The following is a 115,343-nucleotide window of genomic DNA, read 5'->3' as shown; positions in this document are numbered from 1 at the left end:
TTGTCATATACAAAAAAAAATTTCATTTATTACAATATGTTTACCTTTGATGAAATTAAACATATTCCTTTAATTTCAAATAATTACATCATATACTATGATTCTCCTGATGGTACATCAACAATGACTAACGATATTGTTTTTTCAAATGTTGATTTAGATAGTGAAACCGAACTAATAAAATATGTTGAGAATATGGGATTCGAAAAATATTATGACCAATACTGGGGTGATGAACGTTGGCAAAAAAATGACGTAATAATCACTATAAAACAAGATGGTACTAAGCGTACCATTTTGTTTTCAGTTGAGAAGAAATAAAAAATGGGCCGGCGGCAGAGAATTCTCCCATAAGAGATTAAAATACATTATCTTCTCTTATACTGTAACCAGATGTTCCTGCCGTATGATGTGTCCACGTTATGCTATCATATGAAATAGTTATACTCTCATATGGTTGCATATCATTGTGACTGAGTGAGTTGGGGTAGTGTATTGAAATATTTTTTATGGTGGCGTTAGTTAATTTTATTGAATAAAACTTTTCCAGTCCTCCTGACGAACTGTTCCGATATATATCAATATCACATTGAAAACTTTCGTTATTTGATATTGCAATGCCTAATAGCGGAGAGGATTTGTCTATGGGTTTTGTTATAATTATGGGCTGGTGATTGACGTTTTGTTCCCGACTTATATCATGATCAACCGAATAAACTAATATTTTATCTTTATGCTCTTCCTGGTATTTATTTCCTATTGAGTCATATGTTGAGCATCCGGCCGATATCAGCCCCTGTTTTTTACCTTTTATAGTCATATAAATAATATTAGCCACACTGTTTCTCCTGAGTATTTTTTGGACACAACAAAAACGCAGGATAACGTATTATTTTATCGATAGCATTGATTAAATTTTAACAGCTTACGCATTCAATTTAATAGATGACCCACTATCTTTCTTTGGGAAAGTTGCCTATCAATATTGAATTAAAAAATTATCAATATTCGATCATTCAGCCAGAGATCATCTCTGGCTGAATAGTTAAAAGCCGTCAATCTTACTGATTATTCATCATCTTCATGTTCAACTGCGTGTTTTTTTCCACTCAAACCATATTCACGTAATTTATTGGCAATTGCGGTATGAGAAACACCCAGCCGTTTTGCCAACTTGCGGGTACTGGGATAATGGCGGTAAAGACGTGTCAGTACAGAGCGTTCAAAACGCTTGCTGATGTCATCCAAAGAGCCCACCAGAATATCTTCATTAAAGGTTACCTCAGCGTCCAGATCAGGTAACTGAATATCCTGCGGGCTGAGTTTGCTGCCCTCAAGTTGAGTCAATGCCTGATATATGGCATTGCGAAGCTGCCTGACATTGCCCGGCCAATGATAACCACACAAAAATGGCGCTAACTCGGCAGAAAATTGAGGTTTCTGCAAGCCCTGTTCTTGCGCAAAGCGGGTGATAAAATAGTCCGTCAATGGCATGATATCCTCCTGACGTTCCCGCAAAGGGGGGATTGTGATGGTTAAAACATTCAGCCGATAATAGAGATCTTCACGAAATGCCCCTTTCTGTACCAACTCAACTAAGTTTTTCTGCGTGGCACAGATAATGCGGACATTCACTTTCACTTCATTCTCTTCACCGACCCGGCGAAATGTGCCGTCATTTAAGAAACGCAGTAATTTAGTCTGCATCTGTGGCGACATTTCACCGATTTCATCCAATAAAACCGTACCGCCATTGGCCTGTTCGAAGAAGCCTTTTTTGCCTTCCAGCGCATTGGGATAGGCGCCCGCCGCATAGCCAAACAGCTCACTTTCGACAACATCATCCGGCATGGAGGCACAATTTAACCCCAGGAAAGGCTGTTTTCCCCTTGCGCTGCGCAAATGGCAGGCTTTGGCAAATTCATCTTTCCCCGTCCCTGTTTCACCGATAAGCAGTAAAGGAGCATCAAGCATTGCCATTTTACGCGCCTGCTCAACGACATGAACCATTTTGGGGCTGACCGCAATAATGTGTTCAAACGCGCCGTCATCATTGACGGTTAATGGTTTATGTGGCGACGCAATATGCACCGTTGAATGGTGTTCACCGCCCGCACGTAACATAATCACCGCCCCGACACACTTAATGGCCTGGCTTTCATCCGTTAACTGCATCGGGATAATATCCATCCCGTAATCTTGCCCTTTGATGGCGAGTTGGGCTGAATGTGGCTGATGATGCTCACTTTCAAGCCAGCGCAGGAAAGGATAATGGCTGATCAGATGGCCAATGTTTTTTTGGTTAATTTTTTCTTTACTGTAACCAAACAGTGCCAAAGCCGCAGAGTTAGCCAGTTCAATATTGCCTTTCAGGTCAATAGAAAAGATAGGCTCAGGCACCGATTCCAACAGTGTCCACATCGCTCTGTGCTCTTTCTCTGACGGCATGAAAGCCACCGTCCTGACATCCATGACACCATTGATACGGCGAATTTCTGCCATCAAGCCACGGAAAATAGTGAAGTCAATTTGAGTAAAATTAAGGTAAATACGACGTGCAGGAGAAATTTCAATTCCTTTCAGGTCAATATTTCGTAAAACCAGTAAATCAAGTAATTCGCGGGTTAACCCGATTCGATCCTGACAAGTCACTTCCAATCGCATTTTTCTGACCTTATTGACACGATGTTCTTAACCGCCTGAAATGTTACCTGTTACGCTTCAAGAGATGAAGCCCTTGTCAGCAAAAGTTTACAAGAAAGTCAGGTGTCAAGCTGGGATAACAGTCACCATTCATTGGCTATTTTGGGCTACTTGCTGTTATCGGTGTCTTTGGCTGCCCCTTTGTGTTTCGTTGGTAACGTACTTTTAAGCTGAGCAAGCAACTGGTAACGAAAATCCCCTAATTTCGGCTTATCGCCATCAATCCACGGTAAGGGGCGACACAGCTCCATCGCTTTGATACCCAAACGCGCCGTCAGCAACCCGGCACCGATCCCCTGTGCAGCACGTGCAGAAAGGCGCGCCGCAATATCCTGTGACAACCAGTCCATGCCCACTTCCCTCACTAATTCTGATGCCCCGGCAAAGGCAATGTTCAGCAGGACTAAGCGAAATAAGCGGATGCGGCTGAAATAGCCTAATTCGATGCCATAAATTGCGGCAATGCGATTAATGAGGCGAATATTTCTCCACGCAATAAAGGCCATGTCCACAATCGCCAATGGGCTGACCGCGATCATTAACGCCGATTCCGCCGCAGAACGGCTGATCTCTTTTTTCGCCTGCCTGTCCAGAACGGGCTGAACACATTGGCTGTACAACATGATAATTTCACGATCATTGTGGGTTTCATGTACCGCCGCCTGCCAACGCTGTAATGCCGGATGTTGTTGCTCGATACCCGCCTGTTCGGCCAGTTTTTCACAAAATTGCCTGCCCTTACCTATGCCATGACTTTGCAATAATGTTTTCGCCATATCCCGCTCTTCTGTACGCTGGCGCAAATGGTAAAGGTGCCGCCATTCCCTGATTACGCTGCCGATACCGGCAAAAACCATCATGCTGCCTGCCGCAGCCATGCCCAGTGCAATCCAATCCTGTTGCTGCCAGGCGTGATAGATCCACTGGACACACTGGGCAACCACACTCACGCCTAACAGCAACACCGCCCCGGAAAAAACGGTCCGCCAAAAACTGCGTTTCGGTTTCAGTGCGGCATTGACTGCCCCTTCAAATTCACCCTCTCTCTCTTCCGCTTCCAGCTCTGGCATGGCCGGATAGAATGCTTCTTCCTGCCCGGTGAATTCTTGTTTTGATTTCAGCGGCGGCGGTGACGATGTTTGTACCAGATCGTCAAAATCCCTTCTCGGTTTCAAGGGTCCGGTCATGTTAATTTGTCTCCCAATAAAAATTCCATCGCACTGTCCATGCGAATATGGGGTAACGGGCTATCGGCATTGATTTGTCTTGGCCGGAATGATTCGAAATGAAACCCTTGTTTTTGCCAAAATTCACTGTTTGGCAAGCGTTGTGGGACTTCCCCCGGAAAAAATGTCAGTAATTTATCATCTGACAGGCAATTGCCCTTGATGGCGGGGATTTTTTCCCCTTGATGAATAACCATACCGCCCTCGGTTGCCTGAACCGATGCCAGCCCCACACAATCCATGCTGATCCCTTCAAAGGCCGCATTTTGCCACGCTTCCTGTACTAATTGCTGTAAAAGTAAAACCAGATTGGCATGTTGATCGGCCGTAATATGATCCGCTTTGCTGGCAGCAAACATGAGCTTATCGATGCAGGGCGAGAATAAACGACGAAACAGCGTTCGTTTGCCATAATGAAAACTCTGCATAAGTTGGGTCAATGCCAGCCGCATATCATTGAATGCCTGCACGCCACTATTCAGGGGCTGCAAACAATCCACCAGCACAATTTGCCGGTCAAACCGGAGGAAATGTTCTTTATAGAACCCCTTAACGATCTGATCACAATAATAAGCAAAACGTTCACGCAACATGCCTATGTTGGTGTGCTTGCCTGCTTTTGCTAATTGCGGCTCCCCAATTTGGTCAATGCCCGGCCACGGGAAAAATTGCAACGCCGGTGCACCTGCCAGATCCCCCGGCAAGATAAAACGGCCGGGTTGAATAAAGTGCAATCCCTGTTGCTTACACTGATGCAGGTAATCGGTATAAGCCTGTGCGATTTGGGCGAGTAAATTTTCATCGGCGGGCGCCAACGGGTCACATTGCCGGCATAACGCTAACCACGGTTTCGCCCAATTCGCTCTTTCCCCTTTCAGTAATCCCTGCATGTGCCGCGACCATGCCAGATAATCTTGCTCCAGCATGGGTAAATCCAATAACCACTCGCCCGGATAATCGACGATTTCCAGATACAGGGTGGAGGTTTCTTTGAAGTAACGAAATAAGGAGTCTTTAGAACGATAACGCAATGCCAGGCGTATTTCACTCACACCCCGTGTCGGCGTCGGCCAGTGAGGGGGAGTGTCATGTAATTGCGCGATGTTTTCATCATAGGCAAAACGCGGCACACCAAAATCTCGCTGCGGCACACGCTTTACACCCAGTAAGCGCCCATCACGCACAGCAGAAAACAGCGGCAATCTGGCGCCACTGTGAACATGCAGGAGTTGGTTGACCAAAGAAGTGATAAATGCAGTTTTTCCACTGCGACTTAATCCGGTTACCGCCAGTCGCAAATGACGATCCATTCCACGATTAACGAGTGCTGTCAGTTCGTTTTGCAACCGTTTCATGTTGCTCCTCAATGGGAATACCGTGAATCCGTGTTATCCGGCCAGTAACATCGGTAAAATTTGCCATTATTTCCGCATTTCCGCTGTTACTGGTCAGATCCCCTGTTGTTCTATTCTGGTTGCCCATATTCAGAGGTGGCGGAAACGGCTGCGCACGTTGTAAGTCTCTGACGTAATATAGCGTTCCATTTGACGCAAACGTGCTTCGTTTGCTTGCAATTGGGTGTCTACTTTATCCAACAGACTCTGTGCTGATGGCCCACTATTTCTTTCCCCTGCCAAATATCCCGCCGGTGCGGGCTCCATGACAAAGGTCAAGATAATATAAGCCAATACCGTTATGCCAAATAAGCCAAAGAAGAGCGAGAGTACCGCGATAGTACGAATTAACGGAGCGGGTACGTCAAAATAGTCTGCCAGCCCGGCACAGACGCCTTTAACCACTCCCTGCTCTGGCAGGCGATAAAGTTTCCGTCGGTATTGATTTGACATTATGACTGTCTCCAGTTTGGATGTTCTGCGTCAAGGATATCTTCTAACGTTTTGATCCGTTCCTGCATACGCCTGGCGTTCTCTGTCAGTTGTTCCAAACGCTGAATTTCACTGCTCCCTAACTGACCGCGATGGCTGTTCTGGTTGTTGTAATGCAGCCACAACCAGATGGGCAAGACAAAAAGCACGAAAATGATCAGCGGGATGCCAAGAAATATATAGGCCATTATCTTTCCTTAGTGATGTATGACATGTGTCATTATTGTGGATCTTTGCTACTCATTTTAGCTTTCAAGGCCGCAAGTTGTGCATTGATTTCATCATCTGCTTTCAATTCGGCAAATTGCTGTTCGAGTGATTTCTGTTTGCCTAATCCAAACGCTTCTGCTTCCGCTTCCATGTGGTCTATCCGGCGCTCAAACTGTTCGAAACGTGCCATGGCTTCATCAATTTTACCGCTGTCCAACTGACGACGGACCTGACGCGAAGAGGCCGCTGCCTGATGGCGCAGTGTCAGTGATTGTTGCCTTGCACGTGCTTCGGTTAATTTATTTTCCAGCTCCGTCACTTCGCCTTTAATGCGCTCCAGCGTTTCATCCAGAATAGATAATTCGTGGCTGAGTGTGTCAACTAAGCTACTGACTTTTTGTTTTTCAATCAACGCCGCGCGCGCTAAATCTTCTTTACCCTTGCCCAGCGCCAGTTCAGCTTTTTCTTGCCAGCCATCGATTTGGCCTTCCCCGATACTGATGCGGCGCAAAAGCTGCTTTTTCTCTGCCAGCGTGCGGGCGGAAGTGGAGCGGATTTCCACCAACGTGTCTTCCATTTCCTGAATCATCAAACGGATCATTTTCTGTGGATCTTCTGCCTTATCCAGCAGAGAGGAGATGTTAGCGTTCACGATATCAGCAAAACGAGAAAAAATACCCATAGTCATAAACCTCTTTCATTAGAATGTATGTATGTTATGCCTGTGTACGGTTAAAGCAGATACAAGATACACGGTAAGGCACATAGTTATTACAAGATATATGCCAACTTTTCTGTTTTACTTATCTAATTGAAATTACTTAAATAATTTTTATTTGCTTTTTTATTTCAATCCGTTAATTTAGTTAAATTAACCAATTTTTGGCGAAAAATACCATGCCTCAGTTTATTGATAATCTATTAGGTGAAGCAAACTGTTTTATTGAAATTCTGGAACAAGTCTCCGCATTGGCAAAGTTGAATAAACCGGTTTTAGTACTGGGGGAGCGGGGAACAGGCAAAGAGTTAATTGCCCGTCGTTTACATTATCTTTCTCCGCGTTGGCAAGGCCCTTTTATTTCGCTGAACTGTGCAGCGCTCAATGAAAATCTGCTTGATTCAGAACTGTTTGGTCATGAGGCTGGGGCATTTACCGGCGCCCGTTCAAAACACCAAGGGCGCTTTGAGCGGGCTGATGGCGGAACCTTGTTTCTTGACGAACTTGCTACGGCGCCCATGCAAGTACAGGAGAAATTATTGCGTGTCATTGAATATGGTCACCTGGAGCGTGTCGGCGGTACTCAATCATTACAAGTGGATGTACGTTTGGTTTGCGCAACCAACGAAGATTTACCGGCGATGGCTGCCAACGGGAAATTCAGGGCTGATTTGCTCGACAGGCTGGCGTTCGACGTGGTTTATATTCCACCACTGCGCCAACGGCAACAAGATATTATGCTACTGGCGCAGAATTTTGCGATTCAGATGTGTCGTGAGTTGAAGCTGCCCTTCTTCCCCGGATTTACTGACAAGGCCAAACAACAGTTACTTTCCTATCACTGGCCCGGCAATGTTCGCGAATTGAAGAATGTTATCGAACGTTCCATTTATCGGCATAATGAAAGTGGAAGTGAATTAAATACGATAATTATCAATCCTTTTTTATCATTACAACCATCCGCCCCACTATCCACTGACAACGCGACTACCCACTATTCCCTTCCCTCATTACCTCTCGATTTAAGACAGTGGCAAAACGATAGCGAAAAGCGCTTAATCATACAGGCTTTGGCAGAAAGTCAATTTAATCAGAAAAGAGCGGCTGACAAACTGAATTTGACTTATCACCAGCTACGCGGGTTAGTCAAAAAACACCATATTGATGTTAATAACGACAGTTAAAGATGATCTGTTCAAGCAAGCGAACGAGGGATAGGTGGAGAGATAAAAAAATAGCCGGCACCCGAGCCGGCTAATAAAAATACTGGAAGCAATGTGAGCAATGTCGTGCCCTTCCTGAGATGACATATTTGATATGACAAAGGTGTCTTCCCGAAAGCACATGAGAATGATAATGCTTCTCAGTTATTTTTGTAAAGCACTTTATTGAGAATATTTCTCACTATCGTGATCTAGCCGTTGTTTTTAGCAAAAAATGTCAATTAAGTTACAATGGCCAAACTCTTTTTTATGACTGATATTTTATATGCGCTATTTGATTTACTGGATCATATTATTGATTTCCGCCCCGACTCTGGCGGCCAAGAATGCTACTCCAGAAACGCTTGCGGAACCTGTCACCGACCCCATCAAAACGATCCCAGAATTGAGGGCGAACAACAGCTCAGAAAGCCTGCCCCACATCTCGGCGGGCTTACGGCAGAACGGCTTTATCTATTGTGTTAATGGCAATTTGAATACGTTTAATCCCCAAATGGCGATCAGCGGTCTGGCCGTGGATACGCTGGCTGCACAGATTTATAATCGCCTGCTGGGCGTCGATCCCCTGACTTATCGTCTGGTTCCTGAACTGGCTGCTGATTGGGAAGTTCGGGACAATGGTGCAACCTACCGATTTTATCTGCGTCACCATGTTGCTTTCCAATCAACCGATTGGTTTACCCCGACCCGCACGATGAACGCGGATGATGTTGTTTTCAGCTTTCGCCGCGTTTTCGATAAAACACATTATTATCATGATGTGAATGGGGGTTATTATCCCTATTTTGATAGTTTGCAATTTGGTGATTCAGTCAAGGATATTGAGAAAATCGACAAATATACGGTTGAATTTCGCCTCAATGCTCCCGACGCCTCTTTTCTCTGGCACCTGGCAACCCATTATGCCCCTATCTTGTCGCAGGAATATGCGCAAAAATTGCAACAAGTGAATCGGCAGGGGCAAATAGATTGGAAACCAGTCGGAACCGGTCCCTTCATGCTGGAAGATTATCAGATGAACCAATTTATCCGCCTTGTTCGCCATGATAACTATTGGAAAGGCAAGCCGCGCATGGAACAGGTTGTGATAGATACCGGCGCGGGTGGCACGGGCAGGATCTCAAAACTGCTCACAGGGGAATGCGATGTATTGGCTTATCCCGATGCTAACCAGTGGAACATTCTGCATGATGATCCCAATTTACGTCAGACATTACGCTCAGGCATGAATATTGCCTATCTGGCTTTTAACACCAGTAAGCCACCGTTGGATCAGTTAGCCGTTCGCCAAGCCATTGCCTATGCCATCAATAACCAACGCCTGATGAAGTCCATTTACTATGGCACGGCAGAGACAGCGGCCTCTATTTTGCCCCGTGCATCATGGGCGTATGATAACCGTGCTGAAGTCACCGAATACAATCCTGAAAAATCCCGCCAGATATTACATAACCTGGGGTTAAGTGGACTGGAGTTAACGTTATGGGTGCCAACGGCTTCACAAGCCTATAATCCAAGCCCGCTGAAAATGGCGGAGCTGATTCAGGCAGATTTAGCCCAAGTGGGTATTAAGATCGCTATCCGTCCCGTCGAAGGCCGTTTTCAGGAAAACCAGTTGATGGATAAGACTCACGATATGACACTGGCAGGCTGGTCTACTGACAGCAACGATCCGGATAGTTTTTTCCGTCCATTATTAAGTTGCGCCGCCATTGCGTCACAAACGAATCTCAGCCGTTGGTGCAGTTCAGCTTTTGATGATGCCTTACGTCAAGCCTTATTGAATCAACAACTGGCTTCACGCATCAAAAATTATCATGTTGCCCAAGAAATTCTCGCGCAACAATTACCCGTCTTGCCACTGGCTTATGCGATGCGTTTGCAAATCTCGCGTTATAACATCAAAGGATTGGTACTCAGCCCATTTGGCAATAGCGCCTTTGACCGAGTTTACCGTGAACAGGAAACCGACATTTCCGATGAAAATAATAAGGGAAGCAAATGATTATTTATATCTTACGTCGTTTGCTGATTCTGGTTGTGACGCTGTTTTTTCTTTCATTAATCAGTTTCAGCCTGATGTATTTTACCCCTCATGGTACGTTGAGTGGTGCATCGCTGTCAGACGCCTATGTCTACTATTTCCGCAGCTTGCTCCAATGGGATTTTGGTATTTCCAGAATTAATGGGGAACGCATTATTGAGCAACTGTATGCGGTGCTGCCTGCCACGATGGAGCTGTGTGTCCTTTCATTTTCCATCGCGTTGTTAATCGGTATCCCGCTTGGGATTATTGCCGGTGTCTGGCGCAACAAAAAAGCCGATATCATTATCAGCACATTTGCCCTGTGTGGTTTTTCCATTCCGGTTTTCTGGCTGGCTTTGCTGCTGACCCTGCTTTTTTCACTTTATTTAGGCTGGCTACCGGTTTCGGGACGGTTTGATTTGCTCTATCGGATGGAGCCGGTAACCGGTTCCGCCCTGATTGATGCTTGGCTGTCCAAGGCACCCTATCGCAATGAAATGATCATGAGTGTGATCCTGCATATGATCCTGCCTGTTATCACACTGGCCGTCGCCCCGACAACGGAAGTTATCCGTTTGATGCGTAACAGTACGGAAGAGGTTTCAGGCGAAAACTATATCAAATCAGCAGCAACACGGGGTCTATCCCGGCTGACTATCATCCGCCGTCACTTACTGCATAACGCTTTGCCGCCTATCATTCCTAAGCTGGGATTACAATTTTCAACCATGCTCACATTAGCGATGGTGACAGAGCAGGTCTTTAACTGGCCAGGTTTAGGACGTTGGCTCATCACTGCTATCCGCCAGCAGGATTATTCCGCAATCTCAGCCGGCGTTATGGTAATAGGAACGCTGGTTATTTCAGTGAATATTCTGACAGATATTATTGGAGCAATGGCTAATCCCCTGAAGCATAAGGAATGGTATGCCCTTAGATAATTTTTACCGAGAAAAGAAAATGCCGTCGCCATCGAAAGTTATCTGGCGATTCTTCTATGCGGATATATTGGCAATGACGGGTTTTTATGGGGTATTAATTTTAATGACACTAAGCCTGTTAGGAAATTACCTTGCCCCATACCGGCTTGATCAACAATTTATGGCTCAACTTATGCCACCTTCATGGTCGCATCACGGCAATGTCGCTTTTTTCCTCGGAACTGACGATCTTGGCCGTGATATTTTCAGCCGTTTATTGATTGGTACATCATCCACATTTGGCGGGGCATTGGTGGCCACTGCGGCAGCGGCCATTGTCGGATTAATCATCGGTAGCCTTGCCGGCATGACTCATGGGTTAAAGTCGGCCATTCTGAATCATATTCTTGATACCTTGCTCGCTATTCCTTCATTGCTACTGGCTATCATTGTCGTGGCCTTTGTTGGCGCCAGCCTGCACCATGCCATGATTGCCATTTCGCTGGCACTACTGCCAAGAATAGTACGTACCGTTTATACTGCTGTACATGACGAACTGGATAAAGAGTACATTATCGCAGCACGTCTGGACGGGGCGTCAAACTACCATATTTTACGCTACGCTGTTCTTCCCAATATCACGGCGGTGATAGTCAGTGAGTTAACCCGTGCTCTCTCCATCGCTATTCTTGATATTGCTGCGCTGGGGTTTCTCAATCTGGGTGCTCAATTGCCCTCCCCCGAATGGGGAACCATGTTGGGAGACTCATTAGAATTAATCTATGCCGCCCCCTGGACTGTGATGTTGCCCGGAGCCGTTATTATGCTGAGTGTTCTGTTGGTTAATTTACTGGGTGACGGCCTTCACCGCGCGATTAACGCAGGAGTCGAATAATGCCATTACTTGATATTCGAAACCTCACCATTGAATTTATGACGGCAGAAGGTCCCGTCAAAGCGGTTGACCGGATGAGTATTTCACTGACGGAAGGTGAAATTCTGGGTCTGGCCGGCGAATCAGGTTCAGGTAAGAGTTTGATTGCCAAAGCGATTTGTGGTGTTGCAAAAGAAAACCTTATCGTGACCGCTGATCGTTTTCGTTTTAACGATATTGATTTATTGCGCCTGACACCGCGGCAGCGCCGCAAGGTGATTGGGCATAATATTTCAATGATCTTTCAGGAACCTCAGTCATGTCTCGATCCCTCAGAAAATGTGGGTAAACAGATTATTCAATCTATTCCTGGGTGGACGTATAAAGGCCGTTGGTGGCAAAGAATTAATTGGCGAAAACGCCGTGCAGTTGAGTTGTTGCACCGCGTTGGTATTAAAGATCACGATGACATTATGCACAGCTATCCTTATGAATTAACCGAAGGTGAATGTCAAAAAGTGATGATTGCCATTGCACTTGCCAACCAACCCCGGTTGCTGATTGCCGATGAGCCAACCAATGCCATGGAACCTACGACACAGGCGCAAATCTTCCGTTTGCTGTCGAGCCTGAACCAGAACAACAACATGACTATCCTGTTAATCAGTCATGACCTGCAAATGATGAGTAAACTGGTCAAACGCATCAATGTGCTGTATTGCGGCCAAACCGTGGAAAGTGCCACCCCTGATGAGTTGCTGGTGAAACCGTATCACCCCTATACGCAAGCACTGATCCGTTCAATTCCTGATTTTGGTAGTCCGTTACCACACAAAAGCAGGCTAAATACGTTGCCTGGCGCTATTCCATCACTGGAACATCTGCCGGTAGGTTGCCGTTTAGGACCACGCTGTCCTTATGCACAGAAAACCTGCATTGCAACCCCACGATTACGGGTGATTAAGAACCATACATTCGCCTGCCATTTCCCTTTGAATATGGAGGAGCCGTAAGTGGTTGAAACATTACTGGAAGTGAAAAACCTGACGAAAACATTTCGCTATCAAATGGGATTATTTCGCCATCATCAGCTTGACGCCGTAAAACCCGTGAGCTTTATCCTACAACCGAAAAAAACACTGGCTATCCTTGGTGCAAATGGCTCCGGTAAATCCACATTAGCAAGAATGTTATCGGGGGTTATTGAACCAACGTCAGGTGAAATTCTGATTAATGGTCATAAACTGTCTTACGGGGATTACAGCTATCGCAGCCAGCGCATTCGCATGATTTTTCAGGACCCCAGTACATCACTGAATCCTCGTCAGCGCATTGGCCAAATTCTGGATATGCCGTTAATCCTGAATACCGAGCTATCCCCCTCTGAACGGGAAAAACGCATCAACCAAACATTGCGTCAGGTTGGTCTACTGCCAGATCATGCCAATTATTATCCACATATGCTCGCATCAGGACAGAAACAGCGTGTGGCGTTGGCACGGGCGTTAATATTGCAACCACAAATCATCGTTGCAGATGAAGCTTTGGCTTCCCTTGATATGTCGATGCGTTCCCAAATCATTAACCTGATGCTGGAATTACAGGAAAAACACGGTATTTCATATATTTATGTCACCCAACATCTCGGTATGATGAAACATATCAGCGATCAAGTGCTGGTGATGCACCAAGGGGAAGTTGTCGAGCGTGGTAATACGGCGGAGGTTCTGGCTTCTCCGTTGCATGATATTACCCGAAAATTAATCGCCAGCCATTTCGGTGAAGCCTTGTCTGCCGAAGCATGGCGACAGGATCTCACCTAATGTTTTTAGTGGAGGTATTTTAATCACTGATCGGAACAGCATGGGAAACTCACCACATTTCCCTCCGGCGTGGTAGAATCATCTCCGTTTATTCACCATAAATACCGCAGTCATGGTTAAATATTGATTATTTCTGTTTCCCCATGACTTTTGGTGTTTGATCACAAAGAACAATTTTGATCACAAAGAACAATAAGGATACTGCTATGGGTTTCATGACCGGCAAGCGCATTCTCATTACTGGCGTCGCCAGCAAACTGTCTATCGCTTATGGAATTGCCAAGGCAATGCACGATCAAGGCGTAGAGCTGGCTTTTACCTACCAAAATGACAAGTTGAAACCTCGTGTCGAAGAATTCGCTGCATCCCTGAATTCAAATATCGTTCTGCCATGTGACGTGGCTGAAGATGAAAGTATCGACGCATTATTCGTTGAACTGGGTAAAGTCTGGCCTAAATTCGATGGTTTTGTTCACTCTATCGGTTATGCACCGGCTGATCAACTTGATGGTGATTATGTTAATGCTGTCAGCCGTGAAGGTTTCAAAATTGCACATGACATTAGTGCATATAGCTTCGTTGCAATGGCGAAAGTCTGTCGTCATATGCTGAATCCGGGTTCTGCCTTGCTGACCTTGAGCTATCTGGGTGCAGAGCGTGCCATTCCTAACTATAACGTTATGGGTCTGGCGAAAGCCTCTCTGGAAGCAAACGTACGTTATATGGCCAATGCCATGGGTGTTGAAGGAATTCGCGTCAATGGTATCTCTGCCGGCCCAATCCGTACGCTGGCAGCTTCTGGTATCAAGGATTTCCGCAAGATGCTGGCACATTGTGAAGCTGTGACACCTATTCGCCGCACGGTGACAACAGAAGATGTCGGTAATGCTGCTGCCTTCTTGTGCTCAGATCTGGCCGGTGGTGTTACCGGTGAGATTTTACATGTTGACGGTGGTTTCAGCATCGCTGCCATGAATGAGTTAGAGTTAAAATAAATAACTCACCGATATATTAAAGAGAGTCCCACCCATAAGTTATGGTTGGGACTGTTTCTTTTTTTATTTCCTGCATTTCCTGCGTCAGTCTATTGTTACGGCATGAAATTGATGTTCTGGCGTGACCATCTTATCTTGCGCAGCAACAAGCTGTAATTCATATTCCCCACGCTTTTGTGTTTCCAACATCACTTCGTAGACTGCGGCTGCCACATGTTCTAAAGCCGCTTGCAATGCTTCATTTGTCAAAGATGGGCTTTTCAATAGATTAACGAGGAACAAACCACTGGTTAAGTCACCAACACCCACTGGCTGACGTGCCCCCGTATCAATTAATGGGCGGCTAATGTGCCAACTATGTTCTTTCGTCACCAAAAGCATTTCAAAACAATCTGCCTGATAACCTGCACGGCTTAAATGCTTAACCAGTACAATCTTGGGACCTTTTTCACATAACTCACGCGCTGCGGATACCGCTTGTTCTACATTGCCAATTTTCCGCATAGTCAGTGTTTCAAGTTCCAACAAATTAGGTGCGATAATATCACTGTCAGGTAATGCTTTTTCACAGAAGAATTCAGCAACCCCAGGGGCAACGATACAGCCTTTTTCTGGATGTCCCATGACAGGGTCACAAAAATACCAGGCATCAGGATTGGCTTTTTTAACCTGTTTTACGATATCAAGGATATCATTTCCCTGTTCCGCAGAACCGATATAACCACTCAGAACGGCATTGCAGGTGGCCAGTTTATTAATTTCACCAATTCCCTGCACGATTTCAGTCAAATGTTCCGGCGGCATCACACAACCACGCCATTGAGGATATTGGGTATGGTTTGAAAATTGAACCGTATTTAATGCCCATACGTTCACTCCCATACGACGCATCGGAAAAACAGTCGCGCTGTTTCCTGCATGACCAAAGACAACATGAGACTGAATTGAAAGCACATTGTTCATGATAAGGCCTAGTTTATTATTTTTGATTTATGAATAGATATTTGTCGTACTTCAAGGTGCATTTATCATCTCCCCCACGATGCAGGGAGATGATTAGTGACTTTCGTCTTGCAAGTGGCAACTTGAAGTTTATAGGATATATAAAGCTGCCAAATACATTAAGGGCAACATGATTGTTGCCCTTAATAATATATTAATTAGTTATTTCCAAGTGATAAGGCAATAATGTTTCTTGCCACGGCGTAACAAACTATAACGCCCAAACAGACGATCACTCTCAGCAAAGACATACATCGGTTCGGATTGTTTCTCACCGTTGATGGAAACTGCATTAGAGCTGATCATGGTACGGGCCTGCCCACGGGAAGGAACAAATTCAGCGATGACCAGTGCTTGTTGCAGGTCAGCATCTTTTTCAAGTTCAATGGCCGGCATGCCATCTTGTGCCAATTGAGCGAAATCATCCTCCGTCAAATCAGCAATGGCTCCGGAGAACAAACTCTCAGTGATGCGCTTCGCTGCGGCAAGACCTTCTTCACCATGCACCATACCTGTCACTTGTTCCGCCAATACATATTGAGCACGTGGCGCTTTACCGCTGTTCTTATCTTCTTCTTCCAACGCATTAATGTCTTCAATGTCCATGAAAGTAAAGAATTTCAGGAAACGGTAAACATCCGTATCGGCTGTGTTGATCCAGAACTGGTAAAATTTGTACGGGCTGGTTTTCTTCGGATCTAACCAAACCGCCCCACCTTCTGTCTTACCAAACTTAGTTCCGTCTGACTTGGTGATCAGTGGCACTGTCATACCAAACACTTGTTTCTGGTGCAGGCGACGGGTCAAATCGATACCGGAAGTAATGTTGCCCCACTGGTCTGAACCACCAATTTGTAATTCAACACCATATCTTCCATTCAGGTTGGCAAAGTCATAAGACTGCAATAGATTATAAGAAAATTCGGTGTACGAAATACCAACATCATCACGGTTAAGACGCTGTTTTACCGCTTCTTTGTTGATCATCTGGTTTACGGAGAAGTGCTTACCAATATCACGCAGGAAAGTCAGCACATCCATTTGACCAAACCAATCATAGTTATTGGCTAACTCTGCACCATTTTCACCCTCAAAACTCAGGAATGGGGAAACCTGACGACGAATTTTCTCAACCCACTCTTTGACCGTGTCTTCTGTGTTTAATTTACGTTCCGTTGCCTTAAAGCTGGGATCGCCAATTAAACCTGTTGCCCCACCGACCAACGCAATAGGCTTGTGCCCAGCAAGTTGGAATCGTTTTAAACACAGCAAGGGAACCAGATGGCCCAAATGCAAGCTGTCAGCGGTCGGATCGAAGCCACAATAGAGAGAAACCGGACCTTGCGCCAGTCTCTCAGCTAACGCCTCTTCATCCGTTACCTGGGCAACAAGGCCCCGCTCTTGCAGTTGTTTAATCAGGTTATTGCTAGACATTAATGACTCCATCGGTTTGTATATTTTACCTATATATCTATACCCTGCTTTCACGTTGCTGCTTTGTTATATGCCGCCACTTGAAATCCATTGGGTATATAAGCGTCTCGTTATAAATCAAGTGCCATAGCATAAAACGCCCGTAATATAAGTGCCAGTATTAAAAACAGTAATTATCTCTTTCGTTTTGCAACTTTCTGCCTTATTGATGTTTAAGGCGCCAGACGGTCAACATGCCATTTATCGCCTTCACGCTGATACAAAAAACGATCATGAAGGCGATGGGCACCCCCCTGCCAGAATTCGACTGAATCAAACTCGACCTTAAATCCGCCCCAGAAACTGGGGAGAGGGACTTCACCGTTCTGGAATTTCTGTTTCAACTCCAAAAACTTCCCTTCCAAGATACCTCTGGCAGAAATCTTCGAAGATTGCTGAGACGCCCAGGCGGCAATTTGGCTATCCCTCGGCCGGCTATGAAAATATTTCATTACCTCAACCGGGGACAAACGTTCCGCTTTGCCGAGAAAACTGACCTGCCGTTCCAATTGATACCAGGGAAAGTGGAGACTGATCCGGTTATTCTGGGCCAGATGTTTTGCCTTGCGACTGCCAAGATTGGTATAGAATATCAGGCTGTGAGCATCAAAGTGTTTTAGCAGAACAATGCGCTGATAAGGTTGCCCATGCTCATCCACGGTCGCAATGCACATTGCTGTTGGATCACTGAGTCTCGCTTCACAAGCCTGTTTTAACCAACGCTCAAAAAGCTCAATAGGTTCTTCAGTAAGATCTTTTCGCCTTAACCCACCACGTATATATTCGCGGCGCAGTTCTGCGATAACCATTTCATTATCTTCTGACATTTCTAAATCTCTATTTATTAATGAGTATTAGCATATCATTGTTATCTGCTAGCTCACTGTCTTCTAATCAGGGTTATCTGTTAACTGGATATTATTCAAACAATTATCTGACAACCGGATAAATTGCCCCTAAAATCGTTTCTCTATCCGCACCAGTAACTGATGGCAAGTTACCAGATTGTCCTGACATGGTTCGGAATGCCAGCCAGGCAAATGCCAACGCTTCCATGTCATCACCACTCAAACCATATTTATCTGTCGTCGCCACTTCTGTACCCGGCAATAAAACCGATAACCGATTCATCACAAGTGGATTACGTGCCCCGCCGCCGCATACCAGAAGACGGTCACACCGACCATTTAGCATGACTTGTTGAGCAATGCTTACCGCCGTTAATTCAGCCAATGTGGCTTGAACATCCACGGGGGTAATATCAGGAAAATCAACCAACTGTTGTTCCAACCATGCCATATTAAAGTATTCACGCCCTGTACTCTTCGGGGCAGTACGCGCGAAATAGGGATCAGACAGCATTTTTTGCAGCAAAGGTTCATTGACCGTACCTTCACTGGCCCACAGCGCATCTTTGTCGTAAGGTAACTGCTTATGCCGCCATGTCCAGGCATCCATCAACATGTTGCCCGGCCCGGTATCATAGCCTTTAACGGCAGAATTAGGCAGCAGTGCTGAGATATTGGCTATTCCACCGATGTTTAAAATGACCCGCCTTTCGGTAGGATGCCCCAATACCGCCATATGGAATGCCGGCACCAAAGGTGCTCCCTGACCACCATAAGCCATGTCACGCCGCCTGAAGTCACCAACGGTGGTAATGTTAGTCAGTGCTGCTACACGGTTATTGTCACCGATTTGCATGGTAAACGGTTTTTCACCGTCCGGCTCATGCCATACGGTCTGCCCATGACAGCCGATTGCGGTGATATCATTTGCAGTTATCCCGGCTTTATTCAATAACCCTTGAACCGCTTCTGCGAAGAGAGTACCAAGCTCATAGTCAAATCTTCCGACCATTGATAATGTCGTCTGCTGCCCTTGACAAATGGAAAGTAATCTTTGCTTAAGCTCTTGCGGAAAAGGATGGCTATAACTGACTTGTTGAGTCACGGCTTTATCGCTAATCTCCGCCAAAATAACATCAACACCATCCATGCTGGTGCCAGACATCACACCAATATAACGTCCTGAATTCATAAATATTCCTCTATTAAATAACGGATTACATTTGACACGTGGATTACATTCAATCTTGCGTAAACTATAAAGCACATCTATTCGGACTATATATGTTTAATGAGCATTATCAGAGATAAAATCTGAGTTTTGGAAAGCTCTTCACAAAACATGCTAAACTTTTGGTCAGGAATTATTCCTTTCAGAGTTTATTGTGAGCATATTATATTATGTAGATATGCATCATTAGTGGCCGACAAATTGATTAATTCTGCTGCTAACAAGAGCATCTTAGTATCTGCTGCTAACAAAAGTAGCCGAACGCTTGGTTATAAGTTTATTATCAAGCTTCCCTATCGGGCATTAAAATTAGGAGTAATTATGTTAAAACGTTTCCTGGTTGGTGTAGCTGTAGCAACCACATTATCGGGTTGTGCAGACATGGGAGCACTTTCTAGTGATACTTACTCTATGAATCAGGCCAAACAAGCTCAAACTGTAACCTATGGCACGATTCTGTCTGTACGCCCTGTCAAAATTAAAGGCAACCAAGCGGGTGATCCTAATATGTTAGGTCTCATTGGCGGTGCTGTTTTGGGAGGGCTGCTAGGGAATACGGTTGGGGATGGTTCTGGTCAAAGGCTTGCTACAGCGGCAGGTGCCATTGCTGGCGGTCTGGCTGGTCAAGGAATAGAAGGGGCTTTAGACCAAACGAAAGGTGTTGAGTTAGAAATTCGTATGGACAGCGGAAAAAACATCATCGTAGTGCAAAAGTTAGACAACATTGTATTCAGCAGAGGGCAACGAGTCAGGATCGCAAACAGTGGAGACTCTTTGACTGTATCACCACTCTGAAATGTTCAAATAACACAAAACTAGAAAATCGCGGTTTACCAGTAATAGGTCTGGGCCGCGATTTTATTATTATAGATTAATTTTTATATTACCTGTTTATGCAATTGGTTAATATTTTTTTCAATTTTCTTTATTACAGAAGCAAGCAGAATTAACTCATCATGAGTAATTCCCTGCAAAATTTCTTTCCTTGTAGAATCAATAACACTATCTACTTCTCTAATAAACGTTTCCGATTCTTTGGTTAATTTGATTCTTTTTGCGCGTCGATCATTGGCACATGTATGGCGTGTAATCAATTTCTTTTCTTCTAATTGATCAAGCGTTCTCACCAAAGAGGGTTGCTCAATACCAATCGCTTTTGCGAGCTGTATCTGTGACTGCTCTGGCGGCAGTTGACTAATATTGTATAGAGTAACCCAGTGTGTCTGAGTTAATTTCAACGGTTTCAAACGATGATCAATTAAAGCGCGCCAAACACGGACTAAACGTGCCAGATCTGATCCCAATGTCAATTCCAATTACCCCTCCTTATAATTAGAGACTCATATAACATCAATGAATTATCCAATCAGTTTATTCATCTGAATAATGGATACGCACCCTATATCATGCTTACATTAGCAGAGTCAGCAATTTAACTAATTACCTAATTAGTGTCGCGTTGGCGTGTTACTCAAAGTTGACATCTTCGTCGCCCTAAAGAGCGAAATTGTACGGTGCACCGAATAAAATCGCGCATTAATCCACCAACGATATAAACTGTATAAAATAATCTTACAACTAAACTATTATAAGTTTAAATATCAACAAAAAAAGTACAATCCCTCAAAATATATCCATTTCCACTCGGTTAAAGTTCTATAAGAATAACCGCCATCCAAATACTAATCTATATATTTTTACATTAATATCATTTTTATCTTACAGATATTGATAATATCAAAATAAATAATATAAAAAACAACAAGATAACAAACCAGTTCTTTTCTTGTTCAACAAATGATTCTTTGATAAGAAATTCTTACTTAAATATCTAATCTCACCAACAGAAATGATGTTTTGAAGTGACTTATGTCAAATAAAAGAAATATAATATAAATAATATATCATTTCTTGCAGGAAATATTTCATATTTTTATGATCATCCTAAACCATAATTCATATGAGTGATATTTTTTGATCAAATTAGAATAAAACTAAAATAAATCGGCTTGTTGCGAGATAATATTTTTTTCTTTCTCTTTATTTCTGACTTCCCTTAGATGCCTCTGATGACATAAGCGCAATACTTTTCTTTTTTCATTATCAGATAGTTGCATCCACATAAAGCGCTCTTCCCTACTACGATAACACCCTCGGCAAAAACCGCGGGAATTAGATTCACAAATTCCCCGACAAGGGTTTGGAATAGCAAAGAATTCCAATTGTTCAGCCATCTCATCCTCCTGCGCTTGGAACTATCAATTATTCCCATAATGAAACTATTTGTTGCTCAGTATAAACCTCAAATATAACATTTCAAAACAAAATAGTAACATTTAGAAACCAAATAAATAAACAGGACAATTTGAATTATTTTATCTATACACGTTATAGTTGAACTAAGCATATGCAGGTATGCGGACAACGTTTTGCAAAAAAGCTATGTTTCACAATAAGACTATAAAGATCAAGAGGTAATCATGCGTTTACTCCATACGATGATCCGTGTTGGCAACATGCAGCGCTCGATTGATTTCTACACTAAAATCATGGGCATGCGTTTACTTCGCACCAGTGAAAATCCAGAGTATAAGTATTCTCTCGCGTTTGTTGGTTATACCGATGAAAATCAAGGCTCAGTTATTGAGCTAACTTATAATTGGGGCGTTGAAAACTACGAAATAGGAACTGCGTTTGGGCATATCGCCTTGGGCGTTGATGATGTTGCGGCAACTTGCGAACGCATCAAACTTGCCGGAGGAAAAGTGGTTCGCGAAGCAGGACCCGTTAAAGGTGGAAAAACCGTCATTGCATTCGTTGAAGATCCCGATGGCTATAAGATTGAACTCATCGAAAATTCAAGTGCCAGCAGCGCATTAGGCAACTAATTCTATCAATAGCGGCCAAACTATCGTTAAAAAATTAGTTACACACCGACAAAAGGGCAAATCTTATTGCCCTTTATTATCCTCATTGGATAAGCATTACTTCTGCAAGACACACCAAATTTTGTCATAATAGCCACTATTCCAGAATCAAAAACAGAATCCTGAAGCTAAAAACTGAAAATCAGATGTCTAATCAAAACGATCAAAATATGTTAAGTGGGCGCTTTCGTGGCTACTATCCCGTTGTCATTGATGTCGAAACCGCTGGTTTTAATGCGCGGACAGACGCTTTACTTGAAATTGCTGCAATTACTTTAAAAATGGATGAAAATGGTTGGCTAACACCTGCCAATACACTGCATTTCCATATTGAGCCTTTTGAAGGAGCTAACCTTGATCCTGCCGCTCTTGCTTTCACCGGCATTGATCCAACAAATCCCCTACGGGGAGCAGTCAGTGAATACGCTGCCTTGCATGCAATTTTCAAAATGATCCGCAAGGGCATGAAAGAGACGAATTGTAACCGCGCAATTATGGTCGCCCATAATGCCAATTTTGATCACAGTTTTGTCATGGCTGCTGCTGAACGCGCAGGCTTGAAACGCAATCCATTCCATCCGTTCGCAACTTTTGATACCGCCGCACTCAGTGGTTTGGTTCTTGGCCAAACAATTCTTGCCAAGGCCTGCATCACAGCAGAAATTCCGTTTGACAGCAATCAAGCACATAGCGCTCTTTATGATACTGATCGAACTGCCCTGCTTTTCTGTGAACTTGTCAATCGCTGGAAACGGCTGGGTGGTTGGCCATTACCCTCAGCTAACACCGCTAACTGCGAAGCCTAAAACAAGCAAACCTCATATTGATTAATCTGTAAATAGTAACCCCATACCTATAAAAGTATGGGGTTATGAAAAAACATCTATCATTTCGATGAATGACTGACCTTATTCCTGATCACGATACTTGTCGGCAGTCTCTTTGATCAGCGTTTGTAGTTCACCACGCTGATACATCTCAACAAGGATGTCACAACCTCCCACTAACTCACCGTCAACCCAAAGCTGGGGAAAAGTCGGCCAATTTGCATACTTAGGCAACTGAGCACGGATATCTGGATTTTGCAGAATATCCACATAAGCAAAACGCTCACCACAAGCGGATAAAGCCTGAACTGCCTGTGCGGAGAAGCCACAACTTGGCAGTTTCGGTGAACCTTTCATATACAGCAGAATTGGATTTTCTCTGAGCTGACGTTCGATTTTTTCAATAACCGCATCAACTGTTGTATCTGTCACTGTATTCGTGTTTGTATTAAAATTCGTCATTGTTGCTTCCTCAAAACTGCAAACGCTATTTATCAGCATAAGATAAAGATTGATTCAGAATACCACTTTCTACTCTCATTTTTCTACCGTGAACTTTATATGCTGGGTGTATCTACTCCATGTTACAGTTCAGTTCTGCGCCAGTTCGCCGCCTGATAGCATCTTTTTCCCTGTTATTTGGCAGAAAAGTTGTTAAGATAATTAGCAAAAAATTAATACGATAATGAGACTAAATTTGCCCTGCCCATGATAAGCAATCCTAAGTCATGGTTTGCAGAGCCAAAAAACCCGATATTAAAAAGGAGCATGCAATGTCTTTTGAATTACCCGCATTACCTTATGCCAAAGATGCCTTGGAACCCCATATTTCTGCAGAAACTCTAGAATATCACCACGGCAAACATCACAACGCTTACGTCGTAAACCTGAATAATTTGACTAAAGATACTGAGTTTGCCGGAAAATCGTTGGAAGAGATCATCAAAACCTCTGAAGGCGGAATCTTCAATAACGCTGCACAAATTTGGAACCATACGTTCTACTGGCATAGCCTGTCACCAAATGGGGGTGGCGAACCCACCGGAAAAGTCGCAGACGCTATCAACAATGCTTTCGGTTCTTTTGCTGAGTTCAAACAGCAGTTCACTGACGCAGCCCTGAAAAACTTTGGTTCTGGTTGGACTTGGTTAGTCAAGAAAACTGACGGCACATTGGCTATCGTTAACACATCCAATGCAGCAACGCCATTGACTGGTGAAGACAAACCCGTACTGACCGTTGATGTTTGGGAGCACGCATACTACATCGATTACCGTAATGCACGCCCTCAATATTTGGAGCACTTCTGGGCGCTGGTCAACTGGAAATTTGTTGAAGAAAACTTGGCTTAATAAGGTTAATTATCTTACCAAGTTAAAATAACAAGGGCAGGTTTTCCTTCATTCGTGGCATCACAATTGTTGGAAAACCCGCCCTTAAAGCAAGTGATGTTACAAATTCTTCTTTTCTATCCTGATCAGATCAAGCAGAGACTTGCCAGAAAAACAATCATGATTAATGCACTACCGGCAGCCAATAATCCCAATTTCAGATCTGTGTCCATAGAACATCCTCAATGTGAAAATTAAGAGACCTCAACACGATAAATTTTTAAGTACAAGTTTTGAGCGGTTACTCACCGTATCATTTAAAAAACCATACCCAATATTTAGTCCATACTCTTTATAACATCGATTATTACTTTCACTTTTGAGCTAGATCAGACAAAATTCAAGGTTTATCGCTGACTTATTGCCAACTATCACTCTATATAAATATATTGGCAAACGATTAACAAATAGCTATACCCGATAGATTTCAAAATTGAAAGATGAAAGGTATACCAATTAGACCAAAAGGTCAGGAGTCCTTTTTATCATGGCAACGATTAAAGATGTGGCCAAACGCGCTGGTGTTTCGACCACAACCGTATCGCATGTTATCAATAAAACCCGTTTCGTCGCCGAAGATACAAAGGCTGCGGTTTGGGCTGCGATTAAGGAACTGAATTATTCTCCCAGTGCCGTTGCCCGCAGCTTGAAAGTTAACCACACCAAATCCATCGGATTACTGGCAACCTCAAGTGAAGCACCGTATTTTGCTGAGATCATAGAATCGGTTGAGAATAGCTGCTATAGCAAAGGTTATACACTGATCTTATGTAATTCCCATAATAACCTTGATAAACAGAAAGCGTACCTCGCGATGCTGGCGCAAAAACGTGTAGACGGTTTGCTGGTAATGTGTTCAGAATACCCTGAACAGCTTTTAGGTATGCTGGAAGACTACCGTAATATTCCTATGGTGGTCATGGATTGGGGAGAATCCAGAGGGGATTTTACCGATGCAATTATTGATAATGCTTTTCATGGCGGTTACTTAGCGGGTCGTTATCTCATTGAGCGCGGTCATCGTGATATTGCATCTATTCCTGGGCCATTAGCAAGAAATACCGGCGGAGGACGCCATCAAGGTTTTCTCAAGGCGCTGAAAGAAGCCAACATCACCATTCGGGATGAGTGGATGGTACAAGGTGATTTTGAACCTGAGTCCGGTTATCAAGCCATGTATAAGATCCTGAATCAGAAACATCGCCCAACCGCTGTTTTTTGCGGTGGGGACGTCATGGCAATGGGGGCAATCTGTGCAGCCGATGAGTTAGGACTACGTGTTCCACAAGACATTTCAATCATCGGTTATGACAATATTCGCAATGCCCGCTATTTCACACCAGCATTGACAACCATCCACCAACCCAAAGAACGTTTAGGGCAGATGGCTTTTGCAATGCTATTGGACAGAATCATCAATAAACGTGAGGATGTACAAACTATCGAAGTCCACCCACGCCTTGTCGAACGGCGCTCGGTTGCGGATGGACCTTTTATCGATTATCGCCGCTGACAGTTAATTTTCTTGCAGCCATTCAGCATTAAGTGTTTCGCTATCTCCCAGATAATCAAGTAACCAACTTAATGCGGGTGAATGGCTCTTTTGCGACCATGTCAGGCAGCATGGGCTGTCAGGCAAGGGTTGCTCGAGTTCGAGTGCCATCAGCTTGCCTTTACGGATCAGCGGTAATGCAAGGTGCTTGGGCACCATGCCGACACATAATCCATCCATCAGGCAACTTAACCCAACATTCCAATCAGGAACAATCAACCTTCGTTGATTATCCAAAGCCCATGTATCACGCTTAGGCAAGCTGCGTGAAGTATCTTCGAGACATAAACTGGGATAAGGCCGCATCTGATCATCATTCAATTTCCCCGATATCACTGCCAGTTCATGTTCAGGGCTGGCGACACATAACCACGGAATAAATCCCATATCCCTGAAACTATATCGCTCACCAACGGGGGAAGCCCGTGTTGCACCAATGGCAACGTCCACCCGTCCATCCACCAAAGCATCCCATACGCCATTGAAAACTTCAGGATAGATAAATAATTCAATATCGGGGAAATGACGATAAAAATCCAAAATTAACCGAAGCGTTCGCTCTGGTTTTACCACCTGATCAACCGCAATACTGAATTGCCCACGCCAGCCATTGGCAACTTGTTGACACTGGTGCCGAGTGTGATTCATTTTTTTGATAACAGAACGCGCTTCCTTGACAAAAATAGCCCCTGCTTCCGTTAAATCGACATCTCGGTGACGACGTTCAAATAAAGGTACTGCCAGCCACTCTTCAAGCTGTTTTACCGTATAGCTGACAGCAGAAGGCACACGGTGAAGTTCTGATGCAGCCGCACTGAAACTTCCTGTTCTGGCAACGGCATCAACGACTTCCAGAGAGTATTCAGACCACATATATCTTCCTTTCAATTTTTTTCACAGCATGGTGCAAATATTACCGTTTCACAAGTAAAAATCATGCTATATAAAATAAGCCCAATATTTCCTTATCAACCACCACACCAAGTTATTAACACAATGACAACAAATAAAAACGCCATTCCATTCATGTTTTATCTCGCAGGCCTAAGCATGCTAGGCTACTTGGCCATCGACATGTATCTGCCCGCTTTTGATGCAATGAAAGCAGAATTAGGGACATCAACAAATGTCATCGGTGCGAGCCTCAGCATTTTTCTTGCCGGGTTTGCTTTTGCCCAACTTTTATGGGGACAATTGTCTGACCGTTTAGGCAGAAAACCTGTTCTTATTATCGGACTATCCCTGTTTTCCATTAGCTGTTTAGGTATGCTCTGGATCACTGATCCTGTTCAGTTACTGGTATTGAGGTTTATGCAAGCAGTGGGAGTGTGTTCCGCTGCGGTGACCTGGCAGGCTTTAGTCGTTGATAGATATGACGCAGAACGCACGAAACGTGTTTTTGCCATGATCATGCCTTTGGTTGCCCTTTCCCCTGCCCTTGCGCCTTTGTTGGGGGCATGGTTGTTGACACATAGTGGCTGGAGAATCATTTTCCTTGTCCTCATGATCGTGACAATATTGCTGTTAATACCTACATTTTTTCTAACTAACACACGTACTCATACCGAAACCAATGCCGATAAAAAGCCGGTTTCTTTCTTTACGCTACTCACTTCCCCTGTTTTCAACGGAAATGTATTAATCTATGCCTCTTGCAGTGCAGGTTTTTTTGCCTGGCTAACGGGTTCACCAACGATTTTGAAAAATATGGGTTATGATCCTACTGATATTGGCTTAAGTTATATTCCCCAAACGCTGGCATTTATGATTGGTGGATATGGTTGCCGTATCTTATTGGAAAAAGTGAAAAGCGAAACCGTATTTCCCTTCCTGTTGGTGGGTTATGCAGTCAGCATGATCGCCATTTATTTGATTTCGCTATTGAGTGAACCTTCATTTATCGCCATTCTTATTCCTTTTTGTGTGATGGCAGCAATGAATGGTGCATCCTACCCAATTGCAGTCGCCAATGCTCTGGCTGTTTATCCTCAAGACAGCGGTAAAGCGGCTGCATTGCAAAATGCACTGCAACTGGGTCTCTGTTTTGTCGCGAGTATGATTGTCTCCGTATTTATGGAATCACCTCTCTTATCGACGACCACGGTCATGGTACTTACTACTGTTCCAATGGCTGTTGGTTATTGGCTGCAAAAACAGGGGATTAAAAAAAGCCACTAAACATAAATTCAATAATTTCCCCAAAAAATAATAATTAAGAACATTATTATCTAAAGGTTGCATCATGCTGTGACCTTTAGATGATTGTTTAAATACCATTTCACTCATATACTCATACAGATTCATTATTCTAAGAATGCGAGGTTTGAGGTGTCTTTTGGAGCATTGAAGTGCTGTTTAATTTCAGGATAAATAAGCAATATGTGCTTACAGTATTATTTTCTAATAAACCTTTAAGGTTTTACATAAAAAACAGTTATAAAGTGACACCTCAAAATTCCATCACACAAATGTTGGAGAGTATATGAGTTCATCTTTTGTTGAAGGTAAAAAAACAATAACGGATCCTTGGTATAGGATCGCCCATGAATTGCTTCAGGAAACTGATATTGAGATCAATGGCAAGCGCCCTTTCGATATACGCATTAAAAACCCTGATTTCTATAAGCGTGTACTGAAAGAAGGTTCCTTGGGTTTGGGTGAGAGTTATATGGATGGCTGGTGGGAATGTGATCGCCTTGATATTTTCTTTTATAAAGTATTACAGGCTGGTTTAGAACATCGTATTCCTAAAAATGTCAAAGATATCTTCAAGATAATTATCTCTCGTATATTTAATTTACAATCTCCCAAACGTGCCTGGATTGTCGGTAAGGAACATTATAATTTAGGCAATGACCTTTTTACCCGGATGCTTGATCCTCATATGCAATATTCTTGCGGTTATTGGAAAGATGCCAATACGCTGGAAGAAGCACAAACCCATAAACTCCGCCTGATTTGCGAAAAACTACAACTTTCTCCGGGCATGACTTTATTGGATATCGGTTGTGGCTGGGGAGGTTTGGCAGCTTATGCGGCGGAAAACTACGGGGTATCTGTCACAGGGGTAACGATTTCAGCCGAGCAACAAAAATACGCGCAGGAACGATGTCAAGATCTCAATGTAAAAATTATCCTTGAAGATTACCGAAACCTTAACCTTCAGTTTGATCGCGTGGTATCCGTCGGCATGTTTGAGCACGTTGGCCCGAAAAATTATGACAATTATTTCAATATCGTGAAAAAGAACCTGAAACCTGATGGCCTGTTCCTGCTCCATACTATCGGCTCTAATATTGATAAATCAGGTTCTGATGCCTGGATCAGTAAATATATCTTCCCCAATGGCTGTTTACCGTCGATAACCAAAATCGCTAAAGCAACCAATGGAAAGTTTGTTATGGAAGATTGGCACAACTTTGGGGCGGACTATGACAGAACCCTGATGGCATGGTATGAGCGATTTACTGCCAGTTGGCACGAAATAGAGCATAACTATAGCCCGCGCTTCAAACGAATGTTCAGTTATTACCTGAATGCTTGTGCAGGTGCATTCCGGGCAAGGGATATTCAGTTATGGCAGGTAGTATTTAGTCCGCAAGGCATTGAAAAAGGATTGAGAGTACCTAGATAATGCCCTCCACAATGAAATTGGCAAAGCTACGGAAATAGTATTTCTGTAGCTTGCTTATTTTTATCGAGTTTTATTGAATAGCGTTATTGCAAAACCTATACTCATCGTACTTCAAGCTGCAACTTGCAGTTTATAGGGTATATAACACAATCCAGAAATATTTCTTATTGTCCTTCAGTTTGTAACAATAATTTTTCTTGCTCTTTCTGAGCCAGAACTCGTTCAACAGTATCGACAATCGCTTGAGTTTGTGGATCAATTTCAATATTAATTTTTTCTCCCAAACGCTTTTTACCCAGTGTTGTGCGCGCTAATGTTTCTGGAATTAAATGAACACAGAATCGATTATTGACAACATCGCCAATGGTCAGGCTAATCCCGTCAATACCAATAAACCCTTTGTGCAGGATATATTTCATCAATTGTTTGTCATGAATGCGAAACCATATTTCATGGTTATTTTCAGAAGTGAAGATCTTGGCAATTTCCGCGGTTGTAATAACATGACCGGACATCAAATGCCCACCAATTTCATCACCAAATTTAGCCGCCCTTTCCAGATTGACTAAATCACCTACCCTAAGTTCGCCGAGATTGGTCAGGCGCAATGTTTCTTTCATTAAATCAAAACTGATTAAATCACCATCGATCTTAGTCACAGTCAGACAGCAACCGTTGTGGGAAACAGAAGCCCCCGTTTCAATTCCGGGTAATAATTCAGCCGGAAATTTAACAACATGGGTCCGAAAATGCATTTTTTCATCAATGGCAACTATCGGCGCTTTTCCCTGAACGATACCTGTAAACATGGGAACCTCTTTAATCATTTCACTTGGCAGGTTAGTTTAACCTACTCATCGCGTTTAAACACCATCCTGTTTAAATACCATTTCTTTTAAATAGGTTTTCATAATAGTGAGAGCTTGCAATCTTGTCCCGCGCGCCGCGCGGGACAAGATTTACTCCTATCATTCATTTTGAAACGCTATTTAAACATCATGATTATTTAATACGCTATTGCGATAAAGTTTAGTTTCAGTTGAGTGTTGCTTCAATTTTATTGCCCAGCCATCGACTTCATAATTAAGTATAAATATCTTGCAACGATTGGATTAATAAAATGAGTCCTATACAATAGAGACGCTTATAAGCGATACATTTTCCATTAACATCGTTTGCTCGCAAAAATATTTCTTATTTTTCTCGTTAATTTTCAATCAAAAAAGGTGTAGTACGTGCAGAAATATTTAAATGAAGCGCGTAGTTTGCTCGCTCTAGGGATCCCTGTTGTCATCGCACAGTTTTCACAAACTGCCATGGGCTTCGTTGATACTGTCATGGCTGGTAAAGCGGGTGCTATTGAAATGTCAGCGGTTGCTGTTGGCACATCAATCTGGCTGCCAACTATTCTGTTTGGTCAAGGTTTATTGCTTGCTTTGACCCCCATCGTGGCACATATGAATGGCTCAGGCCAAAGAAAAAACGTTGCAGGTCAAATCCAGCAGGGGTTCTGGCTTGCAATTTTCCTCTCTATCTTGATCATCGCAGTATTGTATAACAGCCGATTTATTATAGAAGCACAACATAACGTCGATCCTGTATTGGCACAAAAAGCGACGGATTTTATTCATGCCATCATGTGGGGAGCGCCAGGTTATTTGTTCTATCAAGTTTTGCGTGGTCAATGTGAAGGATTATCGAAAACTAAGCCAGCAATGGTCATTGGTGTTGCCGGTTTACTGGTCAATATTCCCATTAACTACATTTTTATTTACGGTAAGTTTGGGGCACCTGAATTGGGCGGTGTAGGTTGTGGTGTCGCAACGGCAACGGTCTACTGGGTTATGTTCCTGTTGTTACTTGCCTATGTGAAACACTCTCCTTCCCAAAAAGATATCCAAACCTTCAACAAATTTGCAGGCCCTGAATGGCACACGCAAAAACGAATTGCATTACTTGGCTTACCTATCGCCCTGGCGATGTTTTTTGAGGTGACTCTGTTTGCTGTCGTCTCGTTATTGGTTTCGCCACTCGGTGTTGTTGCCGTAGCCGGACACCAAATATCACTCAACTTCAGCTCGATGATGTTTATGTTCCCGCTGTCATTGGGGATAGCGGCAACCATTCGTGTTGGCTACAATCTGGGCCAACAATCCACTGAAGGCGCTAGAATATCCGCCTACACGAGCATTATTGTTGGCTTAATTATTGCTTGTATGACAGCAACCTTCACCGTACTGCTGCGCGAGCATATTGCATTTATGTACAACGACAACCCTGAGGTTGTAATTCTTGCCTCTCACTTGATGCTGTTTGCGGCTATTTACCAGCTTTCTGATGCGGTTCAGGTCATTGGATCGGGAGTATTGCGCGGATACAAAGATACACGTTCTATTTTCGTGATCACTTTTATTGCTTATTGGCTCTTAGGGCTGCCGAGTGGCTATATTCTGGCGTTGACTGATTATGTCACTAAGCCAATGGGACCACAGGGTTTCTGGATTGGATTTATTATCGGTTTAACCGCATCGGCATTTATGATGGGTTACCGTATTCTATGGACACAAAAACAGCCAGCCCATTATATTCTGAAACGTTCTACACGTTAATTCAGTTCACTAAGTTACCAATACCAGGGGAAAAGCTGCAAATTCACGCGAAAAGATGTAATTGCGAGCAGTTGAACAAGAATTTGCATTTTTCCCCTTGCCAGAAAGCCCAGTGCCCGTTAATATTCGTTCCCGTTGTCAGCCACAGAAATTTAGATTGCGTCCGTAGCTCAGTTGGTTAGAGCACCACCTTGACATGGTGGGGGTCGGTGGTTCGAGTCCACTCGGACGCACCAAATATCAGGTTGACAAAAAGAATGCAATGTGCGTCCGTAGCTCAGTTGGTTAGAGCACCACCTTGACATGGTGGGGGTCGGTGGTTCGAGTCCACTCGGACGCACCATATTCAAACTATGAACTTATATCTTCCCCTGATTTACCCACTTTTTTAGCCTTGCTCCATTCAAGTGACTTCTATAATCACAAATTCATTGTTGACCAATCTACCTGTGTACTAAAAATTCAAAATCGCCTGTTTGCGCAACAACTCCCTGATTTATTTAATCATGAGCCATAAATATCTCTTCCCTGTTGTATGGAAATCTTTTCAAGCACCATTTTTTGATTCATTTCACAGAAATTAGTCTCTATAATACGCTCATGTCATAAGTTGAATGGTTTCAGCTAACTAAAGTAGATAGATTGTCATGAAAAAAACCAAAATTGTTTGTACTATCGGGCCAAAAACAGAATCCGAAGAGAAGTTGACCGAACTGCTTAATGCAGGTATGAATGTCATGCGCCTGAACTTTTCTCACGGTGACTACGAAGAGCATGGTCGTCGTATTGAAAACATTCGCGCGGTTGTCGCGAAAACTGGCAAAAAAGCAGCAATCTTATTGGATACTAAAGGCCCTGAAATCCGTACCATGAAACTGGAAGATGGCAATGACGTCTCCCTGACTGCGGGCCAAACTTTTACCTTTACGACAGATAAATCCGTTATCGGCAATCAAGATCGTGTTGCGGTGACTTATGCCGGACTGCCGGAAGATCTGAAACCAGGCAATACCGTATTGGTTGATGATGGTTTGATCGCCATGACCGTTAAGGAAACCACGGCGACCGAAGTGATCTGTGAGGTACTGAACAACGGTGACTTGGGCGAAAACAAAGGTGTTAACCTGCCAAATGTTTCCATTAACTTGCCTGCACTGGCAGAAAAAGATAAACAAGATTTGATCTTCGGTTGTGAGCAAGGCGTGGATTTCATTGCAGCCTCTTTCATCCGTAAACGCTCCGATGTACTGGAAATCCGTGAGCACCTGAAAGCTCATAATGGTGAACATATCCAAATTATTTCCAAAATCGAAAATCAGGAAGGTCTGACTAACTTCGATGAAATTCTCGAAGCGTCTGATGGTATCATGGTTGCCCGTGGCGATCTGGGGGTTGAAATCCCAGTCGAAGAAGTTATCTTCGCGCAAAAAATGATGATCGAAAAATGTAATGCGGCGCGTAAAGTTGTTATCACGGCAACCCAAATGCTGGATTCAATGATCAAAAACCCACGCCCTACCCGCGCCGAAGCCGGCGACGTTGCCAACGCTATTTTAGATGGTACAGATGCGGTTATGCTGTCTGGTGAAAGTGCGAAAGGGAAATATCCTGTCGAAGCGGTTTCCATCATGGCAACCATCTGTGAACGTACAGACCGCGTTATGTGCAGCCGAATTGAAAATACGAAGTCTCAGAAACTGCGTGTTACCGAAGCGGTCTCCCGTGGTGCGGTTGAAATCGCAGAAAAACTGGAATCACCCCTGATTGTCGTGGCAACTTACGGTGGTAAGTCGGCAAGATCTATCCGCAAGTATTTCCCTAACGCTTCAATCCTTGCATTGACAACGAATGAAATCACGGCGCGTCAATTGCTGCTAGTCAAGGGTGTTTCCACTCTGGTTGTCAAAGAAATCGCTTCTACCGATGATTTTTACCGTATTGGTAAAGAAGCCGCGTTGGCGAGTGGCATGGCGCACCTTGGGGATGTCGTTGTCATGGTATCCGGTGCATTAGTCCCCAGTGGCACAACAAATACGTCCTCTGTTCACGTGCTCTGAGGCTTAAAAGCCATCAATAACCGCGCTGTCTAACCTTGGATAGTCTTCCCGGACAGCACTGGCAATCAAAGAAGCCCATATTTGTATTATGCAGATTGGGCTTTTTTGATTATTCTGGTTAAATCATCTATTCGGCTGCCATTTTATTGCCGATATCCAAAAATTATTGGCTTATTTTGAGATAAAGAAAGGTAAAAATTTTTTTCATAGCAAAAATTTATTCTCTTTCTAAAATAGTTTGTGTAATACTTAGATGGCTACTTGGAGATTAACTTAATCTAGAGGGTAATGTGATGAATCGTACTAAAGTTGTATTTGGTGCAGTAATTCTGGCTTCCACCCTGCTGGCAGGTTGCTCAAGCGCAACGAAAGTTGAACAGCTTGCTTCTCAGGTGCAAACTCTCGGTTCTAAAGTTGACCAATTGAGCAGTGACATCAGTTCTATTCGTTCTGATGTACAATCAGCCAGAGATGAAGCTGCTCGCGCGAATCAGCGCCTTGATAACCAGGTTCGTTCATACAAGAAATAATCTTTGTAGTAGATAGAATGAGTTGATAACAAAATGGCGTACCACTGTACGCCATTTCTACTTCGGCTTCCTGCCCCGTATTTGCCAGTTTCTTAGGTTTCAGTTAATAAATCGGCCCAGGCTGGTGTAATGGCGGTATCTTAGCAACCTGTTCTGCATTTACCTGCGTGGGTATTCCTGAACGACGAATAATGGCTTGATCAACCAGAAATTCATCGGTTTCCCCACTATTAATGAACTTCACCAAACTTTCAGAACGTGGGATCGGTATTGTCTGTGGATCATCTGTCTCTTTACGAGAAAGCGGCTGATGAACTTCCACATAGCGCTTACCATCCGGCTCAACAGCATATTTTACCGGTTCATTAATGATCTGAACACGCGTTCCTCGTGGGACAGTACGGAACAAATCCTCAATATCATTGGGCCGCAAACGAATACATCCTGAACTCACTCGCATACCAATACCGAAATTGGCATTTGTACCGTGGATCAAATATTCGCCACGTCCGGCAGCCAAGCGTAAGGCAAAATCCCCCATTGGATTATCAGGCCCCGCAGGTATTACGGCAGGTAAAATGATTCCCCGACTGGCATAATCCTTGCGAATATTCGTGGTTGGCGTCCACGTCGGATGCTCGATCAATTGGCTGACAGATGTTGTCATGGTTGGCGTATTGCGCCCAAGCTGACCAATACCAATAGGATACACAACAACATAATCCTTTCCCTCAGGGAAATAATAGAGCCTGAGTTCAGCCAGATTGATAATAATTCCCTGACGAGGCGTGTCTGGCAGCAGCATCTGGGAGGGAATCATTAACTCAGTACCGGGCTTAGGCAAATAGGGATCAACCCCTGGATTCGCTTCCAACATCGCCAGTAACCCTATCTGGTAGTTGGCAGCAATATACTCTAATGGGCGCCCGTCATCAGGCACAATATAGGTGGAATTAACGCCAATCAGGCGGCTATTAGCAGGAGGCAATGGATACTCGACAGCATGGGCGATATTAGTCAATCCACTTAACGATAACATGCTGCTCAAGAACATGCCGATAACAGTTAAAGATCGCTTCATACAGGCTTCCTGAAAATGATACTTAAACGTTTGTGGTTAATTAATAGACTATTCTGCCAAACTATTCTATCGCATTCGTAGCAATCAAAGAGGAAGGCTGTTCCCGCCGGCCAAATACCGGCAGGAACAAAAACAGGATAAAACGATGAGATAATACTAAGATAACACCGCCGTTGTCAGGCGAGATGTGCAGCATAATTGTTGCTGATCATTATAAATGTCAATCTGCCAGACCTGATGTGAGCGGCCAAGATGAATCGGCTTGCAAATCCCTTTGACCGTGCCTTCACGAACCGATTTAAGGTGGTTAGCATTTATTTCTACTCCCACGACTTTCTGTTCACCTTCCGAACAGAGATAACCGGCAATGGAGCCGAGTGTTTCGGCCAATACCACCGATGCCCCACCATGCAGTATCCCGAAGGGTTGTTTAGTTCGTTGATCGACTGGCATGGTTCCTTCAATAAAATCATCGCCAAGCTGGGTAAATTCGATCCCTACATGTTTTACCATACACTGATCATTAAATTGATTCAGGGTATTCACATCGATATTACGTTTCCAAATCACGGCATTATCTCCAATAAGGCTTGTAATGGATGTTTAAGTGGTTTTCCTTCTATACGTTTCACCTGACTGCGACACGAATATCCGGTACTCAGGCAATGCTCTAAAGATAAATTTTTCAGTGCCGGTGCCCATGAAAGTGAGTAGATGCCAATCGATCGCGCCAGGTTTTTCTTTTCATGGCCATATGTGCCCGCCATGCCACAACATCCGACACTGACATGCTTCAATTGATGACCAAAATGGCGGAAGATATCCGCCCACTGCTGACTACTACCCGGTAGCGCTGTCACTTCGGTACAGTGCCCCAGTAAGTACCAGTCATGTAGGGATATTGAATCATCACTACTTTTCGTTTGTGACATTTTTTCCGGCAGGATGTCAGTTAACCATTCGTGCACCAACTGAACGTTAAAATTCCCCCGCCGTTCACCGAGAATATCGTTGTATTCATCCCGATAACACAGAACCAGAGCCGGATCGACACCTATCATGGGAATATTCAGACGTGCGATCCGGTTCAGGAAATCTGCTGTTTTCTCCGCAGTTTTGGTAAATCGCTGCAAAAAGCCTTTGACATGTTGCGCTTTTCCATTGGGTGAAAATGGCAGTAAAACGGGCTTATATCCCAATTTTTCTGCCAGCAACACAAAATCAGTGACCACTTTCGCATCGTAGTAACTGGTAAAAGGATCTTGAACAATTAACACATGTTGGGCACGCTGAGAGGGAGATAAATCTTCCAACTGTTCCAGCGTGGTTCTTGCTGCGTAGTGACCGGCAAGTTGCTGTTGCAATGTCGGGTAAGAGAGCAACGGCAGATCAGTCATGCCAAGGGTATGCTGGCTGATTTTTTGTACCCACGGTTGTTTCAGGAAAAAATTAAATGCGCGCGGCGCTTTCGCCATCAGTGGCGTACTGTGTTCAACATTGGCAACAATATGATCACGCAATGGACGCAGATAACGGCTGTGATACAACGCTAAGAAGCGTGAACGAAACGAAGGGACGTCGATTTTGATCGGACATTGTGTTGAACACGCCTTACAGGCTAAACACCCCGACATCGCCTCTTTAACTTCGTGTGAAAAATCGTATTCACCCCGCCATGCCTGCCAACTATGCCGTGTCTTTTCAATCAAGCCCCGCAAACTAGGGCGTGCCTGCTCCAGCCCGTGCTCCAGTAACTTGGGTTCTACCCCCTGCTCCGTCAAAAGCCGCAACCACTCTCTGACCAAAGTCGCCCTGCCTTTGGGAGAATGGATGCGATGCTGGCTAATTTTCATTGACGGGCACATGGGGCTTTTAACATCGAAATTGAAACATAACCCATTACCGTTACACTCCATCGCTCCACGGAATGCCGTTCTGACATTGACAGGAATAGTACGATCATAAGTCCCGCGTTTAGCAGCATCCACTTTCATCATTGGCGCATCGGCTCCGATGGGCGGACAAATTTTCCCCGGATTTAACCGATTAAGCGGATCAAATGCCGCCTTTATCCGCCGCAGTTCGTTATACAAAGTCTCACCAAAAAAGGCCGGGCTATATTCTGCCCGAAAGCCCTTTCCATGCTCGCCCCATAGCAAACCGCCGTACTTAGCGGTCAACTGAACGACTTCATCAGAAATCTGTTTCATCAACATTTCCTGCTCCGGATCACACATATCCAGCGCAGGACGCACATGCAGAACACCGGCGTCCACATGCCCGAACATGCCGTAACTCAGCTTGTGACTGTCCAAAAGCTGGCGAAATTCAGCGATATAATCAGCAAGATATTGGGGAGGAACACAGGTATCTTCGACAAAAGGAATGGGTTTCGCTGCGCCTTTACTGTTGCCCAATAATCCGACAGATTTTTTCCGCATGGCATAAATACGCTCAATATCCCGCAGATCATGGCAGGTCTGATAACCAATAATGCCCGCCTGATTTTTTTCCATTAATTCATCCAGCCGCAAGCAAAGCGCTTGCAATTGCTGATCAATTTCCGGTTCATCATTGCCACTGAATTCGACAATATTCAGACCTTGCATGTCCTTATCAGGCACATCCGTAATCAATTCTTTTACTGAATGCCAGATAATATCTTCACGTGCCAGATTGAGTACCTTAGAGTCTACCGTTTCAACGGAGAGCGCCTTGGCTTCCACCATAAAAGGGGCATTGCGCAGGGCAGAATCAAAAGAGTCATATTTGACATTCACCAATCGCCTGACTTTGGGTAACGGCGTGATATCCAGTGTCGCCTCTGTAATGAAAGCCAGCGTACCTTCAGAACCCGTTAAGATGCGGGTGAGATCAAAAGACCGCATATCGTCGCTGAATACATGGCGCAAATCGTATCCGGTCAGAAACCGATTGAGTTTGGGAAACTTCTCAATAATTAATTTCCGTTGTTCACGGCAACGTTCCAGTACCGTTTTATATACCCGACCAACCACACTCTCTTCTTGGGCAATCGATTCCGCCAATGCGGTGCTCATGGGACGGGTGTCTAACATTTCCCCTCCCAATAGAACCGCGCGTACACCCAGTACGTGATCTGAGGTTTTGCCATAGACCAGTGATCCCTGACCGGAAGCATCGGTATTGATCATGCCGCCCAATGTGGCGCGATTACTGGTTGACAGTTCGGGAGAGAAAAAATAACCGTAAGGTTTTAGATATTGATTAAGTTGATCTTTGATAACGCCGGCTTCTACTCTTACCCATCCCTGTTCTGGATTGATTTCCAGAATACGGTTCATATGGCGGGACATATCCACCACAATGCCATTGTTAAGTGATTGTCCATTTGTGCCAGTTCCGCCGCCGCGAGGGGTAAAGGTCAGCGTCTTAAAACGCGCCTCGCCTGCTATTCTTGTCAATAATACAACATCGGCACTGGAACGAGGAAATACAACCGCTTGTGGCAACAGTTGATAAATACTGTTATCTGTCGCCATCGTCAGCCTATCGGCATAGCTGCTGGTGGTGTCTCCGGTAAAGCCGGCTTCTTTCAGTGCAGTCAAATAATCCTGTGTCAGTTCACTGACATGGGGGGCTTGTGATATACGTGGGATCATTGGCTAATTGCCCCTTATTCTAATAAGTATCCACATTGCTTTATCTATAACTATCTTGATCTATATACTATCTTGGATAGCGTCACTCAGACAATTTTCTGATTTCTGGGCAGACTGGCTTTAAACCATATCACAATATTTATCGATTTTGAGCAACCAATGAAATAACGTTATATTTAATGACCTTTGTTACTGCCAACCGTATTAATTACCTGAGAAATGATTTCATGGAAAAATCACCATCACGCCTAGATCTCCCCAAGCTGTTATTTGCCCTGTTTTTCATTTTATTGCTCATTACCACCAGCTTTTGGGTCTTGAGTCCCTTTGTCTTAGGATTTATTTGGTCAGGCATGGTCGTTATCGCAACCTGGCCATTATTGGAAAAGTTACAGCAACGATTATGGGGAAAACGCTGGATTGCGGTTTCTATCATGACGTTATTGCTGGTTTTATTATTTGTTATTCCCATTGCACTGCTTGTCAGCAGTTTGGTAGAAAATAGTGCGCCATTGATTGCCTGGGCAAAATCCCCTGCTTCTTTCCAACTTCCACAACTGGAGTGGCTCAATCGGATACCTGTCATTGGCGATGATTTATACTTTAAATGGCAGAGCTTGATGGCTGATGGCGGTAACATGCTTCTCAACAAAATTCCCCCTTATATTGGTAAGGCGGCAACATGGTTTCTTACCCAAGCCGCTAATGCAGGACGCTTTCTTTTCCATTTGGCTCTCATGGTCATGTTTAGTGTATTACTTTATTGGAAAGGTGATCAGGTCATGCTGAGTATCCGCCATTTTGCTATCCGGCTGGCAGATCAACGGGGAGATGCCGTCGTATTGCTGGCAGCCCGATCCATTCGAGCCGTAGCCCTTGGCGTCGTGGTCACGGCGTTGGTTCAGGCCATCGCTGGCGGAATTGGTCTGGCCATTGCCGGCATTCCTTACGCAATGATATTAACCGTGCTGATGTTTGTATGCTGTGTTGCCCAGCTTGGGCCTCTGCTTATCCTTGTTCCATCGATTGCATGGCTTTATTGGACGGGAGAAACAACCTGGGGAACCATTTTAATCATCTGGAGCTTAATATTAACCACAATGGATGGTGTTCTGCGCCCCTTCCTGATCCGACTGGGTGCCGATTTACCTATGGTATTAATTCTGACGGGTGTCATCGGTGGAATACTTTCATTAGGTGTTATCGGATTATTTATTGGACCAGTCGTACTGGCTGTTTCTTACAGCTTACTATTAGCATGGATGAATGAAGTGCCTAAACCCGAAAACAAGATAGCTGATAGTGAAAATCATTTCGGGGAAAAACAAGTTAAATAATCAAGTAACTGCGCGGAAAAATAATATTTCCGCGCAATTATAAAATTGATGAATATATCATCCAAACTCCCTCTGAAATGCAAATTGATTTTTCAAAATAACTCACTCCCGGCAAGTAAATTGTTGCAAAAAAGTTATTTTTCTAAAATTTCTTATCTAATCCAAACTTATTAAGAGAATTCTTAAAGAATAAACTGATGTATTAAATTAGTATTCATTTCATCGAAACAAACGTTTCCCAGAGTATTGCAATCTCAGCCTACAACGCCATAGGTTGGGTTCAATCAAGTAATATATATTGCTGTGTGTAGTCTTTGCCTGTCAGCCCATGATAGGCTTTTTTTTTGGTATTTTTTTTATTTCCTTCATAATTCCTCCATAATTAATCCTCCATGTCCCAAAATAAATAGCGTTTCAAAATGATAAGCGCAAATTTTATCCCACGCGGTGCGCAGGACAAGATTGCAGACTCTCACTATGAGGAAAACGTATTTATTATGTTATATAAAATATAAAAGCCTGAAAGTATTCTGACAGGCTTTTATATTTAGGTCTGAATTAAATGTGATTAGTGATTTCCGGCTAAAGAAATCCACGTTTTCACAACGGTATCAGGATTCAACGATAAGCTGTCAATTCCCTCTTTCATTAACCACTGCGCAAAATCCTCATGATCCGATGGGCCTTGTCCACAAATACCAACATATTTTCCCTGACGTTTAGCCGCCTGAATTGCCATAGAAAGCAATTGCTTCACCGCATCATCACGTTCATCGAATAATTCGGATACCACCCCAGAATCACGATCTAATCCCAAGGCCAATTGCGTCATATCATTTGAGCCAATGGAGAAACCGTCAAAATGTTCAAGGAATTGCTCTGCCAATAACGCATTCGACGGGATTTCACACATCATGATGACTTTCAACCCATTTTCACCGCGCTTCAAGCCTTGAGCGGCCAATTCCCCGATAACCGCTTCCGCCTGAGCAACTGTACGCACAAATGGGATCATCACTTCAACGTTGGTTAACCCCATCACATTACGTACCCGTTTGACGGCCTCACACTCCAGAGCAAAACATTGGCGGAAACTGTCAGAAACGTAGCGTCCTGCGCCACGGAAACCCAACATCGGGTTTTCTTCATGTGGCTCATAGCGGTCTCCACCGACTAAGTTCGCATATTCATTAGATTTGAAATCGGATAAGCGAACGATCACGCGTTTAGGCCAGAATGCTGCCGCCAGCGTTGCAATTCCCTCGGTCAATTTCCCAACATAAAACTCAACCGGATCATCATAACCCACCATCAACGACTTAATTTGTTCTTGCAGATCAAGGGATTGTTCGGAAAATTCGAGCAGGGCACGAGGGTGTACCCCGATCATTCGGTTAATAATAAACTCCAACCTCGCCAAGCCAACGCCTTCATTGGGCAAACAGGCGAAATCAAATGCCCGATCAGGATTACCCACATTCATCATGATCTTCACATCCAATTCCGGCAGCTTATCAATGTGGGAACTCTGAATGCTAAAGTCCAACTTATTCAAATAAACGTAGCCCGTATCCCCTTCTGAACAAGAAACCGTTACCTGCTGGCCTTCTTGCAAACGCTCAGTCGCATCGCCACAACCGACCACGGCAGGAATACCCAGTTCACGGGCAATAATGGCTGCGTGGCAGGTGCGGCCGCCACGATTGGTCACGATGGCCGCCGCTTTTTTCATTATCGGCTCCCAGTCGGGATCAGTCATGTCCGTGACCAGCACATCCCCCGCTTGGATGCGATCCATTTCACTCAGATTATGAATAACCTTGACCGTTCCAACACCGATACGATGCCCAATTGCCCGGCCTTCAACTAACACACTGCCCTGCTCGTTGAGTTGGTAGCGTTCCATCACTTGCTGATTCGAGCGAACCGTTTCAGGACGGGCTTGAACAATATATAACTTGCCATTATGCCCATCTTTCGCCCACTCGATATCCATCGGACGACCATAATGTTTCTCAATCAACAAAGCTTGTCTGGCCAGCTCTTCCACTTCATTGTCAGCTAAAGAGAAACGATTGCGTAATTCATCTGATACATTTTCCGTTCGCACTTGCTTGCCATGCTCTTTGCTATCGGCATAAACCATACGTATTTTTTTAGAACCAAGATTGCGACGTACGATTGCAGGGCGATGATTTTTCAACGTGGGTTTATGGACATAAAACTCATCAGGGTTAACCGCTCCCTGCACGACCATCTCCCCCAAACCATAAGCGGAGGTAATAAACACAACCTGATCAAACCCGGATTCCGTATCAATGGTGAACATCACCCCAGACGAAGCCAAATCAGAGCGCACCATACGCTGCACCCCCGCCGAAAGTGCAACACCACGGTGGTCATAACCCTGATGGACACGATAAGAAATCGCACGATCATTAAAAAGTGAGGCAAAGACATGCTTGATAGCCACCATCACCGCATCAATGCCCTGCACATTCAAGAAAGTTTCTTGCTGTCCGGCAAAAGAAGCATCCGGCATATCTTCGGCTGTTGCGGAAGAGCGCACGGCGAAAGAGGCATCCGGCTCGCCTTCAGATAATTGCGAATAGGCATCGCGGATATCTTGTTCAAGTTGGGGCGTAAATGGTGTATCAATCACCCACTGGCGGATCTGTGCGCCCGCTTTGGCCAATTGATTGACATCATCAACATGGGTTTCATCCAGCAATTGATAAATACGCTGGTTCACACCACTTTGTTCCAGAAAATCATTAAATGCCTGTGCTGTTGTAGCAAAACCATTCGGAACAGACACGCCAAGTTCAGCCAGATTGGTAATCATCTCGCCGAGCGAGGCGTTTTTACCACCGACCCGATTAACGTCATTCATGCCTAATTGATTATACCAGAGCACATTGCTTGGGGTGAGGCCACTATTGGACATTCGAAACTATCCTTTTTTACATTCGGAGGTACAAATCGGAAAATTAATGCTGCTCTTCACAGCAAGAAATAGCCTAGCACATTGTCTTGCCAGATATAGAAAGGTGAATCGATCAACCCAACAAGATTATTTTTTGTTTACCTATATACTGCATATCGCCCTGGCACACATCAGAAAGGAGTGATCTCGCCGCAATATTTATTTTTATTTGAATGAATAGCCGGTATTTATATATTCAAGGCAAATATATCCTTCATTGTTACGCTTTTTTTATCAAAAAAAACAGAAAATAAACAATCTCATTGCTAAAAACAGATTTTTTGTGATCTGCCTCACGAAATTAAAATGATCATAATCCCGTCAAAATTATCACTTATTTTTTATTATTAATATCATTGCGTTATGACAAACACACCTTTTATGGATAAATATTAAACGGCTCTGTGTACTCATCATATACGCTATCTCAGAATATTATTTTTCAACAGCAATCATTTTAACTTTTTACACCGTTATTGTCGGATACCGTTTTTTATTTCACTTGATTTCATTTGGTCTTTACTCCGGCGTTATTTATTATTTCCTCCATTTTTTATCACGGATCAGCCGATATATTCGGACACAGTGTTCCTTCAAATTATCGAAAAACAGCGTATTGCGTCTTTAATTAACAAATTTGTCGGAGACAATGTGAGTGAGATTTAAATCTTGTGCCACGGTTCGAGCCAACAACATGCAGGTTCTGCGCCACGGGGATGAATTTTGGATGAACGGGGCATAAGGAGGAAAATTATGGAAAAAAAACACGTAACCGGAACAGCCAGCAAAGCGGCAGCCAAGGCAAAAGAACCGCTCAGCCCGAAGGATATTGTCCCCCCTAAACCGAATTCCCCGTTACCCCAAAAGGTTCGGCATGACAGCCCGACCGGTGAGGGCAACACGCTGGGTAAAATCGTCGGCCAGGCCCCGCAGGGCACAAATCCACCGGAGGAAGCGAATCCCGCTGTGACACCGGAAACCAAATCCGAAAAGGGAGTATGGGAAACGCTTAAAGCGATGGGAAGTGCATTGGGAAATGCGGTCGCAGATAAAGCGAAAGAAACCGTCGAGGATCTGTCAACTCTGGATGGATGGAATCCGATTGAGCAGCAGAAAGGGATTGCCAAATCCGCCAGTAATACCGGGGTTGATCTGGTCGAAATGTCAGTCAAAGGCGGTATGCTGAATGCCAGCCGTGAGATGGACGAATCGGCAGGTTCGTTAGCTTTTTGGGGAAAGGTGTTTGGTAATAGTGATGCCGAAAAGCAAGCCGAAGTGATAAGGGAAGTAGCGGATGCCAACCGCACGAATGCCAGCCAGTTCAATCTGGATGAATATAAGATGACACTGGATACTCCCGGGCAACGCGTGGGCGGAACAGCATTTGATATCGCCATGCTTATTGGTCCGGTAAAAGGTGCCGGAACTGCAAGGGCAGCGGCTAAAACCGGTGAGATGGCGAAAATTGCAGAAGCAGGCGCAGTGGCGGGAAGAACCGGCGAGATGGCGAAAACCGCAGAGGCGGGCACTCTCGGACCGGTACTATCCCCCCAAAAAAACGCCTCCGGCGGTAAAGTCAAAGCCCAACCCAAAGAGACCCCGGAAGCCAAACCCGCCAAAGAACCGCCCAAGGATGATGCCACGCCGTCCAATAACAAAGAGGGAAGCTGTACGGGAACCTGTAGTACAAAAAGCGAACCGGTCGATATGGCGACCGGCGACTTCCTGCAAGTCTGGCCGGTTATCGTTATCCCCGGACTGTTGCCGATCACCCTGACCCGCACCTATCGTTCCACCGCGAACCTGAGTGGCCTGTTTGGTGAAAAATGGGCGGATGACTGGTCACGCCAGTTAGTGTTGACCGACGGCAGGGTGGATTTCACGGATACCGACGGCGTCATTTACGATTTCAGTACGCCGGAAAATCAGGTACTCGCCCGTAATAAACATATTCCCCATTGCGTCCTGACGGGGGAACTGACGGGTGAACTGTGCCTGACTGACCGCCGCGCCCAGTTGACTTACCATTTCAACCAGGCTGCCGGAAATATCCGTAAACTGTCCGCGATCACCGATCGCCGTCAGAACATGATCCAGTTTATCTACGATAAACAGTCGCAACTGACGGAAGTCACGCGCACGGATGGTTTGCGGCTGGTGTTGGGTTATCACAACCGGCAACTCCAGACCGTGGATTATCTTGAATCGCAAAAATCGCAGCGCCTGCTGACCTGCCGGTATGATCCGCAGGGCTACCTGAGCGAGTGTGACGCGTTCCAGCACCACCACCTGTGGCATGAATATGATGCGCAGGGGCGCATGACCCGCTGGCATGATACCGACCAGACCGATCTCCATCTCACTTATGATGAACGGGGCCGGGTGATCAGTATGGCCTCTCCCAGCGGTTACTGGCATGATCGGTTCCGCTATGATGATCGGGCGCGTATTACCACCTATCTGGATGCCGAAGGGGGAGAAACCCAGCACCATTACGATCATAATGGGTTAGTGACCCGTGAAGTCGATCCGCTGGGGCGCATCACCCGCCGCCAGTGGCGCCATAGCCAAATCCTCTGGGAGGCCGATCCGGCAGGCAGAATAACCACCTTCGGTTACAACCCTGACGGGGCGCTGACCGAAGTGAAACTGCCGACGGGCGACACCTTTGCTTACGGTTATGACGAACACGGGCAGCTCACCGAAAGCGTGCTGCCGACCGGCGAACGCTGGCAATGGCATTATGATGAACAGGGCAACCTGACGGCAGTGACTAACCCATTGGGGCACCAAGAAGCCTACCAGTACGGCACGCACGGCGAACTGCGCCAGCGCCTGCTGCCGGACGGCCGGGCGTGGCACTACGCCTATGATGAACACCAGCGCCTCGCCGCCGTGATGACGCCGGATGGCGAAACCACCGGGCTGGAGCTGGATGCGCTGGGCCGCCTGCGCCGTTTTACCGACGCGCTGAAACAGGAGACCCGCTACCAATACAGCCCCGACCATGCCAGCCTCAGCAACGGCAGCCTGAGCGAAATCACCCTCGCCGACGGCGTCACGCAAACACTGGCCTACGACAGCGAGCGGCGGGTGGTGGCGGTCACGGACGGCGAAGGGCGTACCAGCCGCTACACTTACGGCGCGTTTGACCTGCTGACCACCGTCCTCCGCCCCGACGGTACCACCCTGAAATTTGGCTATGACAAGCTCACCCGGCTGAGTACCGTCACCGTCTCCACCGGGGAGGTCTACCGCTATGAGCGGGATGCGGCGGGGGCGGATAATGGAGGAGACCGGATTTACCTAGGAGTACCCTTGAATATCTTTAGTACAAGAAGGGCCGCCGGACACAGGGTACGTATTCGGAAGGTTAGCAGCTTCGCTGGCACTATTCCGCCGCCTGTTTTGCGGTTCAGACAGGAAAGTTGGCAGCCGGTGGAGGGGGGAACTTAAAGCTCACCGCAACCACCAGTTACGAATACAACAAGCGGCACCAACTGGTGAAAGCCACCAATGCCGATGCGGTGGTAGAGTTTGAGTATGACAAGGACACTGGCCTGCCGACCTGTGGAGCGTATCAACGGGCGGGAAATCCACCGGACATGGGATACGCTGACGGGGCAGCCGTTAAGCGAACAACTGGATGACAACACCCTGCATTTTGGCTACAACCCGCTGGCGCAACTGAACCACTTTCAGCTTAACCAACATGCGCCGCTCACCTTGCAGCATGACGCCTTAGGCAGGGAAACAGTACGCGAAAGTGCCGACGGCTTTATTCTTGCCAGCCGCTACACCGCAACCGGATTGCTGGCGCATCAGTCGGCGGGGCAGGCCACCTCCTTTTTCCGGGAAACACTGGCACAAAATGACCCGCATTTTCCGCCGCAGGCCTCGGCGGTCAACCGGAGCTGGCAATATGACCGTGCCCATAATGTGCGGGTGATTGACGACAGCCGCTGGGGGCAAACCCGCTACCGCTATAATGCCAACGACCAAATCCTGCATACCCTGTTTGACGGCACGCGCCCGCAGGAAGAGCAGTTTGGCTACGATGCCAACGGCAACCTGAGCCGGCACTTGCCGGTCGATGCCCACGGCGCGATGGAACAAGTTACCCAACGCCAGAACGCCGGGCGGGTGGTGCAGCACGGCGATATCCGCTATCGCTATGATGACAATGGGCGTCTGGTGGAAAAAACTGAACAACGTGACGGCTTCCGCCCGCAGGTCTGGCGCTACCGCTGGGATACGCAAAACCAGCTGACCCACTGCGAAACCCCGGACGGCTCGCGCTGGCGCTATGCCTATGATCCGTTTGGCAGACGAATACGTAAGCTCAAGGTTCACGATGGAAAGCTGACGGCGGCAAACCTGCAACGGTGGTTAGCTGGCAAACCGGATTTAGCGCCAAGAGCCGATGCCATCATGGGGCAGGATTACCTATGGAGCGGCGACCAACTTATCGAGGAAACGCCGGTTTACGCCGATGGCTCGCTGGCGCTGGACAGCCGCGTGCGTTGGTTGTACGAACCGGGGGCACTCACACCGTCCGCGCGCTTTGAAAAGGGCAAGCTGCATTATATTGTCAGCGACCACCAAGGCACCGTGCGAGAAATGCTCAATGAAAACGGCACGCTGGTTTGGGCGCAGCGGCTGAAGACATGGGGAAAAGCCGAGAAATCACAAGTGATTGCGTCCAATGATCCGGATTACCATGTTGGGTGCAATTTCAGGTTCGCTGGGCAGTATGAGGACCAAGAGAGCGGACTATACTATAACCGTTTTCGTTACTATAATCCGGAAACGGCGCAGTATATTTCTCCCGACCAGCGTGAACTTGGCGGGAGGAATGAATCCTTATGGGTATGTGCATAATCCGACAGGATGGATAGACCCGTTTGGGCTAGCAGGCTGTCATTCACAAAAGAGAAAATATTGGTCTTCTGATCCTGTCACCTTTAATGGCAATAAAGTCTATCAACGAGATGATTTATTCGATCCTCAAAAAATGACAACATGGAGGGATAAAGGGAAAGTGATCAGGGGAACGAATATTGAACGGATGGCATCAGGTAGAGCACCGGTTGGGTATGATGGTAAGGCTGTCAATTTACATCATATGTTACAAACTCAACATGGCCCTATAGCTGAGCTTAGCCAGACATTCCATAAAACCAATCACAAAGCAATTCATATAAATCCTAATACCATTCCTTCAGGAATAGATCGTGCTGCATTTAATAAATGGAGAGAACAGTATTGGATGAACAGAGCTGGAGATTTTAAATGAATAGAGAGAAATTATTAGATCTATTTGTTCAACATTCTGATCTATTAAATATGGGTAACACAGATGATGCACCTTCAACTGAATGGATAGAAAAAGCAGAAAGCGCATTGTCATTGACCTTACCTGATGATTATAAATGGTTTTTAGGCAGGTTTGGGGGCGGCGATATATGTGGTGATGAAATATACAGTATATATTGCATTCCGTTCGAAGAGGCTGTAGGTGGTGACTTAGTATACCAAAATACAATAGCTAATGATTATCTGAATGAAGGGCGTTTAGTTGTATCAAATACAGACTTTGGAGAAGAGTTTTACTTTGATACCAGAGAATTGAAAGCTATTTATGTTGCATTGGGTGAAGAGCATAAATTGTATGCAAGCAATTTTATCGAATTCTTATATAAAAGATTAATGTCTTATATTTAAGATTAAAGCCGGAAAGATCCCCGTGATCTTCCGGCTTTTTTATTTACCGTGGTGCGTATCCGTGCCAGGCCAGCGCCGACTGTAACCGCCCTATCGCGTCCTTAATCAGCCAGGCTTCATCGTCATTTACCGCACAGGCGCGTATCTCCGCCCAGCTCAGCCGCTTGACCAGTTGCGCCAGTGCCATCGCTTCCTCGTGGCTCAGGTGCACTTCCTCTAGCCGCTCAATGCCTGTTCTCATTAGCTGCCTTCCCTTAAACGGTTTTGTAGTCGCCAATCAGCTCGCGCTGGCGCTGGTATTGCTGTTTGAGGCTGTTCGTCTCGTCGCTGTCGGGGATCAGCACTAAACAGCCGTCCATAATCTTCACCGTGACCGAGCCGCCAATCTCAAACCCTGCGGCCTTAAGCCATTGCCCCTTAAGGTGTATTGCGGGCGGGGCGTTGGCCTTGTCGTTTTGCGGGACGTATCCCACGGTGTAATAACGTTCTGTTTTAGCAGCTTTATTTTGAGCCGCGTTTTGCTTAGAATGCGCCTTAGCCATGTTCAACTCCTTAATAGTTGCTTATGGTTAGCAGCGTGTTCGGGTGCCCGCCCGAATACGTTGCGTTAATCGTTTTTACTTCATCTTGGAAGACCAGCGTTCAGCTTCGTACTTAATGATCATGCCTTCCAGCACTTCCTTAATGACCTGCCGCTGTTCAGGCTGCATGTTGCTGATAGCCTGAAACTGTAGAGCCAAGTCGCTATCAGGTTGTAGCTCGTTGTCTTCAAATATCAATGAATCCGTCGTCACCCGCAATGTCTGCGCGATCTTCTTAATCGCTTCCAGCGACGGTAACGAAATCCCGCCTTCATAACGTTTTATCTGTGTCACGTGAATGCCGATAGCATCCGCCAATGCCTGTTGTGACAAGCCTTTTTGCTTGCGCAGGGTGATGAGTCTGTTAGCAATACTCATTGAATTAAACCAGTCAGAGAAATTTGCCGTCATTCTATCCCCCAAAAAGTGCTTGCTTTATATTGGTATCTTATCGGATACTAAATAAAAGAGCAATGGAATCTTGACGCAATTTTAGGAAGGTCACTTTATGGCTCGCATTCCCGACGCAGAATTACAGCACCTGAAATCCGCCGTCTCTTTAGTTGCCGTTATCGGGCAACAGGGGCGGAAGTTAACCCCGCGCGGCAAGGACATGGCCGTGCTGTGCCCGTTCCATCAGGAAAAAACGCCCTCAATGGTGATCACGCCGTCGAAGAACCTCTATCACTGCTTTGGCTGTAACGCGGGCGGGTCGGTGCTGGACTGGGTGATGCAAACCGAAGGCTTGAGCCTGCGTCATGCGGTTGAGTGGTTGCGGGGCACGCTGGGCGAAAACCCGGCGGTTCAGCCGCTGGTTGAGTCTCCCGAATCGCCGTTGCTGGCCGAGAATGAAGCCGGGCGGCAGGCACTGCTGCACCGGGTGGTTGAGTTTTATCACCATACCCTGCTCAACGCGCCGGAGATGCAGGCGTTCCTGAGCGCAAGGAAGCTCAACCATCCTGAACTGGTCGCCCATTTTAAGCTGGGCTTTGCCAACCGCACGCTGGGCTATCGGCTGCCCGCCAAGCAACTGAAAGCCGGGGCTGAAATCCGCGCCCGCCTGCGGTCGGTCGGGATCTTGCGGGAGAACGGGCGTGAGCACTTGCGCGGCTCGCTGGTTGTGCCGGTGATAACGCCGGGAGGGGCAGATACGGGAACTCTACGGCCGCAAAATCTGCGATCGTGTACGGCCGGGTACACCGTTACATCTGTACCTGCCGGGGGAACATGGCGGCGTCTGGATGAAGCGGCACTGATGGCCTCAAAAAGCCTGATCCTGTGTGAAGCGCTGATCGATGCGATGTCGTTCTGGGTTGCCGGGTATCGCCATGTCACCGCCGCTTATGGCGTGCATGGTGTGACCGCTGATCACTGGCAGGCGTTTGAACGTTACGGCACTAAGCAGGTACTGATCGCCTTCGACAATGACAGCGCAGGCAATGAAGCGGCGGTGAAACTGGCGGCCGCACTGGCTGAGAAAGGGATCACGCCGTTGCGGGTGATGTTCCCGCCGGAAATGGACGCGAACGAGTACCTGTGCCAAATGGCAGAGCCGGAAGCGGCTTTCGGCCTGTTGCTGGCGAGCGCGATGCCGATGTTAACGGCCGTCACCGCGCGTGCAGAGGCGGCACCGTCAGCCCCGGCAGATATCGCCCCTGCGCCTGTTTTGACGGCCACGGCGACAACGCAAAACCCCACGCCCGGCCTTGTCTGGGAAGCCGGGGCAGACGGTGAGCTTAAGATCTCACTGGACAGCCTGCGCTGGTGCATCCGGGGACTGTCGGGCGTAAAAGCGGGCGCGGTTGCCCTGAAACTCAATGCGCAGGTTATTGATAGTCAAAGCGGCGTCATGTTCCTGGATGGGGTTGACCTGATGAGCGCCCGCAGCCGTCAGGGCTATGCGCGGATGGCGGCGGCTGAGCTGGGGCTGGCCGAGGGGGAACTCCGCCGTGCCCTGGGACAGGTATTACTGGCCGTTGAGCAATGGCAGCAGCAGGGAGAAAGTTCGGCAGCGGCAGTGCCTGAACTGAACGAGGCCGAGCGGGAAGCGGCGCTGGCCTTGCTGCAAGACCCGAACCTGACAGCGCGCATCACGCAGGATCTTGCCACCTGCGGCGTCGTGGGGGAATCAACCAACCTGTTAGCCGGCTTTTTGGCGGCCGTGAGCCGAAAGTTGCCTAAACCCTTAGCTGTCCTGATCCAGAGCAGCAGCGCGGCGGGGAAATCGTCCCTGATGGATGCCATACTCAACCTGATACCGGAAGAAGAACGCATCCAGTACAGCGCCATGACCGGGCAGAGCCTGTTCTACCTCGGTGAAACCAATCTCCAGCACAAGATACTGGCTATCGCCGAAGAAGAAGGGGTGCGGCAGGCGGCTTATGCGCTCAAGCTGTTGCAGAGTGACGGCGAGCTGACGATGGCGAGTACGGGCAAGGATGAAGCGACCGGAAACCTCGTCACCAAAAGCTACACGGTGAAAGGCCCGGTGATGCTGATGTTGACGACCACGGCGATCGATGTCGATGAAGAATTATTGAATCGCTGTCTGGTGCTGACCATCAATGAAACCCGCGAACAGACCGAAGCGATCCATGCCTTGCAGCGCCACAAACAAACCCTTGAAGGGTTGCTGGCTGAGAACGAGCGGGAGTATCTCACCACATTGCACCAGAACGCCCAGCGGCTGTTAAGGCCGCTCAATGTGGTTAATCCTTACGCGAGCCAGTTGACCTTTATGTCTGACAAAACCCGTACCCGCCGCGACCACATGAAGTATCTCACGCTCATTCAGAGCATCGCGTTGCTGCACCAGTACCAGCGGGAAATCAAGATCGCCGAGCATCGCGGCCGCAAGCTGGAATACATCGAAGTCGCGAAAGACGATATCCGGCTGGCGAACCAGCTCGCGCATGACATCTTAGGCCGGACGCTCGACGAGATGCCGCCGCAGACCCGCAAGCTGTTGCTGCTTATCCGGCAGATGGTGCATGACATGGCGGCCAGCAGGCAGCAGACCCTGCGTGAAATGCGCTTTACGCGGCGGGATATCCGCGACTTTACCCAATGGAGTGACAACCAGCTTAAGGTGCATTGCCAGCGGCTGGCTGATATGGAATACCTGCTTATCCACGGCGGCAGTCGCGGGCACCTGTTGCAGTATGAGCTGTTATGGGATGGCGACCGTGCCGAAGGCAGCCACCTGTGTGGCCTGATTGACTTGCCGGACAGCCCGGAAGAGTCAACGCCATAACCTTATGATGTTCGCAAGTTGGATTGGGAATGTCGCAAGTTGCCACCAAGTTGGCCTCAGGTTGGTGCCAAGTTGGGGCAACAAAATCAGCCACAAAGCCCGTGCTGGCAAGGCTTCACCGCCCGTAAGTTGGAAAAACGCAAAAATCACTGTTCCGGCCTCCTTAATACATCCCATCATACCGTCGTGCCGGAACCGCCTGTTTACCCGCCCACAGAGGAAAACCGTCATGGAAACCCAACCGACTTTTACCCTTGCAACCCTGCGCCAGCAACTGGAGGCTTACCTTGAAATCCAGAGCGCCAGCGGCCGCAGCAGCCGGACACCGGAAACTTACCGGGAATGGCTGATGCCGTTCGTGGACTGGTGCGAGATGCGGGGTATCCGCCATGCCCCCCAGGTGAGCCTGCCTGTACTGGAAGGCTGGCAGCGGTATCTGCGCAGTTACCGCAAGGCAGACGGCCAACATTACAGCCCTAACAGCCAGTTACAGCGGCTTCGTTGCCTGCGGGGCTGGTTCCGTTGGTTATTGCAGCGGCACCATATCTTGTACAATCCGGCGGACATGTTAATCCTGCCGAAAGAGGAACAGCGGCTGCCCATGCAGGTACTGAGTGACACCGAGACAGAGCAGGTGCTGAACAGCCTCGACACCCGGACGCCGCTGGGCCTGCGTAACCGTGCCGTGCTGGAAGTGCTCTGGAGTACGGGTATCCGGCGTGCCGAGCTGATTAACCTGCGGCTGGGGGATATCGACCGCCATCGTGGTGTCGTCGCGGTGCGGCAGGGAAAACAGGGGCATGACCGGCTCGTGCCGATAGGGGAACGGGCGCTGGCATGGCTGGAGCGGTATCTGGCTGACGTGCGCCCGCAACTGGCTTACCGCTATGACAGCGGATACGTGTTTATCACCGTCAGGGGTAACCCGTTGTCACGCAACACCTTAACGCAGATGGCCGGGCATACTATCCGGGAAGAAGCCAAACTCGACAAAGCCGGGTCATGTCACGTGTTCCGGCACTCAATGGCCACGCAGATGCTGGAGAACGGCGCGGATACCCGGCATATCCAGGCGATACTGGGGCATAAGAAGCTGGAAACGACACAAATTTACACGCGGGTTGCCATCGGACACCTGAAGGAAGTGCATCACCAGACACATCCGGCTGAACGTGATACACAGGCACAAGCGGATAATCCGGTGCAGAACGTCCCCCGTGGACGTCGCGGACAGCCCGATAATCCCCGTTGAGTTCGCCGGGTGCTGCGCGGGGGCAGACCGTGGCCGGACTGCCCGTCAGCCCCGGTGATAGCGGGGGTAAATAGGCAATGGGCGGCCTGAGCCGGGGTGTCCCCGTTAAGCCGGTGCAGGCCGCCCAAAGCCTATTCAACATAATGCGAGGGGATTATACGCACGGCGCCGCCAGTCCCCGGCGTCAGCCTGCGGCACGGTGAGCGGCTTCATGCGTATAATCTGCATTATGTCGGTGCCCCCACCTATCGGCATCGCCGGGGTGCCGCCGCACAAGGCTTCGCCTTCTGCTCTGACCTGTTGGGCCAGCCCTTGGCAAACACCGCGCACAAACGCCAACACCCTGCCATCGTTCAGCCAGCCGGCTTCTTCCTTAGCTGCCCTGCCCGCGTCCGGCCAACCCCCCTGTAGGCAGGTCGGCCTGCGGCCTCCGTTTTTACCTCCCCCGCCCCGGCCCCGCTGCACTGGCTGCGCGCGGCTCGCACTGCGCTGCGCTCCGTTGCTCGTTGCCGTGCTCGCCATCTCCGCCCCGTGCAGCCCCCGCAGGGGGCTTCCCTGTTGGGACGGTGCCATCAACAAAACAGTGAATAACCGAAGCCCCGCTGCCTGAGAGCGTCGCAGGGGCGCCGCTTGCAGGCTCTATGCCGCCCGCACCCGCAGAACGGCCGCCCGCCGCCCAGACAAGCTGGGCGACGTTCGCCCGTTGCCGAAAGGGAAACACATCACAAAATCAAGCTGTTGAGTCAACGCGCGCGAGCACAGGCGCTATACTGCACTACAGCAAACGGGCGCAATGGACTGAAAGTGCACATCGGGGATCGGGCAAAAAAACCTTTACCCCAACGGGTAAAACCGGCTCTTTAACAATCTGTTATTAAAGAAAAAATCCTGCCTAAAAAGTATGGTCGTGTCGGGGTAATCCCTAAGACCCGTTTGGGCTAGCAGGCTGTCATTCACAAAAGAGAAAATATTGGTCTTCTGATCCTGTCACCTTTAATGGCAATAAAGTCTATCAACGAGATGATTTATTCGATCCTCAAAAAATGACAACATGGAGGGATAAAGGGAAAGTGATCAGGGGAACGAATATTGAACGGATGGCATCAGGTAGAGCACCGGTTGGGTATGATGGTAAGGCTGTCAATTTACATCATATGTTACAAACTCAACATGGCCCTATAGCTGAGCTTAGCCAGACATTCCATAAAACCAATCACAAAGCAATTCATATAAATCCTAATACCATTCCTTCAGGAATAGATCGTGCTGCATTTAATAAATGGAGAGAACAGTATTGGATGAACAGAGCTGGAGATTTTAAATGAATAGAGAGAAATTATTAGATCTATTTGTTCAACATTCTGATCTATTAAATATGGGTAACACAGATGATGCACCTTCAACTGAATGGATAGAAAAAGCAGAAAGCGCATTGTCATTGACCTTACCTGATGATTATAAATGGTTTTTAGGCAGGTTTGGGGGCGGCGATATATGTGGTGATGAAATATACAGTATATATTGCATTCCGTTCGAAGAGGCTGTAGGTGGTGACTTAGTATACCAAAATACAATAGCTAATGATTATCTGAATGAAGGGCGTTTAGTTGTATCAAATACAGACTTTGGAGAAGAGTTTTACTTTGATACCAGAGAATTGAAAGCTATTTATGTTGCATTGGGTGAAGAGCATAAATTGTATGCAAGCAATTTTATCGAATTCTTATATAAAAGATTAATGTCTTATATTTAAGATTAAAGCCGGAAAGATCCCCGTGATCTTCCGGCTTTTTTATTTACCGTGGTGCGTATCCGTGCCAGGCCAGCGCCGACTGTAACCGCCCTATCGCGTCCTTAATCAGCCAGGCTTCATCGTCATTTACCGCACAGGCGCGTATCTCCGCCCAGCTCAGCCGCTTGACCAGTTGCGCCAGTGCCATCGCTTCCTCGTGGCTCAGGTGCACTTCCTCTAGCCGCTCAATGCCTGTTCTCATTAGCTGCCTTCCCTTAAACGGTTTTGTAGTCGCCAATCAGCTCGCGCTGGCGCTGGTATTGCTGTTTGAGGCTGTTCGTCTCGTCGCTGTCGGGGATCAGCACTAAACAGCCGTCCATAATCTTCACCGTGACCGAGCCGCCAATCTCAAACCCTGCGGCCTTAAGCCATTGCCCCTTAAGGTGTATTGCGGGCGGGGCGTTGGCCTTGTCGTTTTGCGGGACGTATCCCACGGTGTAATAACGTTCTGTTTTAGCAGCTTTATTTTGAGCCGCGTTTTGCTTAGAATGCGCCTTAGCCATGTTCAACTCCTTAATAGTTGCTTATGGTTAGCAGCGTGTTCGGGTGCCCGCCCGAATACGTTGCGTTAATCGTTTTTACTTCATCTTGGAAGACCAGCGTTCAGCTTCGTACTTAATGATCATGCCTTCCAGCACTTCCTTAATGACCTGCCGCTGTTCAGGCTGCATGTTGCTGATAGCCTGAAACTGTAGAGCCAAGTCGCTATCAGGTTGTAGCTCGTTGTCTTCAAATATCAATGAATCCGTCGTCACCCGCAATGTCTGCGCGATCTTCTTAATCGCTTCCAGCGACGGTAACGAAATCCCGCCTTCATAACGTTTTATCTGTGTCACGTGAATGCCGATAGCATCCGCCAATGCCTGTTGTGACAAGCCTTTTTGCTTGCGCAGGGTGATGAGTCTGTTAGCAATACTCATTGAATTAAACCAGTCAGAGAAATTTGCCGTCATTCTATCCCCCAAAAAGTGCTTGCTTTATATTGGTATCTTATCGGATACTAAATAAAAGAGCAATGGAATCTTGACGCAATTTTAGGAAGGTCACTTTATGGCTCGCATTCCCGACGCAGAATTACAGCACCTGAAATCCGCCGTCTCTTTAGTTGCCGTTATCGGGCAACAGGGGCGGAAGTTAACCCCGCGCGGCAAGGACATGGCCGTGCTGTGCCCGTTCCATCAGGAAAAAACGCCCTCAATGGTGATCACGCCGTCGAAGAACCTCTATCACTGCTTTGGCTGTAACGCGGGCGGGTCGGTGCTGGACTGGGTGATGCAAACCGAAGGCTTGAGCCTGCGTCATGCGGTTGAGTGGTTGCGGGGCACGCTGGGCGAAAACCCGGCGGTTCAGCCGCTGGTTGAGTCTCCCGAATCGCCGTTGCTGGCCGAGAATGAAGCCGGGCGGCAGGCACTGCTGCACCGGGTGGTTGAGTTTTATCACCATACCCTGCTCAACGCGCCGGAGATGCAGGCGTTCCTGAGCGCAAGGAAGCTCAACCATCCTGAACTGGTCGCCCATTTTAAGCTGGGCTTTGCCAACCGCACGCTGGGCTATCGGCTGCCCGCCAAGCAACTGAAAGCCGGGGCTGAAATCCGCGCCCGCCTGCGGTCGGTCGGGATCTTGCGGGAGAACGGGCGTGAGCACTTGCGCGGCTCGCTGGTTGTGCCGGTGATAACGCCGGAGGGGCAGATACGGGAACTCTACGGCCGCAAAATCTGCGATCGTGTACGGCCGGGTACACCGTTACATCTGTACCTGCCGGGGGAACATGGCGGCGTCTGGAATGAAGCGGCACTGATGGCCTCAAAAAGCCTGATCCTGTGTGAAGCGCTGATCGATGCGATGTCGTTCTGGGTTGCCGGGTATCGCCATGTCACCGCCGCTTATGGCGTGCATGGTGTGACCGCTGATCACTGGCAGGCGTTTGAACGTTACGGCACTAAGCAGGTACTGATCGCCTTCGACAATGACAGCGCAGGCAATGAAGCGGCGGTGAAACTGGCGGCCGCACTGGCTGAGAAAGGGATCACGCCGTTGCGGGTGATGTTCCCGCCGGAAATGGACGCGAACGAGTACCTGTGCCAAATGGCAGAGCCGGAAGCGGCTTTCGGCCTGTTGCTGGCGAGCGCGATGCCGATGTTAACGGCCGTCACCGCGCGTGCAGAGGCGGCACCGTCAGCCCCGGCAGATATCGCCCCTGCGCCTGTTTTGACGGCCACGGCGACAACGCAAAACCCCACGCCCGGCCTTGTCTGGGAAGCCGGGGCAGACGGTGAGCTTAAGATCTCACTGGACAGCCTGCGCTGGTGCATCCGGGGACTGTCGGGCGTAAAAGCGGGCGCGGTTGCCCTGAAACTCAATGCGCAGGTTATTGATAGTCAAAGCGGCGTCATGTTCCTGGATGGGGTTGACCTGATGAGCGCCCGCAGCCGTCAGGGCTATGCGCGGATGGCGGCGGCTGAGCTGGGGCTGGCCGAGGGGGAACTCCGCCGTGCCCTGGGACAGGTATTACTGGCCGTTGAGCAATGGCAGCAGCAGGGAGAAAGTTCGGCAGCGGCAGTGCCTGAACTGAACGAGGCCGAGCGGGAAGCGGCGCTGGCCTTGCTGCAAGACCCGAACCTGACAGCGCGCATCACGCAGGATCTTGCCACCTGCGGCGTCGTGGGGGAATCAACCAACCTGTTAGCCGGCTTTTTGGCGGCCGTGAGCCGAAAGTTGCCTAAACCCTTAGCTGTCCTGATCCAGAGCAGCAGCGCGGCGGGGAAATCGTCCCTGATGGATGCCATACTCAACCTGATACCGGAAGAAGAACGCATCCAGTACAGCGCCATGACCGGGCAGAGCCTGTTCTACCTCGGTGAAACCAATCTCCAGCACAAGATACTGGCTATCGCCGAAGAAGAAGGGGTGCGGCAGGCGGCTTATGCGCTCAAGCTGTTGCAGAGTGACGGCGAGCTGACGATGGCGAGTACGGGCAAGGATGAAGCGACCGGAAACCTCGTCACCAAAAGCTACACGGTGAAAGGCCCGGTGATGCTGATGTTGACGACCACGGCGATCGATGTCGATGAAGAATTATTGAATCGCTGTCTGGTGCTGACCATCAATGAAACCCGCGAACAGACCGAAGCGATCCATGCCTTGCAGCGCCACAAACAAACCCTTGAAGGGTTGCTGGCTGAGAACGAGCGGGAGTATCTCACCACATTGCACCAGAACGCCCAGCGGCTGTTAAGGCCGCTCAATGTGGTTAATCCTTACGCGAGCCAGTTGACCTTTATGTCTGACAAAACCCGTACCCGCCGCGACCACATGAAGTATCTCACGCTCATTCAGAGCATCGCGTTGCTGCACCAGTACCAGCGGGAAATCAAGATCGCCGAGCATCGCGGCCGCAAGCTGGAATACATCGAAGTCACGAAAGACGATATCCGGCTGGCGAACCAGCTCGCGCATGACATCTTAGGCCGGACGCTCGACGAGATGCCGCCGCAGACCCGCAAGCTGTTGCTGCTTATCCGGCAGATGGTGCATGACATGGCGGCCAGCAGGCAGCAGACCCTGCGTGAAATGCGCTTTACGCGGCGGGATATCCGCGACTTTACCCAATGGAGTGACAACCAGCTTAAGGTGCATTGCCAGCGGCTGGCTGATATGGAATACCTGCTTATCCACGGCGGCAGTCGCGGGCACCTGTTGCAGTATGAGCTGTTATGGGATGGCGACCGTGCCGAAGGCAGCCACCTGTGTGGCCTGATTGACTTGCCGGACAGCCCGGAAGAGTCAACGCCATAACCTTATGATGTTCGCAAGTTGGATTGGGAATGTCGCAAGTTGCCACCAAGTTGGCCTCAGGTTGGTGCCAAGTTGGGGCAACAAAATCAGCCACAAAGCCCGTGCTGGCAAGGCTTCACCGCCCGTAAGTTGGAAAAACGCAAAAATCACTGTTCCGGCCTCCTTAATACATCCCATCATACCGTCGTGCCGGAACCGCCTGTTTACCCGCCCACAGAGGAAAACCGTCATGGAAACCCAACCGACTTTTACCCTTGCAACCCTGCGCCAGCAACTGGAGGCTTACCTTGAAATCCAGAGCGCCAGCGGACGCAGCAACCGGACACCGGAAACTTACCGGGAATGGCTGATGCCGTTCGTGGACTGGTGCGAGATGCGGGGTATCCGCCATGCCCCCCAGGTGAGCCTGCCGGTACTGGAAGGCTGGCAGCGGTATCTGCGCAGTTACCGCAAGGCAGACGGCCAACATTACAGCCCTAACAGCCAGTTACAGCGGCTTCGTTGCCTGCGGGGCTGGTTCCGTTGGTTATTGCAGCGGCACCATATCTTGTACAATCCGGCGGACATGTTAATCCTGCCGAAAGAGGAACAGCGGCTGCCCATGCAGGTACTGAGTGACACCGAGACAGAGCAGGTGCTGAACAGCCTCGACACCCGGACGCCGCTGGGCCTGCGTAACCGTGCCGTGCTGGAAGTGCTCTGGAGTACGGGTATCCGGCGTGCCGAGCTGATTAACCTGCGGCTGGGGGATATCGACCGCCATCGTGGTGTCGTCGCGGTGCGGCAGGGAAAACAGGGGCATGACCGGCTCGTGCCGATAGGGGAACGGGCGCTGGCATGGCTGGAGCGGTATCTGGCTGACGTGCGCCCGCAACTGGCTTACCGCTATGACAGCGGATACGTGTTTATCACCGTCAGGGGTAACCCGTTGTCACGCAACACCTTAACGCAGATGGCCGGGCATACTATCCGGGAAGAAGCCAAACTCGACAAAGCCGGGTCATGTCACGTGTTCCGGCACTCAATGGCCACGCAGATGCTGGAGAACGGCGCGGATACCCGGCATATCCAGGCGATACTGGGGCATAAGAAGCTGGAAACGACACAAATTTACACGCGGGTTGCCATCGGACACCTGAAGGAAGTGCATCACCAGACACATCCGGCTGAACGTGATACACAGGCACAAGCGGATAATCCGGTGCAGAACGTCCCCCGTGGACGTCGCGGACAGCCCGATAATCCCCGTTGAGTTCGCCGGGTGCTGCGCGGGGGCAGACCGTGGCCGGACTGCCCGTCAGCCCCGGTGATAGCGGGGGTAAATAGGCAATGGGCGGCCTGAGCCGGGGTGTCCCCGTTAAGCCGGTGCAGGCCGCCCAAAGCCTATTCAACATAATGCGAGGGGATTATACGCACGGCGCCGCCAGTCCCCGGCGTCAGCCTGCGGCACGGTGAGCGGCTTCATGCGTATAATCTGCATTATGTCGGTGCCCCCACCTATCGGCATCGCCGGGGTGCCGCCGCACAAGGCTGGCGCCTTCTGCTCTAACCTGCCGAGCCAGCCCTTGGCAATCCGCGTTCTTCCTTAGCTGCCCTGCCCGCGTCCGGCCAACCCCCCTGTAGGCAGGTCGGCCTGCGGCCTCCGTTTTTACCTCCCCCGCCCCGGCCCCGCTGCACTGGCTGCGCGCGGCTCGCACTGCGCTGCGCTCCGTTGCTCGTTGCCGTGCTCGCCATCTCCGCCCCGTGCAGCCCCCGCAGGGGGCTTCCCTGTTGGGACGGTGCCATCAACAAAACAGTGAATAACCGAAGCCCCGCTGCCTGAGAGCGTCGCAGGGGCGCCGCTTGCAGGCTCTATGCCGCCCGCACCCGCAGAACGGCCGCCCGCCGCCCAGACAAGCTGGGCGACGTTCGCCCGTTGCCGAAAGGGAAACACATCACAAAATCAAGCTGTTGAGTCAACGCGCGCGAGCACAGGCGCTATACTGCACTACAGCAAACGGGCGCAATGGACTGAAAGTGCACATCGGGGATCGGGCAAAAAAACCTTTACCCCAACGGGTAAAACCGGCTCTTTAACAATCTGTTATTAAAGAAAAAATCCTGCCTAAAAAGTATGGTCGTGTCGGGGTAATCCCTAAGACCCATTCGGGTTAGCGGGTTGTAGCATAAAACCAGGGAAAAACTTTAAAGATCATTTCATTCGACACAAAGGTATTCTTGAAAAATATTTAGGCAAAAAATATCCAAAATGGAAAGTGGATGAAGGTGCCGAATTCTTAAAAGATATTGAATCATTAAGAGATAGTGGAAAATTAGTTCACGTTGGGAAAGGTACTATTAAAAAAGATCAACCTCTTATGGATGTATATAGAGGAGAAGGGATGACATATATATCCAAAAAACTCCCTGATGGTACAGAAGAGTTTGTGACACTCATTGAGTCAGGTAAGGGTATGGATATTGGAATCATTTTTTCTCCATAAAGGGAAGGTATACCTTGAAAAGCTTTATAGAAAGTATGCAACATCAATCGCTACACGATGTAATGATTACTGGTTATACAGACACGGATGAGTACTCTCGCTTCCATCCAATGTATGAAAGGATGTATTTTATTTTTGATGAAAAAATACTCGAATTATACATAAATGATAATGGCGTTATTGATTGTAGGACTCTTTCAAAAATAGATGTGTGGTTTGATTTAGATGAGGATGATAAATTTTCACTGATGTCAATATATTCACAATTGTTTAAAACAGAGCAGGATGTGACTGTTTTAAGTATAGATCATCATGTTACTCCTTTTTCTAAAATGAAAATCAATTATAAAGAAGGTGATATTAAAAGAGAGTTATTGTTAGATCCTAATAATTTCTTTGGGTTTACCTTCTTGTAATTGACATGATGGAGATTTCTAACGGGTATAAGTTCAGCAACCATATACCCTTAGGAGTTATCGAAGCAGATGTAAAATGATTATAAAGCCGGAAAGATCCCCGCGATCTTCCGGCTTTGTTCTTTCTAAGAGCAGCTCACGCCCTGCCCTTAGCGGCTTTTGTAGTCGCCAATCAGCTCGCGCATCCTCAGCTTAATTTCACTGATTTGCTCGCGCTGGCGCTGGTATTGCTGCTTGAGGCTGTGGGTCTCGTCACTGTCGGGGATCAGCACTAAACAGCCGTCCATGATCTTCACCGTCACCGAGCCGCCAATCTCAAACCCGGCGGCCTTAAGCCATTGCCCCTTAAGGTGTATTGCGGGCGGTGCTTTGGCTTTGTCGTTTTGCGGGACGTATCCCACAGTGTAATAACGTTCTGTTTTGGCGGCTTTATTTTGAGCCGCGTTTTGCTTAGAATGCGCCTTAGCCATGTTCAACTCCTATTTAGTTGCTTATGGTTAGCGGCGGAAATGAGGTGCGAACTCATGTTCTGCCGCGTCTTTCTAGCTTTAACGCTTGATGTTGTTTAATCCCATCACCTGTTCAACCATCGCCTTCTTAACAAAACTGTCAAGTATCACGATCAGGGCTTGTTGATCGGTATCGGGCAACGAATCCGCTTTTTGCCACAGCGAATGTAAGGTATGGTTGCGGATCTTCACTTCATCCGAGACCGCCTTGCGGCCAACCAACTCATCTATCGTCACCTGAAGGACATCTGCGATCTTAATCACCGTCTCCAGATGGGGCGCACTCGCGCCTTTTTCCCAGCGGTTATAAGCTCGCGGATCAACGCCAAGCAGTTCAGCTAAACGAACCTGATTTAAATTACGGGCTTCACGCAACAAGCGAAGACGTTCTGCAAATGCTGTCATATCCAACCCTGCACACAATGAATCAATGGCGCTCATTGTACGGTCTCCTTTTTAGTTGCCTGTTGCAAATCTCATAATATATAGATAATATACTCTACATTAATGTCTATTGACAAGGCTTTAAAGAAGGAACTTTGCAATGGCTCGCATTCCCGACGCAGAATTACAGCACCTGAAATCCGCCGTCTCTTTAGTTGCCGTTATCGAGCAACAGGGGCGGCAGTTAACCCCGCGCGGCAAGGACATGACCGTGCTGTGCCCGTTCCATCAGGAAAAAACGCCCTCGATGGTGATCACGCCGTCGAAGAACCTCTATCACTGCTTTGGCTGTAACGCGGGCGGGTCGGTGCTGGACTGGGTGATGCAAACCGAAGGCTTGAGCCTGCGTCATGCGGTTGAGTGGTTGCGGGGCACGCTGGGCGAAAACCCGGCGGTTCAGCCGCTGGTTGAGTCTCCCGAATCGCCGTTGCTGGCCGAGAATGAAGCCGGGCGGCAGGCACTGCTGCACCGGGTGGTTGAGTTTTATCACCATACCCTGCTCAACGCGCCGGAGATGCAGGCGTTCCTGAGCGCACGCAAGCTCAACCATCCTGAACTGGTCGCCCATTTTAAGCTGGGCTTTGCCAACCGCACGCTGGGCTATCGGTTGCCCGCCAAGCAACTGAAAGCCGGCGCTGAAATCCGCGCCCGTCTGCGGTCAGTCGGGATCTTGCGGGAGAACGGGCGTGAGCACCTGCGCGGCTCGCTGGTTGTGCCGGTGATAACGCCGGAGGGGCAGATACGGGAACTCTATGGCCGCAAAATCTGCGATCGTGTCCGACCGGGTACCCCGCTACATCTGTACCTGCCGGGAGAACATGGCGGCGTCTGGAATGAAGCGGCCCTGATGGCCTCAAAAAGCCTGATCCTGTGTGAAGCGCTGATCGATGCGATGTCGTTCTGGGTTGCCGGGTATCGCCATGTCACCGCCGCTTATGGCGTGCATGGTGTGACCGCCGATCACTGGCAGGCGTTTGAACGTTACGGCACTAAGCAGGTACTGATCGCCTTCGACAATGACAGCGCCGGCAATGAAGCGGCGGTGAAACTGGCGGCCGCACTGGCTGAGAAAGGGATCACGCCGTTGCGGGTGATGTTCCCGCCGGAGACGGACGCGAACGAGTACCTGTGCCAAATGGCAGAGCCGGAAGCGGCTTTCGGCCTGTTGCTGGCGAGCGCGATGCCGATGTTAACGGCCGTCACCGCGCGTGCAGAGGCGGCACCGTCAGCCCCGGCAGATATCGCCCCTGCGCCTGCTTTGACGGCCCCGGTGACAGTGCAAAACCCCACGCCCGGCCTTGTCTGGGAAGCCGGGGCAGACGGGGAGCTTAAGATCTCACTGGACAGCCTGCGCTGGTGCATCCGGGGACTGTCGGGCGTAAAAGCGGGCGCGGTTGCCCTGAAACTCAATGCGCAGGTCGTTGATAGTCAAAGCGGCGTCATGTTCCTGGATGGGGTTGACCTGATGAGCGCCCGCAGCCGTCAGGGCTATGCGCGGATGGCGGCGGCTGAGCTGGGGCTGGCCGAGGGGGAACTCCGCCGTGCCCTGGGACAGGTATTACTGGCCGTTGAGCAATGGCAGCAGCAGGGAGAAAGTTCGGCAGCGGCAACGCCTGAACTGAACGAGGCCGAACGGGAAGCGGCACTGGCCTTGCTGCAAGACCCGAACCTGACAGCGCGCATCACGCAGGATCTTGCCACCTGCGGCGTCGTGGGGGAATCAACCAACCTGTTAGCCGGCTTTTTGGCGGCCGTGAGCCGAAAGTTGCCTAAACCCTTGGCTGTCCTGATCCAGAGCAGCAGCGCCGCCGGAAAATCCTCCCTGATGGATGCCGTGCTCAACCTGATACCGGAAGAAGAGCGCATCCAGTACAGCGCCATGACCGGGCAGAGCCTGTTCTACCTCGGTGAAACCAACCTGCAACACAAGATACTGGCTATCGCCGAAGAAGAAGGGGTACGGCAGGCGGCTTATGCGCTCAAGCTGTTGCAGAGTGACGGCGAGCTGACGATGGCGAGCACGGGCAAGGACGAAACCACAGGTAATCTGGTGACCAAAAGCTACACGGTGAAAGGCCCGGTGATGCTGATGCTGACGACCACGGCGATCGATGTCGATGAAGAGTTATTGAATCGCTGTCTGGTGCTGACCATCAATGAAACCCGCGAACAGACCGAAGCGATCCATGCCTTGCAGCGCCACAAACAAACCCTTGAGGGCTTACTGGCGGAGAACGAGCGGGACTATCTCATGGCATTACACCAGAACGCCCAGCGGCTGCTTAAACCCCTGAATGTCGTCAATCCCTACGCCAGCCAGTTGACGTTCCTGTCAGACAAAACCCGTACCCGCCGCGACCACATGAAGTATCTCACGCTCATTCAGAGCATCGCGTTGCTGCACCAGTATCAGCGGGAAATCAAGACCGCCGAGCATCGCGGCCGCAAGCTGGAATATATCGAAGTCACGAAAGACGATATCCGGCTGGCGAACCAGCTCGCGCACGACATCTTAGGCCGGACGCTCGACGAGATGCCGCCGCAGACCCGCAAGCTGTTGCTGCTTATCCGGCAGATGGTGCATGACATGGCGGCCAGCAGGCAGCAGACCCTGCGTGAAATGCGCTTTACGCGGCGGGATATCCGCGACTTTACCCAATGGAGTGATAACCAGCTTAAGGTACATTGCCAGCGGCTGGCCGACATGGAATACCTGCTTATCCACGGCGGCAGTCGCGGGCACCTGTTGCAGTATGAGCTGTTATGGGATGGCGACCGTGCCGAAGGCAGCCACCTGTGTGGCCTGATTGACTTGCCGGACAGCCCGGAAGAGTCAACGCCATAACCCTATGATGTTTGCAAGTTGGGCTTGGCATGTCGCAAGTTGCCACCAAGTTGGCCTCAGGTTGGTGCCAAGTTGGGGCAACAAAATCAGCCACAAAGCCCGTGCTTGCAGGGGTTTACGGCCCGCAAGTTGGAGAAACGCAAAAATCACTGTTCCGGCCTCCTTAATACATCCCATCATACCGTCGTGCCGGAACCGCCTGTTTACCCGCCCACAGAGGAAAACCGTCATGGAAACCCAACCGACTTTTACCCTTGCAACCCTGCGCCAGCAACTGGAGGCTTACCTTGAAATCCAGAGCGCCAGCGGCCGCAGCAGCCGGACACCGGAAACTTACCGGGAATGGCTGATGCCGTTCGTGGACTGGTGCGAGATGCGGGGTATCCGCCATGCCCCCCAGGTGAGCCTGCCTGTACTGGAAGGCTGGCAGCGGTATCTGCGCAGTTACCGCAAGGCAGACGGCCAACATTACAGCCCTAACAGCCAGTTACAGCGGCTTCGTTGCCTGCGGGGCTGGTTCCGTTGGTTATTGCAGCGGCACCATATCTTGTACAATCCGGCGGACATGTTAATCCTGCCGAAAGAGGAACAGCGGCTGCCCATGCAGGTACTGAGTGACACCGAGACAGAGCAGGTGCTGAACAGCCTCGACACCCGGACGCCGCTGGGCCTGCGTAACCGTGCCGTGCTGGAAGTGCTCTGGAGTACGGGTATCCGGCGTGCCGAGCTGATTAACCTGCGGCTGGGGGATATCGACCGCCATCGTGGTGTCGTCGCGGTGCGGCAGGGAAAACAGGGGCATGACCGGCTCGTGCCGATAGGGGAACGGGCGCTGGCATGGCTGGAGCGGTATCTGGCTGACGTGCGCCCGCAACTGGCTTACCGCTATGACAGCGGATACGTGTTTATCACCGTCAGGGGTAACCCGTTGTCACGCAACACCTTAACGCAGATGGCCGGGCATACTATCCGGGAAGAAGCCAAACTCGACAAAGCCGGGTCATGTCACGTGTTCCGGCACTCAATGGCCACGCAGATGCTGGAGAACGGCGCGGATACCCGGCATATCCAGGCGATACTGGGGCATAAGAAGCTGGAAACGACACAAATTTACACGCGGGTTGCCATCGGACACCTGAAGGAAGTGCATCACCAGACACATCCGGCTGAACGTGATACACAGGCACAAGCGGATAATCCGGTGCAGAACGTCCCCCGTGGACGTCGCGGACAGCCCGATAATCCCCGTTGAGTTCGCCGGGTGCTGCGCGGGGGCAGACCGTGGCCGGACTGCCCGTCAGCCCCGGTGATAGCGGGGGTAAATAGGCAATGGGCGGCCTGAGCCGGGGTGTCCCCGTTAAGCCGGTGCAGGCCGCCCAAAGCCTATTCAACATAATGCGAGGGGATTATACGCACGGCGCCGCCGGCCTGCGGCGTCAACCTGAGCCACGGTGAGCGGCTTCATGCGTATAATCTGCATTATGTCGGTGCCCCCGCTTATCGGCATCGCTGACGTGCCGCCGCACAAGGCTTCGCCTTCTGCTCTGACCTGTTGGGCCAGCCCTTGGCAAACACCGCGCACAAACGCCAACACCCTGCCATCGTTCAGCCAGCCGGCTTCTTCTTTAGCTGCCCTGCCCGCATCCGGCCAACCCCCCTGTAGGCAGGTCGGCCTGCGGCCTCCGTATTTACCTCCCCCGCCCCGGCCCCGCTGCACTGGCTGCGCGCGGCTCGCACTGCGCTGCGCTCCGTTGCTCGTTGCCGTGCTCGCCATCTCCGCCCCGTGCAGCCCCCGCAGGGGGCTTCCCTGTTGGGGGCGGTGAACCCCGCCGAACCGTGCAAAACCGAAGCCCCGCTGCCTGAGAGCGTCGCAGGGCGCCGCTTGCAGGCTCTATGCCGCCCGCACCCGCAGAACGGCCGCCCGCCGTCCGGCAAGCCGGACGACGTTCGCCCGTTGCCGAAAGGGAAACGCATCACAAAATCAGGCTGTTGAGTCAACGCGCGCGAGCACAGGCGCTATACTGCACCCCGGTAAACAAAATAGCCTGAAAGCGCACATCGGGGATCGGGCAAAAAAATCTTTACCCCAACGGGTAAAACCGGCTCTTTAACAAGCTGTTATTAAAGAAAAAATCCCGCCTAAAAAGTATGGTCGTGTCGGGACAGTCCCTAAGATCCGTTCGGGTTGGCGGGTGATGACTGCAATAAATATGTAGCTTCTCTCAAAAAAATACCTAAAAATAATCCACCTAAACCTCACCAGCTTGAGGCAATGGAAAAAGCCATTAATGATATTTTTAATGGTAAAGGGATCCCTCGTATTCAATACGGCACGAAAGATAAGCAGACTGTTTTTCAAGGTAAAGGTAATGCTGCACAAGCAAGATGGAAAGGCGCATTGGAATGGGAAGTTATTCCTGGAGATAACAATCTAAGAATACTCACAAAAGATTTAGGTAATGGAAAAACCCAAATTGGGTTCAGTAATGACCATTACACCCGAATTTTTGATGTGGTAACTCAAAAGAAATAATATGATAAAAAGGGTCTAGATATGAGCAGTAAATATAAAATATTCAACACTTCTGAAGAATTAGTGCTTTCATTTAATAAAATGGTTGAATTTTATGATTATAATGGAACGGAAGGAACTCATTCTTTTGTATTTTGTGGTGTAGATAGAAAATACCTTGACTTATGCAAAAATGAATCTTATTCACTTCAATGTGAGGATTTTGAAGGCAGGCTGGATTTCGACTTTAGAATCAACAAGTTTCATGCATATGAAAACAATTTATTTTTAAATCTAAATATTTCATCTGGAATGTATGAGGTAGGTGCATTATCTCTTTTGGAATTCCAATCGGAAGATGAAAAAAGAATTTGGTTAGATATGAAAGGCAGCTTAAAAAGAAAATACATATCTGCATGTTATATAAAAAATGGATTCCCAAGAGAAATTAAAAATGAAAAAATAATCATAGAAGGCAAATGCATTCAAGATTATTATTCATTTTATTGTGAATTTGGATATGCTCTTTTTGGAAGTTATGGATATATAGGCAATAACCTTAATGCGGTATGTGATTTACTAAATGATTTGGTTGGAAACAATACAAATATCATTTGGAATGATAGTGAATTATCATTTAAAGCCATTGATAACAGCCTCCCGGAAGGATATTATCAATCGTCATCTGAATATATACTATCATTATTAGAAGATTATTTTAATATAGAATTAAAGTGATTTTTTAATGTATAAATCCCCCTAGGGGCTTACTGGTTCTATCGATCTATTGACTGAAATAAAGCCGGAATGATCTTCCGGCTTTATTTTTTAAGAGCGGCTCACTCCCTGCCCTTAGCGGCTTTTGTAATCGCCAATCAGCTCACGCATCCGCAGTTTGATCTCACTGATTCGCTCGCGCTGGCGCTGGTATTGCTGTTTGAGGCTGTTGGTCTCGTCACTGTCGGGGATCAGTACCAGACAGCCGTCCATGATCTTCACCGTCACCGAACCGCCAATCTCAAAGCCTGCTTGTTTAAGCCATTGCCCCTTAAGGTGTATCGCGGGCGGGGCTGTGGCCTTGTCATTTTGCGGGACGTATCCCACGGTGTAATAACGTTCTGTTTTGGCGGCTTTATTTACCGCGCGGTTTTGCTTAAAATGCGCCTTAGCTATTATTAACTACCTCAAATAGTTGGCTATGGTCAGCGGTGTTGATGTGCTGAGAACACACCAACACCGCGAAATGACTTTACTGCTGCCCTACAATAAGTTTTGCCATATAAAGAAGAAAGATAATGATAGACGCTGATAACTCCCAAACACCGGAAAATGAAATACTTGAACGCAGCGTATTTTTTATTTCCGATGGAACCGCCATCACGGCAGAAGTATTAGGCCACGCCGTGTTGTCTCAATTTCCCATTACTATTACTTCCTATACCTTACCTTTCGTGACCAACAAAGCCAGGGCAGAGGAAATCAGGGATCAAATCGATGCGATATATCAACAAACCCGAATCAAGCCATTAGTTTTTTACTCCATCATTTCGGATGAAGTCAAAAGCATTATTACCCGCAGCAACGGATTCTGTCAGGATATTGTTCAAACGTTGGTCGCACCATTACAGCAAGAAATTGGCCTGGAACCAAAACCGGAATTACATCGAACTCACGGCTTATCCAAAAAAAATCTGGGGCAATATGATGCCCGCATTGCCGCCATTGATTACACCCTCGCCCATGATGATGGTATTTCATTACGCAACCTTGATCAGGCTCAGGTCATTATTCTCGGCGTATCCCGTTGTGGAAAAACCCCAACCAGCCTCTATCTTGCCATGCAATTTGGCATTCAGGCAGCAAACTATCCGTTTACCGATGATGATATGGATAATTTGCAATTACCTGCCGCCTTAAAGCCCTTTCAGCATAAATTATTTGGCCTGACGATTAATCCGGACAGGCTTGCTGCCATTCGTGAAGAACGGAGAGAAAATAGCCGTTATGCTTCATTACGACAATGTCGGGTCGAAATTGCTGAAGTTGAAGCTTTATTCCGAAAAAATAAGATCAATTACCTGAATACCACTAATTATTCTGTTGAAGAGATTTCAGCCAAAATTATTGACAGAATGGGGTTAAAACGTCGTATGTTCTAATTTCAAAATACAAGCGTATTTAACAATATTTATTCACGATACTTTCTCACATAAATATCATGATTGTCTGTTGAATTTGCTGGGGGTTGAGTTATTGTGATCCCCCAGTCATTTCAGACTTTGTTTCAATGTGAAGTAGAATTCGAGAAAGTATATGTACAAAACAGATGAACTAAGAACCCACCGCATTGATAGCCTAATTACACCGAAAGCGCTTGCCGAACAATATCCTATATCAGATAAAGTCTTGCAAAATGTGACATTGTCACGGCAACGTATTGAATCCATCCTGACAGGCGATGATCAGCGTTTACTGGTCATTATTGGCCCCTGCTCTATTCATGATATTGACGCCGCCCTTGATTATGCCTCTCGCTTACGCACTCTGCGCGAAAAATACCAGCATAATCTGGAGATTGTGATGCGAACCTATTTCGAGAAACCGAGGACTGTGGTTGGCTGGAAGGGGCTGATTTCAGATCCCATGCTGGATGGCTCTTGTCAGGTCAATAAAGGGATCTCCCTTGCCCGTAAGCTATTAATTGATATCAATGAATTAGGTGTCCCGACGGCTACCGAATTTCTGGACATGGTCACGGGTCAATATATTGCCGATTTAATTAGTTGGGGAGCGATTGGCGCCAGAACGACAGAAAGCCAAATTCATCGAGAAATGGCCTCCGCCTTATCATGCCCAGTAGGTTTTAAAAATGGGACGGATGGTAATACGCGTATCGCCATTGATGCCATACGTGCTGCACGCGCCAAGCATATGTTTTTGTCGCCGGATAAACATGGTCAGATGACCATCTATCAAACCAGCGGAAACCCCTACGGGCATATTATTATGCGTGGTGGGAAAACACCGAATTACAGTGCCGAAGATATCACTGCAACCTGCCATAAATTACGCGAATTGCACTTACCTGAGCGTTTGATTGTGGATTGCAGCCATGCTAATTGCCAGAAAATTCATCGTCGTCAGCTAGATATAGCAAGAAATATTGGTGAACAAATCCAAGCAGGCTCAACAGCGATTGCCGGGGTGATGGCTGAAAGTTTTTTAGTTGAAGGAACACAAAAAGTCATCAAAGGAGGAACTTTAACATACGGTCAATCGATTACCGACCCCTGCCTTGGCTGGCAAGATACGGAGAAATTTATCAGTATTCTTGATGAAGCCATGAAAAACCGTTCTTGAGTCCTTTTCTTTTTCTGGCTCCTGCAACCATCGGAGCCAGTTGCCAGCCAAAATAGTCAGTTAACTTCAAAAATAACAACACAAATTTAGGTATAAAAAAATAGCTTGAAGTTAACCACCATTGAAACGATAATTATTCTCAATATTGGAATAATTATTGTTCAAATTTGGTTATGGAAAAATTAACACATCATCAATGTTGCTACTCAGCAAATTTATTCTAATACAATAAAAAATCTAACAAGCTCACTGCGAATATCAGTGAGATTTTAATGACTTGTATTTATAAAAACACATTATTTCACCACGGAAATTGACCTGCATGACTCGAATTAAATCACCAAGCCTAAAATTGTCTACCTTGAGTGTTGTTATCTTCGCGAGTTTATCTTCTGCGAATGCAACGACCATTCATTCTGAAACCGTACATGCCAAAAAAGACAAGTCATCCAAAGATACGTTGACGGTATATGCTACCGGCAACCAGCGTGACAGTTTTGAAGCCCCGATGATGGTGACAGTCATTGACAACCAGTCGGCCAGTAATCACGTCGCTGGCAATGCGAATGATTTACTGCGCAATATTCCGGGTATTGATATCGCGGGAGTTGGTCGTGCCAATGGGCAAGATATCAGTCTGCGGGGCTATTCCCAAAAAGGCGTTTTGACCCTCGTTGATGGGATTCGACAGGGAACCGATACCGGGCACCTCAATGGGGTATTCCTCGATCCTGCCCTGATTAAGCAAGTTGAAGTTGTCCGTGGTCCATCCGCGTTACTCTATGGTAGTGGTGCCCTGGGTGGTGTTATTGCTTACCAAACTGTCGATGCCGCTGATTTATTGGAAGCAGGTAAAAATAGCGGTTTTCGTGTCTTTAGCCGTGCAGGAAGTGGTGACCACAGTTTAGGATTTGGGGGAACCGCTTTTGGTAAAACAGAACAGTTTGATGGCTTATTGGCATTTGGCACACGTGATGTGGGCAATATCCGCTACGGAAATGGTATAAAAGATCACAATGATGAAACCATCGGTAATCTATTGGCAAAAGGTTCCTGGGAAATCAATGATAGCCAAAAACTCAGCGGCAGCCTGCGATATTACCGTAATGAAGCCCATGAACCTAAAAATCCACAGACCCTAAACCAAGACAATAGTCAACGAACCGATCGCACCACAGCACAACGTGATGCTCAATTGTCTTATCAATTGAATCCGGCACAATTCAGTTGGTTAAATGCCAAAGCGGATATCTATTATTCCGATATCAATATTAATAGCAAAAGTAAAGACAAGGATTTTGAAGGCCGCAAACAAGAAACCTATGGTGTAAAACTTGAAAACCGCTCTCATTTTGCAACCACGGCTTTTGCCGCGCATCAATTTACCTATGGCGGTGAAGCCTATAAACAAAAACAGAAGCCAAGCAGCCAGAGTGTAGAGGGGTTCCCTGACGCCAATATCCGTTTTGCATCGGGCTGGATTCAGGATGAAATGACTCTGCGTGATTTGCCGGTTTCATTTATTGCGGGTACACGTTACGACAATTACAACGCCTCAAACAGCAAATATGCCGATATCAGTGCGGATAAATGGTCGTCAAAAGGCGCCATTAGCATTACCCCGACGGATTGGTCAATGCTGTTTGCCTCCTATTCACAGGCATTCCGTTCTCCGACTATGGGCGAAATGTATAACGATTCGAAACATTTTTATATGCCTCCAAGGGACGGGCGTCCCGGATTTACAAACTATTGGAAACCCAATCCAAACCTGCGTCCTGAAAGTAATGAAACGCAGGAGTATGGTTTCGGGCTGCGTTTCGATGATCTGCTTGCCAGTAATGATGGCCTGAAATTTAAGGCCAGCTATTTTGATACCAAAGCGAAAGATTACATCTCTACCACGATGACGCCTGATATGAGATTTACGACATCTTCCAATATTCCACAAGCTAAAATTTGGGGTTGGGATGTTTCTATGACATACGATACTGACTGGTTCTCTTGGGATCTCGCTTACAACCGTACAACGGGTAAAAACGCAGAAACAGGGAAATCGATAGAAGCCCTCAGCCCGGATACCCTGACCAGCACTCTGGACATTCCATTGTCTACAACCGGTTTTTCCATTGGATGGATCGGGAAATTTACCCAACATACTCACATCAGGGGAGTCAATGGGGACAGAAATGAACGTGGCCGGAAAATCACTCAATACGCAGGTTATGGCGTCAATGACTTCTATGTCAGCTATCACGGCGAGGGTGAATTAAAAGGATTAACAACTTCTGTTGTACTGGGTAACGCTTTCGATAAAGCCTATTCCTCACCACTGGGGGCACCACAGAATGGCCGTAATGCTAAACTGTTCGTCAGCTATCAGTGGTAAGTAACCCGCCATTGATTTTAACTAGATTGTTTTTGAATAAATCGTTTTTAAATAAATCGTGTTTAAACGCCGTTTTTTAAGGAGCCAGCAACTGTGAATCAGTCACTTTATGAACGTTACTTACAAGCCAAAGCAGAAAACAAAGCTAAATATGCCCGCGATCTGGCGGCTTACCTCAATGTCAGTGAAGGCGAGTTATTACACAGCCGTGTCGGCATCGACGCAAAGCGTTTGAATATTGACGCTTCTACCCTGCTTCAGGAACTGGCAGCAGTTGGCGAAACCAAGGCGATTACCCGTAATGACTTCGCTGTTCATGAACATATTGGACGCTACGAAAATACTAAATTTAGCCCACATGTTGGTTTGATCCTCAACCCGCGTGAGCTTGACCTGCGTATCTTCTTCGATCACTGGAGCAGCATTTTCTCTTTGGTTGAACCTGCCAAGGATGGTCTGCGTCACAGCATTCAATTCTTTGACCGTCAGGGTGATGCGCTGCATAAAGTTTATGCGACCAGCAACACCGATATGGCGGCCTGGGATGCCCTGATCGAAAAATACCAGACCAGTGAAAACCCCGTGCTGGCGATCCAACCGGAAGAAGTGCCTGAACATGCCGAAGTCACGGAACAACTGAAAGCACAGTTAGATGAAGAATGGCGTGCCATGACTGACGTTCATCAATTCTTCATTATGATGAAACGCCACAACCTGAACCGCCAACAGATTTTCAATGCCGTTAACGATGATTTGGCTTATCGTGTCGATAATTCAGCACTGACTCAACTTATTGAAACAGCTTATAAAGATCAAAACGAAATCATGATCTTTGTCGGAAACCGGGGCTGTGTTCAGATTTTCACAGGTAAATTGGAACGTCTGATGCCTTATCAGGCAGAAAATTCTACTCAGAAATGGCTCAATATCTTCAACCACAATTTCACGCTGCACCTGATTGAAAGTGCCATTGCTGAAAGCTGGATTACCCGTAAGCCAACGGATAGCGGTTTCGTTACCAGCCTTGAATTGTTTGATGCCAACGGCAATCAAATCGCACAATTGTACGGCCAGCGCACGGAAGGGACGCCTGAGCAAGCGCAATGGCGTGAACAAATTGCGGCTTTACCTAAACTGCAACCAGAACAGGAAACGTGTGTAGCATGAAAAAATGGCTTCTAACATTTATGCTTGCCATCTCTTTCAATGTGTTCGCTGCTGAACGCATTGTTACCATTGGTGGCGATGTGTCTGAAATTGTTTTTGCACTTGGCGAAGGACAGCACGTTGTTGCGAGGGACAGTACCAGCCAAAATCCCAAGGAACTGCTTTCTCTACCCGATATCGGCTATATGAGAATGTTGAATTCAGAGGGGATTTTATCCATGCGCCCATCACTGGTGATCACCAGTGAATCGGCTCAACCTTCTCTGGCACTCAAGCAGGTCGAAGATTCCGGTGTAAAAGTTATTAAAGTGACCAGCGAAACCTCGTTAGAAGCCGTTCCTGAAAAAATTATGACCGTCGCCAAGGCGGTCAATCAGGAAAAACGGGGTGAAGCACTGGTTGCCCAGTACCGGCAACAACTGGCCGATATCACCACGTCAGCGATTTCCACTAAGATCGTCTTTGTCATGAGTCATGGTGGCATCATGCCGATGGCAGCGGGTCAGCAAACCGCCGCAGATCAAATTATCCGTGCGATTGGTGCCCAAAATGCGATGCAAGGCTTCCGGGGATATCGCCCTTTGTCTCAAGAAGGGGTGATTGCCAGCAAGCCAGATTTACTGCTGGTCAGCACCGAAGGGCTAAAAACGTTGGGTGGCATGGATAAAGTTTGGCAGCTTCCTGGGTTAAATTTCACGCCGGCCGGCAAGAAAAAACAGGTGGTCATTGTTGATGAAATGGGTCTGCTTGGCTTTGGCCTGCAAACCCCGGCGGTGATGAAACAAGTCCGTGATGCTGCAAAGGATGCCGTGGAGAAAGCGCAATGAGTCGTTCTCAATCCCCCAGCCTTGGTTTGCTAATATTGGGTTTATTGTTGTTGTTTCTGGCAATTAGCTCAGCAAATATGGGGGCATTGCCACTTTCCTTTAAAACACTGTGGGAATCCTCGTTGGAGGACCCCCAGTGGCAGATTTGGTTAAATATTCGGTTACCCCGTATTTTGCTGGCAATCCTCGTTGGCGGAGCGCTGGCAATATCGGGTGCTGTGATGCAGGGACTATTCCGTAATCCTCTGGCTGATCCCGGATTATTAGGGATCAGCAGTGGTGCCGCACTGACCGTCGCAATGGTGATTATCCTGCCTTTCACCTTACCGGCTGGCATTGCGTTATACGGGCATATCATTGCCGCTTTTATCGGCAGTTTATTCGTCTCATCGCTGATATTCATGCTCAACAAATATAACCACGGCAATCTGTCAAAGCTATTACTTGCCGGCATCGCCATCAATGCACTGTGTGCATCATTTATTGGCGTATTAAGTTATATCAGTAACGACCAACAATTACGCCAATTTTCCATCTGGATGATGGGTTCACTCAGTCAAATCGAGTGGCCAACACTGATTATTGCCGCATCACTTATTATTCCTGTTTGTCTGCTGACTTTCAGTCAGGCACGAAAACTCAATTTGCTGCAACTGGGCGATGAAGAAGCGCACTATTTGGGAGTTAATGTCCAACGCACCAAATATCAATTATTGCTGTTGAGTGCCTTATTAGTCGGGTGTGCAGTTGCTTTGACCGGTGTTATTGGTTTTATTGGCTTAGTTATCCCACATCTTGTCAGATTGCGGTTTGGTGGCGATCATACCTGGCTGCTGCCGATATCGGCGCTGGGCGGTGCCTGTCTTTTGTTACTCGCCGACACATTAGCCAGAACATTAGTGTCTCCTGCTGAAATGCCGGTAGGTCTTATCACAGGTTTGATCGGTGCTCCCTATTTTTTATGGCTCATTCTTAAGCCATCAAAAGGCCGTTTATGATAGAACCGAACATGGCAACTCACTTACTTGAAGCCCAACATTTAAATTATTTCATCGGGCAGCGTCAGATAATCAAAGATGTTTCCCTTTCCCTTCGTCAAGGGGAAGTGGTCGCCATTATTGGCCCCAATGGGGCGGGGAAATCAACATTATTGCGTCTGTTGACTGGCTATATTCCGCCCAGATCAGGAGACTGTTTATTAAAAGGCATTCCCATTTCCCGCTGGCCGACCCAGAAACTGGCTCGCATTCGGGCAGTCATGCGACAATATAGCTCCCTCTCCTTTCCTTTTAGTGTCGAGGAAGTCATCGCCATGGGGCGTGTTCCCCATGAAAATACCCACAGGAAAACCGCCATTGATGAAGCGATTGCGTTAACAGAATGTGAAGAACTGAGAAAAAGGAATTATCAACAATTATCTGGCGGGGAACAGCAACGGGTTCAACTGGCAAGGGTTTTGGCTCAACTTTGGCACCCGGAACCGACCGAATCTTGTCTCTTTTTGGATGAACCCACGTCAGCACTGGATCTTTATCACCAGCAACATACCTTGCGCCTGGTTCACCGCCTGACACGCCAACAGCCCATTGCGGTCTGCTGTGTACTGCATGATTTGAATCTGGCGGCACTTTATGCCGATAAAATTATCCTGTTGCACAAAGGTCGGTTAGTGGCATCCGGCACGCCACAAGATGTACTGCGTGACGATATTCTTAAACAATGGTATCAAGCCGATTTGGGTGTTATGCAGCACCCCGAAACCCACCAGCCACAGATCTACCTCCGGCAATAAAAAACGGCTGCTTATCCCCTGTCATTTGGAAGAATAAAATCACCTAACGCCTCGCAAGGGGCGGTTATTACTTTTCTGTTACCCTCTCCCCGTTGAGAAGTCCGCCCTTCACTCAGACGATTAAATCAGTCAGGGACACTGCCCCGCATCACAATAGGCATTATTCTATCGCGAGACAAATCAGGCCAAAAAACAAGAAATATATTGCCTAAGTTTATTATTTCTCTAGAAATAGAAACTAGTTGAAAATTATGAATCCCTATACACTCGTTTAATTCCAAAATGCCGGTACGTCATAAATATGATTGATGAAAAAACCAACACAACAGAAAAGCATCCACATACGAATTCAAGTTACTTGGATGGGTAACGTTAATTTTTATAAATTACGCGCCCGAATTTATGGTGATCGATAAATGGCTGGATTTAGAAAGAGCGACGATAACAGGTTCAACTACAATTTAGATATCTGCATGGATAATTCTGAATATTAATTGCGCTATCAGATTATAAAAATAGGTAAAAAGAGATTACGATGAATACACTAGACATTATAAAAAACAACATGAAATTGTCACACCCCGTTGAAATATTAGAGACATTACTAATACGTCTACATTTATACGATCGCGCATCAAATAAAGACCTTTCATTAAAAAGCAACTTACCTATCCCTATCATTTCGGCATTTAAAAAAGAATTAATAAAATATAATTTCGCTGAAAATAAAGGAGTTTTTAAGTTAAACCCCACGGGTATAAATTATGTGCTAAATGAACTGGAATATAAATCAATTGATATCAATCAATATCATTCACTCTCTTCCGATGAAAAACGAAAAGAGTTTGCAAATGAACTATCCATTTTACTGGAACCTATCTATAACAACAGACCACAAGTCAATGTTTTACTAGATCAAGCCCATGCAACATTAGAGACATCAATAAGCAGGGTCATGTTATTACTTAATAACCCACGGGTATTTAAACAAAACATTCTATTCTTAGGTGATGATGATTTAACTTCTTTAGCCTTAATGATGGCATTTAAAAAACTCGGGCATTATTCTTCAAAAAATATTTTTGTCAAAGATATAGATCAAGATCTATTAACATTTATACAAGATATAGCGAAACAAAATGATTTTGTTATTAATACTGAGTATTTAGATCTAAAACGCGCTAACGTTTACACCAAAGATTTTGACATTATTTGGACAGATCCTCCTTATACGTTAAGTGGGTTGAAATTATTTTTATCACGTGCAATTAGTTTAGCCAAAAATGATAACAGTGAAATTTTACTTTCATTTGGTCAAAAAAAACCGATGGAAAACCAAGAGGTACAGCGGTTACTCAACAACCAAAATCTCCTTATCAGAAATATTTATCCGCAATTCAATAAATATCATGGCGGAAGTATTATAGGTAATGTCAGTGATTTATATGTTCTTTCTGTGACACCACAAACATATCCAATCATTTCAGGGAAAAGTGACTACTCAGATAAAATATACACAGGAGAATTAAATCCTCGTGTAAAATTTTATCAATGCAAATTATGTAATAACATGATAACCATTGGGCACGGAAAAAACATATTAACGATAGAACAGTTAATCGAGACAACGTGTGATAAGTGTCACGGCAATAAATTTCAATATCGAGGTCAAGAGAAAGTAAATTCATCAGCTGATGTAAGGCAACTTGGCACTCACATTATTGTAGATATGAAAGATTGTGATGAAGAAATATTGAAATCTGTATCAACCATTGAAAAAATTATGCTTAATGTTGCCCAAAAATTTGAGTTGAACGTTGTTACTCATAATTTTCATCAATTCAAACCATGGGGTGTCAGTGGAGCACTAATATTGGCTGAGTCACATTTTACTATTCATACATGGCCAGAGTATCATTATGCAGCACTTGATTTATTTGTTTGTAATGAATTTAAACATCAAGACGCGTTTATAACGGAATTACACATGCAGCTTAATGCCCAAGAATATGAGTATAAAATACTACAGAGAGGGTTTTAATTTTAAAATAAGTAAAATATCTTCTTAACACCTTACCCACGAAATAACTGATTGTTAATTAGCCGAGAGTGAAAGGCAATCAGTTACAGAATAATAAACGTACATAATTTTGTGATGTTACGTACATATACCCAACCTTGTGCTTTGTTACCAAAAAACATAAAGGGCTTTGAAAGCCCTTTAAAAAATAATTTTATGTATTGCCTATTCAAATAGAAAGAAGATGTTTGGCGAAACTTTCCTTTTGATTATATTTTCTAAATTTTCTATACTTTGAAGCATAACTTAGCATAGTTTCTTGATGAGGATGTTGACGAATAAATACCCCTCCCCATAAATCATCCCATTTTTGGTAATTTGGATCATTAAGCAAGTATATGTGAGCTTTTTGTATGTTCCAATGAGGGATACCCGGATACAGGTGATGCACTAGATGATAATTGTCATAATGCCTTCCAAACAAAAAGCGTTCCCACCAAACTCCCTTTGTGTTTCTTGTAAGCAATAATGCTTCCTTTTCGGATGCAGGAAGAGGGTAATGTTCAGCTATACCAATAATCCACCCAATAGCAACTGTGACAGTAAATAATGGTATTATCCAAAGCAAAATAAAATACATAAAGAAACCAAAATAAATAATTACTGAAAGAATAACAACCCAATAAATAAAAAACGCTATTGATTCATTGTTATTTTTCGCCTTTTTATTTTCTATTTTACTTTCAACCTTTTTTTCATTTCTTCTTGATTTAATTGCATCCTTTATTACATAGTGTATAAATTTTAACGTTCTATATCCTGAAATGGTTAACAATATGTTTTGTATGAAGAATTCTTTATCATTCTGATTGAAATCATATAAACCACTATCTATATGAAACTTAAGATCAGGATCTTTTTCTGGATTACCTAAATGTGCATGATGATACCTGACATGAGGATCTTTATAAGTATTAAGTAGATGGAAGACTAAATGCCCAGATAAAAAAGTACCTGCAATATAATTTATAAATTTATTTTTAGCTAAAACATGATGAGACGAATAATGTAATATATTGGTAAATGCTCGTTGTGTTGAACCTATCATAAGTAAAGAAAGTGGGTAAAACCAAAAACTTATACCAACACTTAAATATATCGCAGTTATTATAACAAGATAGTCTTTTGAAAGTGCAATAGCCCAGTGATAATTATCTAAACTCCTTAACTCCCGTAAGCTAGCAATCACTTTACGTGATATATTGAAATTATTATTTGACCTTATTTCAGACAATGACATAATTATCTATTCTCCTGATATTTTCATCACAAATAATAAACCAAGCTTCAATTAAGATAAAATAAAAATAGTGTTATTCATACCCTCTTCAATAAATAAACATCAACCAATCACTTCAAGAATAAAAAATACATAACAAATTTAATTTTTAACATTAACAATCTAACATATATCCGGATTTTTCGGTTTTTAAATGAACATATACCCAATGAATTTCAAGTTGCAGCGCGATGACAAGGAAATGACAAATTCTTGCCTCTGGTGAGAGGCAGAAACCTCTCATTAATTCCAGGGAGCATAGATAACCGTATTTTTATAAAAACGATGACCGGAATGTAGTTGTAAATAATAAAGTAGCATAGCCAACAAAGCTGCAACTTGAAAGATGATAGTATAGTAGATATATTATTAAAAACTGTAAGACTATCAAAGATAGCTATTTTAAAATTTCATTTTCTTCATCAATAAGAATTTCTTCTGACTGTAATAGATCTTTAAGCTTTTGAACACATAAAAATTCCTCTCCTACCATAAAAATATTCGGTTGATTATTTTGAATATGCTCAGCCAATTGCATAATTAAAGCCGCAGCCCCTGTCGCTGTTAAGTGAGCTTGTCCTTTCTGATCTTTAATATGAAGAATGTGGTGTCTTTGATGCCCTTTTTCATCCATTCCATGAACATCAATACGAATTTGATGTTGATCACCAGAGCCTGGATGATAAAAAATTTTCTTACGTAACTTTTTGAAAAGATCACCAGATATAAGTTTCCATATACCACTCTTTATAACGAAAGCTAAAATATTATTTGCCTTATGATTATTATAACCGATTCTAGTTGCAACAGTTTTAGCATTTGTAATTAAAGGTAAAATAAATTGTTCAGGCATATCCATACGAAAAACTTTATATTTACCATTATCACCAAATGAAATAATACGTTCATCAGAAAAAGGCAACACTTTCTGATATCTATCACTTTGTTTTACAATAAATGGAATTGCAAGTCTATCCAAATAATCAAATGAATCCGGGCCGGATTTATCCTGAGAAAAACTCAATATACTGATATCAATACTCGTCACGCTCTTAAATGACTTACTCATATCATTGGCAAGGGCTGAAACAACACTTGCCATCCACGAAGATGCAAAAATCATTGAGCTTGTATTTTGCATCATCACAGCCTTACTTAGCGTAATCTGCAACCTTTCCGTCCAACGAGCAATATCTACATAAGCAATGCCGTTTTTATTTGCAAAAGCAAATAAATTATCTTGTGGATCATTAACAGTAGTTAATATTATATCGACATTCATATCTTCGGGCAGGCAAGTATTCTCAATATCAAAAGTGATACCCTCCGCATTTTGTAAATTTTTGGCTAGATCCTTGGCTTTATTAATATCTCTTCCAGCAATGATTAACTTTAGATTAGGAGCATACTGATTCAAAATCAATGCAACCTGATGCCCAACAACCCCGTATCCTCCAACTAATAAAACAGAAAGATTTTTCATTTAACAATCCTCAAAACAGAAAGCAAGACTTTATCTTACTAATGACTAAAAAAATTTAACTAGATTTATAAATATCATTCCTACATATAATCATAAAATATGTATGATATTTAATAAAAATGATTTACTGACCGTTCAGATTTCAGCTATTCCTCAACCTTTTATTTATACGATTCTTAGCCAAATTTCTTCTATTATTTTGATTTGAATCTTCCTTATTTTGATGTATGTTACCTGAAGATTCATCCATCATATTCTGTAATGCTGACCAGAGCTTAATAACAGAGCTATAGGTAAACATCATGGCAATAGGAATATCTACATTTAATTTTTCCTTTAATCTCTCATTGGCCTGAACGATATCAAGCGAAGTCGCGCCCAAGTCAAAAAAGCTTATATTCTCATCAAGATTAATCAACCCCAGTTGATGTTTCCAGATTTCTATAATGACTTTCTTTATTAAATCTTCGGTATAAGAAATTTCAGTATTGGATATATGATCTTTATTATCTAACTGTAGAACATCGTTCTCTTCCATTCTTTCTTTTATTGGTAATACTGATACTGAAAATCGATTAGGGTAATGGGAAAGTATTTGAAGAAAGACATCTTGCCCTTCCCGGTTAGTCAAACCGACTGTTTTGTTGGTATCTAGTCTGTTTTTAGCCGCCATCCCCACTTCTAACCACCGATCCCAAGAGATGGAGCAAATTCTGAAAGGGTGATTATGGTTATCCGCAATAGCCTCTAAATAAGCATTAGCTGCAACATAGGCAGACTGCCCATAGGCACCATAATAAGCTAATAAAGAAGAACAAAGCAGCATAGCATGGAGATTTTTGTCACTGAAATATGACAGCAAGTTATTCACACCACAGACTTTAGCCGCCATGATCTCTCGGTGCAATACCAGATTAGGTTGTGCAATAAGTGCACCGGCATCGGACCCGGCAGCATGAATAACCACACTAAATGGCCCTAATTCGCTTTCAATAGATTGAAGTAAAGAATGAAGATCTTTTTTGCAGGAAACATCAACAGAATGGATATGAACTTCACCACCAAATTGTTCTATTTTTTCAATAGACTCAATTTTTCTCATTGTTTCCATTTGTGTTGGATCTTGCTTTATCGAATCCCATTCAGATCTCGCAGGAAATTTTGAACGGGATGACAACACAAGACGTGCACGATACTGAATTGCTAATGATTCCGCCAGTGCTAACCCGATACCACCAAGACCACCACTGATAAAGACTAAATCACCTATTTGTAATTCATGATCTTTCTTAACCTGATTCAAGGAATTAACCGATAATACCTTAAATTCGGGCACCCACAACTGACCATATCTTATTGCGGCATGATTATATTGACTAAAACCACATTTACCAGAGCTAACAAGCCCTCGTATCAGTGAGTTCAATCGATTGTCTGATATATCATTTCCGGAAAAATCTATCTGCATAGTTTGGTGCTGCTGATATTCATGAGAAATGGATTGAACCAATCCCTTTAACAGTGAAATTGTAGGATTAGGCTGTTCATATCCCAGTACATTTTCAATTTCAGGTGTAAAGAGGACAAATTGTGCAACCTGTAACTCTAATAAATTTAAAATGACGCGAAGTCCTTCCACCCACCGTAGATAATATTCAATGGGATCATTTTCGGACGGTTCATTTTCAGGAATAAGAATCAAAGTACTGTCAGTTAATAATATTAATGATTTAACCTCTTCTAGATTATCAATGAAAATGACTTTACTGCCAGGCCACAATTCTTTGCTTAAATCAAGATAATAAGAATTATTTGTTTGAGTACAGAGAATAAAAACTTGTTGGTATTTCGTTTCTTCCCCTACCTGATAATAAAGTTCTCGTTGCCAACCAGGAGAATAAAGTTTATTTTTATTCTCCTGTTTACTATCACTATTAATATTTAAACCAGAAACTAATTTATCTCTTAGTTTAGCGTATTCCGTCTTGGCAAACTGATACACTGGCATATGAATCAACCGCCCTTCTGGCTGATTGATATTTTCCCACTTAATTCCTTCTGTGCTACACCATATTTTCCCAAGTTGACGATAGAAATACTCATGATCATCATCTGTCAAATTAGGATGCTTAATCATGTTAATGATTAATGGCTTATTTTCACTCTCGTTTTGGTAATACTTATGTACAAAACTGGATAAAGTATTACCCGGCCCCATTTCGATAAATACGAGGTCATTAAACTCAGATAATGTTTCCAATCCCCTCAAAAAATCAACGGTATTCCGCTGATGTGACAACCAATACTCAGGTGCCCTGATACTTTCTACAGAATGCCACACACCCGTTAAATTAGAAATAATGGGGATATTGGGCTGATCAAAGTTTACTGAGTTTAACGAATTAGCATATTCTGCTTGGATTTCATCTATTGCTCTGGAATGGAAGGCATGAGATGTTTTTAATCTTCTGCAATAAATATTATCATTTTGAAGAGCTGATTCCAGCTTATCAATATTCATTGCATTACCAGAGATAACGACAGATTCTTTACCATTAATTGCCGCTATTTCAAGCTCTTCATTAAGATAACTACCTATCTGCTCTGCACTCAATGATACACTCAACATGACACCCGGTGACATCGTTTCGATGAGTTTTGCTCGCTGACTAACCAAATGCAAAGCATCACCCAATGAAAATACCCCCGATATTGTTGCCGCAACATATTCACCTAAACTGTGCCCAAACAGAGCAAAGGGTTTAAACCCTTTGCTCTGGAATAAAGATGTCATCGCATATTCAACAATAAAAATAGCTAATTGAGTTATTTCGTTAGAGACATTCTCTTGTTCAGCCGCATTCACAAAAAAATGATACAATTTTTGTTGAGAATCTTCCGGCAATAAGGATAAACATGCTTGGCAACTCTCCCTGAATACACTTTCCTGCTGATATAAAGCATAAGTCATACCCGGATATTGTGTTCCTTGCCCTGGGTATAAAAAGACCATTTTCTTATCAGAATATTTTACTTTGGCACGAACAAAATCAGATAAGTTATGATTTTCCTGATCCCCTGAGCAAACCAGTACAGAACGGTAATCAAAGTGTTCCCGTCCTTGCTGCAAGGTATAAGCAATATCAGATAACTTATATTGCTTCTCTGACAAAAATTTCAGCAATTCATTTTCCATCATTGATAAACTGGCTTCATTTTTTGCTGAAAGAGGTAAAAGAGTGAGTTGTTCCGGTATTTCAGATTGCAGTGGCTGATATGATATTTCTTCAAGAATCACATGCGCATTTGTTCCACCAATACCAAAAGAGCTGACTCCTGCTCTTCTGATCGATTGACTATGCCATTCCTGACTATGCGTATTAATGTAAAAAGGTGACGACTCCAGCTTAAGCTTAGGATTTGGTGTGTTGAAATACTTATTGGCGCACAACATTTTATTTTTCAACATTAACGCGGTCTTAATTAAACCGGCCATACCTGCTGCACTATCGAGATGCCCGAGAATGGATTTAGCCGAACCTATTGCGATACTGCCCGCCGGACAACCATCAAATGCGTTTTTTAACGCAGTTATTTCAATAGGATCACCGAGCTTAGTGGCTGTTCCATGCGCTTCAATATATGAAATTGATTTAGGGCCAACCTTGGATACGGTGATTGCACTACGAATAACATCTGTTTGCCCTTCAATACTCGGCGCGGTATAGCCCACTTTTCTCGCACCATCATTATTGATGGCACTTCCCTTAATCAGAGCAATAATAGATCGTTTCTCTTCAAGGGCCTGTTTCAAAGGTTGTAGAACAATAGCGCCAACGCCTTCTCCACCGACAGTGCCATTGGCATGTTCATCGAAAGGACGACACATACCATCCGGTGACTCAATCATGCCATCCAGATAGAGATACCCTTGCTGATTAGGCGTCGTCAAAGCTGCGGCCGCTACTAAAGCTACCTGGCATTCACCCAGTAACAATGCGCGGGCAGCCATGTGCACAGCAGTTAATGAAGAAGAACACGCCGTTTGTAATGCGACTGCCGGCCCCGTCAAACCGAGCTTATAAGCTAAACGCGTCGCTGCAAAATCTTTCTCAATAAGACTAAATGCAGAAAACAGACCCACTGCATCTTGTTTACTTTCTTCATAAGCAGCCATCTGCCACTGCAATTGAGCACCGGCCACCAAATAACAGCCTACTTTTCCTTTATAAACCGACGGTGCTATGCCTGCTGAACCCAATGCGTCAAAACTACATTGATGCAGGTGTCTGATTTGTGGTTCAAGTAATTCTGCTTCTCGTTTATTGTATTGGAAAAATTCGGCATCAAATCTTAAAGGATTTTCAATCACACCTTTTGCATTGACATAATTCTGACTTTTATACTCGTTCTCAGGAACACCATTTTCAGCTAAAGTTTCATCAGAAAAACGGGTAATACAGTCATTACCTTCAAGACAATTTTTCCAAAAACTTTCTACCGTTGGACTATTTGGGAATTGACAAGAAATACCAATGATAGCGATTTCTAGACCTGTTAATTTTTGAGATGATTTATAATCAGTTAAATTTTCTTTTTTATTCATAATATGTCATCACCAATAGCAATAAATACTTTAACGAAAGCTAACGAAGCTCATAAATATATTAATTAAACATGATTTTTATTTTTTGATTGTTAACAATGACTAATTAAACATCCCTAACACCTTATCAAATTGTTCCAGTTGATTATTATAAAATAAATTATTCTCTTCTATCTTCCCATGAGATTCTATGAAATTGGCTTGTTGCTCTATTGTTGTATATTGGAATAAGTCAACAACCTCAATTTCTTTATTAAAGAACTCATTTAATTTAATACTAAGTTGTAATAATGTGTATGAAGAACCACCCAAATCAAAGAAATTATCATATACACTGATATTTTCTTTATTTATTTTTAAAACATCAGCCCATAAAGATAATATATTTACTTCAACCTCACTGCTACAAGGTTTCAATTCACTACTTCTTACCATACTTCTGGGATCAGGTAATTTTGTCACATCGATTTTACCGCTATTGTTTTGTGGAAATTCTTCAACCTTAATGAAATAGTGGGGGATCATGTAACTTGGCAAGTGTTTAACCAATGCACTTTTCAAAATTTCCTGATCAAATTCAATATGAGTATAGATATAAGCGACCAAAATTTTATTGTCTAAATCTTGAGAGTTAACCATGACAAAAACATCACATACGGCCTCTGAACTCAGTTCAGATTCATTCATTTGCTCATACACTGATTTTTGCGTAATGACTTCTATCTCGCCTAATTCAATACGATAACCATTAATTTTAACCTGACTATCGGACCGGCCAAGATAGATTAAACCATTTTCGCCAGAGTATTGGGAGAGATCACCTGTCCTATAATATCTTTTACCATCAATGATAATAAATTTTTCGGCCGTTAACGATGGATTATTGATATAACCTTTTGCAAGACCATTTCCAGCAATGGCAATCTCACCGACGGCACCTTGAGGTAACTGTCTTAAAAAGTCGTCAATCAATATAATCTCTTCTCCCGGCATAGGAAAACCTATCGGGATCGTGGCTGTTTGAATATCACTATTCTCGTTAAATTCAAAAGAAGAAGACTGAACACAACATTCTGTAGGGCCATAAGCATTAGAGGCATTAGGAACCGACGCCCAGCATTTAGCAAAGTTATGCCAGTTGTGTTTTTCCAACAATTCGCCACCAATCATCAGATGATTCACGGTAAAATGAATGGAATTTTCAGCAAATTGTGTGTGGATCATACGCAAATGTGTCGGAGTACAATCGGCAATATGGATAGTACTCTTACGCCAAAACTCAACGACACTTTTTCCATCTATCCTAACTGATTCCGGTACTATATGGAGGGTATGACCGAGTAACAATGCAGGATATAACTGTTGTACTGAGGCATCGAAGCTCAATGCAGACATCATGGCGACATTAAGAGGAGCCTGATCTTGATAATGCTGATAAACCCGATCATGTAGCCCTAAAACCAGATTGATTACAGCAGAGTGGGAAACTTCTACACCTTTCGGTGCTCCTGTTGAACCTGAAGTGAAAATAATATAAGCCGAATCTTCAGACGTTATATGAAATTTCTCGTCGGCATCAATATCAGTATTAATCTCAAGTGGTGCATAAACAATATTTTGGCAATTTTCAAGCTCACAAGCCGTTTCATCGGAAACAATTAAATACTTAATGGCAGAAGTGTCTTTGACATATTTCTTCCGTTCTATCGGCCAATTGATATCAAACGGGCAATATTTAGCGCCTATTTTCAGAACCGCCAACATAGCGACAATCGCTGTACATGAACGGTTCATATGAATACCGACAGCATCATATTGTTTAATACCCTGACTTAACAACTTAGATGCAAAAAATGAACTTAATTTATCTAACTCAATGTAATTAAGAGAAGAATTTTCATCCGTTACTGCGATACGCAAAGGATGTATTTTTGCTTTTTCCGCAAATAAAGAGTGAATAGTAAAATGACGTTCAATCTTAGATGACAATGGATCGGTATATTGACCCGAACTCTCAGATAATTTAAGGGTACTGAGCGTTTCTTCAGAACGAACCTGCTGTACTAATAACTCTACCATTTTAATCAGTTCATTATAATAATTCACAGAATAAGGAGAATGAATTTCACAACTGATTATTTCGCTATCATGCTCAAAAAGTAATTGAGAAACAGATAAATCATAAATTTCTTTATTCACTGCCTGACAGTTTTTCAATAAAATACAAGATGTAAAAAACTTAGGTTGATCACAAACATCCTGAAAGGAATCCAATTTATACTGCAATAAATCATGTGTACTTTTAGATACTGTTTTTATAAGCCCGACCAAAGTTTGATCAGGTTCATACTTTGCAGGAACACACAGTATTTTTGGGAACTCATCATTATCTATGTAATTTGTGGTTAAAATTAAAGAGTTCTTACTTCTCTGCATAATTGACTCGGCAAATCCGAACAACGATAAAAGCAAAAGACTTAATCGTTTATCTGAACTATTCGCCATAAACAAGAGATTATTTGATACTTCACGTGAAAATGATATATTTTGTATATTCACACCATCATTATTGGATATCAACGATTTTTCAAACCCTGATGGTTCATATTCATTAATCACTTTCTTCCAGAAATAGACTTTATCAATATTTGTATTTAATTCATCTTTTATATTCATCATATAAACACCCTATCGTTTAATTTTAGTCACTCTATCAATGAGACTGACTAAAATTAATTATCGTCATAAATCTCATGGGCATTTTCAATTCCCATGAAAACCTTAGATATAGATAAATATTTTTCAGAGAAAACAAGGGTGTTTCTCATGTCCTGTAACATACAGTAATAATCACTTAAATTTTCCGTTTCTATAATAACAAAATCTTGAAACTCGGCCGTAAACCCTTCTGTATCGATGGTTCTTAAGCTAATGGAAGAGTGGTACTTTTCCAATATTTCAGGCAACGATGTATTTTGCAATTTCTTCCGTTCATTTCGCGTCAAAGCATTCCATTTATCATGAAAAACCAGTGTCCAAATAATGACATATTTCATTTTATTTCCTATATAATTTCATTTATTTCAGATTCAATTTTCTTGATGACATCATTTTTGTATTTCTGCAAATAAAAATGCCCACCCTGAAATCCATAAATTGTGCATTGACCTAAAATATATCTCGACCATTCTTTTATCATTTCATAGGTAACTTCTGGATCATCTTTAGCATAAAAAAGACTCACCGCTGTTTTATTATCGATTTGTGATTCGCTCATTACACAATTATCAATAACTTTAAAATCCTTTCTAATTATCGTAAGCATTATCTGTAACGCATGTTTATCTTCAATTAGTTCACTGGTATCACCCAGTGTTTTAAGATAATCTAAAAACGGTTTATCTTCCATCATATAACGTTTGACTGATTCTTTTTTCTTTATATGCGCTGGTTTAAAGGAAGATAACCCAATCCACAATGGATGAACACCATGTGTTTGTAATTTCAATGTCAACTCATAAGCAATTAATGCCCCCATACTGTGACCAAAAAATGCGAAGGGTTTATCGGTTTTAATCGCAGGCAATAATTTATCTATAATTTCCTCTATAGATTCCAGACACGTTTTACCAAAACTTAATCCCCTGCCAGGAAGCTCTATTGCAATGAACTCTATCCAGTCTGGCAATTCGCGTTGCCATGCCCGATAAAACATATGAGATCCACCTGCGTGATGAAAAAGATATAATCTCAATCTCGCATTGACAGGCTTATTTAAATTAATCTTATCTAACATATTAACAATCCGTACTATTCGAATATTTCAACTTGATTGCAGTGGCTATTACCCAAGATTAATAATCATCTATATCCTTTGTTTTTCGAGTTGCCGCTGCGTTAGCGGCAACTCGAAATCCATCGGGTATATAATTATGGGGTTTTATTTTTACTGCTAACCTACATAGTGAAATTAATTTTCATGAAGAAACAACGACAATTAGAAATTAAAGTCAAATAAATCATCTTCTGCTATTTCACTATGACTTCCTTCATTATCCATACTCAATATTTGTTTAATTGCTGTATCAGGACGGGCAACAATACTATTTAACAATGTTAAATATCTCTGTTTAAAATAATTTATTGTTTCCTCTTTAAATAAATTCTTTTTGTACTCAATATTGAACTCATAACCTTCATGATTTTCCTTAACAAAGAATGTGATATCAAAACGGGTATTTTTCTGATTAATATCATAACGAGAGAATTTAACTTCAGGCAATATAAAATCAGCCATACCAATATTCATATAGGAAAATACTGTATCGAAGATCGGCGTTCTATTTAACCGTGGTTTGATATTCAGCTCTTTTACCATATCCTCAAACTGAAAATTAGCATTTTCAAATGATGTTATTGTTGTTTCAGCAACATTTTTAACAAAATGATTAAATGATAATTCACTTTCACATTTAAAGGTGATCGGCAGCAAATTAACAAACATACCAATAATATCTTGCAGTTCACTTTGTGGCCGACCCAATATTGGGGTACCGACTGCAAATTCATCTTGCCCAGAGATATCTTTCAACAAAAGAGCGTAAGATGAAATGAACAGCATGAATTTTGTAATATTCTCTTGTTCTGCCAAAGCATCAAGTTGATCACTCAATTCTTTGTCAATAACAAAGCTTATCCAGCCACCTGTGTTACCTACTTCATTTGTCCGGACATAATCTGTTGGTAATTTAAATTCAGGCAAATCTTTTAAATTTGATAACCAAAACTCTTTCTGCTTCAATATACGGTTATCATTTAACATTTTTTGTTGCCAGACTGTATAGTCTTTATATTGTATTTCTAAAGGCTTGAGTTCTTCATCTTGATAAAGACTTAAAAAATCCCTGACAAAGATATCTTGAGAAAGCCCATCTGAAATAATATGATGTAAATCCAAGAAAAATATATATTGTTCTTCTCTTATCTCAAGCAGGGTAACTCTAATCAGTGGCGGCTTGTTTAAATTAAACGGTCTAATCAAACTATTAACTTTAACTTTTATTTCATCATCACTCATATCGGATGAATCGAATTTTAAATAATCGATGTTTAACTCAATATCATTGTTACATTTTTGTCTCGGCTCTCCATCACATAAAATGAATGACATTCTCAGTGAATCGTGTCGTTTAAATAATAATTGAAGTGTTTTGTTAAATTTCTCTTTATCTAAATTTCCGATAATATTAAACACTGCTGTTTCGTTATAAGCGACAGAGTTTTTATCAAATATCTGTTGTAAATAAAGTCTCCGCTGGCCGGAAGATAATGGATAATTATCTTGAACCTCTGCCGGCAATATCATCTGATACTCTGATTCCGACTGAGAGCCACATAATATGACAATATCTTCGATCGTCGGATTTTTAAAGAAATACGTTAATGATACATCTATTTTACAGTTTTTATGAATTCGTGATAATAATGTTATTGCTTTAAGTGAATTACCGCCCAGTTCAAAGAAATCATCTTTTAAACCAATAGGTTTAATTCTTAAGAAATCTTGCCAGATTGAGATTAATTTCTCTTCAATTTCACTATTTGGTAAAATATACTCAACGTCTAAATCAGGCCTGACTGAATAATCCTCATACTGAGTCTCTGCTTCATTATCATGGATAGAAGGTGCTGACCATTGAGCAATACGTGCATTGATATCCGCAGTCGAAATGACAACAGCCTGTCTTTCCTGATATTTGAGTACATCTTCCAATAAAAAAGTGCCTTCATTTCTCGTCACAAGCAAGTGTGATAAGCTGCTTCCCACTTTTTCGTTAATTTTATCTTTTTCAGCTAATTCCCAGCCATCCCAGTTAATTAATGTCCAGGTTTTCGGATTCTTCCGGTTATGTTGCGATACAAACGCATCTAAATAGGCACTGGCTGCTGCATAGGCATAAAATCCCACACCACCGAGAATCGGAGCTAAAGAAGAAATAACTAAACAAAAATCATAATCAACGGGTTCCAAAACCTGTTCTAATACCATTATCCCTTTTTGCTTGGGCACAAGGTGGCTATCAATATATTCCATTTCTGTTTCACTGATCGATCTAAACGAAGCGTCATCGGTTAATCCCGCCAAATAGAATACACCATCAATGCGACCATATTTAGCAACCATATCATTGATAAGTTTCTCCATTGCGACACGATCGCTTGCATTAACCTGAATAAATTCTAAGTTAGCGGAGGCTTCTGCTACTGATTGCCATTTCTGATCACCTGCATATTCATGTTTAGATCGTGAAGAAATAACCAAGTGAGCATGATATTCTGTTGCAAGATATTGAGAGAATGTGTGGCCGATAAACCCTCGCCCACCAATGAGTAAATACACACCCTCTTTTTTTAAACAAGAAATGTTATCTTTCACAAAAGGACTATAGGATAAAAATGCTTCAGTCCATCTTCGATTGTTTCTATAGATAACTGTTTTATTTCCACCTGCTTCTATTTCGCGTATTAATATCTCAGCAGAGCAATCATCAGGATTACCAACGTCTATCGCGCGGCAATTCACTTCGTGAAACTCTTGTCGAATGACCGTGCTGATAGCCAACATCGCGGCGGCACGTGGATCAATATCAGGCTCATTGCAAACTTCACGTGCGTTCTGAACAAGTAAGGTAATATCCGTGAGTTTATTGACATTGCAAAATGCACGGTGTGATTTAATTAAATAGAGAGCCGAGGCCAATTGTTCATTAACTGCCAGGTTTCCCCCTGTGCAATCAATGATAATCTCTTCAATAGGAACTTCATTCTTATTAAGAAACCTGAATAAATTTTCATAATCTTCCACGTGAAGAGCACGAAGGGTACTGGGTATTCCAATCTCAAATTCGCATTTTGAACCAATGTTAACCTGAATAATTTTATGATAATGATTATTTAATTCCTGTTTATAGAGAGTGCTTTGCTCAGAACACTCTCCCAACCGGAATAAAAGTGCTGTCTTAGCATGCTTATTTTGCTTCGAATGTTTCAGAATATCTTGCTGCCAAACAGATTGATAAAACCAATCCGACATATTCTCATTTTTGAGAATAGGAGTCTGACTCGTTTCGATACTTTCATTACCAGAAAACAGATGTAAGAAATTGGCATTTTCAGGCCAGTAAATACTTCTGTCAAACGCGTAACCTGGCAGTGAAATACGTTTACAATCTGACGATGGACGTACTTTGTCCCAGTGGATTTTAATGCCTTGTTGCCATATTTTACCTAAACCAGACCAGAACAAATAAGGCTGGGTTGCGGCTTTATTATCTTCCGGCAGCAATTGAATAATGGCTTGAGCATCTTCCGGTAAGGTATATCGTCGAACTAAATTAACAAGGTCTCTTCCCACGCCGACTTCAAGCAATACATAATGTTTACTACTATTGAGTATATTTTCGATTCCCTGAACAAAACACACTGTCCTTTCTGCTTGTTCAGCCCAATATTGAATTGATTTTACCTCTGTCTCAGACAAAATTTTACCGGTCACAGACGACATAATGGCTGTTTTCGGGGAACTTAACGTAAAACCAGAAAGCATTTGCAACAATTCTTTATTTATTTCAGCCATTACAGGGGAATGGGCAGCATGTTTAGATTTTATGGGTGTCGTCAAAATACGTTTTTTCTTTAATATCTGAGAAAATTCTTCAATGGATTTTTCATCAGATGAAACGACACAAGAATCTTTATTATCTATCGCAATAACAATGTGCTCAGGGCAAAGCGGCAATACTTCTGATGCAGGTAACGGGATACTCAGCATTGCACCAGCAGGCAGACTTTGCATAAGCTGTCCGCGTCTTACGACAAATTTTAACGCATCTTCTAGAGTGAAAACTTCAGCAATTGTTGCCGCAACCAATTCCCCAAAGCTATAACCAATAAGAACAGAAGGTTTTATTCCATTATCAATCAAGCAATGAGAAAGCGCATATTCGATAATAAAAATGGCGGGCTGCGCATATTGTGTCTGACTAAGATAATCACTGTTGCCATTCTCAAACCACTTATCCCGGAGAGATTCACCAAGATACTCTGAAGCTAAAAGTAAACATGAATCCACCATAGAGCGGAATAATGAATGGTTTTCATAAAGTGATAATGCCATATTTGTATATTGTGCTCCCTGACCCGGGAACATAAATACGATACTCTGCTCTGCATCTTTTGCTTTTGCCGGATTGGTTGTTGCCCTTTCCAGCGCCGAACAGAGTTCTTGGTATGTTGAACCCATAAATGCTTTACGGTAGCGGAGATGTTTTCTTCCTTCCTGCAAAACATAGGCAACATCATTTAAACGGTACGATTTCGAATCTTTAAGTACGTTAAGCAAATTCTGTTGATTATTTTGCAAAGCTTCAGGTGTTTCGGCTGAGATTAAGAATACATTGGGAGATTCATCATCCGGGATATTTTCTTGCCTGTCTGTTTCAGCCAGCACAATATGTGCATTCGTTCCACCAATACCAAACGAACTGACCCCGGCCATTCTCTTTTTACCTTCAGGAACTGTCCATTCCATCGGACAATCCACCACTTTAAACGGTGTTTCATCTAAATATAATTTATCATTCGGCTTTTTATAATGCAGAGTAGGCGCTAATTGTTTATTCTTCAATGACATAACAGTTTTAATAACGCCGGCAATCCCCGCGGCTTCGTCTAAATGACCGATATTGCTTTTTACCGCACCTAACCAACAAGTATGCTGAGAATGTTGGAATACACGAGCCAACGCGGTGACTTCAATCGGATCACCTATTTCAGTCGCTGTCCCATGACATTCTATGTAACTGATATCTTCCGGTTCAACGCCAGCCAACATCTGTGCATTGGAAATAACCTCGATTTGCCCCTCAATGCTTGGTGCCGTGAAGCCGACTTTACGTTGCCCGTCATTATTGACTGATATGCCTTTTATAATCGCATGGATGTGATCATTATCCTCTAAAGCGCAATCAAGTAGTTTTAGCAGCAAAATCCCGACTCCGTTGCCGCCCACGGTCCCCCCTGAATCTGCGTCAAATGGCCGGCAGTGACCATCCGCTGAACGAATCATTCCCTTCTGGTATGTATAACCAGATTCCTGAGGCAGTGAAATGGAAACGCCTCCCGCCAAAGCGAGATCGCAATCGCCACTTAATATTGACTGGCAGGCAGTATGGATGGCAACCAGAGAGGTTGAACATGCCGTGTGGACGGACATGACAGGCCCATTCAGGCCCAATCTATAGGCTATCCGGGTAATAACAGATTCCGGAAGACTCCAGTTGACAACATCAAATATTTCAGCCGGAGTCAGCTTCTGTTTTAACTGATTAGAAATCCACGGTAAATTGAACGATGTACCGGCGAACAAACCGACCCTGTCCCGCATTTCACCGGGGACATAAGCCGCATCTTCTAAGGCATGCCAACAGCACTCATGCAATAATCGACATTGGGGGTCCATTTTATCAACTTCATCTTTGAGATAACCAAAGACGTTATTATCAAAAGACTTGTAATCTTTGAGTATGGCTTTAGCGGGTACAAAGTTAGGATCATTGATCTCTTCCTCTTTGTAACCACTCTTAATTAATTCTTCATGCGTAAATTTTCTTATACTTTCTTTTCCTGAAATCAGGTTTTGCCAAAACATTTGTGGTGTTGTCGCATCAGGAAAATTACAAGCCATTCCAACTATGGCTATATCAAATGAATTCGTCATATATTAATAACCTAATTTATATCGATAAGTTAAATAACCAAAGTCTAATTTAATATTTTATCGGAGATAAAGACATTCTTGGAACAGTTTGTCAAAATACATATATCGTATTAAAAACGTTTCCACAGAGAATGACACTAGTTTTTGGCATAAGATATATGTTTAAAAAATATAACAAGCAGATTAATCAGACTCATGACTAACGTTGATATTAACAACGTTAACATCAATATGAAACTCATTGGCATCCAGATAATCAATGAATTCCAAGACATATTCAATAAAATGGAAGGAAAGAAAAAGCATAAAAACATTAAGGATAAACAGAAAAAGACCAAAATGATCACAGTGAATTTCTTTATCGCAGAAAGAGGCTGCCTGTTTTTATTCACAACATTCCGATAGATTCTAAATGCAACCCATATTGAAAACAGGGAAAGGAAGGCACTGGCTATTAAAAATAGTCTGTCAAAGGTATCAAACAACTCAATATCATTGGCAGATTTTAATTTTATTGTGCCATTACCTGATGAAAGTTGTTGCAGAATTTGTTCGCCAATAGTAAACGGCACATTACTATTAACATTCGCCATTACCACAACAGCGACATGAGATTGAGTATTAAAACCGACAAAACTGGAGAAATTCGGATTCATTCCGGTATGATAGATCTTATCATTATTTATCGACCATCCTAGTGCATAATGCACATTTTCTCCCTCATTGGTCGATAATTTAGTGTTAGGCTCGAGCATCCGTTTCTTATATTGACTTAACAGCGAATCATTATCTTCAATAAGAAAGCGTAGCCATTTTTCCATATCTATCGCATTTGTCTGAATATATCCGGCGGGAGTATTAGAAATGAAAAAAGGGGCATCATAGGGTCTGGGTGCAAGATAACTTATCTGATATCCTGTTGCTTTATTGCTGACCACAGAATCAATGGAAGTGTCACTCATTTTCAGCGGTGTTAACACGTAATCCTGCAATAGCTCAGAATAAGGTTGTTGTGTAATAACTTCCATCATCCTGGCTGCAATATCATAATTAATGGTTGCATAGGAATAACGTGTATCAGGGCTATCCTCAAGATTTATCCGCCCAATATTCTTTATCATCTGCGCTAATGAATCACCACTATAACCACCATAAATAAAATCAACACTTGAAAACGGAACACCTGATGAATGATGTAACAGTTGGATAAAACTCACTTCTACAGGTTTATCTTCATAATAGAATGAGAGTTCTGGCAAGATAGAAGAAACGGTTGTATCTGGTTTTATTTTTCCCTCTTCAAGGAGTTTTGCTGCTATTAACCCAGTAAATGCCTTACTTGTCGAACCTAATTCAAATATTGTTTCCGGTTTAACGTTTTCTCCGGGGTTTTCATTTTGTTTTCCTAAAGTTATCAAATGGATTTGATTTTGTTTATCAATAAACATCAATGATAACCCAGGTATTTTACCGACATCCATATATTCAAGCAGTTGTTCCTTTAGTTCCGCAGGGTCAGTTGATTCATTTTGAGCAAAAGACATTGACATAAATAAGAGACTAAAAAAAGCAAGAAGCAATCTGATTTTCATCCAATAACACTCCTAATATTCAATGATGAAATTTATTGCGCATTCATTCACAGTCACATAGTTATTGGCTATATGACTGGAATGAATTTATTGAGCGAAAATAAAACCTGAAAGTTAAAATTTCAGGAAGATTATTCTATTCGGAAATAACATTAATCACAGAATCCAATTCAGACTTAAGTTGGATTAGGCAATCGACTCTATTCCCATCATTATCATGATCTTTACACGATACTATCAGATCTTCCATCTTTTCTTGGATGAAAGAGAATGAACTTTCAAGTTGAATAGCACTTGCTGACTTAGCAATAATCAGGAATCTCTTTAATGAAGAGATTTGATCACGCCAACGTACAAATATTTCTTCCAAATCAGTCATTGAACTATTCGTTAATAACGCCGGAATTTCAATGAGTTTTTCGATTGCTGCCAATCCTATATAACAAGAAAATTCATTTTCATGATATTTTATCTCTTCTTCTTTTCTAAAATCATTAATCAGGTTCTTTAAAATAATTTTTTGTTGTTCTTCGCTATCAGGAAAATCACCATCACAATTTACGGTAATCACCAAATAGGGGCGGGATTTCTTAAAGACTTCATGTGACTGCATGAAATCTAACCCCCTGAATCCAATCACCGTTTTTTCAAATTCCTGTTCAGTAATTTCTCCAAAATATTGGAAGCTGCCGTCGTAGACTTGATAACCCAAATCTGTCTTTCCAACCAATACAAACGCGTGTGGAATGACCTCATCATCCAAAACGATATCCTGGAATAACGGCCTTTCTATGTATTCTGCTTCTGATAAACCGTATGAAGGTGAGAAAGGTAAATAGTAATCACTTCCTGTTACAATGACGACATGCCCAAGAGATAATTCTTTTTCACAGTAATTGCGATAGGATTCATAATCATCAAAGAATTTCTTGGCATAAGAGAAGGAGTAATTCTCGTCTAATGCAGGCCAGCCAAGAATACTGCCAAAGTTAACCTCCTGATGAGATAATTTAGTTTCATTTTCACGCTGTTGTAATACGATGCCGAGTAATGGGCTACCGTCTGAAACCAGCATAAGCGCATCACTACAGTCTAATTGGTGTTCATGTTTCAATTTTTCTCTGACGGCCGAATACAAGCAGCTAGCATACTCTGGATATAATTCGGGCGAAAATTTTTCATTGAATGTCCAACGCTTAGCCTTAGATTCAGTGTTATTCTCATGACCCAATAATTGATTTATTTCAAGCAGTGTTTTACCCGACAACAACATATTGATGTTAATCGGTAAGTTTATCTCCTTCGCTTTTGCAATCACCTGTACTGCTGAAAGAGAACTGCCGCCCAGAGAAATAAAATCATCACTGTTTTCGACTTTATCAATACCCAAAATGAGCTTCCAAATAGCGCCTAATTGATCAATAGCACTATCCTGTTCTCTTACCTGATTGATCAGGCTGGTATTTATTTTTTCCTCTTTTTCAGTTTCTTCGACGACGCTCGGTGAGTTACCAGAAAATAAGGCCTGTAATCTTTTAATATCAGTCGGATACTCTTTTCCGCGTATTGGTGTCGGTGGCAGATGAATTAATTCAGGTTTCTGCTCATTTATCTCCTGCTGCCAATTAACACGAATACCATATAAAGAGATCATGGCTAATTTTTCTATCAGCTCATTATGGAGACTCATCCCTTTGGTTTTATGGCCCTGCCACGAGAGACAAGCGTGGTTGGTATTATAGTCTGAATGATTTTGAACTAACGTCGAAAGCCCACGACCTGGCCCCACTTCTATAAACAAACAATGTTCATTTTCTAAGGCTGTCGCAATAGATTGTCTGAAGCGGACAGGCTGACGAATATGATTAACCCAATAATCACTTTCTGTCACATGTTTGTTATCAACCCATTCGCCTGTCATATTCGATATAAAATCGATTTGAGGTTTATTGAGTGTGATGTTTTTAAGAGCCTGACCATATTCTTCCAGAATAGGGTCCATATAACGCGTATGGAAAGCTCTTTTGATTTCCAGACGTTTTGTTTTTATCGATTCTGTGTGGCAGATTTCTTCAAATTGAGTCATTTCCTCATCTGCTCCGGCAACAACACAAAGTTCACTGCTGTTATCTAAAGCAATATCAAGATGTTCCGGTAATATTTCCTTCACTTTATCTGAAGAAGCCATGACAGAGAGCATAGCCGCAGCTTCTGTCGATTGCATATATCTGCCCCGAATGCAGATAATTTTAATCGCATCTTCATATGAGAATACACCAGCAAGTGTCGCTGCTACATATTCTCCCAGACTATGACCTATCATTGCATGAGGGATAATGTCATAAGATTTCAGAACCTGTGCCAAAGCATACTCAATAATAAACAACAATGGCTGAACAAATTCAGTCTCATAAATAAGATGTTCTTGAGAACCATTAATCAGCAACGCCTTCAAATCCGTTGTGCAATACTCTTTCGCAATCACAAACCCTTTATCACACCACTGTCTGAATAATGCGTTATGCTTGTAAAGGTCTTGTCCCATAGCGATATATTGGGAACCTTGACCAGGAAACAAAAACACCACTTTCCGCTTAATGCCATGTAATAGATTAATATTGTCTTTTTCTGTTGAAGAGAGCGCATTAATCAATTCATCACGATTATTCACTACAGCAATAAATTGTGATGCCATTGTCTCTCTTTGCATCAGACTGTAAGTGAAATCACTGATACTCAGCTTTTGGTTATCACTCTGAATAACCTGCATTAGCTGTTTTTTATAAGACTGCAATGATTTTTCATCCGGTGCCGATAGGATCAATGGCAATCGATTATTTGTATTTTGTCCGGATAATTTATTTTGGTCCGCCCGATACTCTTCCAGCACAAGATGTACATTTGTGCCGCCAAGACCAAAGGAACTGACACCGGCCCTAATCGGATGCTTACTGTTATACAGCTCCGTATATTGGTTATTCACCATAAATGGACTATTGGCAATATCCATTTCTTTATTAGGACGGGCAAAATGTATCGTTGGCGGCAATACCTTATTCTTGATGGATAATGCCGCTTTTATTAGCCCGGTGACACCAGAAGCGAAATTGAGATGACCAATATTCGACTTCACACTGCCGATTTTGCAATAATTCTTTTTATCCGTTGAAAAAGCTTGTTTCAGGGCATTAAATTCAATCGGATCACCCAAATTCGTTCCCGTGCCATGTGTTTCTACAAAATTAATGGATTCTGATGAAACATTTGCATCCCGTAATGCTGCCTGAATAACGTCAACCTGACCTTTTGTACTGGGGGCGGTGTAACCTACTTTCATACCACCATCATTGTTAATGGCGCTGCCGATGATGGTCGCATAAATATTATCTTTATCTGCTATCGCTTGTTTCAGTGGTTTCAGAACGACCACACCGACGCCATCACTAAATACCGTTCCGTTAGCCTGAATATCAAACGGCCGGCATTTTCCATCTTTAGAATAAATCATGCCTTCTTCAAATAAATATCCGGCTTTAATTGGCAAAGTAATTGAAACACCACCAGCCATTGCAACATCACACTCACCCGTACGCAATGATTTAATCGCTTCGTTTACAGCAACAAGCGATGAAGAACAGGCTGTTGAGATAACCATACTTGGCCCGGATAAATTTAATTTATATGACACACTGGTCGACATATAGTCTTTATCTGCCACGACCATGGCACTATATTGACCGGCACTGCCTTCTGCCGTTGCCATTGCTTGTGCCAGCCACGGCAAATTTCCTGACGCCGCAGTATATAAACCAATTTTCAGCTTGTTGTTTTTGGGTGAAATCCCCGCATCCTGCAATGCCTGCCAACTGCAAATGTGCATCGCCCGAACCTGTGGGTCCATTTGACGTGCTTCATAAGGCGTATAACCAAAGAATTCAGCATCAAATTCACCTGAATGCGGCATAATACCTTTGGCACGAACATAATTCGGATCATCTAATAAGTCTGAACCAATACCTGATTCAATTAATTCTTCCTTGCTCATTATGCTAATCGATTCTTTGCCATAGCATAAGTTATCCCAAAACTCATAAATATCTTCAGCGCCCGGGAATTTTCCTGCCATACCGACAATCGCAATATGTTTATCAAAAACAGTATCCGGTTTAACAACGTATTCTGCTACATAGTCACTTTCATCACTATTATCAGGCTGTTCATGCTGGGTATCATTTGCGCTGACCACCCCATATTGTCTTGTTATATAATCAGCCAATAACTCTGAGGTGGGATAACTGAACATATCCACGACTGAAATATCAATATCTAACGCATCAGTTAATCTTTTATTAACTTGAACCAAATCCAACGAATTCGCACCTAATTCGAAGAAGTTATCTTCACTGTTAATCTGTGTGATTTTTAAGAAATTTTTCCAAACCGAAAGGATAGTTTCTACAATCTGATCTTTAGAAATCGTTTTCCTTTGAGATTTACTGATTTTATTAATATCAAAGGTTTTTAAATGAGAACCGACCCATTGTTCAAAACGTTGATTCAAATCACCGGTGGAAACAATAATTTGCCCTCGCAATGGTGATTGTAAAACACGTTCCAGAATTTGAATGCCCTCATCCGGTTCAATTAAAAGCTGGCTCAATGAGGAACCCAAAGCATCACCAGAATCATTGCGTTCAAAAACCCATCCATCCCAGTTAATGCTAATCCAGGGCTTACCTTTCTGGTTTTGTTGTCTTGCAAACTCATCAGCAAATGCACTGACGGAGCTATAGGCAGAAAAACTTAAGCCCCCCAGCATTGAAGCGATTGAAGAACAAAGCAGACAAAAATCCAGTGGCTGATATTCTGTCAATTCTGCCAGAATTTTATAAGCTTCAACTTTCGTTTCTATTTGTGGCGAACAAGCATCCAGCGTTATCCTGTTAATTCCCTGAAACGAATCGCCTTCCGTCACACCCGCGGCACAGATGATGCCATTCAATACACCATGTTGCTCGTCTATCGTCTGCAATAAATGCTGCATGGCAGATTTATCAGCTACATTAGCCGGATAATAAACCACATTACCTTTGCCAAGATCTGCAAGTTTATTCAGTTGCTGCAATAGGTTGGTGGTCGAAAAATCTGATTGAGTTGCCTGTTGCCACTCATGCCTGTCAGGTAATTCCCTGCGGCCAGAAAGGATCACGGTTGCCTGATATTCTTTCAAAAGATATTCTGCAAACAGCAAACCTAAATCACCCAGTCCGCCGGTAATCAGGTAGGTACCCTGCTGTTTCAGGAGCGAATTCTTTTTCTGTGGCTCCACGTTGAGCCGTTCATAGACTTGTTCAGAACAACGTCCATCTGTCCGGCAAACGATAAAACGCCCGTCTGTTGCTAACAGTTCTTCAGTTAATATCTCACAGGTGTTTTCAATCGATTCTGTTGTATTGATTTGAACTAATCTGGGATGGCATTTGCTGACTTCTTGAGTAATGACTTTGACCAAGCCCTTGAGCATACCGGATTCAGGCTGCTCTGTATTCACCAGCAATAAACGGAAATCCCCCATATTTCCTACCGTTGCCCATGCCTGAAGCAATGTAATGGCGGAAAACCACGTGTTTTTCAAATCACGATGACCGGATAAAGGCCAGGCAAATATGACCGAATCAGGTTGTAACTGATTTTCTTTTAATTCATGGAAGAGCTTTTCAAAATGGCGGACTTCACCTGCGGCCAATGTAATAACATTGTTCACAGAAGTGTAATCATCACCTGATAACATAAACCTTATTGATTTTTCATCAACATTCAAATGACGGCTAAGCGGTTCGCACCATTCCATACTTGGCACAAAGCATAAGGCCGTTTTAACTTCAGATTGGTTCGATTTATCGGGTAAGAGCGCATCCTGCCATATTTCACCATACAGCCAGTCTGAAATATTATTTTTTTGTATACGAGTTTCAGATATTTTCTCCGCATGATTTGAACTGACCTGTGAATTTCCGGGCCCCATTTCTTCTGAGGTAAACTGATAACCGGGCAGACTGACTCTTCTTGGATTGACATCCTGATAAATGACTGACCAATTAATGGCATAGCCCTTCATCCAAAGCTGACCAAACAATTTTAATAAATATGCCCTGTCATTTTCCTCTTCTAATGGATGTCGCATCACATTAATAACAGAGATATCGGTATTTATTCCAACAACTTGCTTAACAAAAGTAGACAATGTTCTGCCGGGCCCGACTTCGATAAAGGCATTCAGATCAGGCTGCTCCAGACAAGTCATAATACCTTGGTGGAATTCGACGGTTCCACACAAATGGGCGACCCAATAATCAATAGAATTTGCTTGTTTTGCCGTGATCCATTGACCGGTGACATTGGATATATAGGCTTTATTGGGCTTTTTCCATTTAATCTGCCTCAACGCCTCTTTAAACTTCTCTACCGCAGGTTTCATCATTGAAGTGTGAAACGCATGAGAGGTTTCCAATAATCGGGTACGGTAATTTTTATCCGCCAACGCAAGCTGTACTTTTTCAACTTCAGCTTGCGGTCCCGCAATAACGCAAGCAGTTGATGAATTCACCGTTGCTAAAGTCACTTCATCTGTTAAATAAGGTTCAATCTCTTCTCTGCCAGCAGAAACACTCAGCATCGCTCCCGGCTCACATTCCTGCATGATAAGGCCTCTGACAGCGACAAGATCCAATGCCTCATCCAACGTCATAACGCCTGCCATTGCGGCAGCAACATATTCACCGATGCTATGGCCAATCATTGCCTTGGCTTCTACACCTAACGCTTCCAGACTCTTGGCCAGAGAATAAGAGATGGCAAAAATAATGGGTTGGGTAAATTGCGTATTACGGAGTTTTTCTACACTGTCTTGATTCTTTTCATCATAGAGTAATGCAAGTAAATTAATGCCGAATCTCTCGAAGAGATATTCATGACACTCATCAAGAAGCTTTCTGAAAATCCCCAATTCATTGTATAAGTCCCTTGCCATATTGATATATTGTGCACCCTGACCTGGGAACATAAATACAATACCCGGTGTTTGGTCAAAGGAAATTTCGGCGATTTTGTTTGTCTCTTTGACATTCAATAAAGCGTTTTTAAGTTCTTCTACATTATCTACAACAAATGATGTGCGATATTCATGTTCCCCTCGCCCGATTTGGAGGGTGTAAGCAATATCAGAAAGCGAGTTCGTGTGCGTGTCTTCATTTAAAAAATGGCCTAATGTTTCTGCCGTTTTAATCAAGCCTTCTCTGCTTTTGCTTGAGAGTGTAATAAGTTCTGGACTATCCCGCTCACTACTGATTTGATCTAAGATAGACTGGATCGTTATATGAACATTTGTTCCCCCAATACCAAATGAACTCAATCCTGCGGTTCTGATATCGTTATTATTTCCCCAATCAGTTGCGGTATTAATTAAACGGAATCGTGTCCCTTCCAACAACACATGATCATCTTTTTCAGTATGGCAAGTTGGCGGGATCTTCTTATGTTTCACTGTCAATAATGTCTTAATGAACCCTGCAACGCCTGCGGCACTATCGGTGTGACCGAGGTTTGATTTAACACTACCAATGTAACAAATACTGGGATCTTCGCCTGTTACGCTTAAAGCGCTTTTGACACCCTCCAGTTCAATATCATCTCCCACCAATGTCGCTGTACCATGCGCTTCCAAATATCCGACATCGTTGGCAGAGATTCCGGCCATTGCCAGAGACTGTTTAATACAGGCAGCTTGCCCATTGGCACTCGGCGCGGTAAAACCTGCTTTTTCATAACCATCATTGTTGACACCATAACCAGCAATCACACCATAGATGTGATCATTATTTTCAATCGCATCTTCCAATCTTTTTAAGGCAACCATGCCAATGCCATCACTGAAAACCGTCCCGCTGGCATTCTCTGAAAATGGTTTACAATGACCATCTGCACTATTTACCATTCCATTGACATACATGTAGCCACTTTTCACCGGAACGGTGACGGAAACACCCCCCGCCAATGCTAAATCACATTGATTAACCCGCAAGCTTTGACACGCAAGTGTGATGGCCAGTGCAGAGCTGGAACAGGCACTCTGGACGGTCACGGCTGGCCCGGTAAGATTTAATTTATAAGCGATTCGGGTTGTGAGGAATTCACGGTCATTTAAAAGCCCGATGCTGAACTGTTCTGTTGTATCTTTGACTTCCTCTTTTACCCGATCTAACCATTCATAATTAGAGCCAGAAGAAGCAAACAAACCCGTTACAGGGCGATATTTGGGATTACCATATCCTGCATCATCCAATACTTCCCATGTTATTTCATGAAGTAAACGGAATTGCGGGTCCATATATTGTGCTTCACGCATTGTGTAACCAAAGGCGGTTTTATCAAAATTCAATGCGTTTTCAACAATCCCTTTTGCCCTGACATAATGTTTATTTTTGAAAATATGTTCTGGAATTCCGGCATCAATCAATTCATCATCGGTAAAGAAAGAGATGCCTTCTTTGCCGGACAATATATTTTTCCAATATTCCTGTACATTATGACTTCCGGGGAAACGGCCACTTATGCCAACAACCGCAACTGCATTTTCAGGATAGTCATGAAGAGCTGTTTTTATACGAACCGGTGTTTTTTTACTTGCCCCCGTTTTCAATTTACGTGTCGTTTTTCGCGGTGTCTCATTGATGACATCATACACTTTTTCAGAAAGTTTCTGACAGGTTGTATAACGATACAAATCATTAATTGATAATTTAATGGCATAATTCGAATTTATTTTTTCGTGTAACTGAACAATATCTAAAGAGCTGGCACCGACATCAAAGAAATTATCGTCTTTAGATATTTTTTTATTCGTGAAATACGCTTTTAAAATACTCAATATTTCTTTTAATATAGAATTGATATCTATTTTTTCCGCGAAATCAACGTCCACTTCTTGCTCTTCATTGAAGACAGGAGACGTATCCTTTTTTATTGAAGGCTTAAACTCAATTCGATTGGGCAGTTCTTTATAATTTAGATGTTCTGCCAAAATTGGTTCCGTTTTCCCCGAAAATTCCTGAAGAACGAGATGCGCATTCGTTCCGCCGACACCAAAAGCACTGACGCCTGCATTGATTGGCGCATTGTTTTTTGTGACCCAGAGTTTTGTTTGCGTATTAACATGAAAAGGTGTTTTTTCCAGTTCCAATTTTTTATTGGCTTTTTCAAAATTAATGGATGGCACTAATGTTTTGAAATAAATACATAATGACAGTTTTATCAGTGATATTACCCCTGCGGCAGTATCACAGTGCCCCACATTTGATTTAACCGAGCCAATGGCACAAGATTGCTGTCCATGAAAAACAGCATCCAACGCTGCAATTTCAATCGGATCACCCAGTACCGTTCCTGTCCCGTGCGTTTCTATATAACTAATACTGGCAGGATCAATTTCCGAGACATCCAATGCCGCCCGAATAACCTTTTCTTGCCCTAATGCACTGGGCGCTGTAAAACTTATTTTGTCATTACCGTCATTATTAATGGCACTGCCTTTAATAACGGCATAAATTCTATCGTTATCTTCAATCGCATCCGTCAATCTTTTCAGGGTAACAACGCCAACCCCATTACTGAATACAGTCCCACCCGCATGTTCATCAAATGCCCGTGTCTTGCCGTCGATACTGTTTATCATTCCTTCCTGATAAATATACCCGGCTTGATGTGGATGCGTTACACTGACGCCGCCAGCCAAAGCAATATCGCATTCTCCTGCTTGCAGGGCCTGACAGGCTGTATGTACAGCCACCAATGAGGTTGAACAGGCTGTTTGTATCGTAACGGACGGGCCGCGTAAATTCAGTAAATAGGAAATACGCGAACAAAATGCAGAATCATTTAATGTTGCAACATGGAACTGCTCTGCTGAGGAGTTAAATTCAGTATTTAATGTTTTAAACCACGACCATTGATTACCTGCCCCTGCATAAACACCAATTTCTCCCGGGTAATCTTTGACATCAATACCGGCATGGTTAAGTGCCTGCCAGCAGGTTTCAATCATCAAACGGGTTTGAGGGTCCATTTTTTCTGCATCCGGATGATTAATTGCAAAATAATCAGCCGCAAAATGGTAGGGTTTGTTGATGATACCTTTGGCAGGAACATAATTTTCGTTTAAATACTCATCAGACGATATACCATTATTCTCTAATATCTCCTGAGCGAATCTGCTAATACCTTCTTTTCCATCACAGAGCATTTCCCAAAAATCATGCACATTGTCTGCGCCAGGGAATTGACCAGCCATTCCAACTATAGCAACTTCAAGACCAGTGACATTATTTACCATAATTAACCTTTAATATAATTATTTGACAATGAAAAGATCATTTTCAATTTAAATAATTAATAACCCTCATGAAATAGAGAATTATATATTGACTCAAAACATAAAATTCATCATGAATTTCAGTATTCAGATTTTTCCAAATTGACTTATATCTCTAATCATTTAATTTTTGGGAATCTCTGATAGATGTGTATTCGTATCGGTATTATTCAATAACCGAGCCTTTCCGATAAAATCCACGCAAAGCATGTTGTGATATGAGCATTTGTTGGATTTGATTCGTTCCTTCTATAATCTCCAAAACTTTGGCTTCACGATATAACCTTTCTACCGGATATTTATTGGATAATCCATTTCCGCCAAGGACCTGAACGGCATTATTGGCGACCAGCATAGCGACAGCAGAACTATTATATTTGGCGATATTTGTTTCCATAATGGCATTGTGATCGCCTTGATTTCTCAAATGCCCTATCTTTTCACAGGCCGCTTTGGCGGCATAAAATGCCGTCGCAGAATCAGCAATGATCCCTTGAATCAATTGATGCTGGGCAATTTTCTGACCGAACTGTTTTCTTTTCCGGGCGTAAGTCACCATTTCTTCCATTGCCGCATGCGCAATCGCAACACCCGCCCAGGCAATACTGTAACGACCAAAATAAAGCGCGGTATTCGCGACAAAGCTGAACCCTTCTCCCTCACGCCCGACTAAACTCTCTTTAGGTATTTCGACATTATCAAAATTCAGTTCTGATAAATAAGCGCCACGACTTGCCATTAAACCGGACATTGGCTTTCTCGTTAATCCTTCAATACCGAACTCGACGATAAACGCACTGACTTTTTCTTCAGATTTGGCAAAAACAAGGAATAGATCAGCAATGCCTGAATAAGTAATCCATTTTTTATTGCCACTGATCCTGAAACCATTTTCTGTCACTTCATACCGTGTTTTAATGGCATTGGCATCAGAGCCGGCTTCAGGTTCAGATAAGGCGAAACACGCTATTTTTTCACCCCTTGCCATTGCAGGCAGGTATTTTTCCTTTTGCATCTGACTGCCCAGCTTTACAAGCGTTTCACCGACTAAACTGGTATGCACCGTCAACAACGCACGTGTCGAATTACATCCTTTACCTATTTCTTCAGTCAAATAACCATAAGAAAGGGGATCTATGCCCTGCCCGCCATATTCTTTCGGCAAAATGGCCCCTAATAAACCCAGTGTTGCCATCTCAGTAATAATTTCATCAGGCACTTTACCTTGATTATCAATCAAACCTGCGGAGGGTCTTAATATGTTATCTGAAAAATTTTTTGCAACATCCACCAAAGGATGAATTTCATATAGCTCCATGTAAATCTTATCCTCTGATTTTATTAATAAGGTCCAGCATTGCATTTATTGAAACAAAGTTCTCACGCTCTATATACTCATCAGGGATGGTGATAGCACATTTCTCTTCAATAAAACAAAGTAAACGCATAGCAAAAAGTGAATTCACTAAGCCACTTGTAAATATATTCGTGTCATCCAGCAATTCAACATTATCATCAAATACAGAGATATTATTTTCAATAAATTCACGTAGTTCTTTGGCGATAGTGTCCAGATCTTTCATTAGCATATCCTAATTATTTATAATCACATCAACATAGTAAGGGAAATCAGGTACATTCTCTAATTCATGCTCAAAAATGATTGTTTCATCTGCAAGTTTTTCTATTTCTTTAAAGCCTGCAAATTGATAAGTGACAAACATCTGTCGATTACGAGGTGTACGTTTAAATTCAGCATATAATTTATGCGATTTTGCTTTCGCCTGCTGCATAATATAATTCAATGCAATACTTCCAACTCCGCGGGAAAGTGTTCTACAGGACATTAACAATAATTTAATATAATCAACCTCGCCTTTATATTGAACTAAGGCCAATCCTATTTTTCCATAAGAGCCATATTTATCTACCAACTCAAAAACAAATACACCATACTCATCTGAGTTGATTAATTCATTTAATCGTTCTCTGCTATAAGTAATACCAGTTGAATTAAGTTGATTTGTTCTTTGCGTCAGCTCTTCTGCGCGCAGGAGATCTTCTGATTTGGCTTTGGAAATATAAAACTTCATATCAAGTTGACTAAGAAATTCTTCTGAAGTGCCGATAAATTCCTCTTCTTCTTCTTTCCGTAAGATATCTTCCTGATATCTCTGCCTTCTTAATTTTGCGTCATCAGATATTTCCATATTAGCAATTCGAGGCAAGTGCAGTATTGATTGATATTTCCAAGCATCAATACAAGTCACTTCCGGGAATTTAGCATTAACTTCATCCCGTTCTAAAGGCTGGTCATCAACAAAAATAAAAGTATCTGCCGCAATATTTAGACTTTTCTGAATATTTGCAATAGAGGAAGACTTGGCTCCCCAATGAATTTGAGGATAAATAAAATAATGCTTTAAATTGAATTTTTCCAGCATATCCAAAGCATCGGAGGCTTCATTCCGGCTTGCAATGGATTGTAAAACGCCCAATTTATCCAATTGGTCAATGATTTTTTCTATTCCTGGCTTTAATTTAATATCATCGCCTTCAGAAAGCACCCCATCCCACAATGTATTGTCCAAATCCCAAATGATACATTTTACCGGTATTTCGTTATTTACCTGATTATTGGTTAAATCATCCATCATCAATATTCCGAATTTGTATAATTGAAAAATCCTTTACCACTTTTTCTGCCCAGATTCCCCGCTTCCACCATTTTCTTTAACAGAGGACAACAGCGGTATTTCGGATCTTGATAACTTTCATAGAGAACGTGTAAAGAATTAACAACGGTATCCAAACCAATCAAATCTGCGGTTTCCAGTGGCCCCATAGCATGGCCGTAACCTTCTTTGAAAATACGATCTATATCCTGCGGACTTGCCACATTATCTTGTACAAGAAATGCCGCTTCGTTCATGAATAAATGAGAAAGCCGATTTGAAACAAATCCAGGAAAGTCTTCTACAACAACCGGGTTTTTTCCAATTCCCTGTAAGAATTTTTTTGCATCAATTAATGTCTGTTCGGAAGTATGGAAGCCTTGGATGACTTCAACACATTTTTTAATCGGCACCGGGTTCATAAAGTGTAATCCCAATACATTTTGGGGGAACGGTAAAACGGAAGCAATTTTTGTGATAGATATACAACTTGTATTTGCAGCAACATAAGTTTCAGGTTTAATGTACGGTATTATCGCTTCATAAACTTTCTGTTTAATAGACCAATCTTCAGTCACGTTCTCAATAATCCAATCACTGCCTTCAACCTCTTTATAAGACGAATCAAATTGAATTCTATTTTTCAATTCGGCCAAATTCAGAGTATTAAATTCAGGTTTAAGCATTCTATATGAACGGAATTCACGTGACATTCTTGAATCAAGATTAGCCAAAACATCTGAAGATATATCTATAAGTAATATATTATGACCATATACGGCACATGTTATCGCCGTGTCTAACCCCATCACACCAGCACCAATAATTGATATTTTCAACGACAGCCTCCATTTTTAATGATTGAAAATTAAGTCGTAGAAAAAACAAATGACACTCAACTTCATGAGTGTTATTTAAGTACGCTACCGCCCTTAAGTAACGGCCTTAAAACCATTCAAAAAATCTCAATTTTCTCTACAAAAACTTGGATGATTCAAACAGCTTATATACTTTTAATTTCAAAAATAAATATTACGAATGTAACAATTTATTTTTAATAAAATATACAAAACATGTTAATTTCACAGAATTAACATAATAGAAAAAGATGTAAACACATTTTATCAAGTAAAAAGAAACAAGAGGTAGTGCTAAATTCATAAATACATATCATTATTTCCCATATGATAACTAATATTTATTATGCACATCGACTATTCATAGACAAAATCGATATTTTTAATATCTATCTTTCAGACTATCTTCATTAATGTCTTTCATCAAAAGCCGGACTTATCCAAACAATCTGGAAGAGTCCGGCTTTATTCGTTTCCTTAATTCCCTGTGGATTTGCGTCGTCTGTCTGCCAATCTACTTTTTCCTGATTGGAACGAGCGTTGTAAATGCCCCTGGGAAGACACTTTATCCGATATGGATGTCAATTCCGCTTCATTTACCTGTCCACATGACAATTGGTCCTGTTTAATCCAGTTTGTAAAGGAGGCAATAGTCGGATGTTCAAATAAGGTGGTGACTCGAACTTCACGATTGAATGCCTGTTGCAGCAGGGACTGCAATGTAATTATCTTTATCGAATTGCCACCGGCTTCAAAGAAATTCGTTTCCGTCCCCACCCTCTCATTTTCAAGGACTTCCTGCCAGATCGCCCGCACTTTTACCGCCGCCGGATCTGCCAGCAATATATGATCTTCGACGGGTTTTGCTTGCAATTGTTGCGCCGCATTTTCCTGTAAACTCTGACGATCAATCTTACCGGTAATGGTGCGTTTAAACCCATCAACAACCACAATGAGTGAAGGAAGCCAGGTGTCCGGGAAGTTACGCCGGATATGTTCTCTCACTCGGGATTCCAGCAATGCAGGTTGTTCCATGCTATCGACAAAAAGATGCCATTGACGTTTTCCTTTCGATGTCGTCGCAGGCAATAAACAGCTTGATTTCACCGCGTCTAATGTCTCAACCACGCGCTCCAATTCACGAGGCTCTATGCGAACACCGTTCACTTTTATCTGATCATCAATTCGTCCCAGATAGCGAAAACCTGTTTCACCGGAAAAAGTAACCATATCGCCAGTACGATAAAAAGGATGCCGGCTGTAGTGCGCCAAGTATTTCGGCGTAACAAAATACTTGGCGGTTTCAACGGGATTAGTCGTATAGCCACGGGCAACCGCCTTGCCTCCCACCCAAAGTTCACCCCGAACATTGGCAGGCAATGGCTTACCAAAGATATCAGCGCAGTAAGCGATAACATTTTGAATTGGCCACCCAATGGCAACTTCCGTCGCCAAGGATTGTTTGGCACTCAAGCAATCCACCGTTGTCTCACTCGGGCCATAATGGTTGCTCACCGCATACCCTTGTTGCAGCAAATCATCCCTAAGGCGTTTAGGTAATTCTTCACCCCCGAATATCCACAATCTCATGGACGGAAAGAAGGGTGCGTCTTGAATAAGCTGCGAGATAGCACCGGGGATAAAGTTGATTAAGGTGATGGATTCAGATTGCACCAGTTCAATGAACGCTTGTCTC

89 protein-coding genes, 2 tRNA genes and 2 pseudogenes (2 of these 93 running past the window's edge) are annotated in these 115,343 nt (G+C 44.4%); 46 read left to right on the top strand and 47 right to left on the bottom strand.

Annotated elements, in window-relative coordinates; genetic code table 11:
* Positions 1-321 carry the 3' portion of a hypothetical protein gene (locus XDD1_RS08720; protein ID WP_052705665.1) on the top strand. 102 nt of this gene lie to the left of the window's left edge, so 321 of the gene's 423 nt are visible here — the last part of the coding sequence; the start codon falls outside the window, past its left edge; the stop codon is at positions 319-321.
* A 37-nt stretch (positions 322-358) separates the two neighbouring features.
* Here XDD1_RS08720 and XDD1_RS08715 read toward each other — a convergent pair whose 3' ends face one another.
* From XDD1_RS08715 to pspA, 7 genes are all read right to left on the bottom strand, one after another.
* On the bottom strand, positions 359-838 hold the full coding sequence (locus XDD1_RS08715) for an Hcp family type VI secretion system effector (RefSeq protein WP_045970405.1): 480 nt from the start codon (positions 836-838) through the stop codon (positions 359-361).
* Positions 839-1,068: 230 nt separating this feature from the next.
* The gene (tyrR, locus tag XDD1_RS08710; protein WP_045970403.1) at positions 1,069-2,664 is read right to left on the bottom strand and encodes a transcriptional regulator TyrR; all 1,596 of its coding nucleotides are present in this window, start codon (positions 2,662-2,664) and stop codon (positions 1,069-1,071) included.
* Between the two features lie 146 nt (positions 2,665-2,810).
* Positions 2,811-3,890, bottom strand: a complete 1,080-nt coding sequence (locus XDD1_RS08705) for a YcjF family protein (RefSeq protein ID WP_045970401.1) — start codon at positions 3,888-3,890, stop codon at positions 2,811-2,813.
* The gene (locus XDD1_RS08700) at positions 3,887-5,284 is read right to left on the bottom strand and encodes a YcjX family GTP-binding protein (RefSeq protein ID WP_045970399.1); all 1,398 of its coding nucleotides are present in this window, start codon (positions 5,282-5,284) and stop codon (positions 3,887-3,889) included. The genes XDD1_RS08705 and XDD1_RS08700 overlap by 4 nt, the downstream gene beginning before the upstream one ends.
* A 129-nt stretch (positions 5,285-5,413) precedes the next feature.
* Positions 5,414-5,776 (bottom strand): envelope stress response membrane protein PspC, encoded by a 363-nt coding sequence (pspC, locus tag XDD1_RS08695; protein ID WP_045970397.1) that lies wholly within the window; start codon positions 5,774-5,776, stop codon positions 5,414-5,416.
* Positions 5,776-6,003, bottom strand: a complete 228-nt coding sequence (pspB, locus tag XDD1_RS08690; protein ID WP_045970395.1) for an envelope stress response membrane protein PspB — start codon at positions 6,001-6,003, stop codon at positions 5,776-5,778. The genes pspC and pspB overlap by 1 nt, the downstream gene beginning before the upstream one ends.
* 32 nt (positions 6,004-6,035) lie before the next feature.
* A complete protein-coding gene (gene pspA / locus XDD1_RS08685) occupies positions 6,036-6,707 on the bottom strand; it encodes a phage shock protein PspA (protein WP_045973414.1) in 672 nt (223 codons plus the stop codon).
* Positions 6,708-6,922: 215 nt separating this feature from the next.
* Between pspA and pspF the strand changes: the two genes are divergently transcribed.
* The 7 genes from pspF (at position 6,923) to fabI (ending at position 14,604) form a co-directional block, all read left to right on the top strand.
* On the top strand, positions 6,923-7,927 hold the full coding sequence (gene pspF / locus XDD1_RS08680) for a phage shock protein operon transcriptional activator (protein WP_045970393.1): 1,005 nt from the start codon (positions 6,923-6,925) through the stop codon (positions 7,925-7,927).
* A 304-nt stretch (positions 7,928-8,231) separates the two neighbouring features.
* Positions 8,232-9,971, top strand: coding sequence for an ABC transporter substrate-binding protein SapA (gene sapA / locus XDD1_RS08675; protein WP_045970391.1), 1,740 nt, complete (start codon positions 8,232-8,234; stop codon positions 9,969-9,971).
* Complete coding sequence (gene sapB, locus XDD1_RS08670) at positions 9,968-10,933, top strand: putrescine export ABC transporter permease SapB (protein WP_045970389.1); 966 nt, start codon at positions 9,968-9,970, stop codon at positions 10,931-10,933. The genes sapA and sapB overlap by 4 nt, the downstream gene beginning before the upstream one ends.
* Positions 10,920-11,807: a putrescine export ABC transporter permease SapC gene (gene sapC / locus XDD1_RS08665; RefSeq protein ID WP_045970387.1), complete on the top strand. Its 888-nt coding sequence runs from the start codon at positions 10,920-10,922 to the stop codon at positions 11,805-11,807. Before sapB ends, sapC begins: the two co-directional genes overlap by 14 nt.
* Positions 11,807-12,799, top strand: a complete 993-nt coding sequence (gene sapD, locus XDD1_RS08660; RefSeq protein ID WP_045970385.1) for a putrescine export ABC transporter ATP-binding protein SapD — start codon at positions 11,807-11,809, stop codon at positions 12,797-12,799. Before sapC ends, sapD begins: the two co-directional genes overlap by 1 nt.
* On the top strand, positions 12,800-13,609 hold the full coding sequence (gene sapF, locus XDD1_RS08655) for a putrescine export ABC transporter ATP-binding protein SapF (RefSeq protein WP_045970383.1): 810 nt from the start codon (positions 12,800-12,802) through the stop codon (positions 13,607-13,609). It begins immediately after the preceding gene.
* Positions 13,610-13,815: 206 nt separating this feature from the next.
* Entirely contained in the window at positions 13,816-14,604 is a 789-nt protein-coding gene (fabI, locus tag XDD1_RS08650; RefSeq protein ID WP_045970381.1) for an enoyl-ACP reductase FabI, read from the top strand.
* Positions 14,605-14,688: 84 nt separating this feature from the next.
* Here the strand turns inward: fabI and pdxY are convergent, their stop codons facing one another.
* The 4 genes from pdxY to anmK all read right to left on the bottom strand — a co-directional run bounded on the left by pdxY (position 14,689) and on the right by anmK (position 19,119).
* A complete protein-coding gene (gene pdxY, locus XDD1_RS08645) occupies positions 14,689-15,567 on the bottom strand; it encodes a pyridoxal kinase PdxY (protein WP_045970379.1) in 879 nt (292 codons plus the stop codon).
* A 201-nt stretch (positions 15,568-15,768) separates the two neighbouring features.
* Positions 15,769-17,040 (bottom strand): tyrosine--tRNA ligase, encoded by a 1,272-nt coding sequence (tyrS, locus tag XDD1_RS08640; protein WP_045970377.1) that lies wholly within the window; start codon positions 17,038-17,040, stop codon positions 15,769-15,771.
* 212 nt (positions 17,041-17,252) lie between these two features.
* Complete coding sequence (gene pdxH / locus XDD1_RS08635; protein ID WP_045970375.1) at positions 17,253-17,906, bottom strand: pyridoxamine 5'-phosphate oxidase; 654 nt, start codon at positions 17,904-17,906, stop codon at positions 17,253-17,255.
* A gap of 103 nt (positions 17,907-18,009) precedes the next feature.
* Positions 18,010-19,119, bottom strand: a complete 1,110-nt coding sequence (anmK, locus tag XDD1_RS08630) for an anhydro-N-acetylmuramic acid kinase (protein WP_045970373.1) — start codon at positions 19,117-19,119, stop codon at positions 18,010-18,012.
* Between the two features lie 360 nt (positions 19,120-19,479).
* Here anmK and XDD1_RS08625 point away from each other — a divergent pair, with 360 nt between their 5' ends.
* Positions 19,480-19,953, top strand: a complete 474-nt coding sequence (locus tag XDD1_RS08625) for an outer membrane lipoprotein (RefSeq protein ID WP_045973413.1) — start codon at positions 19,480-19,482, stop codon at positions 19,951-19,953.
* Between the two features lie 83 nt (positions 19,954-20,036).
* On the opposite strand, the gene slyA is transcribed toward XDD1_RS08625, so the two are convergent.
* Both slyA and XDD1_RS08615 read right to left on the bottom strand, forming a co-directional pair.
* Entirely contained in the window at positions 20,037-20,474 is a 438-nt protein-coding gene (slyA, locus tag XDD1_RS08620; protein WP_045970372.1) for a transcriptional regulator SlyA, read from the bottom strand.
* Between the two features lie 678 nt (positions 20,475-21,152).
* Positions 21,153-21,392 (bottom strand): DUF1289 domain-containing protein, encoded by a 240-nt coding sequence (locus XDD1_RS08615; protein ID WP_071827255.1) that lies wholly within the window; start codon positions 21,390-21,392, stop codon positions 21,153-21,155.
* 246 nt (positions 21,393-21,638) lie between these two features.
* Here XDD1_RS08615 and gloA point away from each other — a divergent pair, with 246 nt between their 5' ends.
* A complete protein-coding gene (gene gloA, locus XDD1_RS08610; protein WP_045970368.1) occupies positions 21,639-22,046 on the top strand; it encodes a lactoylglutathione lyase in 408 nt (135 codons plus the stop codon).
* Positions 22,047-22,231: 185 nt separating this feature from the next.
* Positions 22,232-22,891, top strand: coding sequence for a ribonuclease T (gene rnt, locus XDD1_RS08605; protein WP_045970366.1), 660 nt, complete (start codon positions 22,232-22,234; stop codon positions 22,889-22,891).
* 102 nt (positions 22,892-22,993) lie between these two features.
* Here the strand turns inward: rnt and XDD1_RS08600 are convergent, their stop codons facing one another.
* Positions 22,994-23,374, bottom strand: coding sequence for a Grx4 family monothiol glutaredoxin (locus XDD1_RS08600; RefSeq protein WP_045970364.1), 381 nt, complete (start codon positions 23,372-23,374; stop codon positions 22,994-22,996).
* A gap of 311 nt (positions 23,375-23,685) precedes the next feature.
* Between XDD1_RS08600 and sodB the strand changes: the two genes are divergently transcribed.
* Entirely contained in the window at positions 23,686-24,264 is a 579-nt protein-coding gene (gene sodB, locus XDD1_RS08595; protein WP_045970362.1) for a superoxide dismutase [Fe], read from the top strand.
* 526 nt (positions 24,265-24,790) lie between these two features.
* The gene (purR, locus tag XDD1_RS08590) at positions 24,791-25,816 is read left to right on the top strand and encodes an HTH-type transcriptional repressor PurR (protein ID WP_045970360.1); all 1,026 of its coding nucleotides are present in this window, start codon (positions 24,791-24,793) and stop codon (positions 25,814-25,816) included.
* Between the two features lie 3 nt (positions 25,817-25,819).
* On the opposite strand, the gene punR is transcribed toward purR, so the two are convergent.
* A complete protein-coding gene (gene punR / locus XDD1_RS08585) occupies positions 25,820-26,728 on the bottom strand; it encodes a DNA-binding transcriptional activator PunR (RefSeq protein ID WP_045970358.1) in 909 nt (302 codons plus the stop codon).
* A 153-nt stretch (positions 26,729-26,881) separates the two neighbouring features.
* Between punR and punC the strand changes: the two genes are divergently transcribed.
* Both punC and cfa read left to right on the top strand, forming a co-directional pair.
* Positions 26,882-28,033 carry a purine nucleoside transporter PunC gene (punC, locus tag XDD1_RS08580; protein WP_408068283.1) on the top strand — a complete coding sequence of 384 codons (1,152 nt, stop codon included), beginning with the start codon at positions 26,882-26,884 and terminating at the stop codon, positions 28,031-28,033.
* Positions 28,034-28,337: 304 nt separating this feature from the next.
* The gene (cfa, locus tag XDD1_RS08575; RefSeq protein WP_045970354.1) at positions 28,338-29,489 is read left to right on the top strand and encodes a cyclopropane fatty acyl phospholipid synthase; all 1,152 of its coding nucleotides are present in this window, start codon (positions 28,338-28,340) and stop codon (positions 29,487-29,489) included.
* Positions 29,490-29,653: 164 nt separating this feature from the next.
* On the opposite strand, the gene XDD1_RS08570 is transcribed toward cfa, so the two are convergent.
* Positions 29,654-30,298, bottom strand: coding sequence for a riboflavin synthase (locus XDD1_RS08570; protein ID WP_045970352.1), 645 nt, complete (start codon positions 30,296-30,298; stop codon positions 29,654-29,656).
* Positions 30,299-30,724: 426 nt separating this feature from the next.
* Here XDD1_RS08570 and XDD1_RS08565 point away from each other — a divergent pair, with 426 nt between their 5' ends.
* The 5 genes from XDD1_RS08565 (at position 30,725) to XDD1_RS08545 (ending at position 34,685) form a co-directional block, all read left to right on the top strand.
* Positions 30,725-32,098: an MATE family efflux transporter gene (locus tag XDD1_RS08565; protein WP_045970350.1), complete on the top strand. Its 1,374-nt coding sequence runs from the start codon at positions 30,725-30,727 to the stop codon at positions 32,096-32,098.
* Between the two features lie 159 nt (positions 32,099-32,257).
* Positions 32,258-32,334, top strand: a tRNA-Val gene (locus tag XDD1_RS08560).
* Between the two features lie 30 nt (positions 32,335-32,364).
* Positions 32,365-32,441 (top strand) — tRNA-Val (locus XDD1_RS08555).
* Between the two features lie 304 nt (positions 32,442-32,745).
* Entirely contained in the window at positions 32,746-34,155 is a 1,410-nt protein-coding gene (pykF, locus tag XDD1_RS08550; protein WP_045970348.1) for a pyruvate kinase PykF, read from the top strand.
* Positions 34,156-34,448: 293 nt separating this feature from the next.
* Positions 34,449-34,685 (top strand): major outer membrane lipoprotein, encoded by a 237-nt coding sequence (locus XDD1_RS08545; protein WP_045970346.1) that lies wholly within the window; start codon positions 34,449-34,451, stop codon positions 34,683-34,685.
* Between the two features lie 103 nt (positions 34,686-34,788).
* Here the strand turns inward: XDD1_RS08545 and XDD1_RS08540 are convergent, their stop codons facing one another.
* From XDD1_RS08540 to ydiJ, 3 genes are all read right to left on the bottom strand, one after another.
* Complete coding sequence (locus XDD1_RS08540) at positions 34,789-35,766, bottom strand: L,D-transpeptidase family protein (protein ID WP_045970344.1); 978 nt, start codon at positions 35,764-35,766, stop codon at positions 34,789-34,791.
* Positions 35,767-35,922: 156 nt separating this feature from the next.
* A complete protein-coding gene (locus tag XDD1_RS08535) occupies positions 35,923-36,336 on the bottom strand; it encodes a hotdog fold thioesterase (RefSeq protein WP_045970342.1) in 414 nt (137 codons plus the stop codon).
* Positions 36,333-39,407, bottom strand: coding sequence for a D-2-hydroxyglutarate dehydrogenase YdiJ (gene ydiJ / locus XDD1_RS08530; protein ID WP_045970340.1), 3,075 nt, complete (start codon positions 39,405-39,407; stop codon positions 36,333-36,335). The genes XDD1_RS08535 and ydiJ overlap by 4 nt, the downstream gene beginning before the upstream one ends.
* Positions 39,408-39,634: 227 nt before the next feature.
* On the opposite strand from ydiJ, the gene ydiK reads away from it, so the two are divergent.
* Positions 39,635-40,744, top strand: a complete 1,110-nt coding sequence (gene ydiK / locus XDD1_RS08525) for an AI-2E family transporter YdiK (RefSeq protein WP_045973412.1) — start codon at positions 39,635-39,637, stop codon at positions 40,742-40,744.
* Between the two features lie 568 nt (positions 40,745-41,312).
* Here ydiK and ppsA read toward each other — a convergent pair.
* Positions 41,313-43,691: a phosphoenolpyruvate synthase gene (gene ppsA, locus XDD1_RS08520; RefSeq protein WP_045970338.1), complete on the bottom strand. Its 2,379-nt coding sequence runs from the start codon at positions 43,689-43,691 to the stop codon at positions 41,313-41,315.
* Positions 43,692-45,332: 1,641 nt separating this feature from the next.
* On the opposite strand from ppsA, the pseudogene XDD1_RS20380 reads away from it, so the two are divergent.
* From XDD1_RS20380 to XDD1_RS08510, 3 genes and pseudogenes are all read left to right on the top strand, one after another.
* Positions 45,333-48,651, top strand: a pseudogene (locus XDD1_RS20380) (RHS repeat-associated core domain-containing protein); the annotation flags it as partial.
* 93 nt (positions 48,652-48,744) lie between these two features.
* The gene (locus tag XDD1_RS20375; RefSeq protein WP_084720985.1) at positions 48,745-49,026 is read left to right on the top strand and encodes an HNH/ENDO VII family nuclease; all 282 of its coding nucleotides are present in this window, start codon (positions 48,745-48,747) and stop codon (positions 49,024-49,026) included.
* Positions 49,023-49,454 carry an SMI1/KNR4 family protein gene (locus XDD1_RS08510; RefSeq protein ID WP_045970335.1) on the top strand — a complete coding sequence of 144 codons (432 nt, stop codon included), beginning with the start codon at positions 49,023-49,025 and terminating at the stop codon, positions 49,452-49,454. The genes XDD1_RS20375 and XDD1_RS08510 overlap by 4 nt, the downstream gene beginning before the upstream one ends.
* Positions 49,455-49,497: 43 nt before the next feature.
* Here XDD1_RS08510 and XDD1_RS08505 read toward each other — a convergent pair whose 3' ends face one another.
* The 3 genes from XDD1_RS08505 to XDD1_RS08495 form a co-directional block, all read right to left on the bottom strand.
* Entirely contained in the window at positions 49,498-49,695 is a 198-nt protein-coding gene (locus XDD1_RS08505; protein ID WP_045970333.1) for a DUF7706 family protein, read from the bottom strand.
* 13 nt (positions 49,696-49,708) lie between these two features.
* Positions 49,709-49,996, bottom strand: a complete 288-nt coding sequence (locus XDD1_RS08500) for a SymE family type I addiction module toxin (RefSeq protein WP_045970331.1) — start codon at positions 49,994-49,996, stop codon at positions 49,709-49,711.
* 75 nt (positions 49,997-50,071) lie between these two features.
* A complete protein-coding gene (locus XDD1_RS08495) occupies positions 50,072-50,413 on the bottom strand; it encodes a helix-turn-helix domain-containing protein (protein WP_045973410.1) in 342 nt (113 codons plus the stop codon).
* A 130-nt stretch (positions 50,414-50,543) separates the two neighbouring features.
* Here XDD1_RS08495 and XDD1_RS08490 point away from each other — a divergent pair.
* A pseudogene (locus XDD1_RS08490) lies at positions 50,544-53,288 on the top strand (CHC2 zinc finger domain-containing protein).
* 229 nt (positions 53,289-53,517) lie between these two features.
* Entirely contained in the window at positions 53,518-54,540 is a 1,023-nt protein-coding gene (gene xerC, locus XDD1_RS08480) for a site-specific tyrosine recombinase XerC (protein WP_045970311.1), read from the top strand.
* A gap of 135 nt (positions 54,541-54,675) precedes the next feature.
* Here xerC (XDD1_RS08480) and XDD1_RS08475 read toward each other — a convergent pair whose 3' ends face one another.
* On the bottom strand, positions 54,676-55,005 hold the full coding sequence (locus tag XDD1_RS08475) for a hypothetical protein (RefSeq protein WP_156979653.1): 330 nt from the start codon (positions 55,003-55,005) through the stop codon (positions 54,676-54,678).
* Positions 55,006-55,181: 176 nt separating this feature from the next.
* Here XDD1_RS08475 and XDD1_RS08470 point away from each other — a divergent pair, with 176 nt between their 5' ends.
* From XDD1_RS08470 to XDD1_RS08460, 3 genes are all read left to right on the top strand, one after another.
* Positions 55,182-55,418 carry a hypothetical protein gene (locus XDD1_RS08470; RefSeq protein ID WP_045970321.1) on the top strand — a complete coding sequence of 79 codons (237 nt, stop codon included), beginning with the start codon at positions 55,182-55,184 and terminating at the stop codon, positions 55,416-55,418.
* Between the two features lie 219 nt (positions 55,419-55,637).
* Positions 55,638-55,865, top strand: coding sequence for an HNH/ENDO VII family nuclease (locus XDD1_RS08465; protein ID WP_231854482.1), 228 nt, complete (start codon positions 55,638-55,640; stop codon positions 55,863-55,865).
* A complete protein-coding gene (locus XDD1_RS08460; protein WP_045970335.1) occupies positions 55,862-56,293 on the top strand; it encodes an SMI1/KNR4 family protein in 432 nt (143 codons plus the stop codon). The genes XDD1_RS08465 and XDD1_RS08460 overlap by 4 nt, the downstream gene beginning before the upstream one ends.
* A 43-nt stretch (positions 56,294-56,336) precedes the next feature.
* Here XDD1_RS08460 and XDD1_RS08455 read toward each other — a convergent pair whose 3' ends face one another.
* The 3 genes from XDD1_RS08455 to XDD1_RS08445 form a co-directional block, all read right to left on the bottom strand.
* On the bottom strand, positions 56,337-56,534 hold the full coding sequence (locus XDD1_RS08455; protein WP_045970333.1) for a DUF7706 family protein: 198 nt from the start codon (positions 56,532-56,534) through the stop codon (positions 56,337-56,339).
* Between the two features lie 13 nt (positions 56,535-56,547).
* Positions 56,548-56,835: a SymE family type I addiction module toxin gene (locus tag XDD1_RS08450; RefSeq protein WP_045970331.1), complete on the bottom strand. Its 288-nt coding sequence runs from the start codon at positions 56,833-56,835 to the stop codon at positions 56,548-56,550.
* A 75-nt stretch (positions 56,836-56,910) separates the two neighbouring features.
* Positions 56,911-57,252, bottom strand: coding sequence for a helix-turn-helix domain-containing protein (locus tag XDD1_RS08445; RefSeq protein WP_045973410.1), 342 nt, complete (start codon positions 57,250-57,252; stop codon positions 56,911-56,913).
* Between the two features lie 130 nt (positions 57,253-57,382).
* Here XDD1_RS08445 and XDD1_RS08440 point away from each other — a divergent pair, with 130 nt between their 5' ends.
* Together XDD1_RS08440 and xerC (XDD1_RS08430) are read left to right on the top strand one after the other, a co-directional pair.
* On the top strand, positions 57,383-60,127 hold the full coding sequence (locus XDD1_RS08440; protein WP_045970329.1) for a CHC2 zinc finger domain-containing protein: 2,745 nt from the start codon (positions 57,383-57,385) through the stop codon (positions 60,125-60,127).
* 229 nt (positions 60,128-60,356) lie between these two features.
* A complete protein-coding gene (xerC, locus tag XDD1_RS08430; RefSeq protein WP_045970325.1) occupies positions 60,357-61,379 on the top strand; it encodes a site-specific tyrosine recombinase XerC in 1,023 nt (340 codons plus the stop codon).
* A 184-nt stretch (positions 61,380-61,563) separates the two neighbouring features.
* Here xerC (XDD1_RS08430) and XDD1_RS19410 read toward each other — a convergent pair whose 3' ends face one another.
* Positions 61,564-61,824, bottom strand: a complete 261-nt coding sequence (locus XDD1_RS19410; protein ID WP_156979652.1) for a hypothetical protein — start codon at positions 61,822-61,824, stop codon at positions 61,564-61,566.
* A gap of 156 nt (positions 61,825-61,980) precedes the next feature.
* On the opposite strand from XDD1_RS19410, the gene XDD1_RS08420 reads away from it, so the two are divergent.
* From XDD1_RS08420 to XDD1_RS08410, 3 genes are all read left to right on the top strand, one after another.
* Positions 61,981-62,217 carry a hypothetical protein gene (locus tag XDD1_RS08420; protein WP_045970321.1) on the top strand — a complete coding sequence of 79 codons (237 nt, stop codon included), beginning with the start codon at positions 61,981-61,983 and terminating at the stop codon, positions 62,215-62,217.
* Positions 62,218-62,382: 165 nt separating this feature from the next.
* A complete protein-coding gene (locus XDD1_RS08415) occupies positions 62,383-62,610 on the top strand; it encodes a hypothetical protein (RefSeq protein ID WP_045970319.1) in 228 nt (75 codons plus the stop codon).
* A gap of 14 nt (positions 62,611-62,624) precedes the next feature.
* A complete protein-coding gene (locus XDD1_RS08410; RefSeq protein WP_052705663.1) occupies positions 62,625-63,026 on the top strand; it encodes a hypothetical protein in 402 nt (133 codons plus the stop codon).
* 149 nt (positions 63,027-63,175) lie between these two features.
* Here the strand turns inward: XDD1_RS08410 and XDD1_RS08405 are convergent, their stop codons facing one another.
* Together XDD1_RS08405 and XDD1_RS08400 are read right to left on the bottom strand one after the other, a co-directional pair.
* Complete coding sequence (locus tag XDD1_RS08405) at positions 63,176-63,496, bottom strand: SymE family type I addiction module toxin (RefSeq protein WP_045970317.1); 321 nt, start codon at positions 63,494-63,496, stop codon at positions 63,176-63,178.
* A 78-nt stretch (positions 63,497-63,574) separates the two neighbouring features.
* Entirely contained in the window at positions 63,575-63,976 is a 402-nt protein-coding gene (locus XDD1_RS08400; RefSeq protein WP_045970315.1) for a helix-turn-helix domain-containing protein, read from the bottom strand.
* A 103-nt stretch (positions 63,977-64,079) separates the two neighbouring features.
* Between XDD1_RS08400 and XDD1_RS08395 the strand changes: the two genes are divergently transcribed.
* Positions 64,080-66,824: a CHC2 zinc finger domain-containing protein gene (locus XDD1_RS08395; protein ID WP_045970313.1), complete on the top strand. Its 2,745-nt coding sequence runs from the start codon at positions 64,080-64,082 to the stop codon at positions 66,822-66,824.
* Here the strand turns inward: XDD1_RS08395 and XDD1_RS19405 are convergent.
* Positions 66,813-67,055, bottom strand: coding sequence for a hypothetical protein (locus XDD1_RS19405; RefSeq protein ID WP_156979651.1), 243 nt, complete (start codon positions 67,053-67,055; stop codon positions 66,813-66,815). The two genes, XDD1_RS08395 and XDD1_RS19405, sit on opposite strands and share 12 nt — an antisense overlap.
* Here XDD1_RS19405 and xerC (XDD1_RS08390) point away from each other — a divergent pair.
* A complete protein-coding gene (xerC, locus tag XDD1_RS08390) occupies positions 67,054-68,076 on the top strand; it encodes a site-specific tyrosine recombinase XerC (RefSeq protein WP_045970311.1) in 1,023 nt (340 codons plus the stop codon). The two genes, XDD1_RS19405 and xerC (XDD1_RS08390), sit on opposite strands and share 2 nt — an antisense overlap.
* A gap of 135 nt (positions 68,077-68,211) precedes the next feature.
* Here xerC (XDD1_RS08390) and XDD1_RS08385 read toward each other — a convergent pair whose 3' ends face one another.
* Positions 68,212-68,598 carry a hypothetical protein gene (locus XDD1_RS08385; protein WP_045970310.1) on the bottom strand — a complete coding sequence of 129 codons (387 nt, stop codon included), beginning with the start codon at positions 68,596-68,598 and terminating at the stop codon, positions 68,212-68,214.
* Between the two features lie 411 nt (positions 68,599-69,009).
* On the opposite strand from XDD1_RS08385, the gene XDD1_RS08375 reads away from it, so the two are divergent.
* Together XDD1_RS08375 and XDD1_RS08370 are read left to right on the top strand one after the other, a co-directional pair.
* Positions 69,010-69,357 carry a hypothetical protein gene (locus XDD1_RS08375; RefSeq protein WP_045970306.1) on the top strand — a complete coding sequence of 116 codons (348 nt, stop codon included), beginning with the start codon at positions 69,010-69,012 and terminating at the stop codon, positions 69,355-69,357.
* Positions 69,358-69,378: 21 nt separating this feature from the next.
* Positions 69,379-70,074, top strand: coding sequence for a barstar family protein (locus tag XDD1_RS08370; RefSeq protein WP_045970303.1), 696 nt, complete (start codon positions 69,379-69,381; stop codon positions 70,072-70,074).
* Between the two features lie 114 nt (positions 70,075-70,188).
* Here the strand turns inward: XDD1_RS08370 and XDD1_RS08365 are convergent, their stop codons facing one another.
* Entirely contained in the window at positions 70,189-70,440 is a 252-nt protein-coding gene (locus XDD1_RS08365) for a SymE family type I addiction module toxin (RefSeq protein ID WP_231854481.1), read from the bottom strand.
* Between the two features lie 191 nt (positions 70,441-70,631).
* On the opposite strand from XDD1_RS08365, the gene ppsR reads away from it, so the two are divergent.
* The 8 genes from ppsR (at position 70,632) to speD (ending at position 80,912) form a co-directional block, all read left to right on the top strand.
* Positions 70,632-71,495, top strand: a complete 864-nt coding sequence (gene ppsR, locus XDD1_RS08360; protein WP_045970299.1) for a posphoenolpyruvate synthetase regulatory kinase/phosphorylase PpsR — start codon at positions 70,632-70,634, stop codon at positions 71,493-71,495.
* Positions 71,496-71,649: 154 nt separating this feature from the next.
* Positions 71,650-72,696 (top strand): 3-deoxy-7-phosphoheptulonate synthase, encoded by a 1,047-nt coding sequence (locus tag XDD1_RS08355; RefSeq protein WP_045970297.1) that lies wholly within the window; start codon positions 71,650-71,652, stop codon positions 72,694-72,696.
* A 322-nt stretch (positions 72,697-73,018) separates the two neighbouring features.
* On the top strand, positions 73,019-75,085 hold the full coding sequence (locus XDD1_RS08350; protein WP_045970295.1) for a TonB-dependent hemoglobin/transferrin/lactoferrin family receptor: 2,067 nt from the start codon (positions 73,019-73,021) through the stop codon (positions 75,083-75,085).
* 93 nt (positions 75,086-75,178) lie between these two features.
* Positions 75,179-76,252, top strand: coding sequence for a hemin-degrading factor (locus tag XDD1_RS08345; protein WP_045970294.1), 1,074 nt, complete (start codon positions 75,179-75,181; stop codon positions 76,250-76,252).
* Positions 76,249-77,079, top strand: a complete 831-nt coding sequence (locus tag XDD1_RS08340) for a heme/hemin ABC transporter substrate-binding protein (protein ID WP_045970293.1) — start codon at positions 76,249-76,251, stop codon at positions 77,077-77,079. The genes XDD1_RS08345 and XDD1_RS08340 overlap by 4 nt, the downstream gene beginning before the upstream one ends.
* On the top strand, positions 77,076-78,077 hold the full coding sequence (locus XDD1_RS08335; RefSeq protein WP_045970292.1) for a FecCD family ABC transporter permease: 1,002 nt from the start codon (positions 77,076-77,078) through the stop codon (positions 78,075-78,077). The genes XDD1_RS08340 and XDD1_RS08335 overlap by 4 nt, the downstream gene beginning before the upstream one ends.
* Positions 78,074-78,871: a heme ABC transporter ATP-binding protein gene (locus XDD1_RS08330; protein ID WP_045970291.1), complete on the top strand. Its 798-nt coding sequence runs from the start codon at positions 78,074-78,076 to the stop codon at positions 78,869-78,871. The genes XDD1_RS08335 and XDD1_RS08330 overlap by 4 nt, the downstream gene beginning before the upstream one ends.
* A gap of 535 nt (positions 78,872-79,406) precedes the next feature.
* Positions 79,407-80,912 (top strand): adenosylmethionine decarboxylase, encoded by a 1,506-nt coding sequence (speD, locus tag XDD1_RS08325; protein ID WP_045970290.1) that lies wholly within the window; start codon positions 79,407-79,409, stop codon positions 80,910-80,912.
* A gap of 208 nt (positions 80,913-81,120) precedes the next feature.
* Here the strand turns inward: speD and XDD1_RS08320 are convergent, their stop codons facing one another.
* The 14 genes from XDD1_RS08320 to XDD1_RS08255 all read right to left on the bottom strand — a co-directional run.
* Complete coding sequence (locus tag XDD1_RS08320) at positions 81,121-82,191, bottom strand: fatty acid desaturase family protein (protein WP_045970289.1); 1,071 nt, start codon at positions 82,189-82,191, stop codon at positions 81,121-81,123.
* 436 nt (positions 82,192-82,627) lie between these two features.
* Positions 82,628-83,713, bottom strand: a complete 1,086-nt coding sequence (locus tag XDD1_RS08315) for a saccharopine dehydrogenase family protein (protein WP_045970288.1) — start codon at positions 83,711-83,713, stop codon at positions 82,628-82,630.
* Between the two features lie 142 nt (positions 83,714-83,855).
* Positions 83,856-88,319: a type I polyketide synthase gene (locus XDD1_RS08310; RefSeq protein WP_045970287.1), complete on the bottom strand. Its 4,464-nt coding sequence runs from the start codon at positions 88,317-88,319 to the stop codon at positions 83,856-83,858.
* 102 nt (positions 88,320-88,421) lie between these two features.
* On the bottom strand, positions 88,422-90,998 hold the full coding sequence (locus XDD1_RS08305) for a non-ribosomal peptide synthetase (RefSeq protein WP_231854480.1): 2,577 nt from the start codon (positions 90,996-90,998) through the stop codon (positions 88,422-88,424).
* A 53-nt stretch (positions 90,999-91,051) separates the two neighbouring features.
* Positions 91,052-91,375 carry a darcynin family protein gene (locus tag XDD1_RS08300; protein WP_045970286.1) on the bottom strand — a complete coding sequence of 108 codons (324 nt, stop codon included), beginning with the start codon at positions 91,373-91,375 and terminating at the stop codon, positions 91,052-91,054.
* 8 nt (positions 91,376-91,383) lie between these two features.
* Positions 91,384-92,115: a thioesterase II family protein gene (locus XDD1_RS08295; protein WP_045970285.1), complete on the bottom strand. Its 732-nt coding sequence runs from the start codon at positions 92,113-92,115 to the stop codon at positions 91,384-91,386.
* 201 nt (positions 92,116-92,316) lie between these two features.
* Positions 92,317-98,097: a type I polyketide synthase gene (locus XDD1_RS08290; RefSeq protein WP_045970284.1), complete on the bottom strand. Its 5,781-nt coding sequence runs from the start codon at positions 98,095-98,097 to the stop codon at positions 92,317-92,319.
* Positions 98,098-98,234: 137 nt separating this feature from the next.
* Positions 98,235-99,689, bottom strand: a complete 1,455-nt coding sequence (locus XDD1_RS08285; protein WP_045970283.1) for a serine hydrolase domain-containing protein — start codon at positions 99,687-99,689, stop codon at positions 98,235-98,237.
* 136 nt (positions 99,690-99,825) lie between these two features.
* A complete protein-coding gene (locus XDD1_RS08280) occupies positions 99,826-110,034 on the bottom strand; it encodes a type I polyketide synthase (RefSeq protein ID WP_231854479.1) in 10,209 nt (3,402 codons plus the stop codon).
* 247 nt (positions 110,035-110,281) lie between these two features.
* Positions 110,282-111,433 (bottom strand): acyl-CoA dehydrogenase family protein, encoded by a 1,152-nt coding sequence (locus XDD1_RS08275; RefSeq protein WP_045970280.1) that lies wholly within the window; start codon positions 111,431-111,433, stop codon positions 110,282-110,284.
* Positions 111,434-111,440: 7 nt separating this feature from the next.
* Positions 111,441-111,698: an acyl carrier protein gene (locus XDD1_RS08270; protein ID WP_045970278.1), complete on the bottom strand. Its 258-nt coding sequence runs from the start codon at positions 111,696-111,698 to the stop codon at positions 111,441-111,443.
* Between the two features lie 9 nt (positions 111,699-111,707).
* Positions 111,708-112,772: an HAD-IIIC family phosphatase gene (locus XDD1_RS08265; RefSeq protein ID WP_084720982.1), complete on the bottom strand. Its 1,065-nt coding sequence runs from the start codon at positions 112,770-112,772 to the stop codon at positions 111,708-111,710.
* A complete protein-coding gene (locus tag XDD1_RS08260) occupies positions 112,772-113,629 on the bottom strand; it encodes a 3-hydroxyacyl-CoA dehydrogenase family protein (protein WP_045970276.1) in 858 nt (285 codons plus the stop codon). Before XDD1_RS08260 ends, XDD1_RS08265 begins: the two co-directional genes overlap by 1 nt.
* A gap of 495 nt (positions 113,630-114,124) precedes the next feature.
* Positions 114,125-115,343 carry the final stretch of an AMP-binding protein gene (locus tag XDD1_RS08255; RefSeq protein ID WP_231854503.1) on the bottom strand. It continues 6,773 nt past the right edge of the window, so 1,219 of the gene's 7,992 nt are visible here — the last part of the coding sequence; the start codon falls outside the window, past its right edge; its stop codon occupies positions 114,125-114,127.

Source organism: Xenorhabdus doucetiae, from assembly GCF_000968195.1.
Taxonomy (GTDB): Bacteria; Pseudomonadota; Gammaproteobacteria; order Enterobacterales; family Enterobacteriaceae; genus Xenorhabdus; species Xenorhabdus doucetiae.
This window is presented reverse-complemented; position numbering and strand designations above follow the sequence as displayed.

Coding starts and splice junctions, on each gene's coding strand:
- tyrR (WP_045970403.1), bottom strand. CDS start 2,664: ATGCGATTGGAAGTGACTTGTCAGGATCGAATCGGGTTAACCCGCGAA.
- XDD1_RS08705 (WP_045970401.1), bottom strand. CDS start 3,890: ATGACCGGACCCTTGAAACCGAGAAGGGATTTTGACGATCTGGTACAA.
- XDD1_RS08700 (WP_045970399.1), bottom strand. CDS start 5,284: ATGAAACGGTTGCAAAACGAACTGACAGCACTCGTTAATCGTGGAATG.
- pspC (WP_045970397.1), bottom strand. CDS start 5,776: ATGTCAAATCAATACCGACGGAAACTTTATCGCCTGCCAGAGCAGGGA.
- pspB (WP_045970395.1), bottom strand. CDS start 6,003: ATGGCCTATATATTTCTTGGCATCCCGCTGATCATTTTCGTGCTTTTT.
- pspA (WP_045973414.1), bottom strand. CDS start 6,707: ATGGGTATTTTTTCTCGTTTTGCTGATATCGTGAACGCTAACATCTCC.
- pspF (WP_045970393.1), top strand. CDS start 6,923: ATGCCTCAGTTTATTGATAATCTATTAGGTGAAGCAAACTGTTTTATT.
- sapA (WP_045970391.1), top strand. CDS start 8,232: ATGCGCTATTTGATTTACTGGATCATATTATTGATTTCCGCCCCGACT.
- sapB (WP_045970389.1), top strand. CDS start 9,968: ATGATTATTTATATCTTACGTCGTTTGCTGATTCTGGTTGTGACGCTG.
- sapC (WP_045970387.1), top strand. CDS start 10,920: ATGCCCTTAGATAATTTTTACCGAGAAAAGAAAATGCCGTCGCCATCG.
- sapD (WP_045970385.1), top strand. CDS start 11,807: ATGCCATTACTTGATATTCGAAACCTCACCATTGAATTTATGACGGCA.
- fabI (WP_045970381.1), top strand. CDS start 13,816: ATGGGTTTCATGACCGGCAAGCGCATTCTCATTACTGGCGTCGCCAGC.
- pdxY (WP_045970379.1), bottom strand. CDS start 15,567: ATGAACAATGTGCTTTCAATTCAGTCTCATGTTGTCTTTGGTCATGCA.
- tyrS (WP_045970377.1), bottom strand. CDS start 17,040: ATGTCTAGCAATAACCTGATTAAACAACTGCAAGAGCGGGGCCTTGTT.
- pdxH (WP_045970375.1), bottom strand. CDS start 17,906: ATGTCAGAAGATAATGAAATGGTTATCGCAGAACTGCGCCGCGAATAT.
- anmK (WP_045970373.1), bottom strand. CDS start 19,119: ATGAATTCAGGACGTTATATTGGTGTGATGTCTGGCACCAGCATGGAT.
- XDD1_RS08625 (WP_045973413.1), top strand. CDS start 19,480: ATGTTAAAACGTTTCCTGGTTGGTGTAGCTGTAGCAACCACATTATCG.
- XDD1_RS08615 (WP_071827255.1), bottom strand. CDS start 21,392: ATGGCTGAACAATTGGAATTCTTTGCTATTCCAAACCCTTGTCGGGGA.
- gloA (WP_045970368.1), top strand. CDS start 21,639: ATGCGTTTACTCCATACGATGATCCGTGTTGGCAACATGCAGCGCTCG.
- rnt (WP_045970366.1), top strand. CDS start 22,232: ATGTCTAATCAAAACGATCAAAATATGTTAAGTGGGCGCTTTCGTGGC.
- XDD1_RS08600 (WP_045970364.1), bottom strand. CDS start 23,374: ATGACGAATTTTAATACAAACACGAATACAGTGACAGATACAACAGTT.
- sodB (WP_045970362.1), top strand. CDS start 23,686: ATGTCTTTTGAATTACCCGCATTACCTTATGCCAAAGATGCCTTGGAA.
- purR (WP_045970360.1), top strand. CDS start 24,791: ATGGCAACGATTAAAGATGTGGCCAAACGCGCTGGTGTTTCGACCACA.
- punR (WP_045970358.1), bottom strand. CDS start 26,728: ATGTGGTCTGAATACTCTCTGGAAGTCGTTGATGCCGTTGCCAGAACA.
- punC (WP_408068283.1), top strand. CDS start 26,882: ATGTTTTATCTCGCAGGCCTAAGCATGCTAGGCTACTTGGCCATCGAC.
- cfa (WP_045970354.1), top strand. CDS start 28,338: ATGAGTTCATCTTTTGTTGAAGGTAAAAAAACAATAACGGATCCTTGG.
- XDD1_RS08570 (WP_045970352.1), bottom strand. CDS start 30,298: ATGTTTACAGGTATCGTTCAGGGAAAAGCGCCGATAGTTGCCATTGAT.
- pykF (WP_045970348.1), top strand. CDS start 32,746: ATGAAAAAAACCAAAATTGTTTGTACTATCGGGCCAAAAACAGAATCC.
- XDD1_RS08545 (WP_045970346.1), top strand. CDS start 34,449: ATGAATCGTACTAAAGTTGTATTTGGTGCAGTAATTCTGGCTTCCACC.
- XDD1_RS08540 (WP_045970344.1), bottom strand. CDS start 35,766: ATGAAGCGATCTTTAACTGTTATCGGCATGTTCTTGAGCAGCATGTTA.
- ydiJ (WP_045970340.1), bottom strand. CDS start 39,407: ATGATCCCACGTATATCACAAGCCCCCCATGTCAGTGAACTGACACAG.
- ydiK (WP_045973412.1), top strand. CDS start 39,635: ATGGAAAAATCACCATCACGCCTAGATCTCCCCAAGCTGTTATTTGCC.
- ppsA (WP_045970338.1), bottom strand. CDS start 43,691: ATGTCCAATAGTGGCCTCACCCCAAGCAATGTGCTCTGGTATAATCAA.
- XDD1_RS20375 (WP_084720985.1), top strand. CDS start 48,745: ATGACAACATGGAGGGATAAAGGGAAAGTGATCAGGGGAACGAATATT.
- XDD1_RS08510 (WP_045970335.1), top strand. CDS start 49,023: ATGAATAGAGAGAAATTATTAGATCTATTTGTTCAACATTCTGATCTA.
- XDD1_RS08505 (WP_045970333.1), bottom strand. CDS start 49,695: ATGAGAACAGGCATTGAGCGGCTAGAGGAAGTGCACCTGAGCCACGAG.
- XDD1_RS08500 (WP_045970331.1), bottom strand. CDS start 49,996: ATGGCTAAGGCGCATTCTAAGCAAAACGCGGCTCAAAATAAAGCTGCT.
- XDD1_RS08495 (WP_045973410.1), bottom strand. CDS start 50,413: ATGAGTATTGCTAACAGACTCATCACCCTGCGCAAGCAAAAAGGCTTG.
- xerC (WP_045970311.1), top strand. CDS start 53,518: ATGGAAACCCAACCGACTTTTACCCTTGCAACCCTGCGCCAGCAACTG.
- XDD1_RS08470 (WP_045970321.1), top strand. CDS start 55,182: ATGCCGCCCGCACCCGCAGAACGGCCGCCCGCCGCCCAGACAAGCTGG.
- XDD1_RS08465 (WP_231854482.1), top strand. CDS start 55,638: ATGGCATCAGGTAGAGCACCGGTTGGGTATGATGGTAAGGCTGTCAAT.
- XDD1_RS08460 (WP_045970335.1), top strand. CDS start 55,862: ATGAATAGAGAGAAATTATTAGATCTATTTGTTCAACATTCTGATCTA.
- XDD1_RS08455 (WP_045970333.1), bottom strand. CDS start 56,534: ATGAGAACAGGCATTGAGCGGCTAGAGGAAGTGCACCTGAGCCACGAG.
- XDD1_RS08450 (WP_045970331.1), bottom strand. CDS start 56,835: ATGGCTAAGGCGCATTCTAAGCAAAACGCGGCTCAAAATAAAGCTGCT.
- XDD1_RS08445 (WP_045973410.1), bottom strand. CDS start 57,252: ATGAGTATTGCTAACAGACTCATCACCCTGCGCAAGCAAAAAGGCTTG.
- XDD1_RS08440 (WP_045970329.1), top strand. CDS start 57,383: ATGGCTCGCATTCCCGACGCAGAATTACAGCACCTGAAATCCGCCGTC.
- xerC (WP_045970325.1), top strand. CDS start 60,357: ATGGAAACCCAACCGACTTTTACCCTTGCAACCCTGCGCCAGCAACTG.
- XDD1_RS08420 (WP_045970321.1), top strand. CDS start 61,981: ATGCCGCCCGCACCCGCAGAACGGCCGCCCGCCGCCCAGACAAGCTGG.
- XDD1_RS08405 (WP_045970317.1), bottom strand. CDS start 63,496: ATGGCTAAGGCGCATTCTAAGCAAAACGCGGCTCAAAATAAAGCCGCC.
- XDD1_RS08400 (WP_045970315.1), bottom strand. CDS start 63,976: ATGAGCGCCATTGATTCATTGTGTGCAGGGTTGGATATGACAGCATTT.
- XDD1_RS08395 (WP_045970313.1), top strand. CDS start 64,080: ATGGCTCGCATTCCCGACGCAGAATTACAGCACCTGAAATCCGCCGTC.
- xerC (WP_045970311.1), top strand. CDS start 67,054: ATGGAAACCCAACCGACTTTTACCCTTGCAACCCTGCGCCAGCAACTG.
- XDD1_RS19405 (WP_156979651.1), bottom strand. CDS start 67,055: ATGACGGTTTTCCTCTGTGGGCGGGTAAACAGGCGGTTCCGGCACGAC.
- XDD1_RS08385 (WP_045970310.1), bottom strand. CDS start 68,598: ATGGCGAGCACGGCAACGAGCAACGGAGCGCAGCGCAGTGCGAGCCGC.
- XDD1_RS08370 (WP_045970303.1), top strand. CDS start 69,379: ATGAGCAGTAAATATAAAATATTCAACACTTCTGAAGAATTAGTGCTT.
- ppsR (WP_045970299.1), top strand. CDS start 70,632: ATGATAGACGCTGATAACTCCCAAACACCGGAAAATGAAATACTTGAA.
- XDD1_RS08355 (WP_045970297.1), top strand. CDS start 71,650: ATGTACAAAACAGATGAACTAAGAACCCACCGCATTGATAGCCTAATT.
- XDD1_RS08350 (WP_045970295.1), top strand. CDS start 73,019: ATGACTCGAATTAAATCACCAAGCCTAAAATTGTCTACCTTGAGTGTT.
- XDD1_RS08340 (WP_045970293.1), top strand. CDS start 76,249: ATGAAAAAATGGCTTCTAACATTTATGCTTGCCATCTCTTTCAATGTG.
- XDD1_RS08335 (WP_045970292.1), top strand. CDS start 77,076: ATGAGTCGTTCTCAATCCCCCAGCCTTGGTTTGCTAATATTGGGTTTA.
- XDD1_RS08330 (WP_045970291.1), top strand. CDS start 78,074: ATGATAGAACCGAACATGGCAACTCACTTACTTGAAGCCCAACATTTA.
- speD (WP_045970290.1), top strand. CDS start 79,407: ATGAATACACTAGACATTATAAAAAACAACATGAAATTGTCACACCCC.
- XDD1_RS08320 (WP_045970289.1), bottom strand. CDS start 82,191: ATGTCATTGTCTGAAATAAGGTCAAATAATAATTTCAATATATCACGT.
- XDD1_RS08315 (WP_045970288.1), bottom strand. CDS start 83,713: ATGAAAAATCTTTCTGTTTTATTAGTTGGAGGATACGGGGTTGTTGGG.
- XDD1_RS08310 (WP_045970287.1), bottom strand. CDS start 88,319: ATGAATAAAAAAGAAAATTTAACTGATTATAAATCATCTCAAAAATTA.
- XDD1_RS08305 (WP_231854480.1), bottom strand. CDS start 90,998: ATGATGAATATAAAAGATGAATTAAATACAAATATTGATAAAGTCTAT.
- XDD1_RS08300 (WP_045970286.1), bottom strand. CDS start 91,375: ATGAAATATGTCATTATTTGGACACTGGTTTTTCATGATAAATGGAAT.
- XDD1_RS08295 (WP_045970285.1), bottom strand. CDS start 92,115: ATGTTAGATAAGATTAATTTAAATAAGCCTGTCAATGCGAGATTGAGA.
- XDD1_RS08290 (WP_045970284.1), bottom strand. CDS start 98,097: ATGACGAATTCATTTGATATAGCCATAGTTGGAATGGCTTGTAATTTT.
- XDD1_RS08285 (WP_045970283.1), bottom strand. CDS start 99,689: ATGAAAATCAGATTGCTTCTTGCTTTTTTTAGTCTCTTATTTATGTCA.
- XDD1_RS08280 (WP_231854479.1), bottom strand. CDS start 110,034: ATGGCTGGTCAATTCCCTGGCGCAGACAATGTGCATGATTTTTGGGAA.
- XDD1_RS08275 (WP_045970280.1), bottom strand. CDS start 111,433: ATGGAGCTATATGAAATTCATCCTTTGGTGGATGTTGCAAAAAATTTT.
- XDD1_RS08270 (WP_045970278.1), bottom strand. CDS start 111,698: ATGAAAGATCTGGACACTATCGCCAAAGAACTACGTGAATTTATTGAA.
- XDD1_RS08265 (WP_084720982.1), bottom strand. CDS start 112,772: ATGATGGATGATTTAACCAATAATCAGGTAAATAACGAAATACCGGTA.